Origin of the sequence: Acrocarpospora macrocephala (assembly GCF_009687865.1) — a bacterium.
In the GTDB taxonomy this organism is placed as follows: domain Bacteria; phylum Actinomycetota; class Actinomycetes; order Streptosporangiales; family Streptosporangiaceae; genus Acrocarpospora; species Acrocarpospora macrocephala.
In genome coordinates, this window is the sequence record NZ_BLAE01000033.1 from 1 (window position 1) to 115,343 (window position 115,343).

75 protein-coding genes (1 of these 75 running past the window's edge) are annotated in these 115,343 nt (G+C 70.9%); 43 read left to right on the top strand and 32 right to left on the bottom strand.

Annotation, left to right across the window (positions count from 1 at the left end; genetic code table 11):
• On the top strand, positions 1 to 308 hold a 308-nt coding region (locus Amac_RS26635), incomplete at its 5' end, for a hypothetical protein (protein WP_218041295.1).
• Between the two features lie 375 nt (positions 309 to 683).
• On the opposite strand, the gene Amac_RS26640 is transcribed toward Amac_RS26635, so the two are convergent.
• From Amac_RS26640 to Amac_RS26660, 5 genes are all read right to left on the bottom strand, one after another.
• Entirely contained in the window at positions 684 to 1,427 is a 744-nt protein-coding gene (locus tag Amac_RS26640; RefSeq protein ID WP_155357146.1) for a polyprenol monophosphomannose synthase, read from the bottom strand.
• Positions 1,428 to 1,435: 8 nt separating this feature from the next.
• Positions 1,436 to 3,136: an apolipoprotein N-acyltransferase gene (gene lnt, locus Amac_RS26645; RefSeq protein ID WP_246268716.1), complete on the bottom strand. Its 1,701-nt coding sequence runs from the start codon at positions 3,134 to 3,136 to the stop codon at positions 1,436 to 1,438.
• Positions 3,137 to 3,705: 569 nt separating this feature from the next.
• Positions 3,706 to 5,949 (bottom strand): HelD family protein, encoded by a 2,244-nt coding sequence (locus Amac_RS26650; protein WP_155357148.1) that lies wholly within the window; start codon positions 5,947 to 5,949, stop codon positions 3,706 to 3,708.
• Between the two features lie 86 nt (positions 5,950 to 6,035).
• Positions 6,036 to 7,883 carry an extracellular catalytic domain type 1 short-chain-length polyhydroxyalkanoate depolymerase gene (locus Amac_RS58400; RefSeq protein ID WP_155357149.1) on the bottom strand — a complete coding sequence of 616 codons (1,848 nt, stop codon included), beginning with the start codon at positions 7,881 to 7,883 and terminating at the stop codon, positions 6,036 to 6,038.
• 268 nt (positions 7,884 to 8,151) lie between these two features.
• Positions 8,152 to 9,189 carry a LacI family DNA-binding transcriptional regulator gene (locus Amac_RS26660; RefSeq protein WP_246268718.1) on the bottom strand — a complete coding sequence of 346 codons (1,038 nt, stop codon included), beginning with the start codon at positions 9,187 to 9,189 and terminating at the stop codon, positions 8,152 to 8,154.
• Positions 9,190 to 9,305: 116 nt separating this feature from the next.
• Here Amac_RS26660 and Amac_RS26665 point away from each other — a divergent pair, with 116 nt between their 5' ends.
• From Amac_RS26665 to Amac_RS26675, 3 genes are read left to right on the top strand one after another with little or no spacing between them, the layout of a single operon-like run.
• On the top strand, positions 9,306 to 10,526 hold the full coding sequence (locus Amac_RS26665; protein WP_155357150.1) for an ROK family transcriptional regulator: 1,221 nt from the start codon (positions 9,306 to 9,308) through the stop codon (positions 10,524 to 10,526).
• The gene (locus Amac_RS26670) at positions 10,523 to 11,782 is read left to right on the top strand and encodes a 6-phospho-beta-glucosidase (protein ID WP_155357151.1); all 1,260 of its coding nucleotides are present in this window, start codon (positions 10,523 to 10,525) and stop codon (positions 11,780 to 11,782) included. Before Amac_RS26665 ends, Amac_RS26670 begins: the two co-directional genes overlap by 4 nt.
• Positions 11,779 to 12,798, top strand: a complete 1,020-nt coding sequence (locus Amac_RS26675; RefSeq protein WP_155357152.1) for an N-acetylglucosamine kinase — start codon at positions 11,779 to 11,781, stop codon at positions 12,796 to 12,798. Before Amac_RS26670 ends, Amac_RS26675 begins: the two co-directional genes overlap by 4 nt.
• On the opposite strand, the gene Amac_RS26680 is transcribed toward Amac_RS26675, so the two are convergent.
• Both Amac_RS26680 and Amac_RS26685 read right to left on the bottom strand, forming a co-directional pair.
• Positions 12,771 to 13,217, bottom strand: coding sequence for an Lrp/AsnC family transcriptional regulator (locus Amac_RS26680; RefSeq protein ID WP_155357153.1), 447 nt, complete (start codon positions 13,215 to 13,217; stop codon positions 12,771 to 12,773). The two genes, Amac_RS26675 and Amac_RS26680, sit on opposite strands and share 28 nt — an antisense overlap.
• A 139-nt stretch (positions 13,218 to 13,356) precedes the next feature.
• Positions 13,357 to 13,977 carry a hypothetical protein gene (locus Amac_RS26685; protein ID WP_155357154.1) on the bottom strand — a complete coding sequence of 207 codons (621 nt, stop codon included), beginning with the start codon at positions 13,975 to 13,977 and terminating at the stop codon, positions 13,357 to 13,359.
• A 183-nt stretch (positions 13,978 to 14,160) separates the two neighbouring features.
• On the opposite strand from Amac_RS26685, the gene Amac_RS26690 reads away from it, so the two are divergent.
• Complete coding sequence (locus Amac_RS26690; RefSeq protein WP_155357155.1) at positions 14,161 to 15,075, top strand: NmrA family NAD(P)-binding protein; 915 nt, start codon at positions 14,161 to 14,163, stop codon at positions 15,073 to 15,075.
• 44 nt (positions 15,076 to 15,119) lie between these two features.
• On the opposite strand, the gene Amac_RS57420 is transcribed toward Amac_RS26690, so the two are convergent.
• The gene (locus tag Amac_RS57420) at positions 15,120 to 16,694 is read right to left on the bottom strand and encodes a fibronectin type III domain-containing protein (protein ID WP_218041296.1); all 1,575 of its coding nucleotides are present in this window, start codon (positions 16,692 to 16,694) and stop codon (positions 15,120 to 15,122) included.
• A 304-nt stretch (positions 16,695 to 16,998) separates the two neighbouring features.
• Between Amac_RS57420 and Amac_RS26700 the strand changes: the two genes are divergently transcribed.
• Positions 16,999 to 18,411, top strand: a complete 1,413-nt coding sequence (locus tag Amac_RS26700) for an RICIN domain-containing protein (protein ID WP_155357156.1) — start codon at positions 16,999 to 17,001, stop codon at positions 18,409 to 18,411.
• Here Amac_RS26700 and Amac_RS26705 read toward each other — a convergent pair.
• Positions 18,408 to 18,899, bottom strand: coding sequence for a pyridoxamine 5'-phosphate oxidase family protein (locus tag Amac_RS26705; RefSeq protein ID WP_155357157.1), 492 nt, complete (start codon positions 18,897 to 18,899; stop codon positions 18,408 to 18,410). The genes Amac_RS26700 and Amac_RS26705 overlap by 4 nt on opposite strands.
• Positions 18,900 to 18,904: 5 nt before the next feature.
• On the bottom strand, positions 18,905 to 20,338 hold the full coding sequence (locus Amac_RS26710) for an MFS transporter (protein ID WP_218041297.1): 1,434 nt from the start codon (positions 20,336 to 20,338) through the stop codon (positions 18,905 to 18,907).
• A 78-nt stretch (positions 20,339 to 20,416) separates the two neighbouring features.
• On the opposite strand from Amac_RS26710, the gene Amac_RS26715 reads away from it, so the two are divergent.
• Positions 20,417 to 20,923 carry a winged helix-turn-helix transcriptional regulator gene (locus Amac_RS26715; RefSeq protein ID WP_174900229.1) on the top strand — a complete coding sequence of 169 codons (507 nt, stop codon included), beginning with the start codon at positions 20,417 to 20,419 and terminating at the stop codon, positions 20,921 to 20,923.
• Positions 20,924 to 20,930: 7 nt separating this feature from the next.
• Here the strand turns inward: Amac_RS26715 and Amac_RS26720 are convergent, their stop codons facing one another.
• Positions 20,931 to 21,596, bottom strand: a complete 666-nt coding sequence (locus tag Amac_RS26720; protein ID WP_155357159.1) for a hypothetical protein — start codon at positions 21,594 to 21,596, stop codon at positions 20,931 to 20,933.
• Between the two features lie 288 nt (positions 21,597 to 21,884).
• Positions 21,885 to 22,985 (bottom strand): hypothetical protein, encoded by a 1,101-nt coding sequence (locus tag Amac_RS26725; RefSeq protein WP_155357160.1) that lies wholly within the window; start codon positions 22,983 to 22,985, stop codon positions 21,885 to 21,887.
• A gap of 346 nt (positions 22,986 to 23,331) precedes the next feature.
• On the opposite strand from Amac_RS26725, the gene Amac_RS26730 reads away from it, so the two are divergent.
• A complete protein-coding gene (locus Amac_RS26730; RefSeq protein WP_155357161.1) occupies positions 23,332 to 24,522 on the top strand; it encodes an MFS transporter in 1,191 nt (396 codons plus the stop codon).
• Here the strand turns inward: Amac_RS26730 and Amac_RS26735 are convergent.
• Positions 24,519 to 25,553, bottom strand: coding sequence for a uroporphyrinogen decarboxylase family protein (locus Amac_RS26735; protein WP_155357162.1), 1,035 nt, complete (start codon positions 25,551 to 25,553; stop codon positions 24,519 to 24,521). The genes Amac_RS26730 and Amac_RS26735 overlap by 4 nt on opposite strands.
• A 142-nt stretch (positions 25,554 to 25,695) precedes the next feature.
• Here Amac_RS26735 and Amac_RS26740 point away from each other — a divergent pair, with 142 nt between their 5' ends.
• From Amac_RS26740 to Amac_RS26775, 8 genes are all read left to right on the top strand, one after another.
• Positions 25,696 to 25,872, top strand: a complete 177-nt coding sequence (locus Amac_RS26740; protein WP_155357163.1) for a hypothetical protein — start codon at positions 25,696 to 25,698, stop codon at positions 25,870 to 25,872.
• 121 nt (positions 25,873 to 25,993) lie between these two features.
• Positions 25,994 to 27,529: a S8 family peptidase gene (locus Amac_RS26745; protein WP_155357164.1), complete on the top strand. Its 1,536-nt coding sequence runs from the start codon at positions 25,994 to 25,996 to the stop codon at positions 27,527 to 27,529.
• Between the two features lie 13 nt (positions 27,530 to 27,542).
• A complete protein-coding gene (locus tag Amac_RS26750; protein ID WP_155357165.1) occupies positions 27,543 to 28,775 on the top strand; it encodes a hypothetical protein in 1,233 nt (410 codons plus the stop codon).
• 130 nt (positions 28,776 to 28,905) lie between these two features.
• Positions 28,906 to 29,622 carry a cellulose-binding domain-containing protein gene (locus Amac_RS26755; RefSeq protein WP_155357166.1) on the top strand — a complete coding sequence of 239 codons (717 nt, stop codon included), beginning with the start codon at positions 28,906 to 28,908 and terminating at the stop codon, positions 29,620 to 29,622.
• Positions 29,623 to 29,730: 108 nt separating this feature from the next.
• Positions 29,731 to 30,735: a trypsin-like serine peptidase gene (locus Amac_RS26760; RefSeq protein WP_155357167.1), complete on the top strand. Its 1,005-nt coding sequence runs from the start codon at positions 29,731 to 29,733 to the stop codon at positions 30,733 to 30,735.
• Positions 30,732 to 32,678, top strand: a complete 1,947-nt coding sequence (locus tag Amac_RS26765) for a trypsin-like serine peptidase (protein ID WP_155357168.1) — start codon at positions 30,732 to 30,734, stop codon at positions 32,676 to 32,678. Before Amac_RS26760 ends, Amac_RS26765 begins: the two co-directional genes overlap by 4 nt.
• The gene (locus Amac_RS26770) at positions 32,675 to 35,737 is read left to right on the top strand and encodes an ATP-binding protein (RefSeq protein ID WP_155357169.1); all 3,063 of its coding nucleotides are present in this window, start codon (positions 32,675 to 32,677) and stop codon (positions 35,735 to 35,737) included. Before Amac_RS26765 ends, Amac_RS26770 begins: the two co-directional genes overlap by 4 nt.
• Positions 35,734 to 36,594, top strand: coding sequence for a lipase family protein (locus Amac_RS26775; protein ID WP_155357170.1), 861 nt, complete (start codon positions 35,734 to 35,736; stop codon positions 36,592 to 36,594). Before Amac_RS26770 ends, Amac_RS26775 begins: the two co-directional genes overlap by 4 nt.
• A 107-nt stretch (positions 36,595 to 36,701) precedes the next feature.
• On the opposite strand, the gene hppD is transcribed toward Amac_RS26775, so the two are convergent.
• The gene (hppD, locus tag Amac_RS26780; RefSeq protein ID WP_155357171.1) at positions 36,702 to 37,907 is read right to left on the bottom strand and encodes a 4-hydroxyphenylpyruvate dioxygenase; all 1,206 of its coding nucleotides are present in this window, start codon (positions 37,905 to 37,907) and stop codon (positions 36,702 to 36,704) included.
• 454 nt (positions 37,908 to 38,361) lie between these two features.
• Between hppD and Amac_RS26785 the strand changes: the two genes are divergently transcribed.
• Genes Amac_RS26785 through Amac_RS26860 form a run of 16 tightly spaced genes read left to right on the top strand, consistent with a single transcriptional unit; the run spans position 38,362 to position 56,008 of the window.
• Positions 38,362 to 39,849 carry a 4-hydroxyphenylacetate 3-hydroxylase family protein gene (locus Amac_RS26785; RefSeq protein WP_170322662.1) on the top strand — a complete coding sequence of 496 codons (1,488 nt, stop codon included), beginning with the start codon at positions 38,362 to 38,364 and terminating at the stop codon, positions 39,847 to 39,849.
• 12 nt (positions 39,850 to 39,861) lie between these two features.
• Entirely contained in the window at positions 39,862 to 40,404 is a 543-nt protein-coding gene (locus tag Amac_RS26790; protein ID WP_155357173.1) for a flavin reductase family protein, read from the top strand.
• A 38-nt stretch (positions 40,405 to 40,442) separates the two neighbouring features.
• Positions 40,443 to 41,429 (top strand): DODA-type extradiol aromatic ring-opening family dioxygenase, encoded by a 987-nt coding sequence (locus Amac_RS26795; protein WP_155357174.1) that lies wholly within the window; start codon positions 40,443 to 40,445, stop codon positions 41,427 to 41,429.
• Positions 41,429 to 42,151 carry a PIG-L deacetylase family protein gene (locus Amac_RS26800; protein ID WP_155357175.1) on the top strand — a complete coding sequence of 241 codons (723 nt, stop codon included), beginning with the start codon at positions 41,429 to 41,431 and terminating at the stop codon, positions 42,149 to 42,151. Before Amac_RS26795 ends, Amac_RS26800 begins: the two co-directional genes overlap by 1 nt.
• Positions 42,148 to 42,759 (top strand): RraA family protein, encoded by a 612-nt coding sequence (locus Amac_RS26805; RefSeq protein WP_155357176.1) that lies wholly within the window; start codon positions 42,148 to 42,150, stop codon positions 42,757 to 42,759. The genes Amac_RS26800 and Amac_RS26805 overlap by 4 nt, the downstream gene beginning before the upstream one ends.
• Complete coding sequence (locus Amac_RS26810) at positions 42,759 to 44,786, top strand: hydantoinase/oxoprolinase family protein (RefSeq protein ID WP_155357177.1); 2,028 nt, start codon at positions 42,759 to 42,761, stop codon at positions 44,784 to 44,786. The genes Amac_RS26805 and Amac_RS26810 overlap by 1 nt, the downstream gene beginning before the upstream one ends.
• A complete protein-coding gene (locus Amac_RS26815; protein WP_155357178.1) occupies positions 44,783 to 46,507 on the top strand; it encodes a hydantoinase B/oxoprolinase family protein in 1,725 nt (574 codons plus the stop codon). The genes Amac_RS26810 and Amac_RS26815 overlap by 4 nt, the downstream gene beginning before the upstream one ends.
• 4 nt (positions 46,508 to 46,511) lie before the next feature.
• Positions 46,512 to 48,086, top strand: a complete 1,575-nt coding sequence (locus Amac_RS26820) for an ABC transporter substrate-binding protein (RefSeq protein ID WP_170322663.1) — start codon at positions 46,512 to 46,514, stop codon at positions 48,084 to 48,086.
• A 13-nt stretch (positions 48,087 to 48,099) separates the two neighbouring features.
• Complete coding sequence (locus Amac_RS26825; RefSeq protein WP_155357180.1) at positions 48,100 to 49,155, top strand: ABC transporter permease; 1,056 nt, start codon at positions 48,100 to 48,102, stop codon at positions 49,153 to 49,155.
• A complete protein-coding gene (locus tag Amac_RS26830; protein WP_155357181.1) occupies positions 49,152 to 50,045 on the top strand; it encodes an ABC transporter permease in 894 nt (297 codons plus the stop codon). The genes Amac_RS26825 and Amac_RS26830 overlap by 4 nt, the downstream gene beginning before the upstream one ends.
• A complete protein-coding gene (locus tag Amac_RS26835) occupies positions 50,042 to 51,010 on the top strand; it encodes an ABC transporter ATP-binding protein (protein WP_155357182.1) in 969 nt (322 codons plus the stop codon). Before Amac_RS26830 ends, Amac_RS26835 begins: the two co-directional genes overlap by 4 nt.
• Complete coding sequence (locus Amac_RS26840; RefSeq protein WP_155357183.1) at positions 50,998 to 51,972, top strand: oligopeptide/dipeptide ABC transporter ATP-binding protein; 975 nt, start codon at positions 50,998 to 51,000, stop codon at positions 51,970 to 51,972. Before Amac_RS26835 ends, Amac_RS26840 begins: the two co-directional genes overlap by 13 nt.
• A gap of 2 nt (positions 51,973 to 51,974) precedes the next feature.
• On the top strand, positions 51,975 to 53,672 hold the full coding sequence (locus Amac_RS26845; protein WP_170322664.1) for a thiamine pyrophosphate-dependent enzyme: 1,698 nt from the start codon (positions 51,975 to 51,977) through the stop codon (positions 53,670 to 53,672).
• Between the two features lie 37 nt (positions 53,673 to 53,709).
• On the top strand, positions 53,710 to 54,555 hold the full coding sequence (locus Amac_RS26850) for an amidohydrolase family protein (RefSeq protein WP_246268729.1): 846 nt from the start codon (positions 53,710 to 53,712) through the stop codon (positions 54,553 to 54,555).
• The gene (locus Amac_RS26855) at positions 54,552 to 55,268 is read left to right on the top strand and encodes an SDR family NAD(P)-dependent oxidoreductase (protein ID WP_155357186.1); all 717 of its coding nucleotides are present in this window, start codon (positions 54,552 to 54,554) and stop codon (positions 55,266 to 55,268) included. The genes Amac_RS26850 and Amac_RS26855 overlap by 4 nt, the downstream gene beginning before the upstream one ends.
• On the top strand, positions 55,265 to 56,008 hold the full coding sequence (locus Amac_RS26860) for an SDR family NAD(P)-dependent oxidoreductase (RefSeq protein ID WP_155357187.1): 744 nt from the start codon (positions 55,265 to 55,267) through the stop codon (positions 56,006 to 56,008). Before Amac_RS26855 ends, Amac_RS26860 begins: the two co-directional genes overlap by 4 nt.
• Here the strand turns inward: Amac_RS26860 and Amac_RS26865 are convergent.
• Positions 55,992 to 57,002, bottom strand: a complete 1,011-nt coding sequence (locus tag Amac_RS26865) for a LysR family transcriptional regulator (protein ID WP_155357188.1) — start codon at positions 57,000 to 57,002, stop codon at positions 55,992 to 55,994. The genes Amac_RS26860 and Amac_RS26865 overlap by 17 nt on opposite strands.
• A gap of 95 nt (positions 57,003 to 57,097) precedes the next feature.
• Here Amac_RS26865 and Amac_RS26870 point away from each other — a divergent pair, with 95 nt between their 5' ends.
• From Amac_RS26870 to Amac_RS26885, 4 genes are all read left to right on the top strand, one after another.
• The gene (locus Amac_RS26870; protein WP_155357189.1) at positions 57,098 to 58,090 is read left to right on the top strand and encodes an amidohydrolase family protein; all 993 of its coding nucleotides are present in this window, start codon (positions 57,098 to 57,100) and stop codon (positions 58,088 to 58,090) included.
• Complete coding sequence (locus tag Amac_RS26875; protein ID WP_155357190.1) at positions 58,087 to 59,226, top strand: M24 family metallopeptidase; 1,140 nt, start codon at positions 58,087 to 58,089, stop codon at positions 59,224 to 59,226. The genes Amac_RS26870 and Amac_RS26875 overlap by 4 nt, the downstream gene beginning before the upstream one ends.
• Position 59,227: 1 nt before the next feature.
• Positions 59,228 to 59,617: a RidA family protein gene (locus Amac_RS26880; RefSeq protein ID WP_155357191.1), complete on the top strand. Its 390-nt coding sequence runs from the start codon at positions 59,228 to 59,230 to the stop codon at positions 59,615 to 59,617.
• 190 nt (positions 59,618 to 59,807) lie between these two features.
• The gene (locus Amac_RS26885) at positions 59,808 to 60,602 is read left to right on the top strand and encodes an SAM-dependent methyltransferase (protein ID WP_155357192.1); all 795 of its coding nucleotides are present in this window, start codon (positions 59,808 to 59,810) and stop codon (positions 60,600 to 60,602) included.
• Here Amac_RS26885 and Amac_RS26890 read toward each other — a convergent pair.
• Genes Amac_RS26890 through Amac_RS26900 form a run of 3 tightly spaced genes read right to left on the bottom strand, consistent with a single transcriptional unit; the run spans position 60,599 to position 64,988 of the window.
• Positions 60,599 to 61,816, bottom strand: a complete 1,218-nt coding sequence (locus Amac_RS26890; protein WP_155357193.1) for a hypothetical protein — start codon at positions 61,814 to 61,816, stop codon at positions 60,599 to 60,601. The genes Amac_RS26885 and Amac_RS26890 overlap by 4 nt on opposite strands.
• A complete protein-coding gene (locus Amac_RS26895; RefSeq protein ID WP_155357194.1) occupies positions 61,813 to 62,811 on the bottom strand; it encodes a hypothetical protein in 999 nt (332 codons plus the stop codon). Before Amac_RS26895 ends, Amac_RS26890 begins: the two co-directional genes overlap by 4 nt.
• A 14-nt stretch (positions 62,812 to 62,825) precedes the next feature.
• A complete protein-coding gene (locus Amac_RS26900) occupies positions 62,826 to 64,988 on the bottom strand; it encodes a hypothetical protein (RefSeq protein WP_155357195.1) in 2,163 nt (720 codons plus the stop codon).
• 185 nt (positions 64,989 to 65,173) lie between these two features.
• Between Amac_RS26900 and Amac_RS26905 the strand changes: the two genes are divergently transcribed.
• The 3 genes from Amac_RS26905 to Amac_RS26915 all read left to right on the top strand — a co-directional run bounded on the left by Amac_RS26905 (position 65,174) and on the right by Amac_RS26915 (position 68,610).
• Positions 65,174 to 66,979 carry a glycoside hydrolase family 15 protein gene (locus Amac_RS26905; protein WP_246268720.1) on the top strand — a complete coding sequence of 602 codons (1,806 nt, stop codon included), beginning with the start codon at positions 65,174 to 65,176 and terminating at the stop codon, positions 66,977 to 66,979.
• Between the two features lie 64 nt (positions 66,980 to 67,043).
• The gene (locus Amac_RS26910; RefSeq protein WP_155357197.1) at positions 67,044 to 67,373 is read left to right on the top strand and encodes a YciI family protein; all 330 of its coding nucleotides are present in this window, start codon (positions 67,044 to 67,046) and stop codon (positions 67,371 to 67,373) included.
• A 10-nt stretch (positions 67,374 to 67,383) separates the two neighbouring features.
• A complete protein-coding gene (locus tag Amac_RS26915) occupies positions 67,384 to 68,610 on the top strand; it encodes an RNA polymerase sigma factor (protein ID WP_155357198.1) in 1,227 nt (408 codons plus the stop codon).
• Between the two features lie 2 nt (positions 68,611 to 68,612).
• Here Amac_RS26915 and Amac_RS26920 read toward each other — a convergent pair whose 3' ends face one another.
• Positions 68,613 to 69,635: an LLM class flavin-dependent oxidoreductase gene (locus Amac_RS26920; RefSeq protein ID WP_155357199.1), complete on the bottom strand. Its 1,023-nt coding sequence runs from the start codon at positions 69,633 to 69,635 to the stop codon at positions 68,613 to 68,615.
• A gap of 117 nt (positions 69,636 to 69,752) precedes the next feature.
• On the opposite strand from Amac_RS26920, the gene Amac_RS26925 reads away from it, so the two are divergent.
• Positions 69,753 to 70,097 carry a winged helix-turn-helix transcriptional regulator gene (locus Amac_RS26925; protein WP_155357200.1) on the top strand — a complete coding sequence of 115 codons (345 nt, stop codon included), beginning with the start codon at positions 69,753 to 69,755 and terminating at the stop codon, positions 70,095 to 70,097.
• A 24-nt stretch (positions 70,098 to 70,121) separates the two neighbouring features.
• On the top strand, positions 70,122 to 70,355 hold the full coding sequence (locus Amac_RS26930) for a hypothetical protein (protein WP_155357201.1): 234 nt from the start codon (positions 70,122 to 70,124) through the stop codon (positions 70,353 to 70,355).
• Positions 70,356 to 70,406: 51 nt separating this feature from the next.
• Here the strand turns inward: Amac_RS26930 and Amac_RS26935 are convergent, their stop codons facing one another.
• Positions 70,407 to 71,165, bottom strand: coding sequence for a hypothetical protein (locus Amac_RS26935; RefSeq protein ID WP_155357202.1), 759 nt, complete (start codon positions 71,163 to 71,165; stop codon positions 70,407 to 70,409).
• Positions 71,166 to 71,365: 200 nt separating this feature from the next.
• Here Amac_RS26935 and Amac_RS26940 point away from each other — a divergent pair, with 200 nt between their 5' ends.
• Both Amac_RS26940 and Amac_RS26945 read left to right on the top strand, forming a co-directional pair.
• Positions 71,366 to 71,572, top strand: a complete 207-nt coding sequence (locus Amac_RS26940) for a hypothetical protein (RefSeq protein WP_155357203.1) — start codon at positions 71,366 to 71,368, stop codon at positions 71,570 to 71,572.
• 215 nt (positions 71,573 to 71,787) lie between these two features.
• On the top strand, positions 71,788 to 74,628 hold the full coding sequence (locus Amac_RS26945; RefSeq protein ID WP_155357204.1) for an alpha/beta hydrolase: 2,841 nt from the start codon (positions 71,788 to 71,790) through the stop codon (positions 74,626 to 74,628).
• A 60-nt stretch (positions 74,629 to 74,688) separates the two neighbouring features.
• Here Amac_RS26945 and Amac_RS26950 read toward each other — a convergent pair whose 3' ends face one another.
• From Amac_RS26950 to Amac_RS27005, 12 genes are all read right to left on the bottom strand, one after another.
• Complete coding sequence (locus tag Amac_RS26950; protein ID WP_155357205.1) at positions 74,689 to 75,231, bottom strand: CHRD domain-containing protein; 543 nt, start codon at positions 75,229 to 75,231, stop codon at positions 74,689 to 74,691.
• Positions 75,232 to 75,384: 153 nt separating this feature from the next.
• A complete protein-coding gene (locus Amac_RS26955; RefSeq protein ID WP_155357206.1) occupies positions 75,385 to 76,245 on the bottom strand; it encodes an ABC transporter permease in 861 nt (286 codons plus the stop codon).
• The gene (locus Amac_RS26960; RefSeq protein ID WP_218041298.1) at positions 76,238 to 77,086 is read right to left on the bottom strand and encodes an ABC transporter ATP-binding protein; all 849 of its coding nucleotides are present in this window, start codon (positions 77,084 to 77,086) and stop codon (positions 76,238 to 76,240) included. The genes Amac_RS26955 and Amac_RS26960 overlap by 8 nt, the downstream gene beginning before the upstream one ends.
• On the bottom strand, positions 77,083 to 78,234 hold the full coding sequence (locus tag Amac_RS26965) for a Zn-dependent hydrolase (RefSeq protein ID WP_218041299.1): 1,152 nt from the start codon (positions 78,232 to 78,234) through the stop codon (positions 77,083 to 77,085). Before Amac_RS26965 ends, Amac_RS26960 begins: the two co-directional genes overlap by 4 nt.
• Entirely contained in the window at positions 78,231 to 79,154 is a 924-nt protein-coding gene (locus tag Amac_RS26970; protein WP_155357208.1) for an ornithine carbamoyltransferase, read from the bottom strand. Before Amac_RS26970 ends, Amac_RS26965 begins: the two co-directional genes overlap by 4 nt.
• On the bottom strand, positions 79,138 to 87,168 hold the full coding sequence (locus tag Amac_RS26975; protein ID WP_155357209.1) for a non-ribosomal peptide synthetase: 8,031 nt from the start codon (positions 87,166 to 87,168) through the stop codon (positions 79,138 to 79,140). Before Amac_RS26975 ends, Amac_RS26970 begins: the two co-directional genes overlap by 17 nt.
• Positions 87,165 to 90,584 carry a non-ribosomal peptide synthetase gene (locus Amac_RS26980; protein WP_155357210.1) on the bottom strand — a complete coding sequence of 1,140 codons (3,420 nt, stop codon included), beginning with the start codon at positions 90,582 to 90,584 and terminating at the stop codon, positions 87,165 to 87,167. Before Amac_RS26980 ends, Amac_RS26975 begins: the two co-directional genes overlap by 4 nt.
• Entirely contained in the window at positions 90,581 to 101,095 is a 10,515-nt protein-coding gene (locus Amac_RS26985) for a non-ribosomal peptide synthetase (protein ID WP_155357211.1), read from the bottom strand. The genes Amac_RS26980 and Amac_RS26985 overlap by 4 nt, the downstream gene beginning before the upstream one ends.
• A complete protein-coding gene (locus tag Amac_RS26990; RefSeq protein WP_155357212.1) occupies positions 101,092 to 108,015 on the bottom strand; it encodes a non-ribosomal peptide synthetase in 6,924 nt (2,307 codons plus the stop codon). Before Amac_RS26990 ends, Amac_RS26985 begins: the two co-directional genes overlap by 4 nt.
• Positions 108,015 to 108,776, bottom strand: coding sequence for a thioesterase II family protein (locus Amac_RS26995; protein ID WP_155357213.1), 762 nt, complete (start codon positions 108,774 to 108,776; stop codon positions 108,015 to 108,017). The genes Amac_RS26990 and Amac_RS26995 overlap by 1 nt, the downstream gene beginning before the upstream one ends.
• Positions 108,773 to 115,273 carry a non-ribosomal peptide synthetase gene (locus tag Amac_RS27000; protein WP_155357214.1) on the bottom strand — a complete coding sequence of 2,167 codons (6,501 nt, stop codon included), beginning with the start codon at positions 115,271 to 115,273 and terminating at the stop codon, positions 108,773 to 108,775. Before Amac_RS27000 ends, Amac_RS26995 begins: the two co-directional genes overlap by 4 nt.
• Positions 115,270 to 115,343, bottom strand: the final stretch of a protein-coding gene (locus Amac_RS27005) for a non-ribosomal peptide synthetase (RefSeq protein ID WP_170322665.1). Its footprint extends 3,391 nt past the window's final position; 74 of the gene's 3,465 nt are visible here — the last part of the coding sequence; the start codon falls outside the window, past its right edge — the gene reads right to left on this strand; its stop codon occupies positions 115,270 to 115,272. Before Amac_RS27005 ends, Amac_RS27000 begins: the two co-directional genes overlap by 4 nt.

Genomic DNA, 115,343 nt, shown 5'->3' on the forward strand with positions numbered 1-115,343 from the left:
GATTGGCTGCCGGAGTCGGCGGCGATGATGTGGGTTCGGGAGGGATGCAACAGCAGGACCGCGCCACGGGAATCGCCGGGAATCCGGTCGGTTCCCTGTGCCCTGGGTGTTCCGGTACGTCGCCGGGGTGGCGGTGTTCGCGGGCGCGGCGCACCGCCGGGGCCGGCAATGAGGGAAAGCCCGGCGGCGGGGTCGTGGCCGTCATCGTGACCATCGTCGTGGCCGTGGCCTTCGTCGTGGCCGTCACGGTCGGCGGGAGCGCACAAGTGCGGAGACGAGGAGGAGAGGGCCCGGTGGTCGGGCAGTAGCACTGCACCTGAGGTCATCATCGCGGGCCACCTCCTGTCGTGGATCGATCGGCCGACCTACTGCCCAGGATATCGCTCACACGTTCGATTGGCAACTCTGTGTAGTTGGCTATGTGCGAATTGTCGTGAATGGGAGGGGGTGAGGGTGGCAGCGATGAAGTCAGCGGTCTTCCATGGGCGTTCGCTTGGTGTTCCGCAACGCCTTCAACCCAGCGTGAATCCATCGTGAATCCATCGTGAGCTGCGCGTTCACACGCTCGGCGAAAGGCACCCATCACGCGAGTCCTCTACTACTCCTTAGGCTCCCCCGCCGCCGCCAACGCCATGACACCCGCACAACACGACAGTCACAGCACGCCGGAACCAGCCCTGTGATCAGCGCTTGCGCCGGAGGCGGGCCGGGAGGCCGGTGATGCCCCACAGGGAGATTCGCCACAGAGCCTCGGTGGCCACGCGGCCGCTCATCTTGCTGGCGCCGATGGTGCGGTCTACGAAGGTGATCGGGACCTCGACGACGCGTAGGTCGTTGCGGACTGTGCGGAGGGTCAGGTCGACCTGGAAGCAGTAGCCCTGGGAGTGGACGCCCTCGATGCCGATCTTGCGGAGGGTGGTGGCGCGGTAGGCGCGGAAGCCCGCGGTGGCGTCGCGGACCGGGAGGCCGAGCATGATGCGGGTGTAGATGTTGGCGCCGCGGGACAGGAATTCGCGGGAGGACGGCCAGTTGACGACCTTGCCGCCGGGGACCCAGCGGGAGCCGATCGCCAGATCGGCGCCGCCGGCCACCGCGTCGAGGAGTTTGGCCAGTTCCTCGGGCTGGTGGGAGCCGTCGGCGTCCATCTCCACGAGCACGTCGTAGCCTTCGGCCAGGCCCCACTGGAAGCCGGCGATGTAGGCGGTGCCGAGGCCCTGCTTGCCGGGGCGGTGCAGCACGCGCACCTGCGCGTCGTCGGCGGCCAGTTCGTCGGCGACCTTTCCGGTGCCGTCGGGGCTGTTGTCGTCGGCGACGAGCACGTCCACGTCGGGCAGCGCGGTGCGGAGCCTTTTCACGATCAGCGGGAGGTTCTCGCGCTCGTTGTAGGTGGGGACGATGACGAGGACGCGTCCCGGCATCCGATCCATGCGACTCCCTAGTCCAATCCCTGACTGTGACCCTGGCTCTGGCCCTGACTGCGAAGCCGGCCGTCGCCCTCGCTCTGGCCGTGACCCTGGCTGTGCTCACCCGGCACGTCGTCCTGTGCCGCCCTGCCGTCCCGCCTGCTTTCCCGCTGCCGCCATGCCGCACCGGCAGCCACCATCGTCGCCGCCGCCCCCATCAATATCAACAGCAGCTCTGGCCACCCGCCCACCCGGGTGGCCAGGGTGTTCGCGGTGCGCACCGGCACGGTCACCACGGTGCGGTCGGGCACCAGCTCGGCGGTCTGCCATTGCACGGTCCCGTCCGGGCTGACGTAGGCGGAGATGCCGGTGGTGGCCACGGCGATCACCGCCCGGTTGTGCTCGACGGCGCGCAGCTGGGACATGGCCAGCTGCTGCGGCGGCAGGTTGGTCAGCTCGTAGGTGGCGTTGTTGGTCTGCACGACCAGCGGCGAGCCCCCGGCCCGGACGGTGCCGCGCACGATCTGGTCGAAGGCCACCTCGTAGCAGCTCACCGCCCCGACGGTGACCGGGCCGACCCGCAGATCCCCGTCCTCGGACCCCGGCACCGACTGCCTGCCGACCAGGTTGGCCCGCTCGAACAGCGCCAGCACGATCTCCTTGTACGGCGTGAACTCCCCGAACGGCACCAGCTTCTGCTTGTCGTAGTAGGCCCCGGGCCCGGTCACCGGATCCCACACGACGGCCCGGGTGGCCCGGCTCTCGGCTCCGATCGACACCACGGCCCCGACCAGGACGGGCACCCCGACGTCCTTCACGGCCGCGTCGATGGTCTGGTAGGCGGCCGCGTTCCGGTACGGATCGATGTCGGTGGAGTTCTCTGGCCACACCACGATGTCCGGTTTCGGCAGCTCGCCCGCCCGCACGGCGGCGGCCAGCCGGTGGGTCTCGTCGGCGTGGTTCTTCAGCACGACGGCGGGTTCGTTCCCCGCCCAGCCGAGACCGCGGCCGGGCACGCTGCCCTGGACGACCCCGACGCGCAGGGCCTTGCCCTCGTCGCCCGGCCGGGGAACGAGGAGTCCGAGCACCGGCAGGGCCACCGCCCCGGCGAGGATCAACGCGACCTGACGGTTCCAGGCGGGGCGCGGCAGGCCGCGCACGAGCAGGAAAGAGATCAGCGAGCCGGACAAGACCACCGTGAAAGTTACAAGCGGGGCCCCGCCCAGCGCGGCATGCCCGGTATACGGGGAATCGCCTTGGCTGAAGGCGAGCCGGGCCCAGGGGAAACCCCCGACGGGGAACTGGCCGCGGGCCCACTCCTGGGCGACCCACAGGCAGGCGACCCAGAGCGGCCACAGCCGCAGCCGCATGACGAGGACGGCCGCGACTGCCATGACGGCCCAGAAAGCGCTCTCAATGGCGACCAGGGCCAGCCAGGCGTCGTCTCCGATGGGCCGCACCCAGGCCATCGCCGGGAACAGGAAGGCCGCGCCGCCCAGATAACCGAGCCAGGCCGCGCGGCGGAGGCCGGCGCCGTACAGACCGAAGAACAGGAGCGCCACCCCGAAGGGCGCGGTGAACCACCAGCCGAGCGGAGGAAACGCGAGGAATGTCAGGATTCCGCCGCCGATGACGATGAGCGCGCGAGCCCAGGCGGGCGGTCCGGCCAGGTGGCCTGAACCGGGCGTCTCCGCCGTCTCGGCCACGTCGGGGACGGTCGCGTCACTCAGCACGATAGGACCGTACCCGCGATGACCAGCGGACCCCAAACCACGGGGGGCGTTATGAGTCAATGGTCCTTGAGTTCTCCTGTGGCCACAGGAGAACTCAAGGACCATCCCGGCGTTTCGCTCCGGGCACGGGTGCCTTCGTGCCCTTCGTCCTTCGCAGTCGCTCACACGAGACGGAACAGGACGCGGACGAACCCTTCGGACCGGTTCCGTCCCGTCGGCGGCGGGCGCGGAGTTCCGTTGTCTACTGGGTGTCCGGATCCTTCCCGGGTCCAACCCCCCACCCGGTTGGGGTGCCCCGCCTCGACGGAACGTCGGCGCTGCGCCTGGCTGAGCTAACGGACGGACCTTGTGGTCACGCTCCGTCACGGACGCAGAATCCGACGATGTCTGAAGACGGCCAACCGGTCAGTCCCGTGCTGGACTGCGCAGCAAACTACCGACCTCAGCGCAGATGTCAACCGTGTCCCGAACAGCGGGAATACCAAGTTTTCGCAGGTAGGACAGGCCCGGGCGAGAGCCACCGTAGGGGTGCGCACCGGGGATGTCCCCCACCGACCGCTATTGCCGCACTACTGGGTGCGCCGATCCAGGGCCGTCAAAACAGACGGCAGCCCCGCGGTGTGCACCACGCCAAGCCGTCGCGTGGCCCGGGTCAGCGCGACATAAAGATCGCTTGGGCCGCGCGGCGACTCGGTTAGGATCCGGCCCGGCTCGACGACGATCACCGCGTCGAACTCCAGGCCCTTGGCCTCGGCCACGGTGAGCACCGAGACGGCCGCCTCCAGCGCGGCCGGTCCCGCGCCGGTCACCGCGCCGGGGAGCTCGACCCGGAGCCCTTCGGGGACGAGCACGACCAGCTTGCCGCCCGGCACCTGGTGCTCGGCCACGATGGCGGGGAGTTCGCCCAGGTCGGCGACGTGCCGGGCCCAGGGCCGCTCGCCGCTCTCCCGTACCGATTCGGGGGCCTTCAGGGCGGGGTCGACCAGGGTGAGGACGTCGGCGGCGACGGCCATCAGCTCGACCGGGGTGCGGTAGTTGACCGACAGCCCGGCCTCACGCCACCGTCCGGCGGCGTAGGGGTCCAGCACGTTGGCCCAGCTGAGCGCGCCCGCCGTGGAGCCGGTCTGGGCGATGTCGCCGACCACGGTCATCGAGCGGGTGGGGCAGCGTCGCATCACCAGGCGCCAGGCCATCGCCGAGAGCTCCTGCGCCTCGTCCACGATCACGTGCCCGAACGCCCAGGTCCTGTCCTTGGCGGCGCGTTCCGCGGTGGTGAGGTAGGTTTCCTCGGCCTGCTGCCGATCGGCGAAACGCTCGGCGTCCATGATGTCGGCCATGCCGGTGAGTTCCAGCACCTCGCGGGCGTAGGCGAGCTGCTGCTCGCGCTCCTCCTCGGCCCGGCGGGCGGCCCGCAGCACGCTCTCGTCGATGTCGCCGAGCAGCTCGGCCGCCTCGTCGAGCAGCGGCACGTCGGCCTCGCTCCACCAGCCCTCCCCGGCCCGGGGCGGCTCGCGCAGCAGCAGGTCGGCCTCGGCCGGGGTCAGCCCGGCGTAGGCCATCCGCTCCCGGGAGGTGAACAGCCCGATCAGCAGCTGCTGCGGGGTCAGGTAGGGCCACAGCCGGTTCAGCGCGGCCCGCACCGGCTCCTCGGTGCGCAGGTCCTCGCGCAGGTCGGCGAAGTCCTCGTCGTTCAGCATGCCCCGGCCGAGATGCCGGGCGGCCTGCTTGGTCAGCGCGTTGAGCAGCTGCCGCACGAACACGCTCCTGGCCGCGTTGTGCGGCCGCCGCGACTTGACCGCCCGGGAGCGGGCCACGTCGCAGGTCTGCCGGTCCAGCTTGAGGGTGAACTTGTCCAGCCTGATCTCGACCGTCTGCCGCGGCATGCGCTGCCGATCCTGTACGGCTCGCGCCACCACCTCCGCCATCCGCGCCGCCCCCTTGAACGCGGCGGCCTCCGGCCGTTCGGCCCGGCGCGCGGTCACCCCGGGATAAAGCTCGGCCACGGTGGACAGCAGCACGTCGGTCTCGCCCAGCGACGGCAGCACCTGCTCGATGTAGCGCAGGAATGTCAGGTTGGGCCCGAGAATGAGCACACCCCGGCGTTCCAGCCGTTCCCGGTAGGTGTAAAGCAGGTACGCCGCCCGGTGCAGCGCCACCACGGTCTTGCCGGTGCCCGGCCCGCCCTGCACGACCAGCACGCCGTTCAGGTCGCTTCGGATGATCTTGTCCTGCTCGCCCTGGATGGTGGCGACGATGTCGCGCATCCTGCCGGTGCGGGTCTCGCCGAGCGCGGCCAGCAGGGCGGCCTCGCCGTTCAGGGTGGCCTTGTCGGCGTCGGAGAGGCCGTCCAGGTCGAGCAGGTCGTCGTCGATGGTGAGGACGGTCCTGCCCTTGGTGTGCAGGTGGCGGCGGCGGGTGACGCCCATCGGCGCGGCCGGGGTGGCCCGGTAGAACGGCTGCGCCACCGGGGCCCGCCAGTCGATCAGCAGCCGGTGCTGGTCGTCGTCGGACAGGCCCAGCCTGCCGATGTAGAGCCTGGTCTCATCCAGTTCCGCGCCGACGCCGTCGACCAGGTCGAGGCGGCCGAAGCAGAGGCCGTGCTCCACCGCCCACAGCCGGGCCAGGCGGGTCGCGTACATATCCGCGAACGAGTCGCGCTCCGAGCGGTTCTGGTGGGTTCCGCCCGCGGCGCCCTGGGCCAGGACGCCGTCCAGCTGCCCGCGGGTCCGCACCCGCAGGACGTCCAGCCGCTCGTAGAGCGTGGCGACGTATTGCTGCTCGCGGGCCAGCTCGCCCGCCGTTGAATGAGACATAGGCCGCCAGATTCTACCTGGGTGCCCACGACTCTCACGACGGGCGAGTCGGCGATCATTCCATCGGTTTCAGCGTTTCACCATATTTACGGAGTGGTGCAGGTGTAGCCGGTCGGCACGGCGGTGTTGCCGTTGGGGCGGCTGCCCTGGAAGCCGAAGTTGCCGCTGCCGCCCGCCGGGAGGTTGCCGTTGTGACCGACGTTCTTGGCGGTCACGGTCTGGCCGCTGACGGTCAGCGTGGTGTTCCACGAACCGGAGATGGTGTGACCGGCGGGCAGGGTGAAGGTGACCGTCCACGAGGTGATCGGCGCGCCACCGGCCGTCACCGTGACCGGCTGGATCACGTACCCGTTGTTCCAGGTGTTCTGGGTGGTGGCCACGACGGTGCAGGCACCGCCAGTACCGCCGCCGGTGGTGGTGAAGGTGACCAGTGCGGAGTTGCCGGACAGGTTCCCGGCGCCGTCGCGTGCCTGGACGTACACCTGGTACTGGGTGTTGGCGGTAAGGCCGGTCAGGGTGATCGAGTTGGTCGTCGGCGAACCCAGCAGCGGGTCCGTCGCACCCTGCTCGCGATACACGTTGTAACCCGCCAGACCAGAACCACCCGTGTCCGTGGACGCCGTCCACGTCAGAGTCGCACCCGAAGAGGTGACATTGGAGGCGGTAGGCGTACCAGGAGTGGACGGCGGAGTCGTGTCGGTGCCGCCGCCGGTGGTCGTGGTGAACGTCACCAGCTGGGAGTTGCCCGACAGGTTGCCCGCGCCGTCACGGGCCCGGACATAGACCTGGTACTGGGTGTTGGCCGTCAGCCCGGTCAGGGTGATCGAGTTGGCCGTCGGCGAACCCAGCAGCGGGTCCGTCGCACCCTGCTCGCGATACACGTTGTAACCCGCCAGACCGGAACCACCCGTGTCCGTGGATGCCGCCCACGTCAGGGTCGCGCCCGACGAGGTCACGTTGGACGCGGTCGGGGCGCCCGGCGTGCTCGGCGGGGTCGTGTCGTTGCCCGGCGTGGAGTTGTTGAGGCCGAAGAACTGGATGGCGAGCGCCGCCTGGCCGCTCAGCGGCAGGCTGTGCCCGGTGTTCGCGATGCTGTACGCCTCGACCTTGAGGTTGCCCCCGCCGTCCCGGTACTGGGTCCTGGTCCAGTTCGGCTGCGGGGTCGTGGTGGAGGAGGGCGTCTGGCTGATGCCGTGGACGTTGGTCCACTGCTTGATCTGCTCGTTGAAGTTCGGGTACGCGAGGGTGGTGTCGGTGGTGCCGTGCCAGATCTGCATCGGCGGCCGGGCCCCGGTGTAGCCGGGGAAGGCGTTGCGCACCAGGTCGCCCCACTGCTGCGGCGTCATGATCCGCTGGCCGGAGGAGCACTGGCTGTTCCACATCGAGCCGTCGGTGGTGGCGAAGCAGCCGAACGGCACGCCCATGAACGCCGCCCCGCCCTTGAACACGTCCGGGTACGCGCCGATCAGCACGTTGGTCATCATGCCGCCGGAGGAGGCCCCGGTGACGTAGACCCGGTTGGCGTCGCCGTTGCGGTTCTGCACCGCCCAGCGGACCATCGACACGATCCCCAGCGAGTCGCTGCCGCCGTTGTGGGTCAGGGTCTGCGGCGAGGACACGTCGAAGCAGCTGCCGCTGCGGGTGGCCGTGGGGTAGATCACGATGAAGCCGTACTGGTCGGCCAGGGACGCGAACTGGGTGCCCGAGAAGAAGGCCTGGCCGGAACCGGTGCAGTAGTGCACGGCCACCAGGATGGCGGGGTTCGGCGCGACGTTGTCGGGCACGTAGATGTGCATGCGCAGGTTGGTCGGGTTGGTCCCGAAGCCGGTGACCTCGACCAGCGACGCCGCCGAGGCCGGCCGGGCGAGCACCAGGCCGGCGACGACCATCAGCATCGCCACGGCCGTGCTCACGACGCCTTTCACCTTCGTCATTCGCTCTCCTTAGAAACGTTTCGCAGCTAGCAGCGATCGCATTCGGCGGAAACGTAGGCCGCGCCGGGAGGCCGGTCAAGCGCTTGGCCAGGGCGGGGGCACGCGGCCCTGGCCAGAGAGCGGAGCGAGAGAAACTTTCAGGTGCGAAGCGAGAGAAACCTTTAGGCGCGGAGCGGGAAAAGCTTTCAGGCGTGAGCGGGAAGGCGCGAAGCGGGAGAACCTTCAGGCGCGAAGCGGGGAAAACTTTCAGGCGTGAGCGGCAGAACCTTCAGGCGGGGGCGGCCGTGCTCTGGCGGACCACCAAGGTCGTGGCGAGCTCCACCCTGGTCTGCGCGGGAGGCCGCCCCGAGGCCAGCCCGACGGCCAGTTCGGCGGCGGCGGCGCCCATGTCGGTCAGCGGCTGGCGCACGGTGGTCAGCGGCGGCCCGCACCACCGGGTGAACTCCAGGTCGTCGAAGCCGACCACGCTCAGATCCTGCGGCACCCGCAACCCGGCCCGCCTGGCCGCCTCGAACACGCCGAGCGCCTGCAGGTCGTTCCCGGCGAAGACGGCGGTGGGCCGGTCGGGCAGGGCGAGCAGCTCGGCTCCCCTGGCCAGGCCGTCCTCGAAGGCGAACGCACCGTCCCGGACCAGCGCGGGGTCGACCGGGATCCCGGCGGCGTCCATGGCGGCGCGGTAGCCGTCCAGCCTGGCCCGCGCGCACAGGAAGCCGAGCGGGCCGCTGATCTTGGCGATCCTGCGGTGGCCCAGGTCGAGCAGGTGCCGGGTGGCGGCCACCCCGCCGCTCCAGTTGGTCGCGCCCACCGACGGGATGGCGTGCCCCGGCTCGCCGGTCGGGTCCAGCGCGACCAGCGGGATCGCGCTGGTGGACAGCAGGCCCTGCTGCTGCGGGGTGAACCCGGCGTAGACGGCGATCACGGCGGTGGGGCGGCGGGCCAGCACCTGCTCGATCCAGCCGCGCCCGGGGGCGAGCCGCCCGCGCATCTCGCTGAAGCCGACGGCCAGCTCGTGCGCGCGGGCCACCGACTCCACGCCGCGCATGATCTCGATGGCCAGGTGGCTCTCCAGGACCGAGAACACCACTTCGAGGATGGCGGCGGGCTCGACCGCCTCGGGGCGGCGGTAGCCGTGCTCGCGCAGCAGCTCCTCGACCCGCCGCCGGGTGTCGAGGGCCACCCCGGCCCTGCCGTTGATCACTTTGGAGACCGTCGGCGCGGAGACGCCCGCCAGCCTGGCGATGGTGGCGACCGTCATCTCGCCCCGACGACGCCCGCGCCGCCGCGCCTCGGGATCCGTCGCCGTCACGCGGCGAAGTGTACATGGGTCACAACTCGGTCGCGGCGCTTGACTAGTTCGGAAAGACTCTTTACTTTCATTGGGTGGTTAGGAAACTTTCCTAACCGTTCTGGGAGGGACTCACCGTGAGCCAGCTCGTGCCCGGCACGCCGAGCCTGCTGCGGGCGATCAACGACAGGGCCGCGCTGCAGGTGCTGCTCGACCGGGGGCCGCTGACCCGGCCCGAACTGGGCGCGCTCACCGGGCTGTCCAAACCGACCGCCTCCCAGCTGCTGTCCCGGCTGCAGGAGGCCGGCCTGGTGGTGCTGGACGGCATCCGCGAAGGCCTGCCGGGCCGCACAGCCGAGTTGTACCGCATCAACGCGGCGGCCGCGCACGTGGCCGCGCTGGACGTGACGCCGGCCAGGATCGCCGTCGCCGTCGCCGATCTTACCGGCACGGTCGTCGCCGAGCACCGGCTGGCCACCCCCGGACGGGCGGCCGGGGACCCGAAGGGTGTGGTGGCGAAGGTCCGGGCCGCGCTCGCGGGGGCCGGTCCCGGCCTGCCCCGGCCGAACCGCGTCGTGATCGGCATCCAGGGCGCGCTGGACCCGGGCACCGGGCGGCTCGGCTACGCGGCGCACATCCCCGGCTGGCACATGCCCGACCTGCTCGGCAGGCTCCGGGACGGGGTCGGGGTGCCCGTGGACGTGGAGAACGACGTCAACCTGGTCGCGCTGGCCGAGCAGGCGCACGGCACCGCGCGCGGGCACCGCGACTTCGTGCTGCTGTGGGCGGACGCGGGCATCGGGTCCGCGCTGGTGCTGGGCGGCCGCCTGCACCGGGGCGCCACCGGCGGCGCGGGCGAGGTCGGCTACATGCCGGCCGTGGGCGCGCCGACCGCCCGCGAGGTGGGCGAGGGCGCCGACCACGGCTACCAGGCGCTGTCCGGCGGCCCGGCCGTGCTGCGGGTGCTGCGCGAGCACGGCCTGCGCGGCGCCACCCCGGCCGTGGCGGTACGGCACGCGGTCCGGGCGGCGGACGGCGGCGGCAGGCTCGCGCCCGCCGCGCGCGAGGCGCTGGGCGAGGTGGCGGGACGGCTGGCCATGGGCCTGGCCGCGGTCACCGCGGTGGTGGACCCGGAGCTGGTCGTGCTCTCCGGCGGCATGCTGCTGGCCGGAGGCGAGACGCTGCGGGCGCTGATCGAGCGCGAGCTGCACGCGCTCTGCCTGCCCAACCCGCCCGTGCGGCTGTCCACCGTGGCGGGCAATCCCGTTCTCGCCGGGGGACTGGATCTCGCCTTGGACGCCGTACGCGACGAGGTGTTCAGTTCGACGAAGGTTCTCATGACAGGAGCACACGGGTGAAACTCGCCGTGGTCGGGGGCGGCTCGACGTACACGCCGGAGCTGATCGACGGGTTCGCGCGGCTGCGCGGCGAGCTGCCGGTCAGTGAGGTGGCGCTGGTCGATCCGGACGAGGGCAGGCTGGCGCTGATCGCCGGGATGTCCCGGCGCATGCTGGCCAGGGCCGGGCATCCGGCCCGGGTCACCACGTGGACGGATGTCGCGGCGGGCGTGGCCGGGGCCGGGGCGGTGCTGCTGCAGCTGCGGATCGGCGGGCAGGCCGCCAGGAACGTGGACGAGACGCTGCCGCTGGAGTGCGGCTGCGTCGGGCAGGAGACGACCGGCGCGGGCGGCCTCGCCAAGGCCTTGCGCACGGTTCCCGTCGTGCTGGACATCGCCGCCACGGTGCGGGAGCACGCGCCGGACGCGTGGATCGTCGACTTCACCAACCCGGTCGGGATCGTCACCAGGGCGCTGCTGGACGAGGGGCACCGGGCGATCGGGCTGTGCAACGTGGCCATCGGGTTCCAGCGCCGGTTCGCGCAGCGGCTCGGGGTGGATCCGGCCCGGATCTCGCTCGGGCATGTCGGGCTGAACCATCTGACCTGGGAGCGGAGCGTCCTGCTGGACGGCGTGGAGGTGCTGCCCCGGCTGATCGAGGAGCACGGCGAACCGATCGCGGCCGAGATCGGGCTGCCCGCCTGGGTGGTGCGCCATCTCGGCGTGGTGCCCTCCTACTACCTGCGTTTCTTCTACGAGCACGACGCCGTGGTGGCCGAGCAGAGGGCCAAGCCGTCCAGGGCCGCCGAGGTCAAGGCCATGGAGGACGCGCTGCTGGAGATCTACGCAGATCCGGCCGCCGACACCAAGCCGGAGCTGCTGAACCGGCGCGGCGGCGCGTACTACTCCGAGGCGGCGGTCGCGCTGATCGCCTCCCTGGTGAGCGATCGGGGCGACGTTCAGGTGGTGAACACCCGCAACGACGGCACGCTGCCGTTCCTGGACGACGACGCCGTCATCGAGGTCCCGGCCGTCGTGAACGCCTCCGGCGCCAGGCCGCTGCCCGTGCCCGCCGTCGAGCCGTTGTTCCGCGGGCTGATCGGCAACGTGTCGGCGTACGAGACGCTGGCCCTGGAGGCGGCGCGGCACGGCGGCGCGGACCGGGTCAAGGACGCGCTGCTGGCGCACCCGCTGATCGGGCAGGCCACGCTCGCCGCCGAGCTGGCCGACCGGCTGATCGCGGCCAACCGGGCCTACCTGCCGTGGGCGGCCCGGTGAGGACCGTGCTCGCGGTCGACGGCGGCAACAGCAAGACCGACGTCTGCCTGGTCGCCGAGGACGGCGCCGTCCTGGCCGCCGGGAGAGGCGCGGGCTTCGCCCCGCAGAGCGCCGGGGTGGCCGCCGCCATCGACGTGATCGGCGAGACCGCCGCCCGCATGCTGCCCGGCGCTCGGCCGCCGTACGCCGACCACATCGCCGCCTACGTCGCGGGCGCCGACCTGCCCGTCGAGGAGGACCGGCTCCAGGCCGAACTCCGCTCCCGCGGCTACAGCTCCAGCGTCGTGGTCGCCAACGACACCTTCGCCCTGCTCCGCTCGGGTTCGTCCGCCCCGTGGGGGGCGGCCGTGGTCTGCGGCGCGGGCATCAACGCCGTCGCCGTCGCCCCCGACGGCCGGGTCGCCCGCTTCCCGGCCCTGGGCCGCCTCAGTGGCGACTGGGGCGGCGGGTCCGGCCTGGCCGAGGAGGTTCTCTGGCACGCGGCCCGCGCCGAGGACGGCCGCGGCCCCGCCACCACGCTCACCGACGCGGTCCGCGAAACGTTCGGCACGCCGTCCGTGGAAGCGGCCGTGATCGCCTTCCACCTCGGCGACATGGCCATGGGACGCCTGCACGAACTGGTCGCGCCCCTGCTCGGCATGGCCTCCGGCGACCCCGTCGCCCGCGCGATCGTCACCCGCCTGGCCGAGGAGATCACCCTGCTCGGCACGGTCGCCATGCGCCGCGTGGGCCTGCTCGCGTCCCCTTGCGAAGTCGTTCTGGGCGGCGGCGTCCTCACCGCCCGCGACCCGCTGCTCACCGCCCTGATCGAGGAGCAGTACGCGGCGAGGGCCCCACACGCCACGCTCCTGGTGACCGAGGTCCCCCCGATCGTCGGCGCGATCCTCCACGGCCTCGACCACCTCAAGGCCAAGCCCTCCGCGTACGACAAGGTCCGCGCCCATTTCCGCCAGCCGGTCGGGGCGGATCCTGAGGGCGGCGTCACGGCTCAGGGGGCGATCGCCGGGGGGCGGTAGTCGTAGGGGGTGCTCAAGACCACGGTCGTCCGGGTGGACACGTTGGCCGACGCACGGATCTGGTTGAGCAGGTCCTCCAGTGCCGACGGCGACGCCACCCGCACCTTGAGGATGTAGCTTTCGTCGCCCGCGACGCTGTGGCACGACTCGATCGCGGTCAGGTGCCGTAACCGATCCGGCGCGTCGTCGGCCGCCGCCGGATCGATCGGCTTGATCGAGACGAACGCCGTCAGCGGCAGCCCGATCTCGTCGTAGTCGATCAGCGCGGCGTATCCCCGCAGCACGCCCCGTTTCTCCAGGCGGCGCACCCGCTGGTGCACCGCGGACACCGAAAGGCCGGTCTCCTTGGCGAGGTCGGTGAAGCTCATCCGCCCATCGGCGGCCAGCAGCGTCACGATGCGGCGATCGATCTCCTCCACCCCGCAAACGGTACCGCCGCCGTGACCACTCCCGGACCCGGAAGTGGTCACGGCCTGATTCCATCAGTAGCCGTCCGTCGCCTCACTTGCCCCACCGGCCCCAATCGGCACATTTAGGGGCGATTTTGCTCGTTTGGGCTCAGTCGGCGATGAAGCTCACGCTGGCCACCTCGTAGCCCCTGGCTTTGGACCCGCGCACGTGCATGACCACCGCGCCGCCCTCGTAGGAGTACGCGCACGCGTATCCCTTCGGCTCCTTGCTGCAGCCCTGGTAGAAGTGCGTGACGCCGTTCGGGTCGTACTTGACCTTGAAGCGGGTGTCGACGGCGGCCTGGGTCGCCACCTCCAGCGCCTGCCGCCGGTCCCCCAGCACGAACGCCTTGTGGAAGTGCTTGGTCACGGTCCCCGGGGACGCGAACCGCGAGCGGTAGACCCGCGTCACCTTGTTGCCGGTCACGACCATGCCGAGACCGTTGAGGTCGCCCGGCACGTTCACGCTGGTGTGCACGAACCGGCAGTAGTTGCCCTTGCACCCGGCGAACTTGTCCGGTGCCTTGAACACGTACGCGAAAATACTGTTCACCGCCCCGGGTGTCGCGACCTTGGCCGCCGCCACCTTGTCGTTCTTGAGCCAGGCGTGGAACAGCTTCTTCGCCACCGTGGCGGGCGCGGGCTTGGTCTGCGCGCTGGCCGGAGCGGGAAACATCATCACGGCGCCCGCCACCACGGCGACGCCACCTAAAGCGATTCGAGAGAACATGCCCTGAAACTACTGGCAGCCCCTTGCGCCCTGGTTGACCCCGGCTTTCACTCGATCCGCATCCGTGAAATGCCTGCTGACACCCATGCCACGGTCTAAGTCGTACATGTCGCGATTCGGGCGTTAAGGGCCTGGGCACTCTGGCCACATCATGAGCTACTCGGCTCAGACGGGGAGGTTCCGGTGCCCGATGAACGGCCGATTCTGGTGACCGGGGCCGCCGGAGGGGTCGGCGCGGTCGGGCGGACCGTGGTCGAGCTGCTCCGGCGGGACGGCCTGCCTGTTCGTGCGCTCGTGCATCGGGAGGACGAGCGGGTCGAGGCGTTGCGGGTTATGGGCGCGGAGGTGGTGGTGGGGGATCTCAGCCGCGCGCCCGACGTCGTGCGGGCCGTGGAGGGGTGCCGGCGTATGTACTTCGGTATGAGCGTCTCGCCGGACTATCTGGAGGCCTCGCTCACCACGGCTGCGGTCGCCCGCCGTTACGGAGGGCTGGACGCTTTTGTGAACATGTCCCAGATGACCGTCTCGCAGATGGATCTGATGAGTACGGAGGAGTCGGTTCATCAGCGGTATCACTGGCTGGCCGAGCAGGCGCTGAACTGGTCGGGTGTTCCGGTTGTGCACGTCAGGCCGACGGTGTTCATGGAGAATCCGCTTTTCATGATCTTGGCGGTCTCGTCGATCAAGAAGGATGGGACGATACGGCTGCCGTTCGGCTCGGGCCGTACCTCTCCGGTCGTGGCGCATGATGTGGCCGAGGCGGTGGCCGCGATTCTGCGGTCCCGTGGCCCTCACGTTGGGAATGTCTACGAACTGACCGGTCCCCGATCGTGTGATTTGACGGACATGGCGGCGGAATTCTCCGAGGTGCTCGACCGGCCGGTCACCTACATCGACGTTCCGCTCGGCGAGTGGGTCGATCAGAGCCTCCGGCCCCTGAATCTGCCTCCGCATCTGTTCGACCATGTGGTCACCATGGCCCGGCTGCACGCCAAGAACCGTTATGACCGCGTCACCGCCGACGTTGAGCTCCTCACCGGAAAGCCCGCCTCGGGTATCCGCGAATTCCTCGAATTCCACCCGGAGTTGTCGCTCTGAAGGGCTGGCCGGGCCCCCAGTGCGGGAGCCCGGCCGGTGGGGAATCAGGGGGAGGTGCAGGTGTAGGCGGTGGGGACTGAGGTGTTGCCGTTGGGGCGGCTGCCCTGGAAGCCGAAGGACGTGCTGGCTCCGGCGGCGAGGTTGCCGTTGTGGGCGACGTTCTTGGCGGTTACCGTCTGGCCGCTCTGGGTGAAGGTGGCGTTCCAGGAGCCGGTGACGGTGTGGCCGGCCGGGAGGGTGAAGGTGACCGTCCAGGAGGTGATCGGCGAGGTGCCCGCGGTGACGGTGACCGGCTGGATCACGTAGCCGTTGCCCCACTGGGTCTGGGTGGTCGGGACGACGGTGCAGGCGCCGCCGCCGGTGCCTCCGGTGGTGGTGAAGGTGCCGAGGGGGGAGTTGCCGGAGAGGTTGCCGGCGTTGTCCCGGGCGCGGACGTAGATCTGGTAGGTGGTGTTCGCGGTCAGGCCGGTGAGGGAGAGCGTGGTGCCGGTGGTCTGGCCGAGGAGCGGGTCGGTGGCGCCCTGCTCGCGGTAGACGTTGTAGCCCGCGAGGCCGGAGCAGCCGGAGTCGGTGGAGGCGGCCCAGGTGAGGGTCGCGCCGGAGGCGGTCACGCCGGACGCGGTCGGGGCGCCCGGGGCGCTGGGTGGGGTGGTGTCGACGCAGGTGCTGGGCTGGGTGGTGAAGGTGACCAGGCCGGAGTTGGCGGAGAGGTTGCCCGCGGCGTCCCTGGACCGTACGTAGATCTGGTACTGGGTGTTCGGGGTCAGGCCGGTGAGGGTGACGGTGTTGGTGGTGGGCGAGGCCAGCAGCGGGTCGGTGGCGCCCTGCTCTCGGTGCACGTTGTAGCCGGCGACACCGCCGGTGCCGCCGGTGGAGGCGGTCCAGTTGAGGGTGGCGCCGGTGGAGGTCACGTTGGAGGCGACCGGGGTGCCGGGCACGCTGGGCGGGGTGACGTCGCCGCCGCCGACCAGGGGGGCCAGCACCGGGTACCACGCGTTGGACATCTTCTGGTCGCCGGCCGCGTTCGGGTGCACGCCGTCGTAGGTGTCGGTGGCGGTGTTGAAGCCGGTCCAATGGTCGACCACGGTGATCGGCGAGGCGGCGGTGGTCTTGCCCGCGGCCCAGGCGGGGATGGCGTTGTTGAAGTCGACGACCCGCTGCGGGCAGGGGCCGCAGGCGCTGGCCGCCATTGGGATGATCTTGGCGACCAGGATCTTCATGTTCGGGTTGCTGGCGCGCATCTGGTCGACGAGCTTGCCGAACGCGGTGAGGATGGTGGCCGGGGCGATGTTGCTCCACACGTCGTTGGTGCCGAAGTGCATCAGCACGACGTCGGGATTGGTGGCCGACAGCCAGCCGGGCAGCTGGTTGGCGTTGGCGACGTTGGTGGCGAGGAACCCGCCGTGGCCTTCGTTGTCCCCGTCGTACGGCACCCCGCAGCCCTGGGGGCCGAGCGTGCCGACGAAGTCGACGTTGGTGAGGCCGTTGCTCTGCAGGCGGTTCCAGAGCAGGGCCCGCCAGCAGCCGGGGGAACCGGTGATCGAGTCGCCCAGCGGCATGACGCGCACGGGGGCGGCCTGGGCGGGGGCGGTGAAGCCGAAGACGACTGCCCCCACCATGGTTAGCAAAATCGTGAGAAAGGTGCTGATTTTTCGGCGCATGCGTACTCCTGTGGTCGGCTCAGGCGATGCTAGGAGCCGACTGATCGGATAGGCATGTCATGACCAGGGCCGATATCGGCTACCTGCGGCTTTTCCGAAACGGGAATGTAATTTTCGTTATTTCGGCCGGGGGCCGGAGGGCATAACCCCCGTTGAGAGCCCCTGTCGCCCAGTTCCGATGATCTTCGTCGTTGCGGCTTCCGGATTCCGGCCGTAATTTTCGGGTGCCCATCGCGCCGGCGGCGACAAAGAGGGAGCCCTCATGCCCAGAATCGTGGCACTCGTGCTGGCGCTGGCGCTGATCCTGGCGGGAAGCCCGGCCGCCGCGGCGGTGGTGACCGTGCCCGTCGGGGCGCAGTTCACCGACACGAGCGGCGCGCTGGTGCACGCGCACGGCGGCGGCGTGCTGAAGGTAGGCGCGTACTACTACTGGTTCGGCGAGAACCGCAACGCCAACGGCACCTTCCGGTACGTGTCGGTGTATCGCTCGGCGGATCTACGGACCTGGGAGTTCCGCAACAACGTGCTCACCCAGTCGAGCGCGGCGGAACTCCAGGTCGCCAACATCGAACGGCCGAAGGTCATCTACAACGCGAGCACCGGCCAGTACGTGATGTGGATGCACAAGGAGAACGGCAGCGACTACGGCGAGGCCCGGGCGGCGGTGGCGGTGTCGTCCACCGTGGACGGCAACTACACATATCTCGGCAGTTTCCGCCCGCTGGGGCATATGTCCCGGGATATCACGGCGTTCGTGGACACGGATGGCACCGGGTACATGATCTCCGCGGCGGATGAGAACTTCGATCTGCACATCTACCGGCTTACGCCGGACTACCGGTCGATCTCAGCGCTTGTCCGGATGTGGGACGGCGACCATCGCGAAGCGCCCGCGATGTTCAAGCGCAACGGCGTCTACTTCCTGCTCACCTCGGCCGCCACCGGCTGGCAGCCCAACCAGGCCAGGTACGCCACCGCCACCAGCGTCACCGGCCCGTGGAGCGCCTGGCAGAACGCCGGCGACGGCCTCACGTTCGGCTCCCAGTCCACGTTCGTGCTGCCCATCCAGGGCACGCAGACCACGTCGTACCTCTACATGGGCGACCGCTGGGCCGGCGCGTGGGGCGGCCCGGTCAACGACTCCCGCTACGTCTGGCTGCCCATCACGTTCCCGACCGGCACCACGATGAGCCTGTCCAACGCCCGCCAGCTCAGCGTCGACACGACCACCGGCACCCTGTCGGCGACCGGTTCCGGGTTCGACCGCCTGGCCGTACGGCATTCGGGCAAATGCCTGGACGTGCGCAACCAGTCGACCGCCAACAGCGCCGCCGTCGTGCAGTACACCTGCAACGGCGGCGCCAACCAGCAGTGGCGAATCCAGTCGATCAGCGGCGGCTACGTCCAGGTCATCGCCCACCATTCCGGCAAATGCCTGGACGTGAACAGCGCGAGCACCGCCGACTACGCCACGATCCTGCAGTACACCTGCGGCTCCGGCGCCAACCAGCAGTGGACCCTCCAGGACGCGGGCGGCGGCTACCTCCGCCTGGTGGCCCGCCACTCCGGCCGCTGCCTGGACCTCCCCAGCGCCTCCCTCACCGACAACATCCAGTTCCAGCAGTACGCCTGCCACACCGGCAACCAACAGCAGCTCACCCGCACCGCGCTCTAACCAGGGCTTCTGTCGGCTCTCCAGATCTTGCTGCGGAGGTCGGTGCCTCGGATGACCTGGATGCGCCAGGGGCGTAGGGCCAGCACCTGGAGTTGGGGGTCGGTGGGGCCTTCTCGCCAGAAGCGGCCCAGGTCGTATCCGGCTCCTGGTGGGCTGGTTTTGCGGTAGAGGTCCCATACGTGGCGCTTGGTGTCCAGGTCGTCGACCCATTCGGCGACGGTGTCGACGCTGACGGCGTTCTGGCGTGGGCTCCAGTAGGAGAACGTGGTGTGCGGGTTGGCTGCCAGGTGGGCCGTCTTGACGGGGGTCTTGTACGTGGCCAGCCAGCCGATCGGGTGGTCTGCGACGAGCTCCCAGATGGGGATCAGCACGCGGGCCCGGGGGCGACCCTTCTGGTCGACGGTGGTCATGGTGGCGTAGACGATGTCGCCGATGTAGGCGTTGAACTCGTCCTGGATCGCGGCGAAGGAACTCGCTTCGGTGGCCATCGGGGTCAGGCCAAGGTCTCGGCGGGCACGGGCTCCGGAGTCCGAGGCGCGCGGCGGGCGCCGAGGCCGGAGGCGATGACGGCCGCGCCGAGGATCCCGGCGGCGACCGGGACGAGGAGGGCGGTCTGGAGCGCGTCCAGTCCCGCCTGGGGTGCGGTGTCGTCGCCGAGGGCCGCGACGTTGACGGCGGTCACCGCGGACAGGCCGAGGGCGGTGCCGAACTGTATGGCGGTGTAGAGCAGGCCGCCGGCCAGGCCGTGCTCGTCTTCGTCGATGCCGTCGGTGGCGGCCATGGTCAGCGGGCCGTACGCCAGGGAGAAGGCCAGGCCCAGCAGGATCATGGTCGGGAGCATGGCGGTGTAGGCCCAGTCCAGGCCGACGGGCAGGAACAGGGCGTAGGCCAGGGCCGCCAGGAGCATCCCGGCGAACAGCACCCGGGCGTTGCCGAATCGGTTCACCAGCCGTGGCGTCAGGGTGGGGGCGAGAATCGTGTCGACACCGATCACCAGCATGGCCAGGCCCGTCTGGAGGGTGCTCCAGCCGCGCAGTTCCTGCAGGTAGAGGGTGACCAGGAACTGGAAGCCGGCGAAGGAGCAGAGGAACAGCAACGCCCCCAGGTTGGCGCGCACCAGCGGGCCGGAGCGCAGGATGCCCAGCCGGACCAGAGGGTCGGGCGAGCGGCGTTCGATGACGACGAAGGCCGCCAGCAGAGCCAGTCCGGCGGCGAACGCGGCCACCGTGCCGGCCCAGCCGTTGCCGGGGTGCTCCAGGCGGACGACCCCGTACACCAGCGCGAGCATCGCGCCGGTGATGCTGAACGCGCCGGCCAGGTCGAAGCGCCGTCCCGCGCGCTCCGGAGTGCCCGGATCCTTGATGAGCGGGATGGCGGCCAGCAGGATCACCGCGGAGAGGATCACCGGCGCGAAGAACACCCACCGCCAGCCGAATGAGGCCAGGACGCCACCGGCGACCAGGCCGAGCGAGAAGCCGCCCGCGGCCGTCCCGGCGTAGACGCCCAGCGCCTTGGTGCGCCGCGGCCCCTCGGGGAAGTTGCCGGTGACGAGGGCCAGCCCGGCGGGGGCCATGAACGCGGCGGAGACTCCGGTGACGAACCGGGCGACCAGCAGCATCCAGCCCTCGGTCGCGAACCCGCCCAGGCCGGAGAAGACCAGGAAGACGGTCAGCCAGAACAGGAACATCCGGCGGCGGCCCAGCAGGTCGGCGGTCCGGCCGCCCAGCAGCATGAACCCGCCGTAGCCCAGCACGTACGCGCTGACGACACCGCTGAGCGTTCCGGTGGACAGGCCCAGATCGGCCCGGATCGACGGCAACGCCACATTCAGCATCGCCACGTCGATCCCCTCCAGGAAGATCGCTCCGCACAGGACGAACAAGACGCCCCAAGCGCGCCCGTCCATCCGGCCTTGTGGTGTTGACATGGGGGAACTCCTTGGTTCTTCAGATGGCTGCTGGTTATCTCTTGTAACCAGCAGCATCCTGGGACACCATCAATGACCATGGAAGACGGCACTTCAAAGTCCCCCGGTTACTGCGGGGATACCGATGGCGACTACGACGTTCTCCAGTGGGATACCCGGGAGGACTGCGAGGTCCGGCAGATTCTCGACCGGATCGCCGACAAATGGTCACTGCTGGTCATCGCCCTGCTGGACCAGCGCAGCCTGCGCTTCTCCGAACTGCGCCGCAGGATCGAGGGCATCAGCCAGCGCATGCTCACCCGGACGCTGCGCCAGCTGGAGCGCGACGGCCTGGTGAGCCGCACCGTGTATCCGGCCGTGCCGCCGCGCGTGGACTACGAGCTCACCCCGCTGGGCGTGACCTTGCATCACACCATCCGCGCGCTGGTCACCTGGACCGAGGAGCACCAGAACGAGATCGCCTTCGCCCGCGCGGCGTACGACGCCCGGGTGACGGCCGAGCAGGAGGCCGCGGAGCGGGACTCGGCGGAGCGGGACGCCATCGCCCGGGAGGTGCTCGCGGCGGGCCGGGCGAACACCGGCTGAGCGATGATCAGGGAGCGCGGAACGGGGTGAACTTCAGGATCGGGGCCAGGGTGAACAGGGGCTCGCCGGGGGTCAGGGCGCGCTCGCCCAGGATCGTGTTGATGATCCCGGCGAGGGACTGGGAGACCTTGAACGGCCAGGGCCGGACGCCGCCGCCGAGGCCGCCTTCCTTGATCCCGGCCACCGACGCCAGCGCGTCGGGGGCGAAGCAGGTGGCCAGCTGGACCTCGCGGGTGGCGCGCACGCCGTTGACGACCGGCCTGGCGTAGGCGCCGCAGGGCATCACGCGGATCGCGAACCCGTCGTCGATGCGCAGGTGGGAGCCGTTCTTCAAGGTGATGGAGAACCCGCCGGGGTAGCAGATGCGGCCGTCCAGGCCGATGCTGTCGTGCTGCATGCCGATCGGCATCGTGATGCCGAGGTCGGCGCCGTCCGCGCCGATGACGCGGCTGACCGGCTTGATCGCGTCCCAGGTCCCGTCGTACTTCTGGACCAGCTCCCTGATCTTGGGTTCCCAGAGGACCGTCGCCTTGCCCCAGGGCGAGAAGTAGAGGCCGCCCTGGGTGCTGGAGCAGTACTCGGTCCGCGGGGCCTCGGCCGTGGCCACGGTGACGGTGGACATGGCCAGGGCCGCGCCGGCGACGGCGGACGCGATCAGACGGATGGTGCGCATATGTGGATCCCTCTCTGGACACGAAACGTTGTCACCCTAAGTAGCTGACGACTACATAAAGCGATGACACGCCCGCTTTTCCCGGGCGGGTTACGGTGGAGGGATGGTGCTGCCACTGGAGGCCGAAACTTTCGGGCTCAGTGAGGATGACCGTTTGAAGGATTGACCGGATCACCGAGTAGTACCTATGTTTCAAGGGCGAAAACTCTCGGAGCTAATCCGAAAGTTTCGTCCCCACATGTGGAGGCGCCGGCGGATCGGCGCCCGCCGGCGCCTCCATCCCATCGTTTAGAACTCCGAGGTGTAGGTGACCAGCGACTGGCGGTCCAGCCGTGTCGTGGCGTTGTAGCAAACCACGTCGCGCACGGTGGCCTGGCTGCCGCCCGTCCCCCACGTCGTCAGCAGGTTGCAGTACTCCGGACCGGGTCCGTACGCCGTGACCTGGACGTGGTCACGCAGCACGCCGACCCTCGGGAAGAGCACCAGCCGCATGCCGGCGCCGGCGGTCTGCACCGTGTTGACGCCGCCCTGCGAGTTGTAGTTGATGCCCGGCGGAGCCGGGACGTACGGGCCCGGATTGGCCGGGTTGAGATCGAAGGTGTAGGCGAAGTTCTTCGGCGGGATCGCCCCGCCGGTGATCGCCCGCTCCCGCTGGTAGGTCAGGTTCCAGCCGGTGTTGAAGGGATTGTTGACCCCGTCATGGCAGCGCACCTGCACGGTCTGCACAGCCGCCGAAGGCGCCCAGCCGCCGACCTTGCACCGGGCGGGAGCGGTCGGATTGACCGCGGTCACCTGGATGTTGCCCGCGGGCGACGGCGAGCCCAGGCCGTTCAGGGTGACCGTCCAGACGCCGAGACCGCCCGGCACCACGGTGTTCGCGGCGAGCACCGAGTTGTAGGAGCCGACGACCGCCGCGCCGTTGTAGGCGACGTAGCCGAAGCCGTGGGTGCCCGGCGGGAGCGGGCCGCTGCTCTCCTCGTAGACGATGGTGAACGGCACGAACCCGGGCACCCCGCCGAACCGGTAGCAGCGCACGCTGACCACCTCGTCGACGCCGACCGCGTTCCACTTCTCGACCTGGCACCAGGCCGGTGCGCTGACCACGGCCGTGACGTGCACGATCCCGCCGGGGCCGCCGATCTGCGGGAACCGTACGAACGTCTGCCCGACCACGCCCGGGGAGACGTTGACGCTGAACGCGGCCGGCCAGCTGCCGGCCTGGTGGCTCGGGTCCGGCACCCCGGACGGGATGTTGACGAGCGCGAATCCCCACCGGTTCGGCACGGCCGCCTGCGCCGGACCGCTCAGCGCGGTCAGCCCGGCCGCCACCAGGGCTGCCGACACCAGGGCGAGAAGAATCCTGCGGAGGGGTAATCGGATTGGCGACATCACGCTTCCTCACTACTCGGGAAATCGGCCGGTGCAGGCCGTCCTGACGTTCATAGGCTGGAAATCAACCGTTGCGAAGACTCATTTCACCGACTGGACGCCAACTCCGTTGTCAAGGCCCTTTGACGTGCGAATTCGAGTTACTCGTGTATTTCGTTTTCGCGAACGATTCATTGGTACGGCATGATGGTCCGGTGGACCCCTCCGGAGCGATTTCGGGAAGAACCGCGCGGCCCTATATTCGCCGAACTTCATGGCCCATTTTCGGCCACCCTTATCCGCCCTCTCGTCCGCCGGACTAAGGGAATGTCCCCTTGATCATTTTCGATGCCCGGAAGGACAGTCAATGGGACACGGCCTGCGCGGGGCCCGGATCAGCACGACTCTCACCTTCATCCTCGCGGGGATCTTCTCGGGCACGATGGCCGTGCGCATGCCCGCGCTCACCGAGAAGCTCGAACTGTCGGAAGGGCAGCTGGGCCTAGCGCTGCTCGCGCTGGGGATCGGCTCGCTGGCCAGCATGCAGGCGGCTCGCCCCCTGATGCGGCGGCTGGGCGGCCGGGGCATCCTGGCGATGGCCGGGCCCAGCTGCGCGGGTTCGCTCGCGCTGGTGGGGGCAGCCCCCTCCTACCCGCTGCTCCTGGTCGCCACGAGCGTGTTCGGGATCACCTTCGGCCTGCTCGACGTCGCGATGAACGCGCAGGGCGCCGCGGTGGAGGCCGGGTACGGGCGCCCGCTGCTGAGCGGCATGCACGCCGGCTGGTGCTTCGGCGCGATCGTCTCGGGCGTCCTCGGCTTCGCGGCCATCCGGCTGGGGCTGACGTTCACGCCCCACCTGGTCACCGTCGGGCTGGCCGGCGTCCCGGCCGCGCTCGCGCTCATCCCCGCGTTCCTGGCCGACCCGCCCGCGCCGGAGGAGGACGCCGGTGCACGGCGCGGGCTGCCCCGGGTCGTGTACCTGCTCGGCGTCGTCGTGTTCGCGGCGTTCACGGTCGAGGGCATGGTCGCCGACTGGAACGGCCTCTACCTGCGCGACATCCTCGACGCCCCCGAGTGGCTGGCCGCGCTGGGCTATCCCCTGTTCGTGACCGGCATGCTCATCGGCCGCCTCGCCGGAGACCGCCTCCGGGCCCGGTACGGCGCCCGCGCCCACCTCACCGCCAGCGGCGTCGCGACGGTGGCCGCGTTCACGGTCGTCGTGACGGCCCCGGCGGCGGGGGTGGTCCTGCCGGTCCTGCTCCTGGCCGGGCTCGGGATCGCGCCCGTCATCCCGTTCGCGCTGTCCCTGGCGGGCAGCGCCGACCCCGCGCAGTCCGGCCCGGCCATCGCCCAGACCGCCACCATCGGCTACGCGGGCCTGCTGCTCGGGCCGGTGATCATCGGCTTCCTGGCCGACGCGACCTCGCTGCGGGTGGCCATGGCGTTCGGCCTGGTCCTCGGCGTGGTGATCGCGGTGACGTCCCGCTTCCTCCCCGGGGACAGGCCCGGCAGTGCCGTACCCAGCCTGACCCGCGAGGAGTCCACGGCTCAGCGCTAGGCCAGTTCGCGGCGGACCAGGGCGACCGCTTCGGTCATCGCCTGGAGTTTGGCGAAGGCGCGGGGGCGGGGCAGGTATTTCATGCCGCAGTCGGGAGCGATCTGGAGCTGGTGCGGCGGGTGGTAGCGCAGGGCCTCGCGGATCCGGGCCGCGATGGACTCCGGGGACTCCACGTCCGGGGTGGACAGGTCGACGACGCCGAGGATGACGGTCTTGCCGGGGAGCTGCTTGAGGATGGACAGGTCGAGGCCGGGCTGGGCGGTTTCGATGGCGATCAGGCCAGCGGCGCAGTCGTTGAGTTCGGCGAGGAAGGAGTAGCCGGGGGGCCGCTCGTGGACGATCGCCGCGTAGCCGAAGCAGGTGTGCAGGGCGACCGGGCCAGGGAGGCCGTCGATGGCGCGGTTGATGGCTTCCACCGCGTACTCGCGGGCGGCTTCGGGGCGGGCCTGGAGATAGGGCTCGTCCAGTTGCACGATGTCGGCGCCCGCGGCGAACAGGTCGGCGACTTCGGCGCGGACGGCGTCGGCCAGGGCGAGCGCCAGGGAGCGGCGGTCGCCGTAGAAGTCGTCCTGGGCCTGCTGGGCCATGGTGAACGGGCCCGGTATGGTGATCTTGACCGGGTGGCCGGTGTTGCGGCGCAGGAACTCCAGGTCCCCGACCTCGACCGGGCGGGTGCGCTGGATCGGGCCGACCGCGCGGGGCACGGGGTTGGGGTGGCCGGTGCGGTCGATGGCGGTGCCGGGGTTCTCCACGTCCATGCCGTCCAGGGCGGTGGCGAAGCGGTTGGAGTAGCTCTCCCTGCGGATCTCGCCATCGGTGATGATCTCGATGCCCGCGCGTTCCATGTCGCGGATGGCGATGATCGTGGCGTCATCCTGCGCTTCGGCGAGGAACTCCTCGGGGATCCGCCAGATCTCCTTGGCCCGCACCCGGGGCGGCAGCCTGCTGCCGAGCATCTCCCGGTTGACCAGCCAGTCGGGCTGCGGGTAGCTGCCGACCACCGTCGTCACCAGAACACCGTCAATCACCATGAGCGACCTCCTCCCCCGACCTTGCCCCGCCCAGCCGATCCCGGCAAGAGCACGCCGTGCCATGGCTCCGCCCGCCAGGGACAACCGATGGAACGAAAAGTCACGACAAGGGAGTAGTAGCAAGACATCAGGGGGATCGATCATGGATGTTGAGGTCAGAGGCCCGGCTCGGGAGGAGACGGCTGCCGCCGAGTCACCCGTGACCGAAGGGGCCAAGGGGAAGCTCTTCCACCGGCACGAGTGGCTGGAGATCGAGCGGATCGGGAACGTCGTCACCAGCCAGTGCCTGTGCGGCAAAAGCAAGACCCGCGTCAAGTAGGTCTGGACGGCTTCGAATTCCGATCCCGGGGTAAGGGACTAGGGGTTTCCCTAGGCCGGATCCGGATCCGGCCGCACTCCCCCGCGCTTAACGTGGACCGCCACGAGCGGGGAGGTGGGCAATGAGCATGCCGGGCGATCCGGGCGGGGGCGGGCCGGAGATCCCCCGCGAGTACGGCGCGACGTCCGACGGAACCTCGCCGCGGGAACACGTCCCGGCCGCGCCCGACCTGGTGGCCGACTCGATCATCTCGCGCCCGCTGATGGAGCGCATGGCGGTGGCGGAAGGCCGCCAGCTGGGTGTGGTGATCGAGCTGCGCACCTCCCATCCGGGCGGCGTGCGCGGGGCGTACGAGCAGGTCAACGCGCTGGTCCGGGAAGTGGCCGGAACCGAGACGCGGCAGGTCGGGTCGTATCTGGCGGTGGCGCTGACCGCCGACGAGATCCGCGACCTGGTCGACCGGGACATGGCGAAGGGCCGCAGCCGCGCCGACGCGTCCACGCCGGGCGCGCCCCGCTGGTCGATCCACCGGCTGTGGCCCAACTTCGAGGTCACCCCGCTCACCCACCGCAGCGTGATCACCACCAAGTGCGCCGCCGCGCACCGCACCTTCGAGGCCTCCGGCGAGGGCATCGTGTGGGCGGTGCTGGACTCGGGCATCGCCCCGCACGCCCATTTCGACCTGCATCGCAACCTGGAGGAGCTGCCCGGCATCCGGCATCGCAGCTTCGTGCCCGGCAAGACCCACGCCGAGGCCCTGCTCGACGAGCACGGCCACGGCACCCACGTGGCCGGCATCCTGGCGGGCGAGTCGATCAGCAAGGCCGCGCCGCTCATCGCCGCCGCCTGGTACCAGGACGAGCGCAACGCCATGACCGGGCAGCTGGACGTGCGCCGGCTGGAGGTCGAGTCGTTCCGCGGCATGGCGCCCCGCTGCCGCCTGCTGTCCTGCAAGGTGCTCCGCGACGACGGCACCGGCGACGTCACGGCCGTGCTGGCGGCCCTGCAGTACATCAACGACCTGAACGCGGGCGGGCGCGAGCTCAAGGTGCACGGCGTCAACCTGTCGGTCGGCTACCCGTTCGACCCCAGCTGGTTCGGGGCCGGGCTCAGCCCCGTCTGCCGCGAGGTCGACCTGCTGGTCCGCAGCGGCGTCGTCGTGGTGGTCGCGGCCGGGAACACCGGTTACGGCTTCGCCCAGGACACCGGCAGCAGGGCCGTACGGCTCGGCCTGGACATGACCATCAACGACCCCGGCAACTCCGACCTGGCGATCACGGTCGGGTCCACCTCGAACAGCCCGCACGTCAGCGGGGTGTCGTATTTCTCGTCGAAGGGCCCCACCGGGGACGGGCGGCCCAAGCCCGACCTGGTCGCGCCCGGCGAGCGCATCGTCAGCGCCGGTTCCGGCGCCCTGCTGCGGCGGGCCACCGACACCGTGAAGGACGCCATGTTCGTCGAGGACTCGGGCACGTCGATGGCCGCGCCGCACGTGTCCGGGGTGATCGCGGGCTTCCTGTCGGTGCACCGCGAGTTCATCGGCCGTCCCCGGGAGGTCAAGGAGACGCTGATGCGCTCGGCCATCGACCTGGGCCGGGACAGGTCCTTCCAGGGCGCCGGGCTCGTCGACGCCATGCGCGCCATCCAGCTGGTCTGAAAGGGAGACTCCGGTGCGATTCCCGTACGCGAAGGTGCAGTTCCGCTCCACCGGCGAGCCGCACGACCCGGCCGAGCGGCAGCGGGCGCTGGACCTGGTCCGGGCGCCCGGCGTGACCGACATCCTGGTGCTGTCGCACGGCTGGAACAACGACATGGCGGCGGCCGAGGCGCTGTACCAGGACCTGGCCGCCAGCCTGGACAGCGTGCGCCGCCCCGGCGGGATGAACCTCGCCGTGATCGGCGTGCTCTGGCCCTCGATCCGGTGGGCCGAGCCGGGGCAGCTGGCGGGCGGCGGCCTCGGGGTGGACGACGGCGCGGCCCAGCTCAGGCGGGAGATCCAGGAGACGGTCCCCGACCCGGAGCTGGCGGCGGCCCTGGACGCGCTCGTCGGCGACCTGGACTCCGCCGCCGCGCAGGCCCGGTTCCTCGGCCTGCTGCGCGGCTCGCTGCCCGCCGTGGCGCCGGGCGACGAGGAGCCGCCGCCCTCGCTCCTCACGGTGGGCGACGCCGGGACGGCGTTCTCGCTGGCCGGAGAACCGCTGCCGCTCGCGCTGCTGCCGGAGGCCCCGGGCGGGGCGGGCTCGATCGGCGGCGGGCTGGCGTCGTTCAGCGACGTCTTCCGGGCCGGGCGGCTGCTGCTCAACACGACGACGTACTTCACGATGAAGGAGCGCGCGGGAACGGTGGGGTCGACGGGGGTGGCCCGGCTGCTGAACGACCTGGCGACCGTGGCGCCCAACGTGCGGCGGCATCTGGCCGGGCATTCCTTCGGCGCCCGTCTGGTGACGGCGGCGGCACGACGGCACGCGCCATTGCACTCCATCTCGCTGCTGCAGGGCGCTTTCAGCCACTACGCGCTGTCCACCGACTACGACGGCGACAAGGACGGCTTCTTCCAGGGTGTCCTGTCCCCCGGCCGCCTGACCGGGCCCATGCTGATCACCCACACGGCCAACGATCTGGCCGTGGGCATCGCGTACGCGGTCATCTCCCGCCTGGCCCGGCAGAACGCCTCGGCCGTCGGCGGCCCGGACGACACCTACGGCGGCCTGGGCCGCAACGGCGCCCTGCGCACCCCGCAGGTGACCGCGCCCCCTGACTCTCTCCTCGACGCCGACGCGACGTACGCCTTCCGCCCGGGAAAGGTCTACAACCTCCAGTCCGACACCTTCATCAAGAGCCACGGCACGGTCACCGGCCGCGAGGTCGCCAACGCCATGATCCAGGCCATGACTGTCAGGTGAAATATTCAGCGCTTCGCCGTCCTGAACTGAGCGAACAGCCGCCTCCACACCAGGGATTTTGACGGCTGGCGGGCTAGACCGGACGATCCCGGCAGATGGGAACAGGCCGTTCCCGATCAGAGAGGACATCATGCGAAACGTCCTTCGGGCGGGCGCCGGGGCCGCCCTGGCCGCCCTCGTGTTCGCGTTCGGCTCCGCCGCCGCCGTGGCGGCGGTGGATACCTCGCCGCCGTCGAAACCGACCGGGCTGCGCGACAACTGCCTCGCCGACTACCCGGGTACGGCCTTCTGCTGGACCCCGTCCACCGACGACGTCGGCGTCACCGGCTATGACGTGTTCCGGCAGATGCCGGCCGGCTTCGTCAAGGTGGGCACGGCGCCCGCGACCCAGCTGCCGATGTTCGCCGAATCCGGGCTGGTCACCGGGCAGACGTACGTCTACCGGGTGCAGGCCAAGGACGCGGCCGGGAACCTGAGCGTCGTGTCCGACCCGGTCTCGGTGATCGCCCGGCAGGGCCTCCCCGTGCCCCCGTCCTGCCGGGTGGAGTACCTGACCAACACCTACAACAGCACCGGCTTCTTCACCCAGATCAAGATCTTCAACACCGGGTCGATCGCCGTCAACTCCTGGACTCTCGCCTTCACCTTCCCCCACCCGGGGCAGCAGATCACCAACCCGTTCGGCGCCACCTGGACCCAGACCGGCGCCAATGTGACCGCCAGGAACCTCCCGTGGAACGCGGTCATCCCCCCGGGCGGCAACGTCCAGATCGGCACCAACGGCACGCACACCAACGCCAACCCGGTGCCCGCCCAGTTCAGGGTCAACGGAGTGCTCTGCTCCTGAGCCCACGATCCGGCGCCTCCCGTTAGCCCTAGGGATTCCCCTAGGGCTAACCCTGGGGGCAATTCGCGCGCGGGAATCTAACCTGACCGTGAATACGCCGGAGGAACGATGGACTACTACAGCCAGCTGGTCACCGATCCCGATCTCCGCGCCGAGTTGCTCGACCGGTTCGACGAACTCGCCGGCGCCGCCGCCGCGAAGGGCGGGCTCGAAGGGCTGGAGCGCCTGGAACCGCCCACCGTGGACGAGGCCGCGCGGGCGGTGGAGAGCATGACCGAGGGCACCTGGGTCCGGGACGACAGCGCCCTGGAGGCCATCATCCTGGCCTTCACCCGCCCGGTTTATCTGGTCCAGGACTCCACCTACACCTCCTCCGCTAGCGACTTCCCGGACAGCGTCGAGATCGCGAACCGCCTCGATAGCGCCCGCCCCGCGCTGGAACGTGCCATCCCCAGCGCCGGACGGGTCGATCTCCGCAACCACCGCCTCCAGTGGGCGGGCACCGCGTGGATGGTGCGCGAGGACATCGCCGTCACCAACCGGCACGTGGCCGAGGTGTTCGCCCGCCAGAACGGCGACGCGTTCGTGTTCCGCACGCATTTCGACGGCTCGATGACCAGGGCCACGCTGGACTGGCGCCGGGAGTACCAGCGACCGGCCGAGTCCCGCTTCCGGGTCGAGGAGGTGCTCTGGATCGAGCCGGACGGCTCCGCCGACGTGGCCCTGCTGCGCGTGTCCGCCACGGGCGAGGAAGGCGAGGCCCAGCCGCCGGTCATCGACCTGATGACCGAGCAGGAGATCGCGGCGACGACCGCGGTGGCGGTGATCGGCTACCCCGCGCGCGACAGCCGGAACAGCGCGGACGACCAGCGGCGCCTCTTCGGCGACGTCTACGGCGTGAAACGCCTGGCCCCGGGCCAGATCACCACGGTGTCGGCGGACGGCCTGCTCCAGCACGACGCCACCACCCTCGGCGGCAACTCGGGCTCGGTCCTCATCGGCCTGGAGACGGGCAAGGCCGCCGCCCTGCACTTCGCGGGCCTGGAACATGTCGCCAACTATGCCGTGCAGGCGCACGTCATAGAGCGAATCATCCGGGAGCGGGCACGATGAGCTCGTGGTGGGAGGATCCCGGCACCGACTGGGGCACGGGCCGCCCCGGCCGCGTCGCCGACGTGCTCTCCCGCGCGTACGAGACGCCGCAGGCCATCCGCCCGCTGATCGAGCGCACCGGCCTGGAATGGCGGGCGGAGTACGCCGACGCCGCCGCCCGCACCACCTGGATCATGATCCTGGCGCGGGCCGCGACCTCGGCCAGCGTGCTCGATCTGATGGCCGAGGTGCTCCAGGACCCCTCGTCCGAGACCTCCCACCACCCGCTGGAGATCCTCCTCGGCCCGGAACAACTCCGCGCCGTCCAGGGCAGGCGCGTGCTCTGGTACGGCGCCTCGATCACGCTGCTGGAATCCACGGCGGAGCCGCCCGACCCGGGCGACCGGCCGCTGGACGCGCTTGAGGCGATCACCTCCAGCGCCGCCGGTCTCAGCGACCCGCAGGCGTACATGCGGGCGATGAACGACGCGGTGCGCCGCCTCGCCATGATCCAGGTGGGCGGCCGCCCGCGCGGCACCGGCGTGCTGGTCGGCCCCGACCTGCTCATCACCGCGGCGCACGTATTCGACCCGCGCGAGCTGCCGCCCCCGGGCCTCCAGGACGTGGACGCGGTCTTCGACTTCTTCGCCACCCCCCGCCGCAGCCCGGCCGAGACCGGCACGAAGGTGGCCGTCACCGAGTTCATCTGCGGCAGCCTGCCCACCCCGGGCGAGCTCGCCGGCAGCCGCGACTTCCGCGCGCCGCCGGACCGGCTCGACTTCGCCCTGGTCAGGCTGGCCGCCCCGGTCCCCGCCCCGGACGGATCCGCGCGCGGCCACTACCCCCTCAGCGACACCCAGTACGACTTCGCGGCCCAGGCCCCCCTGTGGGTGTTCCAGCACCCCCTGGGCGAGTTCCAGAAGTACTCCAAGATCTCAACGCCCACCAGGAACGCGGCCGGGACCCGCGTCCGCTACCGGTGCAACACCATGAACGGCTCCTCGGGCGGCCCGGTGATCGACGAACGCGGCACCCTGGTGGCCCTGCACCACTACTCCCCCGGCGACATCAACCAGGGCGTGCCGATCTCGGCCATCGCCGCGATGGTGCGCTCCGGTCCGCACGCCGCGCTCCTGAACGCCGGCGCCGCCCCGCCCGCCCGGGCTCGCGCCGCCGACCCCTTCAGCGTCAGGGAACTCCTCGGCCGCCCGTTCGTGCACCGCGAGAACCTCCGCAGGTACGTCAGCGAGATGGCCGCCCCGACCGGAGGCAGGACCCTGGTGATCACCGGTGCCCGGGGCAGCGGAATCACCTACTCCTACAGCCTGCTGGCCCACGTCGCCAGCCGATCCACGATCACGGAAAGCCTCCGCCAGGCCGCGCCCGCCGGGCTCGTCGCCTTCACGGTGAACCTGCGCCACTACGTCAACGTCCCGGTGGCCGAGCGCAGGCTGCGGATCATCGGCGACATCTGCGTGAACCTGGGCCTGACCGGCCCCCACGAGCCGATCGCGCAGGAGGCCCGCAACACCACCACGTTCAAACACTGGCTGCACAGCCGCCTGCGCCACTCCGACAAGCAGTGGTGGCTGTTCTTCGACAGCCTCGACGACGCGGTCGCGGCCGGGCAGGGCGGGGTCAACGAGCTGATCCACGCGATCATCGACCTGGCCCAGGATCCGCAGATCCCGCTGCGGGTCGCGCTCGGCGGCCGGGACGCCGACAGGTTCGCCGACGGCGCCGACGCCTGGCCGCAGCGGGACACCGTCTCCGGGCTCAACGCCGCCGACGTCGAACGCTGGCTCCGCGCCCGGGCCGAGGACGAGGGCCACCACCTGGACGACGCCCGGCTGTCGGCCGAGCTCGCCTCGCTGTTCCCCGACGGCCAGCCGCCGCCGCTGCCCGCCCAGCTGGCGCCGCGCCTGCCGGCGGTGCTGGTCAGCCTGCTGGAAGGCGGCCGATGATGGACCGCGACCTGGCCGAGACCCTGCGCCGCCAAGCGGACTTCCGCGACGACCTGGCCCGCACCCCGATGGTGGAGCACCTGGCCCTGCTCGGCACGTTCAAGGCGGCCGACGTCAGCGCGGACGTGCTGCGCCTGCTCTGCGAACGCCTGCCCAGGGACGAGGCCATGCTCAGCGAGGGCCCGCGGATCGACGCCCTGGCGGCGATGCTCCGGCGCGGCGGCGCCGGAGAACCGGCCCGCGTGCGCGCGCCGCTCGACGACCCTCCCCCGACGCCGCTGCAGCGGATGCTCGACTCCTTCGTGCTCGACCTGCGGATCCCGGTGGCGGAGCGGGACGAGGACGAGCTGGTCGCCTCCATCAGCGTCTGGCGCTGGTTCACCGACGCGCTGGCCCTGGCCGGGCTGAGCGGCCAGGTGGCCGTGACCCCCGACCTGGACATGATCGAACGCCGCCTCTCCCTGCTCGACCTGACCCGGGCCGTCCGCACGCTCGTCAACGACGGCTGCTTCGGGCGGGAGCGCGAACTGGCCGCGCTCCACCGGCACGCCGACGCTCCGGGCCCCCGGTTCGCGACGATCGTGTACGGCGTCGGCGGGGTGGGCAAGTCCACGCTCATCGCCCGCTTCGTCATGGACCTCGCCGACCGCGGCCGCCCGTGGGCCTACCTGGACTTCGACCGCCCGACCCTCTCCTCCTACGACCCGGTGGTGGTGCTCAACGACATCATCCGCCAGGTCTCCGTCCAGTTCCCCGACGACAAGCGCGTGCTGCGCCGCTGGCAGGACCTGGATCGCAGCGCGAAGGCCGGCGGCGGTCTTGAGACGTACGGCAGGGGGCTCTCCTACGAGGTGCTGGCGAGCTCGTTCGCCGGGACCGTGCGGGAGCGGGGCCTCGCCGGCCTCGTCGTGGTGCTCGACACGTTCGAGGAGGTGGGCCGGGCGGACCGGTTCACGCGGGACAAGCTGCGCGAGCTGTTCACGCTGCTCGCCCACGAACTGCCGGACTTCCGGCTGGTCATCTCGGGCCGGGCTCCGGCGGAGACGTTCGGGCCCGCGACCACAATCCGGCGGCTGCACCTGCGACCACTCCCCGGCCCCGAGGCGGTGACCCTGCTGGCCGTGCTGACCGGCAGGGAAGCCGAGCGGGCCCAGCTCCCGGACCCCTTCGACCAGGCGCTCGGCGCCGAGATCGTCCGGCTGGTCGGCGGCCTGCCGCTGACCCTCCGGCTGGCGGCCCGGGTCCTCGCGCGGGAGGGCGCCGCCGCCGTCACCGACGCCGCCGACCGCGCGCGCGTCCTGGACCGGGTCCGTACGGACTTCGTCCGCGGCTTCCTCTACCAGCGCATCCTCGCCCACCTCCGGGCGGGCAGCCCGGAGGACGGAGAGGCGCTCCGCCAGGTCGCCCGGGCCGCCATCGTGCTCACCAAGGTGACCCCCGAGCTGATCGAGCGCGTGCTCGTCCCCGCCCTGGATCCCCCGCCCGCCACCCCCGCGGAGGTGCTCCACCGGGACCTGGCCGCGGAGATGGCGTTCATCGAGGGCCAGGAGGGCGTGCTGCGCCTGCGCGAGGAGCTGCGGGGCCCGGCGCTCGCCGCGCTGAAATACGACGACCCCCAGCTGGTGGCCAGGATCCACGAGCGCGCCATCGCGTTCTACCAGGCCGAGGGGGGCGCGGCCGTGGACATCGCCTACCACCGCCTGGCCCGGGGCGAACCGGCCGCGGTCGTCGCCGCCGAGGCGGGCGAGGACGCGCTCCGCCTGCTCGAACCCTCGCTCGACGACTTCCCCGAGGTGTCGGCCAGGCTGATCCAGCAGGCGCTGGCGGGGACGCCCGTGCTGACCGCCGAGGTGGAGACGATCCGCTGGGAGCGCCGGACGCTCGCGGCCGTCGAGGTGGCGTTGCGCGCCGGTGAGCTCGGCCGGGCGCGGGCGCTGCTCGGCGAACGGGACGACCGCACCGAGTCGTCCCCGCTGTACCGCCTGGAATGCCGCCTCTACGAGGCGGAGGGCGACCTCGTCCAGGCCGTCGACTTCGCGCGGCGGGACCTGGCCGCCGCCACCGCCGCCGGTGACGCGGTCCGCTTCGCGGCGGCCGCCGTACGGGTCGCGGAGCTCGAGGAACGGCGGGGCAGGCCGGACCAGGCCGCCCGCGGGCTGCGGGACGCGATGGCCGCCGACCTGCTCGGCGGGCATCCCGGGCTGCGGCTGGAACTGCTGCTCAACATCATGACCATCGAGGAGCGCGCCGGGCTCGGCGACGGCGACAGCCGCTGGACGCGCGAACTGGACGCGCGCGCCCTCCTCCAGCGGGCCGGGCCGCGCGCCGCCGAGGAGAACACCGGGCTCGTCCGGCTGCTGGCGGCGGCCCTCGGCGCGGAGGAACCGCGGTGGGTGGAGGCGGCCGCACGCCGGATCGGCCTCGGGCTGGTGGAGGATCGCGCCCTGGTCGCGGAGCTGGTGGCCGCGGTCGCCGCGTGGGATTCGGCCCAGGACGTGCCGGGCACGCTGCTGGCGCGGGCGACCGGCACGACCTCCGCCGCCGACGCGCTGCCCAGCGCCTGGAACACCGCCCTGTCCGGGCTGGGCATCTATGCGGGGCCGCTGCTGCAGAGCCTGTGGAGCCTCGGGCCGCCCCCCGAGCCGGTGCGGACCGCGCTGCGGCGGATCTATCTGTGGTGGCGAACGCCGCAGGATCGCCCCGAGGCCGTGACCGGCGAGGTCCACTTCCTGGCGGAGACGCCACTCGACTGGTCCCGCGCCGAGGTCCAGGGGCTGGAACGGATCCTGTTCGATGCCTACCCGACGAGCACGCACCTGGCGTCGATCGCGGCGCGGGCGGGCCTCGACGTATCGGCGATCACGTGGGGACGGCTCGGGCGCCCAGCCCGTGACCTGCTCAGCCACGCGGACACGACGGGCATGCTCGGGCCGCTGGTGACCGCCGTGCTGGCCGACTCGAGCGTGGCCGCGTTCCACTCCGAACTCGCACAGCTGGTCGGCGAGCGCTGGCTCGACGACCACATGATCTCCCCTCAGACAGGAAGGGACAGCGGATGACGACTCTGGTGTTCATCCACGGGCGTGGCCAGGAAGGCAAGAAGCCGGAGGTGCTGCTGCGGAGCTGGCGCGCCGCGCTCGCGGCCGGTCTTGTCGCGGCCGGGCAGGCCATGCGGCCGCAGGTCGCGGCGGTCATGCCGTACTACGGGAACGTGCTGCACAGGCTGGCCGGTGAGGCGGCCAGGCAGGGGCGGCCGCTCCAGCTGGAGAGCATGTCGGACGACGACCCCCTGGAGGCGCCGTTCCACCCGCACCTCACCGAGGAGGCGGGCGAGATCGAGCGACGCCTGATCATCGAGATGGCCGCCGCACGAGGCGGCCCCCTGCCAGAGGAGGGTCTGGCGGACCTGCTGTCGTGGGGGCCCGCCCGGAACGCCCTCACCTGGCTGTCCCGGCACAGCCGCCTGGACCAGGAGATCATCAAGGCGTTCCTGCAGGACGTGGCCGTCTACCTGAGCTACGGCCGGGAGCAGGTGCTGGCCACGGTCCGGGCCGAGATCCCGGCGGCGGGACCGATCGTGCTGGTGACCCACAGCCTCGGCACGGTGGTCGCCCGCGACCTTCTCGACGAGCCCGCGCTCCGGGACCGGGTCACCCTCTGGGTGACGGCGGGCTCCCCGCTCGGCCTGCCTTCCATCCAGCGGAACCTGCTGTCGAAAGGCGCGCACAATCCCGGCGTGCAATGGGTGACGGCGTACGACGTCAACGACATCGTGGCGCTCGGGCATCCGCTGGTGGGGGCGTGGGGCCGGCCGCTGGAGGAACTGGAAGTCGACAACGGGGCGGAACCCCACGACATCGTGAAATACCTCTCCCACGGGAGTGTGGCGGGGCCGATCGCGCGGGCGCTGACCTGAAAGAGCGCGCAGTTCTCCGTGGGCCGGTAGTTCCACGGCGCGCAGCCGTTTCCTCCGGCCGCTGGTTCCAGGACTGACGGGCCATCGTTGATTCCTTCCGGTCGGCGTTAGAGGTTCCCCCGCCGCTCCTGTTCACGCTCCAGCGCCTCGAACAGGGCCTGGAAGTTGCCCTTGCCGAAGCCGAGGGAACCGTGGCGCTCGATGAACTCGAAGAAGACCGTGGGCCGGTCCCCGATGGGCTTGGTGAAGATCTGGAGCAGGTAGCCGTCCTCGTCGCGGTCCACGAGGATGCCGCGCTTCTGCAGTTCCTCGATGGGCACGCGTACCTTGCCGATGCGGGCGCGGAGCTCCGGGTCCTCGTAGTAGGAATCCGGGGTGTCGAGGAACTCGACTCCCTCCTCCCGGAGGGCGTCCACGGTGCGCAGGATGTCGTTGGTGGCGAGGGCGAGGTGCTGGGCGCCAGGCCCCTGGTAGAACTCCAGGTACTCGTCGATCTGGCTCTTCTTCTTGCCGATGGCCGGCTCGTTGAGCGGGAACTTCACCCGGTGGTTGCCGTTGGCCACCACCTTGGACATGAGCGCCGAATACTCGGTCGCGATATCGTCGCCGATGAACTCGGCCATGTTGGTGAAGCCCATGACCCGGCGGTAGAAGTCCACCCACTCGTCCATGCGACCCAGCTCCACGTTGCCCACGACATGGTCGAGCGCCTGGAAGAGCCGCTTGGGGGCGCCGGGACGCTTGGCGTGGGTGGAGGTCCGCGCGACGTATCCGGGGCGGTACGGGCCGGTGTAGCGGGATCGGTCGACCAGGCTGTGCCGGGTGTCGCCGTAGGTGGCGATGGCCGCGACGCGGATCGTGCCGTGCTCGTCGGAGACGTCGTGCGGCTCCTCGACCATGGTCGCGCCCTGCCGGCGGGCGTGCTCAACGCAGCGGTCCACGTCGGGCACCTCCAGGGCGATGTCGATGATCCCGTCCCCGTGCCTGCGGTGGTGGTCGTGCAGCGGGCTGTCCGTGGCGACGCCGCCCTTGACGACGAACCGGACGGCGCCGCTGGTCAGGACGTACGCGTGATGGTCGCGGTTGCCCGTCGCCGGGCCGGAGTAGGCCACCAGCTCCATGCCGAGGGCGGACTGGAAGAAGTGCGCCGTCTGCGTGGCGTTGCCCACCACCCATTCGACCGCGTCCCATCCGGTCACGGGGAAGGGGTCGGTGGAGACGTTGTAGGAAACCAGCCCGACCAGCTGCTTCAGCTCCTCGAAGCCGAGTTCGGCCAGGAGCTCCTGACGGGTCAGGGTCTGCTCGATGCGCACGGCGGCCTCCAGGGGATTGGGGTGAGTGAACTTCCCGGTATGTCACTGCATCGAGGATTAGGCGCGCAACCTGCTAAATGATTGGCTGATCAACATGGCAATCGAGTAGGGGCGAGTTCGCGTATCGGCTATACAACTTGTCCAGTGTTTTGGCGGCACGTGGAGCTATCGGTGAGTCCGATAGCCGCCATCGGTGCCAGGACTTGGACGCCGACCGGCCGCCTGCCTACCGTGAGCGCGCGCCACAGGGTGTGATTTTTTCGGCCTGATTTCTTGAATGTGACAAATGGCGTGATTATGTCATCGAGGATGGCGCTGAGCGCATTTTGTATTTCCATATCGGCCAGACCGATGGATCGCATCGGAAATGCGCGTTGGACTGCGGAATTGCCAGTTCCTACCGTCGAGACAACAAGCCGGCTGGGCCGGGCAGTCTCACGGAGGTCTACACGTCGTGATCCGCACTGGGAAGCAGTACATCGAGGGACTACGGGCGCCGCGCGAGGTGTACGTCGGCGGCGAGCGAGTCGTGGACGTGACGACGTATCCGGCGTTCCACGAGCCGATCCAGAGCTACGCCCGGCTGTACGACATGAAGCACGACAGCCAGTACCAGGACATTCTCACCTACACGGAGGAGCCGGGCGGGGAACGCTACGACATCAGCTACCTCGTCCCGAAGAGCAAGGAGGAGCTGAAGGCGAAGGGCAGGGCGTACCACACGTACGCGCGGGCGTCCTACGGATGCCTGGGCCGAGGCCCGGAGTTCATGGCGGCGTTGATCGCCGGGATGTGGGAGAGCACGGACTGGTTCGAGCAGTGGGGCGAGGGCGGCGCCCAGAAGGTCGCCGACTACGTCCGCTACGTCCGGGACAACGATCTCTTCCTCACCCACGCGCTCGGCAACCCGCAGTCAGACCGATCCAAGCCCTCCCACCAGCAGGCGAATCCGTACATCCACCTGCGGGTCAAGGAGGAGACCCCGGAGGGCCTGATCATTAGGGGCGCCAAGCAGCTGGCCACCGCCGCGCCGGTGACCGACGAGATCCTGGTGTTCCCCAACGGCCGCCAGTTCGGGCCGGGCGACGACGCGTACGCCCTGTGCTTCGCGGTTCCGACCACCACCCCCGGCGTGAAGATCATCTGCCGTGAGCCGCTGGTTCCCGAGAGCCGCAACGTGTACGACCACCCGCTCAGCTCCCGGTTCGAGGAGATGGACGCGCTGATCGTCTTCGACGACGTGCTGGTTCCGTGGGATCGGGTGTTCTTCTACAACAGCCTCACTGCGGCCAACAACATGCGCTTCATGACCGGCGTGGCGGCGTTCTCCGGCCACCTGTCCGTCCACCGGGCCACGGTCCGCGCGGCGCTGACGGTGGCCACCGCGATGAAACTGTGCAATTCGGTGAAGACCGACGTGTTCCCCAACGTCGGGGAACTCCTCGGCCGGCTGGCCGCGCTGTACAAAGCCCAGGAAGCTCTGCTGTTCCGGTGCGAGGAAGAGCCGAGGGTCAGCGAAACCGGCACGTACTGGGTCAACGGGGACGCGCTCAGCGCCTCCGGCCTGCTCTTCCCGGACTTCTACACGACCATGCTGGACGTGATCAAGCGGACCGGCGCCGCCGGGCTCATGCTCACGCCCACGCTGGGCGAGTTCACCGGCGAGGTCGCCGACCTGGCCAACACCTACTTCGCCGGCGCCGACGACATGCCGGGCGTGGACCGGGTGCAGATCGCCAAGCTGGCCTGGGATCTGGCCGGGGACTCGGTCGGCCAGCGGCTCTCGCACTACGAGCGCTTCTACATCGGCGAGCCCATGTTCGTCGCCTCGTTCTTCGCCCGCTCGGCCGACATGGGGCTCGGCCGGGAACTGCTGGAGAACATCCTCGCCGAAGGCCGGGCGCTGCGTGACGCGGCCCTGGAGTCCCGGCCCGGCAGCTAGCGGAGCCCCGCGATGTCCCCCGATCGCGCCTACCGCGCCACCATGGGCCTGTTCGCCACCGGAGTGACCGTCATCACCGTCGGGCACCAGGGCGTCAGGCACGGTATGACGGCCAGTGCCGTGATGTCGGTGTCCCTGCGGCCGCAGTTGCTCGCGGTCGCGGTGGACAACCGGTCCCACACCAACGAGATGGTCCAGCGGGCCGGCCACTTCACGGTGAACATCCTGGCCGAGGGGCAGGCGGAGGTGGCGCGGCGGTTCGCCCGGCCGATGGCGAGGGAGGCCGAACTCTTCGGCGCGGCGCCGACCACGGTCGGCCCCGCCGGCGACCCCGTTCTGCCGGCGACACTGGCCCACCTGTCCTGCGAGGTCACCTCCGTCCACGAGGAGGGGGACCACACGCTCTATGTCGGACGTGTCACCGCGCTGTGGCGCACGCCTGAAGCGACCGCGCCGCTGATCTTCTACGCCGGCCGGTTCTGCTCCACCAGCTGCCGCGTCTGCATCGCCCGCGTCGACCCGACCGAAGCCCTGTACGCCCTGCACGGGGGCTGAGCAGCCCGTCCGCACGGCGGAGGAAGAAAGGCACATTCATGGCACAGTTAGTTCTCGGGCTCGGGGTCTCGCACACCCCCCAGATGAGCATGCCCAGCGACCTGTGGGCCTCGTACGCCAGGCATGACCGGAAGAACCCCAACCTCATCTACCGCCGCAAGAAGTGGGCCTACGAGGACCTCGTCGCGGCCAGGGCCGGGGACGGCATCGCCGAGCGGATCAACGAGGAGACCTTCTCGGCCCTGCACGCGCGAGCCCAGACCGCGGTGGACTCGCTGGCCGCCAGCCTCGCCGAAGCCGCGCCCGACGTCGTGGTGATCGTCGGCGACGACCACCACGAGATCTTCGCCGAGGACAGCATGCCCACGTTCGCCGTCTACTGGGGCGAAACCGTGCGGGCGATCCCGCCGGAGAAGTTCTGGTTCCCCGAGGTGGCGACGGCGGCCTGGGCGCTGTACGGCGAGCAGCCCGAGACCTACCCCTGCCACGCCCCGCTCGGCGAGCACCTGATCCGCGGCCTCAACGGTTCCGGTTTCGACGTGGCGCAGGTGCGCGCGCAACCGGAGGGCCAGTCCATCGGGCACACGGTGGTGCTGGTCCGCAACCGGCTCATGGACCGGGAGGCCGAACCGCTGCCGATGGTGCCGGTGCTGCTCAACACCTACTTCGAGCCGAACCGGCCGACCCCGGCACGCTGCTGGGAGCTGGGCAAGGGCCTGGCCGCGGCGATCGCGGCCTACCCGGAGGAGCTGCGGGTGGCGGTGATCGCCTCCGGCGGGCTGAGCCACTTCGTGGTGGACGAGGAGCTCGACCGCGCCGTGCTGAACGCGATGAAGGACCGCGACGAGGACGCCATCGCCGGGTTCTCCGGCGAGGACTTCGTCTCCGGCACCAGCGAGTCCATGGGCTGGCTGGCCGTCGGCGGCGCCTGCGCGAAGCTGGACATGGAGATCGTCGACTACATCCCGGCCTACCGCACCGAAGCGGGCACCGGCTGCGGCATGGCCATGGTGCGGTGGTCGTGATGGCGCCCGGCCAATCGATGCTGGTGGTCAGCGCGCACGCCGCGGACTTCGTCTGGCGTGCGTCCGGCGCCATCGCCCTGCACACGGCCGCGGGCGGCACCGCGACGGTGGTCTGTCTCTCCTACGGCGAGCGGGGCGAGTCCGGCGACCTGTGGCGGGAGCCCGGCCAGACGGTGGAGGCGGTGAAGACGCGCAGGCACGCCGAGGGGCAGCAGGCCGCGGCCGAGGTGGGCGCGGACTACGTCCCGCTGGATCTGGGCGACTACCCGCTGGAGGTGCCGGCGGAGGCCATGCGGCGGCTGGTCGAGGTCTACCTGCGGACCCGCCCGGACGTGCTGCTCGTGCACGCTCCGGCCGACCCGTTCAATCCCGACCATCCGGTCGCCTCGGCCGCGGCGGTCAAGGCCAGGCTGCTGGCCATGGGCGCGGGCGGGGTCCCGGCCGCGTTCCCGACGATCCCGCCGCCGAGCATGTTCGCCTTCGAACCGCATCAGCCCGACCAGTGTGGGTTCGCCCCCGACACCTACCTGGATGTCACGGCGGTGTTCGACCGCAAGCTGGCGGCGATGGGGGCGATGGCCTCGCAGGCGTACCTGGCCGGCCACTACCGCCAGCGCGCCGAGCAGCGCGCCTACCAGTCCCGCTATCTCGGCGCCGGCGCCGAGGTGCGCTATGTGGAGGCGTTCCAGCGGATGACCCCCGAACTGCGGGACCGGCTGTGAACGGGTTCGCCCAGCTGGGCGTGTCCACCGTGTACGAGGCGTCCGGCCGGGCCGGTCTGGTGGACGGGGCGCTGATCCGGGTGGTGCCGGGCAGCCGGGCAGCCGGTCCGGCCCGTACCGTGCGCTGCGGTCAGGACGACAACCTGGGCATCCACCAGGCGCTCGATCGCATCGAGCCCGGGGAGGTGCTGGTGGCGGTGATGCCGCGGCCCGCCCCCGTGGCCCTGGTCGGGGAGCTGCTCGCCGTGCAGGCCAAGGCGCGCGGGGCGGCTGCGCTGCTCCTCGACGCGGCCGTGCGCGACGTCGACGAGCTGGCCGAGGTGGGCCTGCCGGTGTGGGCGCGCTGGGTCTGTCCGCGCGGCGCGGACAAGGAGCTCGCCGGAGAGCTCGATGTGCCGGTCGAGTTCGGCGGCATCGTGATCGCGCCGGGCGACACGGTGGTGCTCGACGGCGACGGCGCCGTGGTGGTGCCCGCGGCTGGCGCGCGGGCGACGCTGGCCGCCTCCAGGCAACGGGCGTCGGTGGAGCGGGAACTGCTGCCCCGGTTGGCCGCGGGCGAGGCGACACTCGACCTCCTCGACTTGAGAACCAGGATCGGAACGGCGTGATGACACAGACACAGAGCTACCGGGTGGCCGTGGACATCGGCGGGACCTTCACCGACGCGGTCTGCCTGAGCCCCGAGGGAACGGTACGGCTCGCCAAGGCGCTGTCGATCCCCGGCAGGCAGGATTCCAGCGTGCTGGAGGCGGTCGAGCGCATCGGCGTCGGCCTCGCCGAGGTCGGTGATTTCATCCACGGGACGACCACCGCGCTCAACGCGTTGCTGGAGCGTTCCGGCGCCCGCCTGGCCATGGTGGTCACCCGCGGCTTCAGGGACGTCTACGAGATCGGCCGCGCCAGCCGCCCGGAGATGTACAACATCCACTACCACCGGCCCCCGATGCTGCTGCGCCGCCGCGACGTGTTCGAGGTGGCCGAGCGGGTGGGAGCCGACGGCGAGGTGGCGCTCCCGCTGGACGAGGCCGAGGTGACCGCGCTGGCCGCGCGGCTGGCGGCGGACTACGAGGCGGTCGCGGTGTGCTTCCTGCACGCCCACCGGTTCACCGAGCACGAGCGGCGTGCCAAGGAGCTCATCAGCGCGGCGGCGCCGGGGCTGGCGGTGGTCGCCTCCCACGAGGTGGCCCCGCAGTGGCGGGAGTACGAGCGTTTCTCCACCACCCTGGTCTCCGCGTACGTCACCCCGAAGATCGGTGACTATCTCAGCCGGCTGGAGACCCGGCTGGCCGAGGACGGGCTGCCCGTACCCCTGCACGTCATGCAGTCCAACGGTGGGGTGATGACCGCGCAGATGGGTGTGAGCCGGGCCGTGCAGACGCTGTTCTCCGGCCCGGTGGGCGGCACCGTGGCCGGGGTGGCCATCGGCGCCCAGCTCGGCGTGGACCGGCTGATCTGCGTTGACATGGGCGGCACGTCGTTCGACGTCTCCCTGGTCGTGAACGGCTCCGCCGACATCGACGCGGAGCTGGAGATCGAGGGCCATCCCGTGCTCACCCCATCGGTGATCATGCATTCGCTGGGCGCCGGCGGGGGGTCGATCATCCACGTGGAGTCCGGCGGCCTGCGGGTGGGCCCGGAGTCGGCCGGAGCCAGCCCCGGCCCCGCCTGCTACGCGCGGGGCGGCGAGCGGCCCACCATCACCGACGCGAACCTCCTGCTCGGCCGGATCCCGGAGGACACCCGGATGGCGGGCACGGTCGCGCTGGACCGCGCCGCCGCCGAGCGGGCCATGGCGCGGGTCGCCACCGAGCTCGGCCTGGACGTCACCCGGCTGGCGGCCGGGGCGGTGGCCGTGGCCGACGCGGCGATGGCGGACGCGATCCGGGAGCTGACCGTGGCCCGCGGCATCGATCCGCGCGGGTTCGACCTGCTCGCCTTCGGCGGGGCCGGGCCGCTGCACGCCGTGGCGCTCGCCGAGGAACTGGCCATCCCGCGGGTGATCGTGCCGGCGGCTCCGGGCACGCTGTCCGCCTGGGGCATGCTCCAGGCCGACGTCCGGCACGACCTGGTGCGGGCCTTCTTCGCGGTCGCGGGACGCGTGCCCGCGGGCCGGGTGGCCGAGGAACTGCACGCCCTGCGGGCCGAGGCGCGGGGGTTGCTGGCGGCCGAGAACGTGTCCCCCGCCCAGATGGTGCTCCAGAGTTCGGGGGACCTGCGCTATGCGGGCCAGGAGTACACGCTGACCGTGCCCCTCCCCGAGCGCGTCAACGGCGCCGCGCTCGGGGAGGTAACCGAGGCCTTCCACGCCGCGTATCAGGAGCGCTACGGGCACAGCAACCCGGCGGAGGACGTGGAGATCGTCAATCTGCGGGTGGCCGCGATCGGAGTCCGGCCGCGGCCCGCCACACCGCCTGTCGAAGCCCGGCCGCGACCCGCGCCCACCCGGTGGGCCAGGACGGTGTTCAGCGGCGAGGCGCACGACACCGCCGTGCACGACCGCACGGATCTGGGCGCGGGCAGCCGGGTGATCGGTCCGTGCATCGTCCTTGAAACCGGGTGCACCACCCTGGTCCCGCCGGGCTGGCAGGCCACCCTGACCGAGCATGGCCACGTGATCCTGGAGAGGCTGACATGACCACGATCTCGCCATCCGCGAACCTGCCCTCGCTGGTCGATCCGGTCACCGTGGAGGTCATCCGCAACGCGCTGTCGTCGATCGCCCGCCAGATGAACAACAACCTGGCCCGTTCGGCGTATACGCCGATCATCTACGAGATGAAGGACTGTTCGGTCGGCGTCTTCGACCGGCACGGCCGGCTGCTCGGCCAGTCGCCGGGGCTGCCGATGTTCCTCGGCAACCTCGAGATGGGCATCAAGGTCACCACCGAGAAGCTCGGCGGGCCGGAGCACTACCGGCCGGGCGACGTGTTCATGGTCAACGATCCTTATCTGGTCGGCAGCCACACGTACGACGTGACGATCTTCTCGCCGATCTTTCACGGCGAGCGGCTGATCGGATTCGGGGCCACGAAGGCGCACTGGCTCGACATCGGGGCGAAGGAGGCGGGTCGGCCGGTCGACACGACCGAGATCTATCAGGAGGGTTACCGGTTCGGCCCCACGTACGTCTATCGCGCGGGCGAGCCGGAGACGCAGGTGCTGGACTACATCACCCGCAACAGCCGGTTGCCCCGCTCGGTCTGGGGTGACCTGCACGCGCAGATCTCGGCCTGCCGTACCGGGGAGCGGCGTTTGGTCGCGCTCTACGAGCGGTTCGGAGGGGACGTGGTCGAGGCGGCGGCGGAGGAGATATTCGCCCAGTGCGAGCGGCTGGACCTGGAGGCCGTCTCGCGCATACCGGACGGCGTGTACCGGGCGGAGGGCGCGATGGACTCCGGCGGGCCCGGGCAGCCTCCGGTGCCGGTGAAGGTCGCGGTGACCGTGTCGGGCGATCGCATGAGCATCGACCTGACCGGCTCCAGCGGTCCCACCGCGGGCTCGGTCAACTCCCCGCTGCCCGGCACGGTGGCCGGTGCCCGCCTGGCGTACAAGTGCCTGATCAACCCGAACGTCCCGGTCACCGATGGCACGTTCAGGAATCTGACGATCGTGGCGCCGCCGGACACGGTCTTCAACGTCACCGAGCCGCACGCCACGATCTACTACTATCCGCCGCTCGGGTTGATGATCGACCTGGTGATCCGGGCGCTGGCCGACGTGCTGCCCGACGATGTGGTGGCCGGTCAGCCGGCCGATCCGATGAACGTGACCTTCGTGGGCACGCGGGCCGACGGCAGCCGCTACGTCACCGGGGAGGCGACCGCGGTGGGCTGGGGGGCCTCGTCGGCGGCCGACGGCGCCAACGGAATGATCAACTATGGTGCGGGGGACCTGAAGAACTACCCGGTCGAGGTGCTGGAGACGCGCTATCCGATCCGCGTCAACCGTTACGGGCTGCGGGAGGGCTCCGGCGGCCCGGGCAGGTTCCGCGGCGGTCTGGGCATCGTCCGGGAGTACGAGACCCTGGCCGAGGAGACCTATCTGTCTCTGTGGCTGGAGCGGTCGACCCTGCCCGGATGGGGCCTGCACGGTGGGGGCGACGGCGCGCGCACCCATGGCGAGATCGAGTCGGACGGCGTGACCGAGGAGGTGCTCAAGGTCGGCGCGCGGCCGCTGCGCAAAGGTGCGCGGATCAGGGTGATGACTGGCGGGGGAGGCGGTTACGGACCGCCTGCGGAGCGTGATCCGGCGAAACGGGACGCCGATCATGCCGACGGATATGTCCACGATTCCTACGAAATGCCAGATATGTGGGGCATACTACGCTTCGCCGCCCCGGACCCGTACAGGAGTTAATGTCATGCGGAATCGCACTTTGATCACCGCAGTGGCCGCCGTGTTCGCCCTGGTTGGATGCACCCAGGTCACGCCCCCCACTGTCCGGGAAAGCCGCACCGTGTCAGCGGTCTTCTCCAACATCGCCGAGACCAAGTCCCTCGACCCCCACCTGGCCTTCGCCTCCGAGTCGGTCCTGTTCGTCCGGCAGGCCTACGACAGCCTGCTCGAATACAAGCCGGGCGGGACAGAGATACGCCCCGCGCTGGCCACCAAGTGGGAGTCGGCGGCGGACGCCAAGACCCACACGATCACCCTCCGCTCCGGCGTGCAGTTCCACGACGGCTCCACCCTGGACTCCGCGGTCGTCAAGGCCAGCGTGGACCGCCTCCGCGAGATCAACCAGGGCCCGGCCACCCTGTTCGGCAACCTCGACACGGTGGAGACGCCCACGGCCGACACCGTGGTCTTCAAGCTCAAGAACGCGGACGCGTTCTTCCCCGGCATGCTGCCCAAGCTGCCGATCGTCTCCAAGAAGGCGATCGACGAGCACAAGACCGCCGACGACCCGTGGGCCAAGGAGTGGTTCACCGGCAACGAGGCGGGCAGCGGGCCGTACACGCTGGGCACCTGGGAGCGCGGCAAGGCCATCACCCTCAACGCGTTCGAAGGCTACTGGCAGAAGTTCGAGGACGGCACGCCCACGAAGGTCACCCTGCGCACCGACCCGGACGTCACCACCGCCGTGCAGCTCATGTGCCAGGGCCAGGTGGACATGATCGGCGGCATCGGCACCGACCAGACCGACCAGGCGGCGGCCTGCGCCGACGTCAAGGCGGTCCAGCAGCCCAAGCTCGGCGTGAACACGGTCTTCTTCAACCTGAAGGCCAAGGGCCCGGTCAGCGACGTGCGCGTACGCAAGGCCATCGCGCTGGCGGTGGACTACAAGGCGTACCTGGAGTACTTCAAGGGGCGCGCGCAGGAGGCGCGTGGCCCGCTGCCGCCCGGCGCGGTGGAGTTCGAGCCGCCGTTCCCCGCCTTCGCCCAGAACCTCGACGAGGCCAAGCGGCTGCTCGCCGACGCGGGCTACCCCGATGGCGGGTTCACGCTCAGCTACCTCGGGCTCAAGGGCCTGGCCTGGGAGGAGTTCTTCGGCACCCTGCTGGAGCAGAACCTCAAGCCGCTCGGGATCAAGGTGAAGCAGACCCTGGTGGGCTGGCCGCAGATGGTCTCCATGCAGGGCGACCCGAAGACGGCTCACGACCTGTCCTTCCTGGTGCTGAACATGGTCACGCCCGACCCGACCTCGATCCTGCGCAACTACACCACCGCGGCGCGTGCCGACAAGGGCGGGATGAACTGGGCCTACTACTCCAACAGCGGCCTGGACGAACGGCTGGGGCAGATCAGCGGCATCCTGGACGAGACCCAGCGGCTGAACGAGCTCCGCGAGGCGCAGCAGTCGATCATCGATGACCAGGTGGCGATCTGGTTGCCCTCGTCCAACATCTACCAGCCCGTCGCCAAGAAGTGGGAGGTCAGCTACGAGCCGATCGACTTCGTGGTGATGGTGCGCTTCTTCTACGCCAGGGAAAGCTGATCGGAGGGCGGAGGTGACGGACAACAGAGAACGAACCATGCGGTTGCGGGCCGGATCGCGGCTGCTCAGGCTGCTCGCCAGCCTCATGTGGATCCTGCTGGTGGTGTGGGTCGCGGTGTCCGTCACCTTCGTCCTCAGCCGGATCGTGCCCGCCGACCCCGCCCGGCTGGCGGCCGGGCTGGACGCGGGTCCCGAACAGGTGGCCGAGGTCCGGGCCGAGATGGGGCTGGACCAGCCGCTGGCCGCGCAGTACGGGAGATACCTGGGCGATCTCATCACCGGTGACCTCGGACGGTCGCTGCAGACCCGCCAGCCGGTCATCGACGACCTGCTCACCGCGCTGCCCGCGTCGCTGGAGCTGATCCTCGCGTCGTACCTGATCTACGCCGTGATCGGCATCCTGGCCGGCATCGCCTGGGCCTACTGGCCACGCGGGCCGCACACGCTGCTCCTGCGCTTCGGCGCGGTGATCGGCGTGGCCGTGCCGGTGTTCTGGGTGGGGCTGGTGCTGCAGGTGGTCTTCGCCGGCAAGCTGCAGTGGTTCCCGGTGGCGGGCAACTTCGACTTCGAGGGCACCGGCGTGCCGAAAGTGACCGGTATGGGGCTGGTGGACACCGCGCTGACCGGGCAACTCCCGCTCATCGGGGAGGCGCTGCGCACACTCGCGCTGCCGGTCGTCACGCTGGTGGTCACCCATCTGGCGGTGACGATGACGCTGATGCGCTCCTCGCTGGAGGAACAGCTCAAGCGGCCGTACGTGCGGACGGCCAGGGCCCGCGGCGTCAAGGAGCGGCGGATCGTGTTCGTCGACGCGCTGCGCAACTCGCTCAACCCCGTCGTGACCATGCTGGGGCTACAGCTCGGCTGGAGCCTGGGCGGCGTGGTGATCGTCGAGGTGATCTTCTCCTGGCCGGGGTTCGGCCTGTACGCCTACCAGGCGTTCAGCGCCTTCGACTACAACGCGATCATGGCGATCACGCTGCTGTCCACGGTGGTCTTCGTGACGGTCAACGCGCTCGTCGGAATGATCTATCCGATGCTCGACCCGCGGCTGAAGGAGGCCCGATGACCGCATCGCAGGCCCACGCCGGGAGCCCGGGAGGAGGGCCGCCGCCCGCCGCCGCGCCGGGCGCGGCCGCGCGCCGGTCACGTGCGCCGCGCCGTCCGACCTGGTCGCAGATCTGGGCCGCGGCCACCGTGCTCACGATAGCCGCCCTGCTCCTCGCGCCGGGCTGGCTGGCCCCGTCCGACCCCTACCACCTGGACGTCTCACAACGATTCCAGCCGCCGACCGCGGCACACCTGTTCGGCACCGACGACGCCGGCCGGGACATCTTCAGCCGGGTCATTCACGGCGCCCGCTACTCGATCGGCACCAGCCTGGTCGTGGTCACCGCGGCCGCGCTCTTCGGGACCGTGTACGGCGCGGCGGCCGCGTGGTTCGGCGGCGCGATCGACCGGGTGCTGATGCGGATCGTGGACGTGTTCCTCGCGTTCCCGTACCTCGTCTTCGCGATGGCCATCTCCGCGTCACTGGGCCGAGGGCTCACCTCGGCGCTGATCGCGCTCGTCTCGCTCTGGTGGCCCAGCTACGCGCGGATGGTGCGCGGCCAGGTGCTGTCCCTGATCAAGGACTACCACGTGCGGGCCGCCCGCACGCTGGGCGCCTCCGGCCCGCAGATCCTGCGCTGGCACGTGGTGCCGCACACCTACGACCAGGTGCTCGTCCGCTACACCCTCGACCTGGGGCAGGCGCTGATCGCCCTCACCGGCTTGTCCTTCCTCGGGCTGGGCGCCCAGCCGCCCACTCCGGAGTGGGGCCTGCTCATCGCCGACGCCAAACAGTACGCGCTCACCGCCTGGTGGGCCGCGGTCCTGCCCGGCTGTGTCGTGTTCCTGGTCACGCTCAACTTCATGTCCCTGGGGGACAGGCTGCGCCGGCGCGGAGGTCTGCGATGAGCCCGATCCTGTCCGTACGCGGCCTGACCGTGTGCTACCCCAACGCCGACCAGCCCGCCGTGGACGGTGTCGGCTTCGATCTGGAGCCGGGCGCGACGATCGCCGTGGTCGGCGAGTCGGGCAGCGGGAAGTCCACGGTGGCGCTCGCGCTGAGCCGCCTGCTGAACCCGGCCGTGTCGATCCGCGCGGACGCGCTCACCTTCGAGGGCCGGGACCTGCTCGGCCTGCGCCGAGAGGCACTGCGCCGGTTGCGGGCCCGCCGCATCGCTATGATCTTCCAGTCCCCGTTCGGGTCGTGGAACCCGTCCAGGACCATCGGCGCGCAGCTCGTCGACGGGCTCCGCGCGGCGGGCCTGTGGCCGGACCGCAGGGAGCGGCTGCTGGAGCTGCTCAAGCGGGTCGGCATCGACGACCCGGAGCGGCGCCTCGGCGACTACCCGCATCGGTTCAGCGGTGGCATGCTCCAGCGCGCGATGATCGCCGGAGCGCTGGTAACCGAGCCCAGCCTGCTCGTGGCGGACGAGCCGACCAGCGCACTGGACGCCACGGTGCAGGCGGAGATCCTGGAGATCCTCGACGAGCTCCGCAAGGAGCAGAACCTCGCGCTGATGCTGATCAGCCACGATCTCGGCGTGGTCGCCCGGGTCGCCCAGCACACGCTCGTGCTCTACCGCGGGCAGGTGGTCGAGTCCGGCCCGACGGCGGCGCTCTACCGGCACGCCGGGCATCCATACACGCAAGGGCTGCTGGCGGCCGTGCCCCGGCTGGAGGGGCCGCGGAAGACACCGCTTCCGGCGATGCCCCAGGGGACCGCCACCCGCGGCGGCTGCGTTTTCGCGTCCCGGTGCCCGCGCGCCGAGGACCTGTGCCGGACCTCGGCACCGTCCCCGCGGCACCTGAACGGGACGGATGTGGCGTGTCACTTCGCCGAGGATGTACGAAGGGAACCGATATGGCGATGGTGACCCCGCTGCTGGAGCTGCGGAACCTCCGAAAGACCTTCACCGTCGGCCCCCGCGCCGTGGCGGCGGTCCGGGACGTGTCGCTGACCATCCAGCCGGGAGAGATCGTCGGCCTGGTGGGGGAATCCGGCTCCGGCAAGTCCACCGTGGCCAACCTCGTCCTGGGACTGGAACGCCCGGACGCCGGTGAGATCCTTTACCAGGGTCGGCCGCTCGCCGAGTTACTGGCCGGATCGGGCCGGGCGTACCGTTCGGCGGTGCAGGCGGTCTTCCAGGATCCGGTGCAGGCGATGGACAGCAGGAAGACCGTCGGCTGGTCGATCGCCGAGCCGTTGGTGATCCACCGGGCCGCACGCGGGGCCGCGCTCCGCTCCCGGGTCGCCGAACTGCTCGGCGCGGTCCACCTGGACCCGTCGCTGGCCGACCGTTACCCGCACCAGATTTCCGGCGGTCAGGCGCAGCGCGCCAACATCGCGCGGGCGCTCGCCCTGGAGCCGTCGCTGCTCGTCTGCGACGAGGCCGTCTCCGCGCTGGACGTCTCGGTGCAGGCGCAGATCATGAACCTGTTCCTGGAGATCCAGCAGCGGCTCTCGACCGCGATGTTGTTCATCAGCCACGCGCTGCCCGTGGTGCGCCACCTGGCCGACAGCATGGTGGTGATGTACGCGGGCGCCGTCGTCGAGCAGGGCCCCACGGAGGCGGTGTGCGAGGCGCCACGGCATCCGTACACCCGGCTCCTGATCGGCTCCTCGCTGCCGCCCGACCCGGAGCGGCAGCCGGTCCGCCCGCCGTCGGCACGCCGGGAGGCCCTGCCCACGGCCGGTTGCCGGTTCGCGCCCCGCTGCGTCCTGGCCACCGACCGCTGCCGTTCCGACGACCCCGTCCTGAGCGAGGTCGGCTCCGCGCACTCCGCCGCCTGCTGGCGCACCGACGTGCCCGCCCTGGTCGAGCCGGTGCAGGGGTGATGATGGCAGAGGTCGCGGAACCGCTCGTCGACGCGATGGTCGCCGGTGGGGTCCGGGTGCTGTTCTTCGCCTCGGGCTCCGACGTGATGGTGTTCCAGGAGGAGATCGCCCGGCGCGAGGCGCACGGCCTGCCCGCGCCGCGCCTGGTCCCCGTGCTGCACGAAACCGTGGGTCTCAACGCGGCCATGGGGTTCGCGATGGCCGGCGGCGGGGTGGCCGCGGTCGCCGCGCACGTGGACGTGGGCACCCTCAACATGGGGGCCGCCTGGCATACGCTGCGCCGCTGCGGCGAACCCGTGCTGATCCTCGCGGGTTCGCCGCCCACCTCGGAACCGGGTGTCCGGCGCGGCGGGCGCGATCATCCGGTGTACTGGCTGCAGGAGCCGGTCGACCAGCGGACGCTGTTCCGGCCGTACCTGAAATGGGACTGGCGGCTGTCCTCCTTCGACAATCCCGGGCTGGTGGTCAGCCGGGCGCTGCAGATCGCGCGCAGCGAACCCAGCGGAGCCGCCATGGTGACCCTGCCCCGCGACGTGGTGATGGGGCAGGCGCCCGATCTCCCCTACCCTGACACCGGACGGCTCGGCCTGCCCGCGCCCACACACCCGGATCCGGAGGCCATCTCCCGGCTCGCCCGCCTGATCGCCGATGCCGACTGCCCGATGATCGTCACCGGCGCCAGCGGGCGGGACCCGCGGACCGTGCCGTTGCTCACCGAACTGGTCGAGCTGGCGGGCGCCTGGGTCACCGAAAGCGGCTGGCGCGAGCGCCTCAACATCTCCTCACGCCACCCGATGCTGGCCACCGGACCGGCGCTCGGCGCGGCGGACCTGGTCCTGGTCGTCGACCGCCATATTCCGTGGGTGCCCGACGGCGGCCCGGACGCGCCTCCCGAGGACGCCACGGTCGCCTGGCTGGGCCGGGATGTGCTCGTCGCCGACGTGCCGATCGTCGAGCATCCCGCCGATCTGCGCATCCCGTGCACCACCGGGAACGGGCTCGCCGCGCTGGTCGCCGCGCTCCGCGACGCGCACACACCGGTCACCCGCCGCCGCGCGCAGGCCCGGCTGGCCGAGGGCCGACGCCGCCGCGCCGCGCTCGACACGCGACAGGACGCGGAGGCCATCGCGGCACCGGGAAGCCCGGTCGACCCCCGCCGGGTCGCCTACGAGCTGGGCCTGCTCCTCGGCGACGACGCCATCCTGCTCGACGAGGCCGTCTCCAACGCCCCGCACGTACGAGCTCACCACCGCGGCGGCAGGCCGGGGTCGTTCTTCGCGCAGAGCGGCAGCGCGGGCGGATGGGGGTCAGGCGCGGCACTGGGCGCCAAGCTCGCGGCCCCGGAACGGGACATCGTGCTCGCTTCCGGCGACGGCTTCTACTGGTTCGGGTCGCCCGGCGCCGCACTCTGGACCGCCCGCCACGCGGGCGCCCCGTACCTGGCGGTGGTGTTCGTCAACGGCCGCTACAGCACCGGCACCGTCCAGGCCGGCCACTTCTATCCAGGCGGGTACGCCGAGGCTGCCGGATTCCCTGGAGGCGTCTTCGACCCGCCGCCCGACTACGCCGCCGAGGCCGCCGCGGCCGGCGGCTGGGGGCGGTACATCGACGACGCCGACCAGGTGGCGCAGGCGCTCCGCGAAGGGCTCGCGCGGACCCGCGAAGGGGTCCCCGCCGTCGTGGCCGTCCGAGTGCGCTGAGCATGCTCAACCGAGGAAGGACCTGAACGTGAGCGACATGCGGATCATCGATGCGCGCAGCCGGCCGCCGATAGCGGCGTTTCTCCCCGATCGCACGTACGTCAACCTGGAGCGCACCCTGCGCAACGTGCGGGCCAGGGGCTGGCGGCCGACGCCCAGCATGGAACGCCCCGACCTCGACGGCTACCTCACCGAATGCGACAAGGCGGGCATCGTGCGCGCCGGTATACCCGCGCGGGCGCCAAACCGGTGGTGGGGCGGGCAGGGCAACGAGCCGGTTCTCGCCGCCTGCGCGGAACGGCCGGAGTTCTTCTTCCCGTACGCGGCGGTGGACCCCTTCGCCGACGCCGCCGCCGAGTCGGTGGCCAGGCTCCACGAGCGTGGCACCCGCGCGATCGTCATAGAACCAGGCATCGCCGACGAACCAGCCTACGTTGACGATCCCAGGATCAACCCGGTGTACGAGGCGTGCCAGGCTCTCGGCCTGCCGGCGCTCCTGATGGGCGGCGGGGAGACCGGGCCCGACCTGTCGTTCAGCGACCCGCTGCGCTTCGAGCAGGTGGCGATCCGTTTCCCCGAGCTGCCGCTGGTGAACGTCCACGGTGGATGGCCGCTGGCGCAGGCGGCGCTGGGTGTGGCCTTCCGCCGCCCCAACGTGTGGCTGCTGCCGGACGTGTACTTTCCCGGCCTGCCCGGCGAGCACGACTACGTGCTGGCGATGCGCACGTACCTCGCGGACCGCTTCCTGTTCGCCACCGGCTACCCGTTCTGCCCGGTGCAGGCCACAGTGGACCGCTACCTGTCGTTCGGGCTGCCGGACGAAGTCGTGGAGAACGTGCTGTATCGCAACGCGGCCCGGCTCTTCGGATTGGATCCCCAATGATCGTGCAGGAGTTCCACGGGGCGGTCGCGGTGGTCACCGGGGCGGGCAGCGGCATCGGCCACGGTGTGGTGACCGCCCTGGCCGCACGCGGCGCCCAGGTTGTCGCGGCCGACCTCGACCCGGCCGGTCTGCCTGAGGCGCCCGGCATCCGGACCGTGACGGCCGATGTGACCAGCCCCGGCGACGTCCGGCGGGTCTTCGCCGCGGCCGACAGCCTGGGCGGGGCGGACCTGCTGGTCAACGCGGCGGGAATCGCGGTGACCAGGCCACTGCTGGAGCACACCGACGACGACTGGGACCGGGTGCTCGCCGTGAACCTCAAGGGCAGCTTCCTGTGCCTGCGCGAGGCCGCCCGCACGATGACGGCCCGGCGGCGGGGCTCCGTCGTGAACGTGTCCTCGATCGTGTCCATCATCGCCTCGCCCACACCCGAGATCGCCTACGACGCGAGCAAGGGCGGGGTGTCCCAGCTGACGCGCTCCGCCGCCGCCGAACTCGGCCCGCACGGCGTGCGCGTCAACGCCGTCGCCCCGGGACCGGTGCCCACCGCGCTGTACGGCCCGCCCGCCGGTGCCGTCGCCCGGAACATCCCGCTCGGACGGCTCGGCACGGTCGAGGACATCGTGGCCCCCATCCTCTTCCTCTGCTCCACCGCGGCGGCCTGGATCACCGGCCACGTGCTGGTGGTCGACGGCGGGCGGGTGCTCCGGTGAGAGGGCTGGAAGGCCGCGTGGCCGTGGTGACCGGCGGCGGCCGGGGAATCGGCGCGGCGGTGTGCCGACGGCTGGCCGAGGAGGGCGCGGCCGTGGCCGTACTCGACCTGGACCCCGAGCCCGCCGCACAGGTCGCGCGGACGCTGCCCGGGGCCGGCGCGTACGCGGCGGACGCGGGCGACCGGGCCGAGGTGGAGGACGTGGTCCGGCGCGTGCTGGCCAGGCACGGGCGGATCGACGTCCTCGTGCCGTGCGCGGGCGTCATGCGTGGCGCGCCCGTCACCGAGATGACCGACCAGAACTGGACCGAGGTGCTGACCAGCCACCTCACGGGGGCGTTCACCGCCGTGCGGGCCGTCACCCCGGCCATGACCGCCCAAGGGTACGGCCGGATCGTGCTCATCTCCTCGATCGCGGCACGCGGCATAGCCGGTCACGTCAACTACGGCACGGCCAAGGCCGGAATCGCCGGAATGGCTCGATCACTGGCCCTGGAGCTCGGCCCGCACGGCGTGACGGTCAACGCGGTGGCGCCCGGCTTCATCGCGACCAGGATGACCCGCGAGGGGGCCGAGCGCCGTGGGCGCACCTGGGAGGAGCACGCCGCGCAGGCGGCCGCGGGCATCGCGCTGCGCCGGATCGGCACACCGGAAGACGTCGCGGCCGTGGTCGCGTTCCTGGCCGGCGCCGACGCGGGCTATGTGACGGGCCAGGTGATCCACGTCAGTGGTGATCCCTGAGCTGTGCCGAATTCTCCATCGTGATCGCCGTCTTCGGCGCGACCAGCGCCGCGGCGTCGGCGTCCATCCGGGGCGGCCAGCTGCCCGGCTCGGGCAGATGCTCCCGGGCCAGCCGGAGCAGCTTCTCGATCGTCTTACGCCGTGGCGTGTCCGAACGGTAGAGGGCGGTCAGCACCCGGCGCGGCTTGTACGCTTCGTCGATCTCCACCACGTGCACATTGCTGCTCGGCAGCAGCGTCACCGCCCGGGGCACCACGGTCACCCCCATGCCGACCTCGACGAACCGGATCGCCATCTCCATCCAGCCGGTCTCGATCACCGGGGAGACCGACACCCCCGCCTTCGCGAAGAACTCGTCCAGCACGGTGCGCAGCGTGTACTGCTTGGGGAAGAGCACCAGCTGCTCGTCGCGCAGGGCCGCCAGGGGCACCGAGCCGTCGGCGATGAACGGGTGCCCGTCCGGCACCATGATCACCCAGTCATCCTCGAACAGGGAGTGCACCTCCATGCCGACACCCGGCGACACGGACAGCCCGTCGTCGCCGAGGCTCGCGATACCCAGGTCCAACTGCCCGATACTGACCTTCAGGAAGATCTCGGCGGTGATGATGTCCTCGATGCGGATGTCGAGCTTCTCGTGTGACCGGCTCAGGTTCGCCAGCACCTCCGGCAGCCAGACGAGCAGCGGTCCCATGGTGACTCCAAGCCGCAGCGGCTGGCCGCGGTGCCGCTGCCGGGACTTGGCCGACTGCTCCAGCTCGTTGGCGACGCTGAGCAGCAGCATCGCCTGGTCGAACAGGGCCTCGCCGTGCGCCGTCAGCCGCGCCCCGTGCCGTCCCCGGTCGAAGAGCCTGCAGCCCAGATGCCGCTCCAGCAGGAGAATCTGCTCGCTCAGCGCCGACTGGGTCACATGCAGCGCGGCTGAGGCCGCCGTGAAACTACCCCGCTGGGCGATTTCCACGAAGTACCGGTAATGCCTGAGCTCCGCAGCCATTCACGCAGCGTACGCCATACCATCGGCGGTCCCGATGGTTCGCATCGGCACTCTGCGTTGGACCCCTCCGCCGGCCGGTACCTACGGTCGAAGCTATGCAGATCATTGACGTGCACGGGCACATCAGCGCCCCGCTGGCACTGTACGCCTACCAGGCGCAGCTGATCGCGAGCAAGGGCTTCCACGGCAAGGGCCGCCCCGCCTGCTCCGACGAGGAGGTCGTCGACGCGGCCAAGCCCCATGTCGAACTGCTGCGCAAGCTCAGCGTGGACACCCAGTTCATCTCCCCCCGGCCGTTCGCGATGATGCACTCGCAGAAACCCGAGCGGATCGTGCACTGGTACACCGAACACGTCAACGACATGATCCACAAGCAGGTGACGGCCTACCCGGACGTCTTCGTGGGCGTGGCCGGTCTGCCGCAGTCCGCCGGGGTGAGCCCGGCCTGCGCCGTCGCCGAACTGGAGCGCTGCGTCACCGAACTGGGCTTCGTCGGCTGCGTGCTCAACCCGGACCCGGGCGAGGGCGACTACGCGAGCCCGCCCCTGGGCGACGAGTGGTGGTATCCGCTCTACGAGAAGATGGTGGAGCTGGACGTTCCCGCGCTAATCCACACCGCGGCCTGCGCCAACCCCCGGGAGTCGTACTCCAACCACTTCATCACCGAGGAGAGCATCGCGATCCTCTCCCTCGTGGAGTCGCGGGTCTTCACGGACTTCCCCGGCCTGAAGCTGATCGTGGCGCACGGTGGCGGCTCCATCCCATACCAGATCGGCCGCTGGCGTGCCCAGCGGCTGCAGAAGAACGCCGAGCGCTTCGACGACAGCCTGCGCCGCCTCTACTTCGACACCGTCCTGTACAGCCCCGAGGCGCTGGAACTGCTGCTCAAGGTAGCCGGCCCGGACCGCTGCCTGTTCGCCACCGAGGCGCCAGGGATCGGCTCCGGCTACGACCCGGAGGTCGGCCGCACGCTCGACGACCTCAAACCGGTGGTCGAAGGCATCGGCTGGCTCACCGCCGAACAGCGCGAAGCGGTCTTCCACGGCAACGCGCGCACGGTGTTCAGCCGCTGGAAGGCGGCGCTGTGACCGTGCCGATGGACCACCCGGGGCGTCGCGCCCGCTTCTCCGAGGCCCTCACGGCGGCAGGCATCGACCTCGCCTTCTGCCCACCATCGGGAGACCTGGAGTACCTGACCGGGTTCCCCCGTCGCATGGCCTCGTTCGGCAACAACGAGTACGCCAACCAGTGGGTCGCGGGCGCGCTCTTCCGCCCCGGCGCCGAACCCGTCTACGTGATCCCTCAGGGTTACGCCGCCTTCAACCTGCCCGGCGGCATCGACGGCGAGGTCGTCGCGGTCGCCAACACAGACGACGCGGCGACGGTGTTCGCCGGGCTCCTGCGCAAGCACGGCCCGCCCCGCACTGTCGCCGTGTCCGCGCGGACCTTCGGCGCGACCGCCGTACGCATCCTGGAAACCCTTCCGGAAGTACGCCTGGTCGATCTCGACACCGTGCTCAACCCGCTGCGCCGGGTGAAGTCCGCGGAGGAACTGCACGCCCTGGAGCGCGCGAGCCTCATCTGCGACACGGTGATGGCCGAGATCACGCCCCGGGTCGCGGTGGGCGTGACCGAACTGGAGATCGCCGCCGAAATCGACTACCTGATGCGCAAACATGGTGGGCGCACGTCCTCCTTCGACACCGGCGTCTTCGCGATGGGCCCCGGCGACGGCCGCGACGCCTCCACCCGCGTCAGCGCCAACGCCCTCGTGCCCGGCCTCGGAGTCTCCTTCGACTTCGGTACGGTCGTGGACGGCTACTGCTCCGACTTCGGCCGTACGGTGCACCTCGGCGAGCCCGGCGAAGAGTACCGCCGGGTCTACGACATCGTCATCGCCGCCCAGGCCGCCGGCATGGCCGCGGCCCTACCCGGCGCCACCGCCGCCGACGTGCACCGGGCCACCCGCCAAGTGATCGTCGACGCCGGTTACGGCGACCGGTTCCGCCACCGCACCGGCCACTGCATCGGCCTGGACACCCACGAGCGCCCCTTCATCTCCGAGGAGGACCACACGGTGCTGGAAGAAGGCATGACCTTCACCATCGAGCCGTCGATCTTCTGGCCCGGCCACGTCGGCGCCCGCGTCGAAGACCTCTTCGTCTGCACCCCCACCGGCGCCCACAGCCTCAACCGTTACCACCGCGAAATGGTGGTGGTCTGAGATGGCCAAACGCCGCCAGGTCATCGACGTGCCCGGCGTACGCCACGGCACCGCCCCCATCCCGATGGGCATCCGCATCGGAAACATGGTCTATTCCAGCGGCGTCCACGGCATGGACCCCGAATCCGGGCAAGTGCCCGAGGACCCCGCCCGTCAGGTGGAACTCGTCTTCCAGCACATGCGCACCATCGTGGAGAACGCCGGCGGCACCACAGACGACATCGCCATGGTCATCTTCAACCTCACCGATGACGCCCATCGACCCCTCGTACACGCCGAGTGGATCAAGATGTTTCCCCATGACGACGACCGCCCGGCCCGCAACACACACATCATGCCCCTCGGCATGGGCATGATCATCCACGTCCTGATGACCGCCGTCCTGGAATGACACCCCTGTGGAGGGCTAATGTGCGCGAGCCTGCGCCACGACGGCACCGGCCGCCGCTTCGAGCAGCCCGGTGTCCGACTGCAGGATCATCATCCGGAAACCGTGCCGCCCCAGTACTGAAGGGACTGTAAGAGCGCGGCGGGGGCCTATGATCACCGCTGTAACTTCTTTTTGGAACGAGGAGACGATCATGGACGAGCTCACGCGCGTTCCCGACGGCATCAACTCCAAGGTGCCGAGCTCGGCCAGGGTCTACGACTACCTCCTCGGAGGTAAGGACAACTACGCCGTGGACCGCGCCATCGCGGAACGGCTGCTGTCGGTCGCCCCGGACACCCGGGCGGTCGTGCGGGCGAACCGGGCCTTCCTCACCCGGGCCGTCAAATTCCTCGCCGAGCAGGGCGTCACCCAGTTCATCGACCTCGGCACCGGGATCCCCACCTCCCCGAGCGTGCACGAGGTCGCCAGGGAGATCCACCCCGAGGCCACCGTCGTGTACGTGGACAACGACCCCCTGGTCAAGGTGCACAACGACGCCCTGCTCGCCACCGACGACGGCGTGATCACCCTGGAGGCCGACATCCGCCGGCCCGAGGACATCATCGGGCACCCGGACGTGAAGGCGCTCATCGACTTCGACCGGCCGGTGGGGGTGCTTATGGTCACCGTCCTGCACTTCGTCTCCGACGAGGAGGGGGCGTACCGGATCGTCACCGCGTTCCGCGACAAGGTGGCCTCCGGCAGCTACGTGGTCATCTCGCACAGCAGCTCGGAGAGCGAGCCGGAGGTGCTCACGCAGCTCAAGGCGTCCACGGCCGGCAGCCCCGCGCAGTCCACCTTCCGCTCCCACGAGGAGATGCTCGACTTCTTCGAGGGCATGGAGATCGAGGAGCCCGGCCTCGTCCCCGTCCAGCGCTGGCGCCCGGCCATGGACTCCATCCGCAGCCGCCTCATCGTGGAAGGCGCCGTGGCCAGAAAGCCTTAGTCTGCAACGCGCACATTAATATTTATCTGATTCACCTCGGCACCCGATTTCTGGAGTCCTTTCAGGGCACCCTTGTCTTTTTCCACAACATTCCACGCACGCGTGCACATCTTGTTGACGGTGCCCGACACACCGATCGTGAAAAGATGGGTTCCGCCGGGGCGGATGTGAGCGGACATGGCCTGAGGAAGCCGCCATGCGCATTCGTCACCGCCCTGGGTCCCCTCCACGAGTTCGACGTCAAGCCATTTGGCCGCATCCGCGTTGATGACCAGCCACGTGCTTGTGGCGATCCTGCCGGGTTTCACGCTTTTGGGATTCGAAGTCTCGACAAAGGCGCGGAAACTCTCCGGCGCTGAGCTTTCTGGTTGTGGCTTGGGCGTGGGGCTGGGTTCGGGCTCCGACGCCTGGAGGGTATAGGGGACGGCGGCGCCCACCACGAGGGAGACGCCGACGATGAGGAAGGTGCGTCGCAGGTCGTTGAAGTGGCGGGCCGCGCCGGCCACGCTCTTCTGCAGGACATCGGTGAAGGAGGCGTCCGAGGACGCCTTCGGAACTTGCGTTCTTTCGATGGCGTCCGACAGGCAGCGCCACACCTTCAGGTGAAAGATCTGCGTGCTGTCGAGCAGTGTCGTCCGGAGCACGATGATGCGATCGCGCATCCGGGCGATCGCGTTCTCCGCATGCGATCCGATCAGATCGTCGGCGACCTTCCGGCGGAACTCCATCTGGTCGGGATCGAGCCGCTGCGCGTCCGCGGTCACCGTCCCACCGGTCAGCCGCTTGGCCGCGTCCCTGACGTACGCCTCCCAGGCGGCGGAATCGACGGTGAAACCACCGGCGCTGATCGGCGGATAGGCGACCGGAAGATCGGCTTCAAGCGTCCCCCGCAGCGCACGCGCGGCCACGGCCACCAACGCCGTCAGATCGTCAGGGCCGCCCACCCCGAGCAGCATCGCCCGGATCTGCCGGCCGGCGAACTCGGTGGGATTGCCCGGCGGGATCAACCCGGTCACCACCAGGATGTTCCGCCCGCCCTTGTTCATCAGGAGCAGGCCCGGCTTCTCGTCGTTGACCAGCCGCTGCAACCGGATGCCGTCGAAGCCCTCCTCGAAGATGTCCGCGGGCGAGAGCCGCGCGTCCCCCATCGGCTTCCAGTCGTAGTCGTCGGTGGCCCGCCTGCCCCGCGACTTCACGAACCAGGACAGGCTCATGACGCCCGCTCACTGATGAGCAGCGGGTGATCCTGCACGATGGCGAAGCCGCCCGAGGTCCTGCAGTCCTTGGCCACCTCGTAGACCGCGTTCGCCAGGGCGAGGTCGGTGCCGATGATGCTCTCCCACAACGTCTTGACCAGGCCCCGGTCGTTGGTCCTGTACTTGTTGATGATGAAACGCAACGCGTAGCGCAGCAGCTGGTCGGTGTCCATGGGGGCGTACTTCAGACCGGCCTTCTTGAGCCGGAAGTGGAAGATCGGATGGCCGGTCTGCTCCTCCTCCAGCCGGGTGAAGATGACCGAGCCGACCGTCTGGACCGGCGTCAGCACGCAGGCCGTGCGGGCCCGCACGGCCCCGCCCCCGAGCTGGCTGAGCAACGGCCGGTACGCGCGATGCACCCGATCGGCCAGCTCGTTCGCCCCATCAGAAGTGGCCATCCACTTCTCGCACTTCAAGGGCGCCAGCAGGATCAGCCGCGGCGTGTCGATCGACACCATGCGCATGATCGTGTCGATGACGATGCCGGGAGCGTTCACGAAATTGTGGTACCTGCCGTCGCGCTCCATGAGCGCGGGGGTGTCGATCGCCACGACCACGACGTCAGCCCGGTTCATCGCCCGGTCGAACATGTTGCTGCCGTCGATCTCCGGGCTGATCAGGTATTTCCCCGGGTAATCGGTGAAACGCAGGTCGAATAACGGGGGGCGGCCCTTCCTGCCGACCTGGAAGAGATACTCGCGCACCTCACCGGTGCCGGCCAGGCCGTCCTTGGCGCGCACGGTGTCGGTGACCCGGTGCAGGTCGTTGATGTACCCCTGCAGCGTGACCGAGGTGGCGCGCTCGGCCACCAGCGCGAGGTCGGCCGTGCCGATGACGTTGCCGAACTGCTCGTACATGGAGGCCAGCAACGTGGTCTTGCCGACGCCCACCGCGCCCAGCATGGTCACATCGATGATGGCCGCCTCACCGCGCGCGCCAAGGACCTGCTTCACCGCGTCTCCCCTTCTCACAGCATCGCCTTCAATCGCTCGATTGCCTCGTTCCACAGCTGCAGGCGAACGGTGTCCGCGGCGAGCGCGTCGAACTCGTCCGACCAGATCTCGGAGCGATAGCGCCGGTAGATGCGCTCCCACTCGCGGGACACTCCGCGGGAGCGCAGCACGCGGTCGCAGAACTCCTCGACGATGGCGAACACCGCGCCGTTGGGTTCGGAGACCAGGCCGGACAGCGCGTTCTCGCACTGGTAGACCGCCTCGTCGTAGGCGACCTGGAGGCTTTCCCTGATGCTCTGCGGGGTCTGCGCGCCCCTGGGCGTGTAGGTGCCCTCGTGGTCGGCGCTCATCCCGTCCAGGCAGGGGCGGATACGGTGCTGGAAGAAGCCGCGGTAGGAGAGGCCGAAGTCGGCGACGACGTCCAGGGCGTACCGGATCTCGCTGCTGCCGTCGGAGCGGACCAGGCCGATCAGCCCGGACATGTCCCGCAGGAATTCGCGGCCTTCCTTCTCGCTCAGGTGGCGGAACTCGCCGTCCTCGCGCAGCACGGTGGCCAGTTGCTCCCACATGTGCCCGACGGTCATGTTGAGCGCGTCTTCCAGTTCCAGGAACTGCCGGGACAGATACGCGCGGGTCTCCTCCATCAGGTCGCTGAAGGCGCCCGCGAACGCGCCGCCCCGGTTCCGCCGCCTGGTGATCTCGTCGACCGTCGGTATTCCGTCGCCCTCCTTGACCCTTTTGATCACGGCGGCGACGGCTTTCGCCAACGCGGAGTCGGGGGCGTCCCGGTCGGCCCTGAACTTGTCGACCAGCCGCACGATGGCGCCGGTCAGGTTGTCGTAGGTCTGGTCGAACAGGTCGTCGAACTTGTTCTCGGACACGTCCCCCAGGTGCGCGAACTGCGGCACGACCGGGGACTGGCCAGCCAGCAGCCGTACCTCCTGGTCGATCTCGGCGACCCGCCGCACCCGCTCGGTGATGATCGCCTCATCGAGCGACTCGAGGTTGTCGACCAGGTAGTCGACGATCGGGTCGAACGCCGCGATCACCTCGTCGGTCTTCGAGCAGTCCGCGATGTACGACCCCGCGACCCGGATCACCGACTTTCCAAGCCCGGCCTGGAACGCCTGCGCGCTGGCGAGATTGTCCTGGTCGACGCTCTCCCGGTGGTTGAGGATCATGAACGCGCGGCGTTCCATCGCGATCTCGGGAAGGGCGCTCTGGGCGATGCCGTACAGCTCGACGTCGAACTCGTGGATGTCGTCGCCCTCGGGGTTGGGCCGCCGGACGAACAGCACCAGGTCGACGTCGTCCTTGAGCGCGGCGAGCAGCACCCGGGAGTCGCCGAGGTTGGTGTCCCCGAGACCGGGCAGGTCGATGACCGCGATCCCGGTCAGGTCGCTCTGCTTGAACTTGGTGGAGATCTCCACGTGCCGTACGGCCCGGAAGGTGTGCTGGGGTTTGCCGTCGAGGTCGTCCTGCGCGACGAACCCGCGGATCATGTCGTCGCCGACCCGTTCCGGGGAGGAGTGGCCGATGAGGTTGCCGTACGCGGAGAACGTGGTGTGGTAGTCGCGTAAGTGGCCGTACGCGCTGACGGCCGTCGCCGTCGACGCCCGATCGGCCGGCAGGGCGGGCAGTGGCTCGACGCCGAAGGCGCGGGCGGTGACCGGGCGGGCGCCCAGGCCGTACTTGTCGTAGTAGGGCCCGAGGACCTCGTCCACGAACGAGCGCTCGGAGTGATAGTAGACGTCGGCGTAGGTGTGCCCGTCGAAGTGGCGGATCGTGCTGGGCACCCCGGTGCAGAAGCCACCAGAACCGTCGGGGATCTCCCGGTTCGTGAGCCCTGTCAGGCTCTGCAGGAACCGGCTCTTGCCCTGCCGGGCCCGGCCCACCACCCCGATGTTGATCGTCATCCGCCGCAGCCGCGCCAGCGCCCGGTTCAGCGCGGCACGTTCCAAAGCGACCTTGTCGATCAGTTCGCGCACCACGGGCCCGAGGGCCGCGAGATGTTCCCCGCGCTCGGAGCCGATCCTGGCGAGCAGGTCGGCCCGGGCCTTCTCCAGGCTGAGCAGCCCGGTCTCCAGATCGGCCAGATGGGTCTCCAGCGCCTCGGTCTTCTGCGCGTTCTCCACCCGGCGGGCACGAATGGCCTCGATCTTCTCGACCCGGCCCATAGTCACCTCCACGAGAGCTGCGAAAGGTATATGTCCGTTGTATCACTGAAGATAGCTATATGGACGCGGGTTCTGGTGCCTTTGGGTTGCGAAACCCTGACGGGTCTTCGGCGGTCGCGAAGATCTGCCGCCATTTGACTCCCGGCAGGTCCAGCGGCGTGTCCGGGATGCGTAGCTTGGGAGAGGTGAGCGCCACCGAGTACCTGCCGATCGGGGAACACGGGCTGATCGGCAACCTGCGGACGGTCGCCCTCGTGGGCACCAACGGCACGATCGACTGGTACTGCTGCCCCGACTTCGACTCGCCCAGCGTGTTCGGCGCGCTGCTCGACGCCGACCTCGGCGGATCGTTCGAGCTGGCCGCCGACACGCCGGCGGCGACCAAGCAGTTCTACTTTCCCGACACGAATGTCCTGATCACGCGGTTCGCCGCCGCGGACGGTGTGGGCGAGGTGCAGGACTTCATGCCCATCGCCGACGACTCCCCCGGCTCCGGCCGCCATCGGCTGATCCGGCAGGTGACGTGCGTGCGCGGGAGCCTGCCGTTCCGGGCCACGATCGCGCCCCGCTTCGGTTACGCGACGGAGCCGCACACCGTACAGGTGTCCGGGGACCACGTGACGTTCGAGTCGCCGTCCCTGGCCCTCAGCCTGACCGCCACCGTCCCGCTGGAATCCGACGGGCGGGACGTGCGGGCGCGATTCGTCCTCGGCGAGGGTGAACAGGCGGTGTTCGCGTTCGACCGGGCCGGCGAGGACATCGCGCTGCGCACCTGCCCGGTGCGGGAGGCGCAGGAGGAGTTCATCGCCACCGTGCGGTACTGGCGGAACTGGCTGTCGGCCTCCCGCTACCGGGGCCGCTGGCGCGAGGTCGTGCACCGCTCCGCGCTCACCCTGAAACTGCTCACGTACGCGCCCAGCGGCGGCATCGTCGCCGCCCCCACCACCAGCCTGCCCGAGCAGGTCGGCGGCCCCCGCAACTGGGACTACCGCTACGTGTGGATCCGCGACGCCGCCTTCTGCGTCTACGCCCTGCTGCGGCTTGGCTTCACCGAGGAGGCGGAAGCCTTCATGGGCTTCCTGACCCGCCACGCCATCCTCGACAGCGCCCGCGCCGAGGGCCCGCTCCAGATCATGTACGGCATCGACGGCCGCCGCGACCTCCCCGAACGCGAACTCACCCACCTGGAGGGCTACCGCGGCTCCGCGCCCGTACGCATCGGCAACGCCGCCGCCGGCCAGCTCCAGCTCGACATCTACGGGGCGCTCGTCGACTCGGTCTACCTCTACAACAAGTGGGGCCAGCCGATCTCCAGCGACCGCTGGGACGAGCTGTGCGCCATCGTCAACTGGGTCTGCCAGAACTGGGACCAGCCCGACGAGGGCATCTGGGAGACCCGCGGCGGGCGCAAGAACTTCGTGTACTCCCGGCTGATGTGCTGGGTGGCCATCGAGCGCGCCATCCGCGTGGCCAGCCACCGCGGCCTACCCGCCGACCTCACCTACTGGCAGCGAACCCGGGACACGATCTACCGCCAGATCATGGACCGCGGCTGGTCCGACAAGCTGGCCGCCTTCGTCCAGCACTTCGACGACAACGTCCCCGACGCCGCGATCCTCATGATGCCGCTGGCCAAGTTCGTCTCCCCCACCGACCCGAAATGGCTCTCCACCCTCGACGCCCTCACCGGCAAACTCGTCTCCGACTCCCTGGTCTACCGCTACGACCCCGAAACCAGCCCCGACGGCCTCCCCGGCAAGGAGGGCACCTTCTCCGTCTGCTCCTTCTGGTACGTCGAAACCCTGGCCCGCGCCGGCCGCCTCGACGAAGCCCGCCTGGCCTTCGAGAAAATGCTCACCTACGCCAACCACGTCGGCCTCTACGCCGAGCAAATAGGCCACACCGGCGAACAACTCGGCAACTTCCCCCAGGCCCTCACCCACCTCGCCTTGATCAGCGCCGCCTTCAACCTCGACCACGCCCTCGGCTGAGAGTGTCCGGAAACGCGTTGCCCGTTCGTCATGGTGGTGAGGTCACGACAACCGAGGAGCGACGATGAAATACATGATGTTCGTGTGCAGCGACACCGAGCCCGACACCAGCACGGCCGAATGGCCCGATATCGAGGTGTGGGTGTCGGAGAACGACGCGCGGGGCCGTCGGCTGGAGGGCAGCAAGCTGGCGGCGGTGTCCGCGGCCACGACGGTCCGGGTCCGCAACGGGGAGTTGCTGGTCTCGGATGGGCCGTTCGCCGAGACCAAGGAGGTGATCGTGGGGTTCGACCTGCTGGAGTGCGCCGATCTGGACGAGGCGATCGAGGTGGCCCGCGCGCACCCGATGGCCTGGGGCGGGCGGCTGGAGCTGCGTCCGCTGGTCGACCTGTAGGGCCGTCGGCGTGAGCGATTCGCCCGCGGTCGCGGCGGCCGTCGTGGCCGCGGGCAAGGACGCGTACGCGCGGATCGTGGCCGCGCTGATTCGCGTCACCGGCGACTGGACGCTGGCCGAGGACTGCGCCCAGGAGGCGCTGGCGCTCGCCCTGCAACGGTGGCCCGGGGAGGGCGTGCCGGGCAATCCGGGCGGGTGGCTGATGACGGTGGCGCGCAACCGCGCGATCGACGTGCTGCGCCGCGCGTCGGTCGAACGCCGCAAGCTGGCCGAACTGGCGATCCTCGCCGATCTTGGACCTGCCCCTGGAGAGGCGGATGTGGTGGACGACCGGCTGCGGCTCATCTTCACCTGCTGCCACCCGGCGCTCGCCCTTGAGGCGCGGGTGGCGCTGACGTTGCGGACGATCGGCGGGGTGCCCACGGCCGACATCGCGCGGGCGTTCCTGGTCAGCGAGTCGGCGATGACCCGGCGCCTCACCCGGGCCAAGACGAAGATCGCGGATGCCGGTATCCCGTACCGGGTGCCGACCGGCCCGGCGCTCGCCGAGCGACTGCCCGGCGTGCTGGCGGTGCTGTACCTGCTGTTCACCCACGGCTACAATCCCGACGGCCGGCCCGCCTTCGCCGACGAGGCGATCCGCCTGGCCCGGCTGCTCCGGGAGCTCATGCCCGGTCAGAGCGAGGTGTCCGCGCTGCTGGCGCTGTTCCTGTTCCAGCACTCCCGGCGGGACGCCCGCCGCGACGAGCACGGCAACCTGCTCACCCTCGACAAGCAGGACCGGCTCCGCTGGGACCGCGCCGCCATCGCCGAGGCCGTGGAGATCCTCGCCACGGCACGCGAGGACGGCCCGTACGCGCTGCAGGCCAGGATCGCCGCCTGCCACGCCACCGCCGACGCCACCGACTGGCCCGCGATCGCCCTGCTGTACGACCGGCTCGCCCGGATCCAGCCCTCACCGGTGATCGAACTGAACCGAGCCGTGGCGCACGGCTACGCGCACGGCCCCGCCGCCGGGCTGGCCCTGCTCGCCCAGGCCCGCGCCGGCGGCGCGCTGGACGGCTACCCGCTCGCCATCGCCGTGGAAGCCGACCTCACCGCCCGCCACGGCGACCCCACCCGAGCCGCCGCCCTGTTCCGCCAGGCCGCCGCCGTCGCCCCATCCGACTCCGAACGCCGCGCCCTCCTCGACCGCGCCGACGAGTCCCGCAGGCCACCCTCGGGTGGTGCCTCTTGAGGTCATGCTGAGGCGCGTAACTTCGGGGCGATGTAGGTGCCGAGGGCGTTGATGGATTCGGATACGGCTTTGGTTGGGAGGCCGCCCCAGTCGGCGAGTACTTGGAGGCGGTCGAAATTCACGGCGTTGCGGAGCTTGAGGAGTTTCTCTGTGACGGCGTCCGGAGTGCCGATCATGAGTGCCTGGTTGGGGGACATGCCGTGGTGGAAGGCGTCGGGGGTGACGACGAATCCTGGGCTGCCAGGGCGCTTGGGTCTGAGGAAGTCGTGGTAGTACGGGTACGTTGCCGCTGCTTCGGCATGGGTTGGCGCGGTGAAGTAGTGGAGGGCGACGCCCAGTCGTAGGCGGTCGGCCAGGCCGGCTGCTTGGCCCGCGGCGTGGTAGGTGTCGGCGAGGACGCGGAGTTGTTGTGGTGTCCCGCCGAGGTAGCCGACCGTCATGGGGAGGCCGAGGTGTCCCGCGCGCCGGGCGCTTTCGGGTGAGCCGCCCACGCCGATCCATACGGGGAGCGGGTCCTGAACGGGGCGTGGGGGGATGTCCATGCCCGGGATCGGCGGGCGGTGGCGGCCGGTCCAGGTGACGTGTTCGGTTCGGCGTAGTTCCAGGAGGAGCTGGAGCTTCTCGGCGAACAGTTCGTCATAGTGGTCGAGGCTGTATCCGAAGAGGGCGAAGGGATCGGGGAACGCGCTTCGCCCGACGGTGAGTTCCGCCCGGCCGCCACTGATCAGGTCGAGGGTGGCGAAGTCCTGGAAGAGGCGGACGGGGTCGTGGACGCTCAGGAGGCTGACGGCCGTGGTGAGGCGGAGCCGTGTGGTACGCGCGGCGATGGCGGCCAGGAGAACGGCCGGTGAGGCGACCGCGAAGTCGGGGGTGTGATGTTCGCCGACGCCGATGTGGTCGAGTCCGACGCTGTCGGCCAGTTCGGCTTGGGCCAGGATCTGCCGGATGCGTTCTTCGACCGTGTGGTGGGTGCCGTCAGGGCGTACGGGCTGGAAGTCGCTGAGGGTGGCGATGCCGATGTCCATGGGGGTCAGGCCTGCTCGCGCCTGGTCGCGTGCTCCTCGTCGACGGGGATGGCCATCACGGCTCCTTGCTATGAAAATAATGGGAACTATAAAAAACATAGCTGATATGATCGCCGCATGACAAGTGAGGCGGAAGCGGGCGGCCACGCGGCGCTCGGGTTCTGCCCTCAGTTCCATGCCGCCATCGAGCTGATCGGCCGCCGGTGGAACGGCGTGATCCTGCAGCGTCTGCTCGCCGGGCCGCTGCGTTTCTCCGAGATACGTAAAGGTGTTCCTCGCCTGACCGACGCGATGTTGTCCCAGCGCCTTCGCGAGTTGGAGGACGCCGGCATCGTCGTCCGGGAAGTGGGCACCGACCGGCCCGTCCAGGTCGTCTACGCACTCACCGACGTCGGCCGCCGCCTCTCGCCCGTCCTTGACGCGGTCGCCGAGTGGAGCAACGAATGGGCGGCGAGCCGCTAGCCCGTGTTGCTCAGAGCGATTGGGGTGTTGAGGTTGCCGGTGCGGCAGCTGCACGAGGGGCAGGAAGAGTTCGTCGACGCGCTGACGGTGCTGATCGTCGGCGCCGGCCCGACCGGGCTGACGCTGGCCTGCGAGTGGACTCTTCGTGTCGTCGGACAACCGACGGGCCTCGACGACATCAAGACGGGTGTGCGGGGTGGCGTTCGAGGCCCCAGCTGCGGATGTCCGCAGCTGGGGTTAAGCGATCGGCGTGCGTGATGCCGCCGCCACCACGATCATGATGCTGTGTTTCGCGGCGATGGGTTCTGGTTACGAGACCTGGGCAGTGGAAGCGGTCCAGGTGTTGCAGTACTTGGGGTTGCGGGAGTTGAAGCCGCGGTTCAGCCAATACGTGATGGCCTTGGCTGAGCCGTAGATGTAGCCGATCTCTTTGCTCTTCTCGCGGACGATGGACTTCCACTCGGCCGTCTTGCGGGGCATCGACTTGTAGACGCTCGCGGTGAAGGCGGCACCCAGGCAGGCGGCTTGCAGGTTGAGGCGGCGGACGCTCTCGGCGAACCCCTCCTCGTCCTCATCGGGGTTGGGGGCGGTCTCGGCCCAGCCGGCGTCGATGCCCGTGAGAGTCTGGACGTGCTCGCCGTACAGTTCGGCCGTGGTGAGGAAGATGTAGAGGTCGTTGGGCTCGAGGTTGAGCAAGCGCCGGTCGAGCACGATGGCGATCGTCCGATTGAGGAAGCAGTAGTCGTAAATTGTCTCTTTCTCCCACTTGCTGCCGCAGAAGCGGGCGGGGTTCTTGGACAGCAGCGTGACCTTGGGTTTCGCGAACTTGTGGCCGGTCTTGGCCAGGTGCTTGGACCAGGCTTTGTTGAGGCAGCCCACCACGCTGGTCACGTACGCCTTGGCAATGGGGACGTTGTTGCGTTTGCTGATCGGCTTCTCGGCGCAGGTGGTGCGGGCGATGGCGCCGGCGGTGTAGAGGCGGTTCACGGCGGGGTCGTCGGCAACACGTGCGAACGCGGCGCTGCTCGGGATCAAGCTGGCGGCGAGGAACGCGGCGATGGGAACCATGATTCGGATCACGAGTCCCATATCGTTGTGGATCGCTTACTGCATGGCAAATTGATTGTTAGGTCACATCCGGGCAGCAGTGAGGCAGGAAGGCCGGGGACCTCGCCCGAGAAATCTTCGATGCGGAGTTGGGTTTCTCAGCGACCCGACATACAAGCCCGCCGACCGCGGATCCAGGGCGGATACAACCCTGTTCGGCGATGCCGATCCGGCAGCGCAGGCAGAAGCCGCTCAAGCTCATGGTCGAGGTCACCGGGGTGATCGACGCACCGGCCGAGAAGACTTGGCCGCTGCTTCGAGACTCCCTCGCGCCAAAGGAGGTGTACGGCATGACGGCCGCCTACAGGGCGGCTGGTGGTACCGCGGCGAATGGACCGCGGAGCCCGACGGAGAGCGCACTCGGGTGACCCACCGGGTCTATAACGTCGCGCAATGGATGCGCTGGGGCGTGGTGGCTCTTGCTCGTTGGATGGCTGAAAGCTCGGCGCGCTGTGGAACAGGCAGGTAACAAGATCGCCCGTTAATGTTAACAAACCGGGCATACGGTGCGAACCGCCCGGCGTTCGTCGTTGATTCGCGGTGACGGCGGGGCTCCACCGGTTCGTACGAGTAAGGCCCTCACTTGAGCAATCTCCTTCGCCGCGCGGGAGCTGTCGCCGCGGTACTGGCACTCGCGTGTTTACCTCCCACCCTGACCGCCGGAACCGCCTCGGCGGATCCTGAGCCCTCCGACATCGTGGCCTCCGGCCCGCAGTGGTCGGTCTCCCGCGTGGCGGGCGGTTTCCTGGTCACCCTCGAGCTCGCCGAGGAGCTCCCCGTCATCGCCAGCGCCCCCAGCCTCTCGGTCGACGGCAAGATGCTCGGCCCGGCGACGGAGTCCGCCGACGGGAAGTCCCTCTCGCTGGTCACCGCCGACCCCTCGGTGGCGGCGGCCACCTCGGTGACCACTGACATCCTGGGGTCGGGCGAGCCGACGCCAAGGGCCAGGATGGCCCCGGGCCCGACGGCGGCCCAGCCCACCACCACGCCGAGCGTCCTGCCGGCCGACCCTTCGACGCCGGGTTCCCACCAGGTCTCCGAGGCCGTCTACGACTTCGGCGACCAGGTGCTCCCGCTGCTCAACATCGGCGGTATCCGCGGCGAGCTGACCGGCAAGATCTACCTGCCGGACGGTCGCGGCAGGAAGCCGACAGTGATCTTCTTACACGGCCGGCACGGGTCCTGCTACGGCACGGGAGCGACCAACCCGGCGCGCTGGCCCTGCCGCCCCTCGCCGGACAGCCCCTCGCAGCGCGCGACGATCCCCAGCTATCTCGGCTACGACGCGCCAGCCCGCGCCCTGGCGAGCAACGGGTACGCCGTGGTCTCCATCTCGGCCAACGCCATCAACTCCAACGACAACCAGCTCGCCGCCGACTACGGCGCCCAGGCCCGGGGCCAGCTGATCCTGGACACCCTGCGCATGCTGGAGCAGGCCGACGACGGCGACCCGGTCGTCTACCACGACGCGTTCTACAACCGCGACGTCACCCTCGCCCAGGCGCTGACCGGCGACATCACCCCCGCCGGCCTGGTACGGAAATTCGACCTGGACAACGTCGGGATCATGGGCCACTCCCGTGGCGGTGAGGGAGTGGTCGCCGCCTCCACCCTCAACGACGCCCTCCCGCTCTGGCAGCAGTTCGGCATCAACGCGGTGCTCCCGCTCGCGCCCGTCGACTACGACCGGATCTCCCTGCCGAACACGGCCACGGCCACGATCCTGCCGTACTGCGACGGCGACGTGGAGAACCTGATGGGCCAGCACATCGTCGACGACTCGCGGCACAGCTTCAAGGACAACGTGCTCCGCTCGGCGGTCCTGACGATGGGCGCCAACCACAACTTCTTCAACACCATCTGGACCCCGGGCGGCTGGCCCGCCAGCACCGGCGACGACTGGTCCACCCTGGGCAGCGGCGCCGGCGACCCGGTGTGCGACCCGGCCGCTGCGACCACGACCCGGCTCACCCCCGCCCAGCAGATCCAGGTCGGGGCCACCTACATGGCGGGCTTCTTCCGGCTCGCGCTCGGCGGCGAGAAGCAGTTCCAGCCGCTGTTCGACGGCTCGGCCGTGACCGCGCCCTCGACGTCCTTCGCGAACATCTCGGTGACCGCCACCCAGCCGGCGAAGTCGCGGGTCGACATCAACACCTTCGAGCAGGCCGACCCGGCCGTCCAGGTGTCGGGCGACGCCACCGCCGAGGTGTGCGTCAACATGGGCGGCACCGGCGGGGTGCAGCTCCCGCAGGACTCGCCGCACTGCACCACCACGCTCAACTCGGCGGCCGTCCCGCACTGGTCGCCCGCGCTGTGGGCGTTCAACATCCCGTCGTCGCCGATGCTGCACCTGAAGTGGACGTCTCCGAGCGGTCAGGTGCGCGTCACCGTCCCGCCGGGAGCCCGCAACATCAAGCACTACGAGCAGCTGTCGGTGAAGGTGGCCGCCGACGAGTTCGTGGCCACCGGGACCGACCTCACCGTCAGTGTCGCCGACGGCGCCGGGCACACCTGGTCCTCGCCGGTCTCCGCGCTCAACCCGGCCGCCGTCACCCGCCTGCCGGGTGTCACCTCGCCCTGGCTGCGCAAGGTGATCCTCCAGCAGGTGACGATCCCGACCGCCGCCCTCACCGGCCTCAACCTCAACGACATCCGCGAGGTGGTCTTCGGGGCGGGCACGACCTCCGGCGGGGTCTACATCTCCGACCTGTCGGCCGAGAACCGGGCCGTCGGCGCGCGTTCCCCCGAGCAGCAGGTGACCGTGAACATGGCGCCCGCCAACGTCGACGAAGGCTCCGGCCCCGGCACCGCCACCCTGGCGGCGGTGCTGTCCCAGCCGGCCGGCCACCCGGTCACCGCCTACGTCAGCGTCTTCGGCTCCGCCACCGGCCGGGCCGGAATCTCGATGCGCCAGGTGACCTTCGCTCCAGGGCAGGTCTGCGTCCCGGTCCAGGTGGGAACCCTCGGCGACCAGCTGCCCACCGGCACCGCGTCCACGTCGTTCAAGGTCTCGGTGACCAACACGGCCGGCGCGGTCATGGGCGACAAGGGTTTCAACAGGCTCACCGTACGCGAGGACGACGGGGTCACCAGCGGAACCCCCGCCCCCGAGGTGGGCGTCCCCGGTGACGCCTGCGCCGAGTACGCCGCGTCCCAGAAGCCCGGCCACCTGAACGTCGCGGGTTCCGTCTTCGCCGGGGCGGCCAACACGCTCCGCGCCGGCGGGTACCGGGCCGGTGAGAGCGTCGAGTTCCGTCTGGACTCGACGTCGCTCGGCCGGGCCCTCGCCGACAGCGGCGGCACGGTCACCTTCACCGCGGCGATCCCCGCGGGGACCCCGCTCGGGAAGGTGACGCTGTCCGCGGTCGGCGCCGGTTCCGGCTACACCACCTCGGCGGTGTCGAGGGTCCGCGCAGCTGGCTGACGGGCCATCCCCAGGGCATCGCGGCCGGGCGAACCGGCCGCGATGCCCCTGCCGGGATCATCAGTAGTGGTGTGGGGGTTCCATGGTCGGGGTCGTGTCGGGAGCCGGCTTCGCCGATCCGGTGGCGAGCTGGGCGCGGATGGCGCCGGCGGGGAACGTCTCGTTGTGCACGTTCGCGTAGTAGAGCTGCGGCGACTTGACGATCGCCTTCAGCTCGGCGCGGGTGAGCCGCAGCGCCGCGTTGTCGGAGTTCTGCTTGCCGACGGCGGTGACGCAGCCGGTGGCGAAGCCGTGGACGGGTGTCTTGAGGGTGACCACGATCGGGCCGGCCACGCCTTTCGCGCCCTTGTGGATGTGGGCGGCTATCGGGGCGCCGATCTTGTGGCTGGTGAGGATGTAGCAGAGCCGCCAGCCGTTCACCTTCCAGGCGAAGGTCCCGACGCCGTCCCGGTCGCCGGGTCCTGGGATCTCCTGTTTTCCGGTCAGTTCCACGGCCCGGTAGCCGTGGTCGGCGGACTCGGCCGCGGAGGCGGCGGAGGCGGCCGGCAGGGTCAACACAGCAGTCGTCGCGAGTATCGCGGCGGCCGCCAGGGGGGTGCGCATGGGAATCTACCTCTCCCTAGACGACGTGCCATTCAGCACTACGGACCTGGCGGGGTCCCGGTTCGAGACCGTCCGCGAAGAGGTAATACGGAATTCACCCGATTCTGGCTTCACCCGAATCCCATTCGCCGCCGGGTGACCCTGTCGCCGCGGTCATCCGGCGTGCTGGTCCTTCCAGCGGAACGTCAGCAGGCAGAGGACCAGGCCGCCCACGATCCAGGCGGTCAGGACCAGGAAGGCCTTGCCCAGCTCGTACGATCCGGCGATCTCCATGAACGCGGCCTCCTGGCCCAGGAAGACCGAGCGCATGCCCTGGCAGATCCACTTCAGCGGGAAGATCGCCGAAAGGTTCAGCAGCCAGTCGGGCAGGTCGGTGTGCGGGAGGAAGGAGCCCGAGATGAACTGCAGGACCACGAACGGGAGCGTGATCACGGCGGTGGCGCTGCGGGCCGAGCGGGGCACGCTGCTGGCCGCGATGCCGAGCATGGTCATGGCGGCCAGACCCAGCAGGAACACCCAGGTGAAGGTCAGCCACGGGCCGATGGTGGCGGGCAGCTGCAGGTCGTACAGGACGACGCCGAGGACGAGCAGGATCGCGACCTGGATGACGGCGACCACCAGGACGCTGCCGACCTTTCCGATGAAGTACGCGCTGGGCGGCATGGGCGTCCCCGCCAGCCTCCGCAGGCCGCCCTGGTCGCGTTCCACCGCGATCGAGATGCCCAGGTTCTGGAAGCTCACCGCCGTGATGCCGGTGCCGATCAGCCCGGCCACGTACACCTGGGAGACGGTGATGTCGGTGCCCCGGTACTGGGTGGTGAAGATCGACGCCAGGATGATCAGCATGACCACGGCGATCGAGAAGACGAACGCGATCTGGTCCTTCTCCCGGAAGAACATCTTCGTCTCCAGGACCGCGCGGGCCAGGCCCACCCGCAGCACCCGGCGCGGGTCGTTGCGCAGCGCGGGGAGGGGGGTGGGCCGGTCCAGCTGGGAAACGGTGACTTCACTCATCGGTCGCTCCTATCAGTCGCAGGTAGACGTCTTCGAGGGTGGGCCGGTCGACCCGCAGTTCCGGGACCTCGCCGCCGAACTCGGCCACCAGGTCAACCACGACCTGGGAGGGGGTGTCGGTGTCGAGGGAGCGCGGGCCGTCCGCGCTCATCCAGTGCACGGTGCTGACCGCCGAGGCCCGGCCGCCCAGGTCGCGGGGGCGCCCTTCGGCGACGATCCGGCCCTGGGAGATCACGGCCAGCCGGTCGGCGAGCACCTCGACCTCGTCCAGGTAGTGGCTGGTGAGCATGATCGTGGTTCCGTCGGCGGCCAGGCCGAGGATGAGGTCGGCGAAGCGGCGGCGGGCCTCGGGGTCGAGGCCGGTGGTGGGCTCGTCCAGGAAGAGCAGGTCGGGGTCGCCGATGATGCCCAGGGCCACGTCGAGCCTGCGGCGCTGGCCGCCGGACAGGGCGTGCACCTTCTTGCGGGCCTGGTCGGTGAGGCCGACCTGGTCCAGCACCTGGTCGGGGTCGCGGGGGCGCTCGTAGTAGAGGGTGAAGTGGTGGACGAGCTCGGCGACCGTCACCTCGGGGGTGTCGGCGGTGGTCTGCCAGACGATGCCGATCCGGTCCTTCCAGGCGGCGGTGGCGTGGCCGGGGTCCACCCCGAGCACGTTCACCTCGCCGGCGTCGCGGGTGCGCTGCCCGCCGAGGATCTCGACCGCGGTGGACTTGCCGGCCCCGTTGGGGCCGAGCAGGCCGAACACCTCGCCGGGGCTGATGTCCAGGTCTATCCCGTCGACGGCGGTCACCCCGTCGTACTGCTTGCGCAGGCCGCGCACCCGCACTGCTGTCGTCGTCACTGCGACTCACCTTCTCTGTGGGCCAGGGAGACCACGGTCTCCAGAAGGGCCTGGCAGCCCTGCGTGAGCTGCCAGTCCGGGGTGTGCTCGGCGGGGGCGTGGCTGACTCCGGCGAGGCTGGGCACGAACACCATGGCGGTCGGCGCGTGGCGGCTGAGCACGCCGGCGTCGTGACCGGCGAAGCTCACCATCCGCTCGAAGGGCGCGCCGAGGCGTTTGCATACTTTCTCCAGGAGGTCGCAGAGGGCGGGGTCGAAGCGGGACCTCGGTTTGCTGGACAGCGGCTCGACCAGCGCCACGCAGTTCTCCTCCTCCGCGACCAGGGCGGCGTGGGCTCGCAGCCCGGCGGCGGCGGTCTCCAGCGCGGCCGGGGTGGCGGCGCGGAACTCCACCACCAGGCGGGCCTGCCCGGGGATCACGTTCGGCGCGCCGGGGAGTACCTCGACGCAGCCGACGTTGGCGACCATGCCGGGGTCGGCCGCGGCGGCGATCTCCCTGACCTGGACCAGCACCTGGGCCGCCGCACGGGCGGCGTCGGCCCGCCCGTGCATCGGGGTGGTGCCCGCGTGGTTGGTCTCCCCGGTCAGGGTGACGGTGTGCCGGTCGATGCCGACGATGCCCTCCACGACGCCCAGCTCCAGACCGGCGGCCTCCATCCGGGGGCCCTGCTCGATGTGGAGCTCCACGAAGGCGGCGATGTCGGATATGTGGTCGCCCGCGCAGAAGGCGGTCGAGCCGACGAGGCCGCCGTCGGAGGCGGGTGAAGCGCCCTCCTCGTCCCAGAAGCTGACGATCTCCAGGGTCAGTGCGGCCGGGTGGCCGGCCTCCCGCAGGGTGCGCAGCACCTCCAGGGCGGCGATCACCCCGTACGCGCCGTCCAGCCGCCCGCCGCCGGGCACGCTGTCGGTGTGCGAGCCGGTCAGCAGCCAGGGGCCGGTCCCGCCGGGGTGGCGGCCGAAGACGTTGCCGATGCCGTCCCGCCAGGCCAGGCAGCCGGCGTCTTCGATGCGGGACGCCAGCCAGTCGCGGGCGGCCAGGTCGGCGGCCGACCCGGCGACCCGGTCCACGCCGCCGTCGGGCCGCCCGCCGAAGGCCGCCAGCGCGTCCAGGTCGGCGAGCAGGCGGTCGGCGGAGATGCGGGGGCTCACGCGCCCACCGCCCACTCCAGCACGGCGGTCGCGCTGTGCATCTTGTTCTCCGCCTGGTCGAAGGCGATGCTGCGCGGCCCGTCCAGGACCTCGGCGGCGACCTCCTCGCCCCGGTGGGCGGGCAGGTCGTGCATGAAGAACGCGTCCGGGTAGCGGTCCATCAGCCGCTGGCCGACGTGGAAGGGGGCGAAGATGTCCCGCCAGTGCGGGTCGGGCTTGGTGGTGCCGGTGGTCTGCCAGCGGGTGGTGTAGACGACGTCCACCTCGCCGGGCAAGGCGTCCATGTCGTGGCGTTCGGTGACCAGGCCGCCGTACTCCTTGGCCTGGCGGGTGACGCGTTCGGTGAGGCCGTACCCGGGCGGGGTGCGCAGGTGCAGTTCCGCGCCCGGGAAGCGGGCCAGGGCGAGGGCCAGGGCGGCGGCGGTGTTGTTGCCCTCCCCCACGTAGAGCACGCGCAGGCCGGTGATCGCGCCGAAGCGCAGCCGCAGGGTGGTGAGGTCGGCCAGGGCCTGGGTGGGGTGCTCGTCGGCGCTCATGGCGTTGATCACAGGCATCCGGTTCTGGGCGGCCAGCGCCGCCATCTCCTCGGGCGGGCCAGCGGTCCTGATGACCAGGACGTCGAGCATCCTGGCCAGCACCCGGCCGGTGTCGTGCAGCGTCTCCCCGGTGTTGACCTGCAGGTCGCCGGGGCCGTACGAGATCAGGCCGGCGCCCAGGCGCAGGGCGGCGGCGGAGAAGGCGGTCCTGGTGCGGGTGGAGGTGCGGGTGAAGTAGACGCCGACGACGCGTCCCCGCAGGCCGGCGGAGGTGGCGGCGCCCGCGCTGACGGCGCAGCCCCGCTCGACCAGCTCGGTGAGGTCCTCGCCGGACAGGTCGGTGAGGGAGATCAGGTGGCGGGCGCGGTCAGGTCCTGGCCGCATGGGGGGTCACCTCACTTGATCGGAGCAGCTGGACGAGGGTGTCGACGTAGGGGGGATCGAACACGCCCCGGTGGGCGCAGCCGAGCCGGTGCACGCTCAGCCCGCCGCCGGCGAGCTCGCGCCACCGGCCGAGATAGTCCCGGTACGGCCTGCGCCCGGTCACGGTGTGGTTTCCTCCCGCGCAGTCGTCGCTGGCCACCAGCCGGACCCGTAGCGGCAGGGCGGGGAAGCGGTAGGCGGCGGTGGCCTCGTCGAGGGCGCGCCAGAGCTCGATCTGCGCGGAGAGCGCGCCGAGGTCCTCGCGGGCGGCGAGGATGCCGAGGTCGGCGAGCATCCGCCTGGCTCGCAGGTCGGCGACGCGGCGGCCCAGGCGGGTCCGGCCGGGGTCGCGCAGCAGGCTTTCCAGCTGGTCGAAGGTGTCCGCGCCGACGGCGCTGCCGGGGATGTCGGCCATCGGGTCCAGGAGGGTGAGCTCGGGCGGCGGGTGACCGGCGGCCATCAGCTGGGCGGCCATCTCCCAGGCGATCACGCTGCCGGAGGACCAGGCCAGCAGGTGGTGCGGGGCCGGGCCGAGCAGGCGGACATAGCGTCCGGCCAGCCGCTGAAGGTCGGCCGCTTCCTCCGGGCCTGGTACGGCGAAGGCGGCAACCGGGCGCGACAGCCGCTCGGCCACCGGCCGGTACCAGTGCGAGCCGCCGCCCGCCGGGTGCACGGCGTATATCGGGGGAAGGTCCGTCTCCCGCTCGCGCAACCAGATCAGCGAAGGTTCGGGGAGCGGGGACTGCAGCCTGGCCGCCAGGGCGCGGATGGTCCGCAGTTCGAGGATGTCGTGCGTGCGCAGGGCGAGCCCGCGCCGACCGGCCAGGGCGACCGCCCGCAGCATCAGGAGAGAATGGCCGCCCAGGTCGAAGAAGTCATCGTCCCTGCCGATCGCGGCCACGCCGAGGATCTCAGCCCAGATCTCGGCGAGTTCGAGCTCGGCGGGAGTGGCCGGCGGTTCGGAGGCACGCGGGAACGGCCCGGCCGGATCGGGCAGGGCCTTGCGGTCGAGCTTGCCATTGGCGGTAAGCGGCACCGCCTCGACCTCCACCACCCGCCACGGCACCAGATGCCCTGGCAGCCGCTCCCGCAACCGCGCCAAACACGCCGACTCGTCAAACCCTCCAGCTGGTACGGCACGAGCCTCCGGCTGATCCCCTCCGGATCGGGGGTGATCGTCGAACCGGCCCCCCGCAGATGCAGCGTGACCGACCGCCCGATCTCCCGCAGACACGGTGTGATCGACCAAGCCGTTTCCTGCGGACAGGGCGTGATCGACCAGCTGGTCCCGTGCGGGCACGGCGTGATCGGCCGGGCGATCTTTCGCGGGGACGATGTAGCCGATGAGACGGTCGCCCGTTGCCACCACCACGGCTTCAGCCACCTGCGGGTCCTCTGCCAGTGCGGCCGCGACCTCGCCGGGCTCGACTCGGTAGCCGCGGATCTTGACTTGGTCGTCGAGGCGGCCGAGCAGGTCGAGGTCGCCGGTGGGCAGGACGCGGGCGAGGTCGCCGGATCGGTACATGCGTGATCCCGGCGGTCCGCAGGGGTCCGGGACGAATCGTTCGGCCGTCAGGGCAGGCCTGGCCCGGTAGCCTCGGGCCACGCCGACGCCGCCGATCATCAGTTCTCCCGGGGTTCCTTCGGGGCGCGGCTCGAACCAGCGGTCCAGGACTCGCGCGGAGGCTCCCGGCAGGGCTTTGCCGATCGGGACCCTCGGTCCTGGGACGGGTGCCGAGGTGGTGAACGCGGTGCAGGCCACGGTGGCCTCGGTCGGGCCGTACTCGTTGATGATCTTGGAGCCGGGGGCGATGGTGAGCCAGCGTTCGGCCAGGCTGGGGGTGAGGGCCTCGCCGCCGACCAGCCAGGCGCGGGCGAGGCCTTCGGCGGCGGCGGGTGGCAGGGTCTGGGTGAGGGCTTCCAGATGGGAGGGGGTGAGCTTGACGAAATCGTATGGGCCGCCCCGGAGGAGGAGGTCGCCCAACTGTGCCAGGTCGAGGTCGGGTGGGAGCAGCCGTACCTGGTGGCCGAGGGCCAGCGGCGCGAACAGGGAGGTGACCGCCATGTCGTAGGCGGCCGAGGAGAACAGCGGCGCGCTGCCCAGGGCGTCTGCGGCGCGCAGGTAGGACGACAGGCTCCGATGGGTGATCTCGACTCCCTTGGGTCGCCCGGTGGAACCCGAGGTGTAGATCACGTAAGCGAGAGAGTCGGGATCGACGGCCACCGGCTCAATCGCCTCCGCCGACTGCCCGTCCCGAGGGCTGACCACAGCCAAGGCGCCGCCATCGTGGTCACCGTGACCGCCGCGCTCGCCCCCGCCTTCACCGCCGCTCTCGCCCTTGCCCTTGACCTGGACTTGGCCCCCGCCCTCGCCTTCACCGCCGCTCTCGCTCTCGACATCGCCCGGGCCCTGGCCCTCACCCTGGCCCTCGCTCTCACCCTCGCCCTCGCCCTCGCCCTCGCCCTCGCTGAGGAGGATGCGGGCGTCCGCGTCCTCCAGCAGCGCCATGCGCCGATGGCGGGGCCAGGACGGTTCGAGCGGGAGGTAGGCCGCCCCCGCGTACCAGATCGCCAGGAACGCGACCAGCAGTTCGGGACCGCGTTCGAGGCAGACGCCGACGACACGCTCGGGCCCTGCGCCCAGCTCACGCAACCGCCCCGCCAAACGGGACGCGCGATCGTGCAACTCGCCATACGACAGGGGCAACTGCCCGGGCCGACCCTCGGTCGTGCTCGCCTCGGTTCCACCGGAAGTGCCGCTCGAATTGCCGCTCTGTGTGACTGCGACCGCTGTCGGGGTGGCCTTGGCGTGGGCCGCGATCAGGAGCGGAACCGGGCGGAGGGAAGCCTCAAGGGAATCCTCTAGAGGGGCTTCGGCGGATGTGGGGTCGTTCTGGGCGGGGAGGTAGGCGGACAGGGCGTCGCCGTCTGGGTCGGTGGCCATCGCCGTAATGACGCGCCGGTAGGTGTCCGCCAAGCGGGTCAGGGCCGATTGGCCGATGACGCGACGGCGAGCGGTGAGAGTGAGAGTGCCGCTGCGGACGGTCACCTGGAGAGGGAACTCGTTCGGGGTCTCGCCGGTGCTGTCCAGCAAGTCCACGAGCTCCCCGTCGACCATATGGAAGTCGAGGTAATTGAAGAACGCCGCAAGCAACGGCCCGCCCGCGCCCCAGCGGCGCTGCATCTCCGGCAGCGGGAAGCGCCGGTGCCCCCACAGGCGCACCTCCCGGTCGAACACGTCCCGGACCAGGTCGCGCCAGGTGGGCGCGTCCAGCTGGAACGGGAACGGAACGATGTTGAGGAACATGCCGTGCAGCCTGTCGGCCCCGGCGACCTCGGGCCGCGCGTCACAGACCAGCCCGGTGTGGAAGGCTGCGTCCCCGGCGAAGGAACCCAGCACCTTCAGATGCGCGGCCAGCAACACGCTCTTGAGCGGCACCCCCGCAACGGCCGCCAGCCGCAGTAGCCCTTCGTAGGCGTCCAGCAGATCGACGCCGAGCAAATCGAGCTCGTCGCCCGCGCCCTGATCCGCCCAATCCCCCGGTACGGCCCAACGGGCGTGGGCGTCCAACGTCCTGGCCCAGAACCCCTGGTCCCCAGGGTCAGCGAGAGAGGCGAGCTCGGCCGCAACGAAGTCGGCGTACCGGACAGTGGGCAGCCCGGCCTCAGACGGCGCGGCCTCAGACGGCGCGAACCCGGACAGCACGAGTCCGGAAAGCACAGGCTCGGACAGGGCGGACCCGGACAGCGCGGACCCGGACAGCGCAGGGTCGGACAGCGCGGACCCGGACAGCGCGGACCCGGACAGCGCAGGGTCGGACAGCGCGGACCCGGACAGCGCGGACCCGGACAGCGCAGGGTCGGACAGCGCGGACCCGGACAGCGCGGACCCGGACAGCGCAGGGTCGGACAGCGCAGGGTCGGACAGCGCGGACCCGGACAGCGCGGACTCCGACGGCGCGAGTTCGGATAGTGCGGGCTTCGGCTTGGCGTCGCGGATTGAGTGGTAGGTGTCTAGGAGTTCCATCAGGAGTAGGTGCTGGCTCCAGCCTTCGATGATCACGTGGTGGAGGCTCATGCAGAGCCGCCAGCGGAGGTCCTCCTCGACGTGTGCGAACAGGCGCAGCAGTGGGGCGCGGCTCAGGTCCACCGGGCGTTCCCGCTCGCGCTCCGCCCAGCGGGCGGCCTCGGCTGCGCGCTGGTCCGGGGGGAGGTGGCGGAGGTCGCGTACGCCGAAGGAGATCTCCGCCTTGGCGTGGACGATCTGGACGGGGACCGAGAACGTGCCCAGGTCGACGGAGGTGCGCAGGTTCTCGTGGCGGGCGGTGATGAGTGTGACGGCCGAGCGCAGGGCCTCGGCGTCGAAGGGGCGGTCGTCGCGGATGCCGAAGCTGAAGACGTCGTGGTAGTAGCCCGCGCCCGGGTGGGCGAGGTACTGGTAGACCATGCCCGCCTGGATCTGGGAGAGCGGGTAGGCGTCGACCGCCCCGGCCGGAACGAGGGCGGCGTCCTCCGGGCCGAGCAGGGCGAACGGCTCCGCCCTGACGTGTTCGCCGGCGGCGGGCCGGTCGGCGGCCAGTCGGGCCAGGCGGGCGATGGTCCGCAGCTCGAACAGGTCGCGTACGGCGACGTCGAACCCGGCCGCGCGCAGGTCCCCGACGAGCGCGACGGCGCGCAGCGAGTCGCCGCCCAGTTCGAAGAAGTCGTCGTCGACGCCGATCGGGGAGCGGGCCAGGACTCGTGTCCACTCGGCGAGCATGCGGGCCTCGCCGTGTGTGCCCGGCGGGGTGCGAGGGCCGGGCGTGCCGGTCGCCGCGGTGCCGGGGTCGGGCAGGGCCCGGCGGTCGATCTTGCCGTTGGGGGTCAGCGGCAGGCGCTCGACCTCCACGTACAGGGCTGGTACCAGGTGTGCGGGCAGGGCGGCGGCGCAGTGCCGTCGCAGTTCGGCCTCGCCGCCCTCGGGGAGACGGGTGAGGTAGGCGACGAGCCTGCCCCCTCGGGCGGCGACGGCCGCCTCGTGTACGGCGGGATGGGCGGTAAGGATGGTTTCGACCTCGGCCGGTTCGACGCGGTAGCCGCGTAGCGCGATCTGGTCGTCGAGGCGGCCTAGGAATTCCAGAGCGCCGTCGGCACGGCGGCGGGCGCGGTCGCCGCTGCGGTAGCGGCGCGAGCCCGGCGGGCCGTACGGGTCGGGGACGAAGCGTTCGGCGGTGAGGGCGGGTCTGCCCAGGTAGCCTCGGGCGACTCCGGCCCCGCCGACGTAGAGTTCCCCGGCGACGGCGGGCGGCGCGGGGTCGCCGTAGCAGTCGACGACATGGGCGCTCAGGTCGGCCAGCGGGCGGCCAATGACGCTGACGCCGGGCGTCTCCCCGCCGACCCGGTGCAGGGTGACGTGGACGGTGGTCTCGGTGATTCCGTACATGTTGACGAACTCGACGCCGGGCCAGGAGGGCAGCGTGGCCGCGTCGAGGCGCTCGCCGCCGAAGACGACCAGGCGCAGGGGGTGCCCGGCCGGGAGCGGGTCGCGGTGGGCGGCGGCGGCCAGGCCCGCGAACGCCGACGGCGTCTGGTTGAGCACGCTCACCCGCTCCCGGACGAGCAGGGCGCGGAAGTCCTCAGGCGAGCGGGAGACGGCGAACGGCACGACCACCAGACGCCCGCCGGTGGAGAGGGACCCCCACATCTCCCAGACGGAGAAGTCGAAGGCGGCCGAATGGAACATCGTCCAGACGTCTTCCGGCCCGAACCCGAACTCGCCCTCGGTGACGCCGAGCAGCCGCGCGAGGTTGGCGTGGGTGACCAGCACCCCCTTGGGACGGCCGGTCGAGCCGGAGGTGTAGATCACGTAAGCAAGGCCGTCGGGGTCGGTGGTCCGCTCCGGCGGTCCCTGCGGATCGTCCAGACCAGAGGGCTGGTCAAGGAAGAGCACGTCCGCGTCCGCGCCAGATGGCCGGTCGGGGAACAGCGCATGTTCGTTCGAGCCGGAGAGCTGGTCAGGGGACAGCGCGTGCGCGTCTGGGCCAGAGGGCTGGTCAGGGGACAGCGCATGTTCGTTCGAGCCGGAGAGCTGGTCAGGGGACAGCGCGTGCGCGTCCGGGTCAGAGGGCTGGTGGGGGGACAGCACGTGCGCGTCCGGGCCAGAGAGCTGGTCAGGGGACAGTACGTGCGCGTTCGGGAAGGCGCCGGCCAGGGCCGGTTCCGTGATGACGATGTGGGCGCCGCAGTCCTCGAAGGTCTGGGACAGCCGGGCCGTCGGGTGGTCTGGGTCGAGCGGGACGTACGCGCCGCCCGCCTTCCAGACCGCGAGCAGGGCTGGGACCAGGGCGATCCCCCGGGGCAGGCAGACCGCGACCCGGGTCTCCGGGCCGACGCCGAGGGCGCGCAGCCGCCAGGCCAGGCGGTTCGCCCGTTCGTCCAGCTCGGCGTAGGTGACGGACGCGCCGTCGACGGTCAGCGCCACCGCGCCGGGGCGGGTACGGGCCTGCCGCTCGACCAGGTCGGTGACCAGGACGGCGGGCGGGTCCCAGGTGAGGCGGGCGGGCTCGTCGTCGTTGAGGGGCAGGCCGGAGATCGCGCGGCCGGGGTCGGCGGCGATGCCGCGCAGGAGCCGCTGGAAATGCCCGGCCATCGCCTCGATCGTGGCCGGGTCGAACAGGGCGGCGGCGTAGTCGAGCACGCCGAACAGGCCGCCCTCGGCCGTCTCCTCCAGCTGCAGGTTGAGGTCGAACTTGGCCACCGAGCCTTCGGTGAGCAGCGTCTCGGCCTTGAGAATGCCGTAGTCGCCCTCGCCGGACTCCTGGTTGTGCAGGCCGAACATCACCTGGAACAGCGGGTTGCGGGACAGGTCGCGATCGGGCCGCAGGTCCTCGACGAGCCGTTCGAAGGGCAGTTCCTGGTGGTCGAGCGCGTCCAGGACGACCGAGCGGGTGCGATCGAGCAGCTCGCGGAAACCGGGATCGCCCCGCCACCTGCCGCGGATCACCAGTGTGTTGACGGTGAAGCCGATCATTCCGGATATTTCCGGCAGGACCCGCCCGGCGACGGGGGTGCCGATCGCGATGTCGCGCTGCCCGGAGTAGCGCGACAGCAGCAGCTGGAAGGCGGTGAGCAGGACCATGAACAGGGTGGCCTGGCGTTCCCGCCCGACCTGGCGCAGCCGCTCGGCCACCTCGGCGGGCACGTGGAACTCGGTCTTGCCACCCGCCCAGTCCCGTACGGCGGGGCGCGGCCGGTCGGTGGGCAGCTCCAGCGCGGGAACGCCGTCGAGCTGCTCGTGCCAGTACGCGAGCTCGCGTTCCAGCAGCGCCCCCGACATGCGGGTACGCTGCCAGGCGGCGTAGTCGGCGTACTGGACGGGCAACGGCGGCAACTGCCCGGCCGGATCCTGCTGGCCGAGGGCGAAGCCGAGGTAGAGAGCGGGCCATTCGGCGTCGATCACGCCCAGCGACCAGCCGTCGAAAGCGATGTGGTGGTAGACCGCGACCATGACATGGTCGTCGTCGTCCAGCTTGGCGAGCCAGATCCGCAGCGGCCACTCCCGGTCCAGCGCGATCGGCGTACGCGCCTCCCGTTCGAACACCGCCATCGCCGCGGGCAGCCGCTCGGCGGCGGGCAGATGGCTGAGGTCGGCCTCCCTGACCTCGATCGGCCGGGGCTCGTCGACGATCTGCGCGGGCTCGCCGCCGATCACCTGGTAGCGGGTACGCAGGATCTCGTGGCGGGCGGCCACCGCGTCCCAGGCCCGCCAGACCGCGGTGGTGTCGAGCGATCCGCGCAGCCGCATCGCCATCGGGACGAGATATTCGGGGCTGCCGGGGTCGAGCTGGTGCAGCAGCCACAGCCGCCGCTGCCCGAACGACAGCGGCAGCGGCAGCGACCGGTCGGCGGGCGGCACGCCCTGCCTGCGCCGCCGCGCCCCGGCCAGCCTGCGGCGGATCAGGTCGGCCCGCAGCGTTTCGGTGTCCGGTGTGGTCATGGCCCGGGTTCTCCGTGGTAGGCGAGCAGTTCGTCGTGGCTCATCTGTTCGATCTCGGCGCGTACGGCGTCCTCGACCGCATCGGCCAGGCCCGCCACGGTGGGCGCCTCGAAGAACCTGCGGAAGGAGATCTCCACCTCGAAGGCGTCCCTGACGCTCCCGATGAGGCGAATGGCGGTGATCGAGTCACCACCGGCGGCGAAGAAGTCGTCGTGCACGCCCGGGTCGTCGATCCCCGACACGCGCGACCAGAGCTCGGCGACGATCTCCTCGGTTTCCGTTCTGGGCGCCTGGTGGGCGGGGGCGTCGGCCGCGCCAGGCAGGGGCAGGGCGGTCACGTCCACCTTGCCGTTGCGGGTGAGCGGGATCGCGCCGACCAGGATGACGTCGGCGGGGACCATGTGCTCCGGCAGGTGGCGCCGGGCATGCTCGACCAGGTCGGCGACGGTGACAGCAGTGGTGCCAGTGAGGTCTGTGGTCCCGGTGCCACTGGCGACGGCGGTCCCAGTGCCGGTAGCGGCGGCGGTGGCGGCGGTGCCGGTAACGGTGCCAGTGCCAGTGCCAGTGCCAGTGCCGGTGGTGGCGGTGGCGGTGCCCATGCTGGTTCCGGTGGTGGCGGCGCTGGTTCCGGTGGTGGCGGCGCCCATGCCGGTGGTGACGGCGCCGGTGGTGGGCACGGCGTATCCGGCCAGGCGGGGTGCGCCGGGTTGCCCGTGCGCGACGACGACCGCGTCCCGGACGCCCGGGTGGGCGCGCAGCACGGCGGCGATCTCGCCGGGTTCGATCCGGTGGCCGCGGATCTTGACCTGGTCGTCGGCGCGGCCGTGGAACTCCACCTCGCCGGTCGCGGTACGGCGGGCGAGGTCGCCGGTGCGGTACAGGCGGCCCCCTCCCGCGGCGGGGATGAACCGCTCGGCGGTCAGGCCGGGGTGGCCAAGGTAGCCGCGTGCCAGCCCCGGGCCGCCGACGTGGAGTTCCCCGATGACGCCGTCGGGCACCGGCCGCAGCTCGGCGTCCAGGATGAGCGCGGTCACCCCGGCCATCGGCAGCCCGATCGGCACGGTACCGTCCGCGGGTTCCTCGCCGGGCGGCACAAGGTGGGCGAAGCAGGAGACCGTGGTCTCGGTCGGGCCGTAGGAGTTGATCAGGGGGGTGGCGGGGGCGAGTTCCCGCCATCGGCGTACCAGCTCGGCGGGGAGTGCCTGCCCGGCCACCACCAGCAGGCCGCTGAGCCCCGCCGCCTGCTCGGCGGTGAGCTGGTGGGTGAGCAGTTCCAGGTGCGCCGGGGTCATCTTGGCGAACGTGTACGGCGCGGACGCGGCCAGGGCCTTGCCGAGGTCGGCCAGGTCCAGGTCCTCCGGCAGCAGCCGCAGCGTGCGCCCGGACATCAGCGGCTGGAACAGCGCGGGCACCACGAGGTCGAAGGCCGCCGAGGAGAACAGCGGCACCTCACCGGGGCCGTGCGGATATCCGGCGGTTGCGGCGACATATCCGGCGAGAGAACCCTGGCTGACCAGCACCCCCTTGGGGCCTCCCGTCGAGCCCGAGGTGAAGATGACGTACGCCAACTGGTCCGGGTCGGTCACACGCGCGGGAGCCGTCACGGGGAAGTCGCCAAGCCGATCCACCCGGACAACGTCAACGCACTCCGGCATCACGCCGTCAGGTCCTGGCGCGGCCAGGAGGATGCGTGCGCCGGCGTTGGACAGCAGCCGGGCCAGGCGGGCGGGCGGGGTGGCGAGGTCCAGGGGGAGGTAGGCCGCACCGGCCTTCCACACGCCCAGCAGCGCGGGCATCAGGTGCTCGCCCCTCGGGACGCGTACGCCGACGACACTCTCCGGGCCGGCGCCCCGCTCTCGCAGGAGGTGAGCGATGCCGTTCGCGCGGGTGTCCAGTTCGGCGTAGGTGAGGCGGACGTCACCCGCGGCGATCGCCACCGCGTCGGGCGTGGCGCGGGCCTGGGCTTCGAAGGTGTCCAGGACCAGGGGCGCTTCCTCGGGTGGCGGGCCGGTCAGGACCGTACCGCTCTCCTGCATGTCGGCGAGGGCCACGAGGGTGTCCTGGTCGGCGGCGAACAGGGCGAGCAGCCGTACATATCGGGCGGCCAGGCCCTCGATCGTGGCCCGGTCGAAGATGGCGGTGGCGAACTCCAGGCGGCCCAGCAGGGAGCCGTCGGTCACGTCCTCGACATAGCAGGAGAGGTCGAACTTGGCCGCCGGGGAATCGGGCACGACCTGGGTGGCCGCGAGTTCGTCCAGATCAACGCGGAGGGAGTCGTCGGTCTGGGAGCCGAACATGACGTCGAACAGCGGCATCCTGGACGGGTCCCGCTCGGCCTGGAGCTCCTCCACCAGGCGCTCGAATGGAAGGTCCTGGTTGTCCAGCGCGCCGAGCATCGAGCCCCGGACGATCTCGACCAGCTCGGCGAAACTCGTGTCGTGACCCCACCGCGACCGGATCACCAGCGTGTTGACCAGGAACCCTACCATCCGGTCCACTTCCGGCCGGGTACGGCCGCAGACGGCGGTGCCCACCACGACATCCCTGGTGCCGCAGTGGCGGCCCAGCAACGCCTGGAAGGCGGCCAGCAGAACCATGAACAGGGTGGCCTCGTGCTCTTTGCCGAGCTCGCGCAGGCGTTCCGCGACCGGGGCGGGCACCCGGAACGGCACCGTGCCGCCGGTTCCGCCGCGCGCCTGCGGACGGGGCCGGTCCAGCGGCAGCCGCATCCGAGGCAAATCCTCGAGCTGCTCGCGCCAGTAGCCGAGGATGCGGTCGCGCAGCTCGCCGGTCAGGCGGTCGCGCTGCCAGACGGCGTAGTCGGCGTACTGCACCGGGAGCGACGGCAGCTCCGCCTCGCCACCTCCGGCGTAGGCGGCGTAGAGGGTGCCGAACTCCTCGCCCAAGACGCCGTTGGACCAGGCGTCACAGGCGATGTGGTGCAGCACCACGACCAGCAGATGATCGCCCTCGGGCAGCCGGGCCAGCCGCACCCGGACCGGCCACTGGGTGGCCAGAGCGAACGGCGTCTCCGAGACCTCGGCGGCCCACAGCAGGGCGTCGTCAGTGGACAGCTCCCGGAATTCGAAGTCGATCGGTCCTGGCTCATCGACGACCTGCATTGGCTCCTCGTCCACCAGGACGTAGCGAGTGCGCAGCACCTCGTGGCGAGCCACCAGCGCCTCCCAGGCCCGGCGGGTCAGGCCGGGATCGAGGGACGGCGGCATGCGCATCACGGTGGGCACCAGATAGTCGGCCCCCATCGAGCCGATGCGATCCAGCACCCACAGCCGTCGCTGCCCGAACGACAGCGGCAGCGGACCACCGCGGGGCACGCGCGGGATCGTGGCCCGCCGCCCGGCACCCGCCCCGGCCAGCCGTCGCTGGATCATCTCCTCGCGGTCGGCGTCTGTCATGTCCGCCTGCCTTCCTGGGTACGCGCGTCGGCCGCGACCTCCGCGTCGGTGAGCCGGGCCACTTCGGCGCGGATCTCCGCTTCGATCGCCTGCCCGAGCCCGGCGACCGTGGGCCGTTCAAAGAGCGTCCGGAACGCCAGGTCCACCTCGAAAACCTCCTGGATTCGCGCGATCAACCGGACGGCCAGGATCGAATGGCCGCCGAGCTGGAAGAAGTCGTCATGAGCGCCCACCCGTTCCAGGCCAAGCAGCTCGACCCACATCTCGCAGAGCAGCCGCTCGGCGGGAGTGGCCGGTTCCTGATAGACGGCCCCCGCCGACGGCTCCGGAAGCGCCGCCCGATCAACCTTGCCGTTGGGAGTCAACGGCACCGCATCGATCCCAACGACCCGCCAGGGCACCATGGGCTCCGGCAACCGCTCCCTCAGCCACTCCAACAGAGCCGCTTCCCCAACCGCCCCAGTCCTCCGGATCGCGGCGCCCTCCCCGACCGCCCCAGAACTCCCGGTCGCAGTGGCCTGCCCGACCGCCCTAGAGCTCCCGGTCGCAGTGGCCTTCCCAGTCGCTGTGGTTCCCCCAGCCGCTCTAGAGCGCGCGGTCGCCATCCCGTTCCCTGTGGCTTCCTCGGCCGCCCCAGAATTCGCGGTCGCGATCGCCGCTCCATTCCCAGTGGCTTCCTCGGCCGCCCTGGACCTCCCTGTCGCGATGGCCTTCCCGGACGCCACCGTGTAGCCGATCAGCTTGCCGTTCGTTACCACGACGATCGCCTCCGCGACGTCGGGGTGAGCGGACATAATGGCGGCGACCTCGCCGGGTTCGACGCGGTGGCCGCGGATCTTGACCTGGTCGTCCAGGCGGCCGAGCAAGTCGAGGTCACCAGAGGCCGTCATTCGCCCGAGGTCGCCTGAGCGGTACATGCGGGAACCCGGAGGGCCGTAGGGGTCGGGCACGAATCGTTCGGCTGTCAGCGCGGGACGGCCCCGGTAGCCGCGGGCGACGCCCGAGCCGCCGATCATTACCTCGCCGGGCACGCCGCCGGGGCACAGGTCCAGCCACGGGTCGTAGACCCGCACTGAGGCGCCAGGTAAGGGCTGCCCGACGGGCATCGCGGCGCCCGGTGATCGGGTCGCGTACACCGTGCATGCGACTGTGGTCTCGGTCGGGCCGTACTCGTTGACGAGGGTGGAGCCCGGCGCGGCGGCCAGCCAGCGGGCGGCGAGACCGGCGGTGAGCGCCTCGCCGCCGACGACCAGGACGCCGGTCCTGGGGAGGCGGCCCGACGGGGAGGAGAGCACCGCCTCCAGGTGTCCCGGGGTCAGCTTCACGAACCCGTAAGGGCCCGCGTCGGCGACCATCCTGCCCAGGGCGGCCGGGTCCAGGCCGGGCGGGAGCAGCCGGACCTCGCCTCCGGCCAGCAGCGGCGCGAACAGCGCGGTCACCGCCATGTCGTACGCGGCCGAGGACAAAACGGCCGAGCCTCCAGCGGCGTCGTAGCGCTCGGCGGCGTCCCGCAAGTAACAGGCCAGCGACCGGTGGCTGACCTCGACGCCCTTGGGGTGGCCGGTCGAGCCCGAGGTGTAGATCACGTACGCGAGCGTGTCCGGGTCCACCTCGACCGGCTCCGCCAAGGGCTCAGACCCGCATTCCCCGATTGTGAACACGGGGAGCCGGGCCGCCGGGGCCGCGGATAGCGGCGCGGCCTCCTGCCCCGAAACCGGGCCCGCCAAGGCTGACACCACAGAGGCCGGGTCCACTGAAGCCGAACCCACCGAAGCCGAGTTCACCGAGGAGTCCACCGCAGCCGGGCCCGAAGCCGCGTTCACCGCAGCAGTGCCTAGCGAAGCCGGGTCCGTCACAGCCGGGTCCCTCGCAGCCGAGTCTGCCCAGACCGGATTCGCCGCAGCTGGGTTCGCCGAGGAGTTCGCCGAGACCGGGTTCGCCGCAGTTGGGTTCGCCGAGGCCGGGTTCGAGGTGATGAGGGCGACCGCGTTGGCGTCGGCGAGTAGGGATGACCGGCGGGGGGCGGGCCAGGTTGGGTCCAGTGGGAGGTAGGCGGCTCCGGCGTACCAGATGCCGAGGAGGGTCGTCAGCAGGTCGGGGGTGCGGTCGAGGCAGACGCCGACGACGCTGTCGGGGGTGGTTCCGAGTCGACGGAGTCTGTTTGCCACGCGTCTCGCGCGCAGGTCCAGTTCGCGGTAGGACAGGGTCGTGTTGGAACCGGTCACGGCGGGGGCGTCCGGTGTGGCCGCGGCCTGGGCGGCGATGCTTTCGGGTACCGGGCGGGACCACGCCGGCGGGGTGGTCGCCTCCTGAGGTGCGGGCGCGAGTGCGGCGAGATCGGATAGGCGTGCGCGCGGGGTGGCGGTGATCAGGTCGAGCAGGCGGAGGAAACGCGCGCTCAGCTGTTCGATCGTGGTGCGGTCGAACAAGGCGGTGGCGTAGCTGAACAGGCCGGACAGGGTGCCGTCCGGGTGGTCGTCCAGGTGCAGGTCGAGGTCGAACTTGGTGACCGTGCCGTCCAGGACGACGGGGGTCGCGCCGGGGGCTCCGGTCCAGGTGTCGTGTTCCAGGGCGAACATCACGTCGAAGAGCGGGTGCCGGGACAGGTCCCGGTCGGTGGCCAGTTCCTCGACGAGGGTTTCGAACGGGACGTCCTGGTTTTGGAGGGCGTCGGTCACCGTGTGGCGGGTCGCCGCCAGTAGGTCGGTGAAAGCGGGGTCGCCGGACAGGTCGCCCCGGAGCACGAGTGTGTTGACCGTGCAGCCGACCAGTCCGGCCAGGTCGGGGTGGTCCCGGCCGGCGACGGGTGTGCCGACCGCAATGTCCCGGGCTCCGCTCTGGCGGGCCAGCAGCACCTGGAAGGCGGTGAGGAGCGTGACGAACAGGGTCGTGCCCTGCCGGCGGGCGAGCTCCCGCAGGGCCCGCGCGGTCGGCTCGGGCACGTGGAAGCCGACTCCGTCCCCGGCCCAGTCCCGTACGCGCGGCCGGGGGCGGTCCAGCGCGAGCGGCAGCGGCTCCAGCCGGGCCAGGCGCTCGCGCCAGTAGCCGAGCGAGGCCGCGCCCGCCTGTCCGGCCTGCCAGGCGGTGTAGTCGCCGTACTGGAGGCGGGGCGCGGGCAGGTCCTCCGCGTCCTGGTAGAGGGTGGTGAACTCGCTGGTCAGCAGGCCGGTGGACCAGCCGTCGCAGGCGATGTGGTGCAGCACGGCGACCATCAGGCAGTCCTCGCCCGGGGTGCGGAGCAGCAGCACCCTGATCGGCCATTCCCCGGCCAGGTCGAAGGGCCGCCGCGCCGCCTCCGTCGCCAGCCGCAATGCGTCATCCTCATCGGCCGCGTCGGCGGCCTCGAAGGGGACGGGTCCGGCGGGGTCGATGACCTGGCGGGGTTCACCGTCGGCTGTCACGTAGCGGGTGCGCAGGATCTCGTGGCGGGCCACGATTCGCGACCAGGCCGCGCGGACGGCCTCCGCGTCGATCGGGCCGGACAGCCGGACCGCCATCGGGACCAGGTATTCCGGGCTGTCCGGGGTGAGCCGGTCCAGCACCCACAACCGCCGTTGCGCGGGCGAAAGGGGCATCGGGAGGCCGCGGTCGGCGAGCGGAATCGCGTCCAGGCCGGCCCTGGCGACCGAGCCCAGATCGAAGCCACCGCCGGGAGCACGTGCCGGAGCTCCAACGGAGGAATCGCCAGGAACACCCGCCGGAGCTCCAACGGAGAAACCGCTAGGAACGCCCGCCGGAGCTCCAACGGAGAAACCGCTAGGAACGCCCGCTGAAGCACCAGCGAAGGAACCGCCAGGAGCACCAGCCGGGGCAGCAACGAGGGTTCCATTGGGGGAACCGCCGGAGGCGCCGTCAGGGGCATCGCCGAGGGCCGGAGTCGACAGGCTTGCGATGATTCTGGCGACGCCTTCGACGGTGGGATGGTCGAAGACGGCGCGCATCGGGATGGCCACGCCGAAGGTTTCGCGTAGGCGGGCGATCATGCGGACCACCAGGATGGAGTGGCCGCCGAGCCCGAAGAAGTCGTCGGTGAGGCCGGGCTGGACGCCGAGCATGTCCGCCCAGATCTCGGCCGTGCGCCGCTCGACCGGGGTGCGTGGCGCGCGGCGGGCCGCGATGTCCGGTTCCTCCGGTTCGGGCAGGGCCTTGCGGTCGACCTTGCCGTTGGCGTTCAGCGGGATCGCGTCGATCCGGGCGAAACGGGCGGGCACCAGGTAGTCCGGCAGCCGCTCCCCGCACCAGGCGGCCAGGTCAGGACGGCCGTCCCCGGCGCGCTCGGTTACCGCGGGCACCCAGTACGCGACCAGCGTCTCGCCCTTCGCCAGGACGAGCGCCTCGCGTACCTCCGGATGGGCCGTCAGCACGGCCTGGATCTCCCCGGGTTCGATGCGGTACGCGCGGATCTTGATCTGGTCGTCGGTACGCCCGAGGAAGTCCACGTCACCGCCAGGACGAACCCGGCCGAGGTCGCCGGTGCGGTAAAGGCGTGACCCCGCACGGCCGTACGGGTCGGGCACGAACCGCTCTGCCGTGCGGGACGGCATGCGGTTGTAGCCGCGGGCGACGCCGTCCCCGCCGATGTAGATCTCCCCGATCACCCCGACCGGGACGGGCTCAAGCCAGGCGTCCAGGACGTACATCGTGGTGTTGGGGATCGGGCGGCCGATCGGCACCAGGTCGCCGTCCACCGGGCCGTCCACGGTGTAAGTGCTGTTGGCGACGGAGATCTCGGTGGGGCCGTACTCGTTGAGGAGCCGGGTGGCGCCGGCCTTGGCCGTCCAGCGGTCCAGCACGCCGGCCGGGAAGGCGTCCGCGCCGACCGCCAGCAGTTCGGCGAGCCCGGCGGCCCGGGCGGGGTCGAGCTGGTGGGTGACCAGTTCCAGGTGGCCGGGGGTGAGCTTGACGAAGCTGTAGGGGGCGGCGTCGGCGAGCAGCCCGCCCAGCGCGCCGGGCTCGGGGTCGGGTGGCAGCAGGTGCACCCGCTGGCCCAGCATCAGCGGAGTGAACAGGTTGGGCACCACCATGTCGAACGCGATCGAGGAGAACAGCGGCGCGCCGCCGCAGCCGTAGGCGGCGTAGCCTTCGACCGCCCACCACAGGTAGTTGGCCAGGCCCCGATGCCCGATCAGGACGCCTTTGGGGCGGCCGGTGGAACCCGAGGTGTAGATCACGTACGCGAGGCCGTCCAGGTCGGCCTGGACGGGCGGGCGGCCGGTGGGGAGGTCGTCCCAGTCGGGCGCGGTGACCAGCGTGCCGTCCCAGCCCGCCGCCCGCAGCGCCGCGCCGTACGCCGGTTCGGCGATCAGGATCCTGGCCCCCGCGTCGGCCAGCAGCGCGGCCTGGCGTTCGGCCGGGTGGGCGGGCTCCAGCGGGGTGTAGGCGGCGCCCGCCTTCCACACCCCGAGCAGCGCGGGCAGCAGGTCATGGCCCCGGTCCAGGCAGACGCCGACGACCGACTCGGGCCCGGCGCCGAGGTCGCGCAGCAGCCACGCGGCCTGGTTGGCGCGCGCGTCGAGCTGGGCGTAGGTGCGGCGGGAGCCGTCCCAGGCGGAGACGGCGAGCGTGTCGGGCAGCAGCCGGGCCGTCTCCTCGATCACCTCCAGGGCGCTGACCTCGGGCCGGATCAGCGCGGTGGCGTTCCACTCGCCGAGCAGCCGGTCCCGCTCGCCGTCCGGCAGCCGGGCCGCGAGGGCGTCGCCGTCCGGGTCGGCCGCCATCGCGGTCAGCACCGCCTCGTACATCCCGGCCAGCCGCCCGGCGCCGGCCCGGCCGAGCACCTCGGGGCGTGAGGTCAGCGTCAGCAGGCCCGCCAGGACGGTCACCGACAGCGGGAACTCGTTCGGGCTGAGGTCGATGCTGCCCGGCAGGTCCACCAAGCCGGTGTCGACGACGGTGAAGTCCAGGTAGTTGAAGTAGACCTCGACCAGCTGCCGCCCGCCCGCGAGTTCGCGCTGGATCGCGGGCAGCGGGAAGCGCCGGTGCGGCCACATCGCGGTCTCGGCGGCGAACACCTGCCGCGTCAGCTCGCGCCAGGTCGCCGCGCCGGGCCGGTGCGGGAACGGGACGGTGTTGATGAACATCCCGTAGACGCGGTCGGCGTCCAGCACCTCGGGCCGGGTGTCGCAGACCAGCCCGGTGTGGATGGCGTCCTCGTGGGTGAGCTGGGACAGCACCTTCAGGTGTGCGGCCAGCAGCACGCTCTTGAGTGGCGTCCCTGCCTCCGCCGCCAGCCGGGCCAGCCCGGCGTGCAGCGTGTAGAGCGGCACGGCCACCTGGTACGGCTCCCGCCCGCCCGCCGGATCGGCCCAGGCGGCGGGTACGGCCAGCCGGGCGTGATCGCGTACGACACCGGTCCAGTACGCCCGCGCGTCCGGATCCGCCAGGGTGGCGCGCTCGGCGGCCACGAAGTCGGCGTACCGGAGCTCCGGCGTCGCGCGCGGCGGCACGGGCAGGCCGTCGCGCAGCGCGCGGTAGCAGTCGAGGAGCTCCATCAGCAAGGAGTGGTAGCTCCAGCCTTCCAGGATGGCGTGGCATTCTGTCATCGACAGCCGCCAGACGCCGTCGGTGAGGCGGTGCGCGGAGACGCGCAGCAGCGGCGGGGCCGCGAGGTCGAACAGCGCCTGGCGTTCCCCGGCGAGGAAGGCCGCGATCTTGGCGTCCTGGTCCGGGTCGCCGCGCAGGTCGTGTACGCCGACGGGCATGTCGGCGTGGTCGTGGACGAGCTGGAGCGGCTCGGCGTACCCGGTCAAGTCGATGGAGGTGCGCAGCACCTCGTGCCTGGCCACGACGATCGCGGCGGCCTCCCGGAGGGCCGGCGCGGAGAAGGGGATCTCGTCGCGCAAGCTGAAGCTGGTGACGTTGTGGTAGTTGCGGACGTCCGGGTCGGCGAGCATCTCGTAGACCATTCCGGCCTGGACTCGCGACAGCGGGTAGGCGTCGGTGACGCCCGGGGGGAGGCGTTCGCGGTCGGCGGCGGAGATGAGGCTGAACGGGGCGATCGGAGTGAAGGCGTCGGGGGCGTGGCGTCCGGCGGTGTGCGCGGCGAGTCCGGCGACGGTGCGGTGCTCGAACACGTCCCGGACCGCGACGTCGAAGCCTTCGGCCCGCAGCGCTCCGGCGAGCGCGACCGCGCGCAGGGAGTCTCCGCCGAGGTCGAAGAAGTCGTCCCCGGTGCCCACGGCGTCGCGCCTGAGGATGTCCTGCCAGACCGCGGCCATGCGGCGCTCAGCGGGGGTGGCGGGCGCGACGAAAGCGTCCTCACGGTCGCCGCCGGGTGGCGGTAGCTCCGCCACGGCGAGCTTGCCGGTGGAGGTGAGGGGCAGGGCGTCCAGGAACACCACGGCCGAGGGCACCATGTACGGCGGGAGGGTTTCGCGCAGGAACTCGCGTACTCCGGCGGCGGTGGCGGCCCCCGGCCCGGCAGCGGAGGCTCCCGGCCCAACGGCAGCTTCGGGACCGGCGGCGGCTTCCGGCCCGGCGGCGGCTTCCCGTTCGACGGCGGCTTCCCGTTCGACGGCGGCTTCCGGTTCGGCGGGGACGGCGTAGGCGACCAGGCGGCGGGCGCCGGGAGTGTCCTCGCGGGCGATGACGGCAGCGTCCGCGATGCCGGGGCAGGTCAGCAGGGCGGCCCGGATCTCGCCGGGTTCCACCCGGTAGCCCCTGATCTTCACCTGGTGGTCGGTGCGGCCGAGGAACTCCAGGTCACCGGCGTGCGTCCAGCGGGCCAGGTCGCCGGTGCGGTAGAGGCGGGCGCCCGCCGGGCCGTACGGGTCGGGGAGGAAGCGGGAGGCGGTGAGTCCCGGCCTGCCGAGGTAGCCCCGGGCCACTCCGGCTCCGCCCACGTAGAGCTCGCCCGCGACGCCGGGCGGGGCCAGGTCGCCGAACGCGTCCACGACGTAGGCGCGCAGGTCTGCCAAGGGCCGCCCGATCGGGCTGCCGGTCAGGCCGGAGGTGACGGTCTGGTGGGTGACGTGGACGGTGGTCTCGGTGATCCCGTACATGTTGACGAACTCGACGCCCGGCCAGTCGGGCAGGGCGGCCACGTCCAGGCGCTCGCCGCCGAAGACGACCAGGCGCGGCCGATGGGCGGCGGCGCGGGCCAGCGCGGCGAAGGCCGACGGGGTCTGGTTGAGCACGGTGACCCGCTCGGCGGCCAGCAGCGCGGCGAACGCCTCCGGCTCGCGGGCGACGGCTTGCGGCACGACGACGAGCCGCCCGCCGTGAGCGAGGGCGCCCCACATCTCCCACACCGAGAAGTCGAAGGCAAAGGAGTGGAACATCGTCCAGACGTCACCGGAGCCGAACCGGAACCGCTCCCGGTCAGCGGTGAACAGCCGGGCCAGGTTGGCGTGCGTCACAAGCACACCCTTGGGCCGCCCGGTGGAGCCCGAGGTGTAGATCACGTACGCCAGCCGGTCGTGCTCGCCCCACGGCTCCGGGTCACGGTCGTCCCCACCCAGACCGACGCCCTGATCGAGGCGCCGATCCACGCCCATACGGACGCTCTGATCGGCGTGTTGATCGACGCCCACACGGATACCCTGATCGGCGCATTGATCGACGCCCAAGCCGACGCCCTGATCGGCGCGCTGAATGACGCCCAGGCCGACGCCCTGATCGGCATGCTGATCGTCGAAGCTCTGATCGAGCCGGAGTTGGCGGCCCGGGACCAGATGCGCGTGGGCCTTCGCCGTGACGACCAGGTCGATCCCCGCGTCGGCCACGATGAGGCGCAGCCGGTCGGCCGGGTAGGCCGGGTCGAGTGGGACGTAGGCGCCGCCGGACTTGGCCACCGCGAGCAGGGCCACCACCAGGTCCGCGCCCCGGTCAAGGCAGACGCCGACCCGCGTCTCGGGGCGCACACCTTCGGCGCGCAGGCGGTGCGCCAGGCGGTTGGCGCGGGCGTTCAGTTCGCCGTAGGTCAGCCGGTCGGTCCCGGCGACCAGCGCGACCCGGCCAGGCGCCCGGCGGGCGTGCTCCTCGAAGCGGCTCACCACGTCCGGGGTGCGCTCCTCGGCGGGCGCGCCGCTCCAGCGCAGCAGTTCGGCCCGGCCCGGCTCGTCCAGGATGGGCAGCTCGCTCAGCCGGGCCAGCGGGGCGGCGGCGACCGCGCCGAGCAGGCGGGTGAAGCGGCGGGCGAAGCCTTCGGCGGTGGCGGCGTCGAACAGGGCAGTGGCGTACTCGACCGCCCCGAGCAGGGAGCCGTCCCGGCGGCGGTGCAGGGTGAGCTGGAGGTCGAACTTGGCGGTCACCGAGGCCACCGCGACCGGCTCGGAGCCCGCGTGGCGCCCGCCATTCTCGTGGACTTCCCTGCCGCCTTCCTCGTGTGCTTCCTCGTAGGCGAAGACGTGCTGGAACACCGGATTGCGGGACAGGTCGCGGTCCGCGCCGAGCGCGTCCACCAGCCGCTCGAAGGGGAGCTCCTGGTGGGCGAACGCGCCGAGCGCCGTCTCCCTGACCCGGTCCAGGAGTTCGGCGAAGGCCGGATCGCCGCCCAGGTCGGCGCGCAGCGCCAGCAGGTTGACGAAGGAGCCGACCACGCCGTCCAGCTCCGGCCGGGTCCTGCCGGTGACGGGGGTTCCCGCCACGATGTCCCGCTGTCCCGCGTACCGGCCCAGGAGCAGGAGGAACACGGTGAGCATCGTCATGTACGGCGTCGCGCCGCGGACCCGCCCCGCCGCGGTGGCCGCCTCGGCGACCGCGGCGGGCACTTCGAAGACGGTCATCGCGCCCGCGGCGTCGCGGCGGGCGGGCCTGGGCCGGTCCGCCGGCAGGTCCACCGGGGTGAGGTCGGCGAGCCTGGCCCGCCAGTAGTCCAGATCGCGGCCTTCGGCGGGACGCGCGGCCTGCCAGGCGGCGAAGTCGGCGTACTGGACGGCGGGAGGGGGCGGCAGCGGCGTACCGGCCAGGAGCGCGGCCAGTTCCCTGCCGAGGATGCCCAGCGACCACCCGTCGCAGGCGATGTGGTGAACGGTCAGCGCCAGCAGCGGCCCGTCCGGCGCGGGCCGCCGCAGCAGCAGCGCCCGCCATGGCCGTTCGGCCAGGTCGAAGCCGCGCCAGACCTCCTTGCCGATCGCCTCGCTCACGTCCTCGCCGTCCAGATCGGCGCAGCTCAGTTCGACCGGGGCGGGCGGGTCGATCACCTGGCGGGGTTCGCCGTCGGCCAGCACGTAGCGGGTGCGCAGGATCTCGTGGCGGGCCACCAGCGCGGACAGGGCGCGGCGTACGGTATCGGGGTCCTGGTGGGAGGGCAGGCGCAGGACGAGCGGGACCGCGTACTCGCCGGTGCCAGGGGAGAGCCGGTCCAGGAACCACAGGCGGCGCTGCGCGGGTGACAGCGGCAGGGGCAGGGCGCGGTCGGCGCGGGGCAGCGTACGCCCGCTGCGCTGGGTTCCGCCGAGGCGGCGTTCCAGCAGCTCGCGCCGGAGCGCGGCCGAACGCGAAAGGCCGCGCGCCTCGTCCCGTATGTCGCGGGTTCCAGTACCAGGTACGTCGCGTGCGTCGCGGGTCATCGCGGCCCTCCTCGGGAGAGCAGCCGCTCCACCTCGGCGTCGGAAAGTCCCTCGATCTGCGCCGTCATCTCGTCCTCGACGGCCCGCGCCAGGCGGGCCACCGTGGTGGCCTCGAACAGCACGCGCAGCGGCAGGTCCACGTCGAACTCCTCGATCAGACGATGGTGCACGCGGAGCGCGAGCAGCGAGTGGCCGCCCAGCGCGAAGAAGTCCTGGTGAACGCCGGGTTCGACGCCCAGCAGCCCGGCCCAGATGGCGGCGACCAGCTTCTCCGCCGCGGTGCCCGGCGGTTCGTCGCCTTCGGGCTGGATCGTCCCGGCGGATGGCAGGGCACGGCGGTCGAGCTTGCCGTTGGGGCCGAGCGGAAGCCGGTCGAGGCGAATCCAGGTGGCGGGCACCTGGTAGGCGGGCAGCCGCCTACCGCAGTGCCGGATCAGGTCGTCGTCGGATGGCGGCTCGCCGGTCGTGGGCACGTAATAGGCGATCAGGCGGTTCCGCTCGCCCACGACGACGGCCTCGCGAACGCCAGGGTGAGTAGCGGCGACCGCCGCGATCTCGGCGGGTTCGATCCGGAACCCGCGGATCTTGATCTGGTCGTCGGCGCGCCCAAGGAACTCCAGGTCTCCCTGGGAGGTCCAGCGCACGATGTCGCCGGTGCGGTAAAGCCGTTCGCCGGAGCGGCCGGGGTCGGGCACGAAACGCTCGGCGGTCAGCCCCGGCCGGTTCACATATCCGCGCGCGGTTCCCGCTCCTCCGGCCAGCAGCTCGCCAGGCACGCCGACGGGGACGGGCTCACCCTCGCCGTCCACCACCAAGGCGCGCATGTTGTCGATCGGTACGCCGATGGGAACCGGATCGCGGTCGGCGGTCTGGTGGAAGGTGACGTCCACAGCGAGTTCGGTGGGGCCATAGAGATTGTGCAGCCGCGCCGAACTCGCTTCCCGGAAGCGTCGGACAGTGGCGGCGGTGAGCGCCTCACCGCTACAGAACACCTCCCTGACTCCGGCCGGCAGGCGGGCTTCCACGTCGAGGAAGGCGTCCAGCATCGAGGGAACGAAATGCAGGTGGGTGACCCGCTCCTCCTCCGCCAAGGCGGCCAGTCCGCGCGCGTCCCGGTGCAACCCCGGCGGGGCAGTCACGAGGGCAGCTCCGGTGATGAGCGGCCAGAAGAACTCCCAAACCGAGACATCAAAGGTGAACGGGGTCTTCTGCAACACCCGATCCCCCGGCCCCAGCCCGTAGGCCCGCTGCATCCACCGCAGCCGATTCACGATCGCGCCGTGCTCCACCATCACCCCCTTCGGGGTCCCGGTGGACCCGGAGGTGTAGATGACGTACGCGAGATCCCGAGCATCCGTCTCCGGCAGGCCACCGACCCCGTCGATCCGCTGGTCTTGGGGATCGGCGGTGGGTACGGCCGAGAGCAGCAGGTCGGGCCGGTCGAACTGCTGGTCATCGTGATCAAGGGTGGGAACAGCCGAGGAAAGCCGATCCGGCCGGTCGAACTGCTGGTCATCGAGACCAAGGGTGGGTACGGCTAAGAGCAGCAGGTCGGGTTGGTCGATCCGCTGGTCTTCGGGATCGAGGGTGGGAACAGCTGGAGGCAGACGGTCGGGCCGGTCGGTGATGACGGCGGCCGCGCCGGTGTCGGCGATCAGCCAGGCCAGTCGCTCGTCGGGGTCCTCGGGGTCGAGAGGGAGGTAGGCGGCTCCGGCTTTGAGCACGGCGAGCAGGGCGACCACCAGGCTGGGGCCGCGCTCCAAGCAGACTCCGGCTATCTCGCCCCTGCTCACCCCGGCCGCGCGCAATCGCGCCGCCAACCTGGTCGCCCGCGCGTCCAGGTCGGCGTACGTGATCGAGCCGGAAGGGGCGAAGATGGCGACGGCGTCCGGGGTGGCGCAGGTCTGGGCGGCCACGAGCTCGTGCAGGCACGCGGGCGGGTCCTGAACTGCGGGTCCACTCCCCCACGCGACCAACGACTGCCGCTCCTCCGGCCCGAGGATGGCCAGCCGGGAGATCGGCACCTCGCCGGTCTTGCCGGTCTCGTCGAGATGGCCGGTGAGAGCGTCGAGGAGCAGGGTGAAGCGGTCGGCGAAACGCTGGATCGTCGCCCGGTCGAATAGCGCGGTGGCGTACTCGAACCTGCAGGCAAGGGTTCCGTCGGGACGCAAGCGCAGCAGCAGGGTGAGGTCGGCTTTCGCGGTCTGCCAGGCCGACAGCGCGTCGTCGCCGGTGTCCGTGCCGGGGTCGTCGCCGGTCTGGAGGTCGAACAGGACGCCCACCAGGGGCGTACGGGACAGGTCCCGCTCGGGCCGCAGCTCGTCCACCAGCCGCTCAAAGGGGAGGTCCCGGTGCGCGAACGCCTCCAGGGCGACGGTTCTGACCCGCTCCAGCACCTCGGGAAACGCCGGATCACCGCCGAGGTCGGCGCGCAGCACGAGCGTGTTGACGAAGAATCCGGCCATGTCGTCGAGCTCGGGCCGGTCACGCCCGTCCACGGGCACCCCGACGGCCAGGTCGGTACGGCCGGTGTGCCGGGCCAGGAACACGTAGAACGCCGCCAGCAGCGTCATGAACGGCGTCGCTCCAGCCCGCCGCCCACGCTCGACCAGCTCCCCGGCCGCGACCTCAAAGCCGAACATCGCCCCGCGGAAATCGCGCACAGCGGGCCTGGGCCGATCCCCAGGCAGATCGAAAGCCTCAACCCCGGCCAGCCGCTCCCGCCAGAACGCGATCAGCCCGGCCAGCCGCCCCCCATCGAACACCCGCCGCTGCCAGTCGGCGAAGTCCGCGTATCCCAACCGGCCGGAATCTCGGGCAAGAACGCCAAACCCACCGACTCCCTCACCGGTCGCGACCTCACCGGAACCATGGACAAGAAGGCCGGACCCACCGACTCCCCCGCCCCTCCTCACGGTCTCGCCCGAATCACGAGCGAGAACGCCAGGCCCGCCAGCTCCCTCACCGGTCGTGATCTCTCTTGGATCGCGGGTGAGGAGGTCTGGGTCCTGGAGGTCGCGGGCGAGGATGGTCAGGGTTCGGGCGTCGCAGGCGATGTGGTGGATGGTCAGGGCGAGGAGGTTCTCATCGCCGGGTAGGTGGATCAGGAGGGCTCGCCAGACCGGGCCGGTCGCGAGGTCGAAGCCGGTCGCCAGGAGTTCCGCCACCAGGTCGGCGACTTCTGCGGCCGATTCGGCGGACGCCTCGGTTAGTGGGACCTCGGTTTGGGCGTCGACGATCGCTTGTGGTTCGCCCTCGGTCGCGATGTAGCGGGTGCGCAGCACGTCGTGGCGGTGAGCAAGGGCCGCCAGCCGGGGGCGTTCTTGGCCTGGGGCGGGGACGATGAGGGGTACCACGTACTCGGGGCTGCCGGGGGTTAGCCGGTCCAGGAACCATAGGCGGCGCTGGCCGAAGGAGAGGGGGCCCGGGCCGGTGGAGTTGCGGGGGGTCAGCGGGGGCGACGCTGTGGCGGCGGGGCCTTCCAGGTAGCGGGCCTGGGCGCGGACGGTGGTGGCGGCGAATAGTTCGGGGAGGTCCACCTCGCGGCCGGTGGCCTCGCGCAGGCGTGCCGCCAGCCTGGCGACCAGCAGCGAGTGGCCGCCGAGCTGGAAGAAGTCGTCCTCTGCGGCGGGGGAGACGTCCAGGAGGCCCTGCCAGACCTCGGCGACCAGCCGTTCCGTGGCCGTACGCGCAGGGGTGGCCGTTTCCTGCGGGAGTGGAAGCGGGAGCGCGGCCAGAGCGGCCCGGTCGATCTTGCCGCTGGTCGTCAGGGGGAAGTCGGCCACTTCGACGAGGATCGAGGGGATGAGCGGGTCCGGCAGGCGGGAGCGCAGGTCTTCGCGGAGCGCGGCGGGCGTGACCGGCGTGCGGGTGGTGAGGTGGGCGACGAGCCGGGCCGTCCCGGACGGCAGGCGGTGGGCGCTCACGACGGCCCCGCGCACAGCTGGGTGGGCGAGCAGCGCGGCTTCCACCTCGCCGGGCTCCACCCGGACACCGTTGATCTTGATTTGGTGGTCGGTCCTGCCGAGGAACTCCAGCGTTCCGGCGCCGGTCCAGCGGGCGACGTCGCCTGTGCGGTAGAGGCGTTCGCCCGGCCGGAAAGGATCAGGCACGAACCGTTCGGCTGTCAGGCCGGGACGTCCCGCGTAGCCGCGGGCGAGGCCGACTCCGCCGGCGTACAGTTCCCCGGGGACTCCGACCGGGGCGCGCGCCCCGTCGGCGAGGACCAGGACGCGCAGGTTCTCGATCGGTGTGCCGATCGGCACGGCGCCTTCCTCGGCGCCGACCGGGTGGCAGGTGACGTCGATGGAGCACTCGGTCGGGCCGTAGGTGTTGTGCATCTGCGCCCGGGTCAGCGCGTGTACCCGCGCGCACAGGTCGGCGTGCAGGGCCTCGCCCGCGCAGAACAGCAGCCGCAGCGCGCCGCAGCGCTCCCAGCCGGGCTCCTCGACCAGCAGCCGCAGCAGCGCGGGCACCACCTGCAGCACGGTCACGCCGTGGTCGCCGACGGCGCACACCAGGGCGGCGGGGTCGCGCTCCGCGCCGTCCGCCGCGAGGACCACGGTCGCACCGCTGACCAGGGGCGCGAAGAACTCCCACCCGGCCGCGTCGAACGTGAGCGGCGTCTTCTGCAACACCCGATCGCCGGGACCGAGACCGTGTTCCCGCACGGTCCACAGGACCCGGTTGGCGATACCGGCGTGGGTGATGACAACACCCTTGGGGCGGCCGGTCGAACCGGAGGTGTGCATCACGTAGGCGGCGTTGCCGGGGTGGACCTCGGGCAGGTCGAACACACCAATCCGGTTGACGCCGGTGACCTCGGTGGCCTCAATGGCGTTGGTGACCTCGGTGGCCTCAAGGGCGTTGGTGAGCTCGGTGGCATCGGCCATGTCGCCCATGTCGTTGATTTCGTCGATCAGGAGGAGGTGGCGCCCGCGTGCTGGAATCCGGTCCGCGAGGTCGCGGGAGGTGACCACCACGTCCACTCCGGCGAGCACCGCGTCCAGCCAGGCGGCGGGGTGGCCGGGATCGACCGGCAGGTACGCGCCTCCCGCCTTCCAGATCGCGAGCAACGCGGCGGGCAACCGGGGCCCCCGGCGCAGACAAACCGCGACCGGCGTCTCCGGACCGACGCCAGCCGCGCATAACCGGTTGGCGAGGTCGTCGGCGTCGGCTTCCAGCTCCGCGTAGGTCAGCTCGCGCCCGCCGCCCACCACGGCCACCGCGCCGGGGGTGCGCCGGGCCTGCTCGGCGACCAGTTCGTGCAGCGGCGGCCAGACCCCCACGACCGGTCCCTCCTCAGAAGGCCGGACCAACCGCTCCGCACCCGACGCGGCCATCACGAGCCCCGCGACCGGTCCCTCGTCCCAGGACCGCGGCAGCCGCTCCGCACCCGGCGCGATCGCGAGCCCCGCTCCCGCGACCGGTCCCTCCTCAGAAGACCGGACCAACCGCTCCGCACCCGGCGCGGCCATCGCAAGCCCCGCGACCGGCCCTTCCTCCCAAAACCGCAGCAACCGCTCCTCACCTGGCGCAGTCATCGCGAGTTCCGTGACCGGCCGGTCAGGTTCGGCGAGGACGCCGTCGAGCAGGCGCAGCAGGTGGTCGCTCATCCGCGTGACGGTGGCCTCGTCGAACAGGTCGGCCGCGTACTCGAAGGTGAGCCGGATGCCGCCGTTCTCCTCGATCATGTGCAGCGTCAGGTCCAGCTGGGAGCCCCGCCTGGTGACGTCCAGCGGGACCGTCTCGCCGATCGGGGGCAGCGCTCCGGCCTCGGCGGGCATGTTGTAGGCGAGGCGGACCAGGGGCGGTGCGGACGGGTCGTGGTCGCTGCGCAGCTCGCGTACCAGCCGCTCGAACGGCACGTTCTGGTGCCGCATCGCGCCGATCAACGCGTCCCTGACCCGCTCAAGCACGGTACGGAAAGCCGGACGCCCGCCAAGATCGGCCCTGACCACCACCATGTTGGCGAACATGCCGACCAGGTGGTGCAGCTCGGGCTCGGTCCGCCCAGAGACGAAGCTGCCGACCGCGATGTCGGCGGCCCCCGTATAACGGTGCAGCAGCACGCAGTACAGGCCAAGCACGGTCATGTACGGCGTCGCCCCAGCCGCCCGCCCGATCTCGCCGAGCGCCCGCACTCGCTCCGGGTCGAGCAAGACCTGGAGCGAATGCCCCTCGTAGGTCGGCCTGGCCGGGCGGCGGCGGTCGGCGGGGAGTTCGAGCGGTTCCAGCCCGGCCAGCCGCTCGCGCCAGTAACCGAGATCGGCGTCCAGGCCGCCGCCCGCCAGCTGCTCGCGCTGCCACTGGGCGTAGTCGGCGTACCCGACCGGCAGTTCGGGGGCGGGTTCGAGGGCCGCGAGCTCGCGCAGGATCAGGGTCAGCGAGGTGCCGTCCACGGCGATGTGGTGGGCGGCGATGACCAGCACGTGGTCGCCCTCGCCGAGCCGGATCAGCTCCACCCGCCACAGCGGCCCCTGGTCGAGCCGGTAGGGACGGGCGCCGGTGTCGTACGCGCGCTGGTAGGCCAGGCGTTCCGCGGCGGCGGGCTCGGCGCGGGAGAGGTCCACCAGCGGGATCTCCACCGGGATTGAGGCCGCGATCCGCATGACGGGCTCGCCGTCCTGCTCGGCCACGGTCATGCGCATCGCGTCGTGCCGGGCCACGATCGCGGCCAGCCGCCGCCGGATCTCGGCCAGGTCCACGTCCATCCGCAGGCGACCGGCGATGACCAGGTTGAACAGCGGCACGTCACCGGCCAGCCGGTCCATCAGCCAGACGCGTTCCTGGGCGGGCGAGAGCCGTACCGGGCCGTTGCCTTCACGGCGGGGGACGCGGCCTTGCGGCGGGCCCGCGGAACCGGCCGCCAGGCGGGCCAGCAAGCGGCGCTTGACCTCCGACATCGGCGCTTCGATCATCAGCGGTTCACCGCCCGGACGGCGAGCAGGTCGGCGGCGATGGAGCCGGTGAGGCGGCGGCGGGACGCGGTGAAGAAGGAGTGGTCGCCGGCCAGGACCCGCAGGGTGAACTCGCCGCTCGTCTCGGCCCGCCAGGCGGCCAGTTCGGGCACGGTGACGCTCGGGTCGGCGGCGGCGCCGAAGACGGTCACCGGAACCGTCAGGGGTGGCTCGGCGCGGCGGGTCCAGGTCTCGAACACCTCGTAGTCGGCGCGTACGCCGGTCTCGAACATGGAGAACAGGCCCGGGTCGGCGAGGATCGCGTCCGGGATGACCCCCAGGCCGCGCAGGTGCGCGGTCAGCTGCTCGGTCGGCAGCCGGTGCACCAGCGTCGGCTCGACCAGGGCCGGGGCGGGGAAGGCGAAGACGGCGAGCAGTTCGGGCGGGCGCCGTCCCGACCTGGCCAGGTACGTGGCCAGCTCCCAGGCGATGAGCGCCCCCGAGCAGTAGCCGAGCAGCGCGTATGGCCGGGCGAGGTCGTCGGCCAGGCCTTCGGCGAGGGCGGGAACGAGTTCGTCCATCCGCAGGTACGGCTTCTCGCGCAGGCGGCTCTCGCGCGCCGGGAACCGTACCCCGCACAGGTCTATCTCCGGGGGCAGGTCGTCGGCCCAGTCGCGGAAGGTCGCGCCGCCGCCCCCCGCGTGCGGGAAGCAGATCAGCCGGATCGCGCCGTCTCCGGCCGGGCGGAATCGGGCCAGCCAGGGGTTCCTCGGATCCGTCATGGCCTCTCCTCCAACGTCCGGTCCTGCGGCGTCCGGTGGGCCGCGACTTCCGGCGACCGGCTCATGGCGTGCACGGTCGGATGGTCGAAGGCCCAGCTCAGCGGCAGCTCGACGGCCAGCTCCGCGGACAGCCGCCCGACCAGCACGGGCGCGAGCAGGCTGTGCCCGCCGACGTCGAAGAAGTCGTCGTGCCCGCCGACGTCACGGCCGAGCACCTCGGCCCAGACGGCGGCGATCCGCCGCTCCAGTGGGGTGGTGGGAACGGCTTGGACGGGTTCCTGGGCGGGAAGGGGGTCCTCGGCCAGGGAGCGGCGGTCGATCTTGCCGGTGGCGGTGCGGGGCAGCTCGTCGCGGAGCACGACCTGGGCCGGGACCAGGTGCGCGGGCAGCCGGGCGGCCAGGGCCCGCCGCAGCCCGTCCGGAGTGCAGCGCTCAGCCGGAACTACGTGCGCGACGAGCCGATACCCGATGTCTTCATGGCCGGCGTTCTCGTGGACGACGTGTCCGACGTTCCCATGGCTAGCGTTTCCGTGGCCGACGTTTCCGTAGCCGACATTGCCGTGGCCGACGTTTTCGTAGCCGGAGTTTTCGTGGCCAGAGTTTTCGTCGGCGACGTTTCCGGGCCCGCCGCTTTCGTTCCCAGCGTCTTTGTGCCCAGGGTCTTTGTGTCTGGCGAGTTCGTGTCCGGCGGCCTCCGGCACGGCCACGACGGCGGCCTGTGCCACCTCGGGGAGTTCTTCGAGGACGGTTTCCACCTCGCCGGGTTCGACTCGCACCCCGCGGATCTTGACCTGGTGGTCGGCCCTGCCGAGCAGCTCCACCTGCCCGTCGGCCCGGACCCTGGCCAGGTCGCCGGTGCGGTAGAGGCGCTCTCCCGATCCCGCCGGGTCCGGGAGGAAACGTTCGGCGGTCAGGGCGGGCCGTCCCAGGTAGCCACGGGCCAGGCAGGCTCCACCTACGTGCAGTTCGCCGGGAACGCCCGCTGGTACCGGGTTTCCCCGCCGGTCGAGCACGCATGCCCGAACGCCCGCGATCGGCCGCCCGACCGGGACACTGCTCGCCGTCCCCGGCTCGCCCGGGGCACCGTCCGGGCAGAGGGCGTCCCAGGCTTCGGACGCGCCGTACAGGTTGACCAGGGCGCGGCCCGGCATGACCTCGCGGAACAGACGATCCAGCTCGTGCGAGAGCGGCTCGCCGCTGCTGATCCAGGTCGTCAGGTACGGCAAACGCGCGGATAGGTCGGGGACGGTACGCACCAGCACCCGCAGCAGCGACGGTACGAGCAGGATGCGGCTGACCCGGTTCGCGGCGAGCTCGGCGACGAGCGCGTGCGGGTCGCGGGTCGCCTCGGGCGTGAGGACGACGGTGGGCACGCCCGCCAGCGCCGGGCCGAGCAACTCCCACAGGCTGTCGACGAACGCGATGGGAGTCTTCTGGCAGGCCATCTCGCCGGGAGCGAAGGGCAGGTCACGATGCATCCAGGCAAGACGGTTGAGCAGCGAGCGCCCGGTGATCGCCACTCCCTTGGGGCGGCCGGTGGACCCCGACGTGTAGACGACGGCCGACAGCGCCTCCGGATCGGCGCCGGTGACGACCATGGTCGCGTCGCCGAGATCACTCAGGCCGTCCAGCTCGTGCCGGTCGGGCAGGTTGTGCAGGCGGTCGAGGTCGTCGATCTGGATGATGCGCCGCCGCGTGGAAGGCGTCCAGGTGCCGTCGGTGATGATCACCTGGGCGTTCGAGTCGTCGATCATGTAGTTCAGGCGGTCGTCGGGGTGGCTCGGGTCGAGTGGTAAGTAGACGGCTCCGGCGTACAGGATGGCGAGGGCCGCCACGGGCAGGTCGACTCCGAGGCCGAGGCGGACGCCGACGACGCTCTCCGGCGGGAGCCGGTGGAGTCTGACCGCCAGGACCCGCGCGCGGCGGTCGAGTTCCGCGTATGTCAGCTCGGCTGTGGCGGTTCTGAAAGCGACGGTCTGGGGATGCTGTTCGACCCGTCTCGCGAAAAGGCATGCGATTCGTTCGTCGCTCGCGGCAGGCCCACCATCCAGGGCATATGGCTGTTCGCGGGAGATCAGGGACAGTTCGTGGATAGGCAGATCCGGGTCGGCTACTCCGGCCTCCACAACCAGCCTTAACGCCGTGCCCAGCCGCTCGATACTGCCGCGGTCCCACAGCTCGGTGGAGTACTCCAGGAATCCCTCCAGCTCACCCGACTCGCTCTGCCAGGCGTGCAGCGATAAGTCGAACGCGGCTGTGCTCACCTCGACCGGAACCGGCTCGACCCGCAGCCCTGGCGCGAAGTCCTCCGTCGGTTCGGGCGTGTTCTGCACCACCACGGCGACCTGAACAAACGGCGTCACCCCCGGCGTGCGGACCGGAGCCAGTTCCTCCACGATCCGGTCGAAAGGAACCTCTTGATGAGCGAAGGCGTTCACGGCGGTGTCCCGGGAACGCCGGATCACCTCGCCCAACCCCGGATCACCGCTCAGATCCGTGCGCAGAACCAGGGTGTTGACGAAGAAGCCGACCAGCTCCTCCAACTCCGGCACCACCCGATTAGAGGAAAAGGTCCCGACCACCGCTTCGCTGCTTCCGCAGTAGCGGGAGACGACCGCGTTCATCGCGGCCAGCAACCCCATGAACAAGGTCGCGCCCTCACCCCGGCATGCTTCGCTCAGCCGTCGGGTCACCTGCGCGTCCAGGACGAAGGGCACCCGCTGCCCCGCCCCGCTCCGGCGAGCCGGACGCGCCCGATCCAGCGGCAGGTCCAGCACCGGATCCGCGCCGTTCAACGCCTCCCGCCAGAACGCCAGACTTTCCTGCGGCACCCCGTTCTCGCGCTCCCACACCGCGAAGTCCGAGAACGACACCGCCAAATCCGCTAGCGCGTCTCCGCGGTACAAAGCGGCCAGGTCTCGCAGGAAGACCGTCCCGGACCAGCCGTCAAAGACGATGTGATGCGCCGAGACCACCAGCACATGCTCCCGGGCGCCCACCCGCACCAACCGGAAAAACACCACCGGCCCAGCAGCCAGATCGAAAACCCGCCGCCCCTCCGCCCGAACCAACCCCGCAACCACGTCCTCCGGCGAACCAGATCCTCCCGACGCGTCGACCCACTCCACCCGAACCGGAGCAGGCGGATCCACCACCATCACCGGCTCGCCATCCACCCCCACAAAACGCGACCGCAACACCTCATGACGCGCCACCAAAGCCGACAACGCCCCATTCAGGCGATCCACATCCAAAACCCCGGTCAGCCGCAACGGCCACACCACCGAATAATCCCGGCCACCACCCGCCAAGCCGTCCACGAACCACAGGCGCCGCTGGCCCAGGGAGGGAGGCAGGGGGCCCTCATGAGGGCCGGGGGTGATGGCGGGGCGGGTGGAGCTGGAGGGTGAGGTCAGGCGGTCTCGGAGGAGTTCGGACAGGTTGGCGATCGTGGGGGTGGCCAGGAAGTCCGCGAGGGGGACGTCTCGGCCGAAGGCGCGCCGGATCCGGGCCAGCAGGCGGCCGGCGAGCAGGCTGTGGCCGCCGAGGTCGAAGAAGTGGTCGTGCACTCCCGCCCGGTCCAGGCCGAGCAGCGTGGTCCAGATGCCGGCGACGGCTTGCTCGATGGGGTCGCGCGGCGGCTCGTACGCCCGGTCGAGATCTGGACGCCCGGCCTCGGGTTCCGGCAGCGCCGCCCGGTCGACCTTCCCGCTGGGGCTGACCGGCAGCGCGTCGAGCAGGACGAACTGCGACGGCACCATGTATTCGGGCAGCGCCAGCCGCGCGTGCCGGAACATCTCGCTCGGCCCCGGCCACGCCCCTTCCGCGACCACGTAGGCGATCACCCTGCGGTCGCCCTCGTGCTCGGGCGCGGTGACCACGGTGTCCCGTACCGACCGATGCTTGCGGAGCACCGCCTCGATCTCGGCCAGTTCGACCCGGAATCCCCGGATTTTGACCTGCTGGTCGGCCCGGCCGAGGAACTCGATGAGCCCGTCGCCGCGGCGTCGCACCAGGTCCCCGGTCCGGTAGAGCCGCCGCCCCGCCGCTCCCGGGCGCGGATCGGGCACGAACCGCTCGGCCGTCAGCCCCGGCCGCCCGAGATACCCTCGGGCCAGCCCGTCACCCCCGACGAGCAGTTCGCCGGTGACACCGTCCGGCACGCGGTGGAGACGCCGGTCCACGATGCTCACGCCGGTGTACGGCAGCGCGTCGCCGATGGGCACATGCCCGGTGTGGTCGCGCGGCACCGGATAGCAGGTGCTGAAGATGGTGCACTCGGTCGGGCCGTACCCGTTCATGACCTGGCCGTTCGGGACCAGCGCGGCGGCCCGCCCGACGTGGTCGGCGGACAGCTGGTCCCCGCCCGCGATCAGCCAGCGTACGGTCGGGAACGGGCGCTCGGCGCAGTCGACGACGGCGTGGAAGAGCGCCGCGGTCAGCCAGGTCACGGTGACCGGTTCGGTCGCCAGGAACGCGGCGACCCGCTCGGGCAGCGCCTTTCCCGGCGGCAGGATCGCCAGGGTGTGCCCGTTGACCAGGCAGCCGAACACCTCCAGGACCGACACGTCGAACGAGAGCGGGGTGGCGAACAGGAACACCTCGTGCCCGTCCAGCGGCAGCCAGGCCGGTTCGCTGACCCGCCGCGTGACAGCGCCGTGCGGAACTCCGACTCCTTTGGGCCGTCCGGTGCTGCCGGAGGTGTAGATAACGTACGCGAGGCTGTCCGGCCCATATCCGGCCTCACTCAAGGAATCCGGCGCGACGCCATCCGCGACCCGAACGAGCCGGAGCCCTTCCGGAAGGCGAGAAGCGGAGGCATCGTCGGTGATGACCACCGTCGTCCCCGAGTCCTCGATCATGTACGTCAGGCGTTCCCGCGGGTATTCGGGTTCCAGCGGCAGGTACGCGGCTCCGGCCAAGAGCACAGCCAGCAGCGCGACCGGCACGTCAAGCGATCGTTCGAGACAGACGCCGACAGTCGTCCCCGGTGAGACGCCGAGCTCGTTCAGCCGGGCTGCGAGCCGACGCGCGCGATGTTCGAGCTCGCCGTAGGTCAGCTCGGCTCCGGCACAAGTCGCGGCGACCGCGCCAGGACACCGAACCGCCTGCTCAACGATCAACTCGTGCAGGAGTCGCGCCGGGGTCGACTGATCCACTTCCTGCACTAGGGGTGGAACCAGAGGCAGTTCGTGAATGGACAGGTCCAGATCGGCGAGCCCCGCCTCCAGCACCAGCCGCAACGCATCTCCCAGCCGCTGGGCACTCCCCCGATCCCACAACTCGGTGGAGTACTCCAGGAACCCCTCCAACTCACCGGTCTCGCTCTGCCAGGCGTGCAGCGATAAGTCGAACGCGGCCGTGCTCACCTCGACCGGAACCGGCTTAACCCGCAGACCTGGCGCGAACTCCTCCGTCGGTTCGGGCGTGTTCTGCACCACCACCGCAACCTGAACAAACGGCGTCACCCCCGGCGTACGAGCCGGAGCCAGCTCCTCCACGATCCGGTCGAAAGGAACCTCCTGATGAGCGAAAGCGTTCACGGCGGTGTCCCGGGACCGCCGGATCACCTCGCCCAAACCTGAATCGCCGCTCAAGTCGGTCCGCAGAACCAGGGTGTTGACGAAGAAGCCGACCAGCTCCTCCAACTCCGGCACCACCCGATTAGAGGAAAAGGTCCCGACCACCGCTTCGCCGCTCCCGCAGTAGCGCGAGATCACCACATTCATCGCGGCCAACAACCCCATGAACAAGGTCGCGCCCTCACCCCGGCATGCCTCGACCAGCCGCCGGGTCACCTGCGCATCAAGACCGAAGGGCACCCGCTCCCCCGCCCCACTCCGCCGCACCGGACGAGGCCGATCCAACGGCAAGTCCAGCACCGGATCCGCGCCGCTCAACGCCTCCCGCCAAAACGCCAGACTCTCCTGCGACACCCCGTTCTCGCGCTCCCACACCGCGAAATCCGAAAACGACACCACCAAATCCGCTAGCGCGTCTCCGCGGTACAAAGCGGCCAGGTCCCGTAGGAAAACCGTCCCGGACCAGCCGTCAAAAACGATGTGATGCGCCGACACCACCAGCACATGCTCCCGGGCACCCACCCGCACCAACCGGAAAAACACCACCGGCCCAGCAGCCAGATCGAAAACCCGCCGCCCCTCCGCCCGAACCAACCCCGCAACCACGTCCTCCGGCGAACCAGATCCTCCCGACGCGCCGACCCACTCCACCCGAACCGGGACAGGCGGATCCACCACCATCACCGGCTCGCCATCCACCCCCACAAAACGCGACCGCAACACCTCATGACGCGCCACCAAAGCCGACAACGCCCCATTCAGGCGATCCACATCCAAAACCCCGGTCAGCCGCAACGGCCACACCACCGAATAATCCCGACCACCACCCGCCAAGCCGTCCACGAACCACAGCCGTCGCTGGCCCAGGGAGACCGGTGCGACCAGGGTTTCCGTTGGTGGGGCTAGTTCGGTCATCGGGGGTCACCTCCGAGTCCGCGTAAGAGCTCGGCCAGTTCCGGGGTGTCGCCGACAGCTGCGGCCAGGG

What these genes read in the sequence shown, in the direction of transcription:
- Amac_RS26795 (WP_155357174.1), top strand. Translation starts at nt 40,443, where the DNA reads ATGGCACAGTTAGTTCTCGGGCTCGGGGTCTCGCACACCCCCCAGATG.
- Amac_RS26775 (WP_155357170.1), top strand. Translation starts at nt 35,734, where the DNA reads ATGACGACTCTGGTGTTCATCCACGGGCGTGGCCAGGAAGGCAAGAAG.
- Amac_RS26710 (WP_218041297.1), bottom strand. Translation starts at nt 20,338, where the DNA reads ATGTCAACACCACAAGGCCGGATGGACGGGCGCGCTTGGGGCGTCTTG.
- Amac_RS26760 (WP_155357167.1), top strand. Translation starts at nt 29,731, where the DNA reads ATGGACTACTACAGCCAGCTGGTCACCGATCCCGATCTCCGCGCCGAG.
- Amac_RS26640 (WP_155357146.1), bottom strand. Translation starts at nt 1,427, where the DNA reads ATGGATCGGATGCCGGGACGCGTCCTCGTCATCGTCCCCACCTACAAC.
- Amac_RS26910 (WP_155357197.1), top strand. Translation starts at nt 67,044, where the DNA reads ATGAAATACATGATGTTCGTGTGCAGCGACACCGAGCCCGACACCAGC.
- Amac_RS26920 (WP_155357199.1), bottom strand. Translation starts at nt 69,635, where the DNA reads ATGGACATCGGCATCGCCACCCTCAGCGACTTCCAGCCCGTACGCCCT.
- Amac_RS26885 (WP_155357192.1), top strand. Translation starts at nt 59,808, where the DNA reads ATGGACGAGCTCACGCGCGTTCCCGACGGCATCAACTCCAAGGTGCCG.
- Amac_RS26950 (WP_155357205.1), bottom strand. Translation starts at nt 75,231, where the DNA reads ATGCGCACCCCCCTGGCGGCCGCCGCGATACTCGCGACGACTGCTGTG.
- Amac_RS26935 (WP_155357202.1), bottom strand. Translation starts at nt 71,165, where the DNA reads ATGGTTCCCATCGCCGCGTTCCTCGCCGCCAGCTTGATCCCGAGCAGC.
- Amac_RS26925 (WP_155357200.1), top strand. Translation starts at nt 69,753, where the DNA reads ATGACAAGTGAGGCGGAAGCGGGCGGCCACGCGGCGCTCGGGTTCTGC.
- Amac_RS26650 (WP_155357148.1), bottom strand. Translation starts at nt 5,949, where the DNA reads ATGTCTCATTCAACGGCGGGCGAGCTGGCCCGCGAGCAGCAATACGTC.
- Amac_RS26865 (WP_155357188.1), bottom strand. Translation starts at nt 57,002, where the DNA reads ATGGCTGCGGAGCTCAGGCATTACCGGTACTTCGTGGAAATCGCCCAG.
- Amac_RS26880 (WP_155357191.1), top strand. Translation starts at nt 59,228, where the DNA reads ATGGCCAAACGCCGCCAGGTCATCGACGTGCCCGGCGTACGCCACGGC.
- Amac_RS26815 (WP_155357178.1), top strand. Translation starts at nt 44,783, where the DNA reads ATGACCACGATCTCGCCATCCGCGAACCTGCCCTCGCTGGTCGATCCG.
- Amac_RS26835 (WP_155357182.1), top strand. Translation starts at nt 50,042, where the DNA reads ATGAGCCCGATCCTGTCCGTACGCGGCCTGACCGTGTGCTACCCCAAC.
- Amac_RS26715 (WP_174900229.1), top strand. Translation starts at nt 20,417, where the DNA reads ATGGAAGACGGCACTTCAAAGTCCCCCGGTTACTGCGGGGATACCGAT.
- Amac_RS26745 (WP_155357164.1), top strand. Translation starts at nt 25,994, where the DNA reads ATGAGCATGCCGGGCGATCCGGGCGGGGGCGGGCCGGAGATCCCCCGC.
- Amac_RS26700 (WP_155357156.1), top strand. Translation starts at nt 16,999, where the DNA reads ATGCCCAGAATCGTGGCACTCGTGCTGGCGCTGGCGCTGATCCTGGCG.
- Amac_RS26855 (WP_155357186.1), top strand. Translation starts at nt 54,552, where the DNA reads ATGATCGTGCAGGAGTTCCACGGGGCGGTCGCGGTGGTCACCGGGGCG.
- Amac_RS58400 (WP_155357149.1), bottom strand. Translation starts at nt 7,883, where the DNA reads ATGACGAAGGTGAAAGGCGTCGTGAGCACGGCCGTGGCGATGCTGATG.
- Amac_RS26870 (WP_155357189.1), top strand. Translation starts at nt 57,098, where the DNA reads ATGCAGATCATTGACGTGCACGGGCACATCAGCGCCCCGCTGGCACTG.
- Amac_RS26850 (WP_246268729.1), top strand. Translation starts at nt 53,710, where the DNA reads ATGCGGATCATCGATGCGCGCAGCCGGCCGCCGATAGCGGCGTTTCTC.
- Amac_RS26740 (WP_155357163.1), top strand. Translation starts at nt 25,696, where the DNA reads ATGGATGTTGAGGTCAGAGGCCCGGCTCGGGAGGAGACGGCTGCCGCC.
- Amac_RS26970 (WP_155357208.1), bottom strand. Translation starts at nt 79,154, where the DNA reads ATGCGGCCAGGACCTGACCGCGCCCGCCACCTGATCTCCCTCACCGAC.
- Amac_RS26990 (WP_155357212.1), bottom strand. Translation starts at nt 108,015, where the DNA reads ATGATCGAAGCGCCGATGTCGGAGGTCAAGCGCCGCTTGCTGGCCCGC.
- Amac_RS26980 (WP_155357210.1), bottom strand. Translation starts at nt 90,584, where the DNA reads ATGACAGACGCCGACCGCGAGGAGATGATCCAGCGACGGCTGGCCGGG.
- Amac_RS26890 (WP_155357193.1), bottom strand. Translation starts at nt 61,816, where the DNA reads ATGAGCCTGTCCTGGTTCGTGAAGTCGCGGGGCAGGCGGGCCACCGAC.
- Amac_RS26755 (WP_155357166.1), top strand. Translation starts at nt 28,906, where the DNA reads ATGCGAAACGTCCTTCGGGCGGGCGCCGGGGCCGCCCTGGCCGCCCTC.
- Amac_RS26790 (WP_155357173.1), top strand. Translation starts at nt 39,862, where the DNA reads ATGTCCCCCGATCGCGCCTACCGCGCCACCATGGGCCTGTTCGCCACC.
- Amac_RS26985 (WP_155357211.1), bottom strand. Translation starts at nt 101,095, where the DNA reads ATGACCCGCGACGCACGCGACGTACCTGGTACTGGAACCCGCGACATA.
- Amac_RS27000 (WP_155357214.1), bottom strand. Translation starts at nt 115,273, where the DNA reads ATGACCGAACTAGCCCCACCAACGGAAACCCTGGTCGCACCGGTCTCC.
- Amac_RS26725 (WP_155357160.1), bottom strand. Translation starts at nt 22,985, where the DNA reads ATGTCGCCAATCCGATTACCCCTCCGCAGGATTCTTCTCGCCCTGGTG.
- Amac_RS57420 (WP_218041296.1), bottom strand. Translation starts at nt 16,694, where the DNA reads ATGGTGGGGGCAGTCGTCTTCGGCTTCACCGCCCCCGCCCAGGCCGCC.
- Amac_RS26820 (WP_170322663.1), top strand. Translation starts at nt 46,512, where the DNA reads ATGCGGAATCGCACTTTGATCACCGCAGTGGCCGCCGTGTTCGCCCTG.
- Amac_RS26955 (WP_155357206.1), bottom strand. Translation starts at nt 76,245, where the DNA reads ATGAGTGAAGTCACCGTTTCCCAGCTGGACCGGCCCACCCCCCTCCCC.
- Amac_RS26840 (WP_155357183.1), top strand. Translation starts at nt 50,998, where the DNA reads ATGGCGATGGTGACCCCGCTGCTGGAGCTGCGGAACCTCCGAAAGACC.
- Amac_RS26770 (WP_155357169.1), top strand. Translation starts at nt 32,675, where the DNA reads ATGATGGACCGCGACCTGGCCGAGACCCTGCGCCGCCAAGCGGACTTC.
- Amac_RS26900 (WP_155357195.1), bottom strand. Translation starts at nt 64,988, where the DNA reads ATGGGCCGGGTCGAGAAGATCGAGGCCATTCGTGCCCGCCGGGTGGAG.
- Amac_RS26800 (WP_155357175.1), top strand. Translation starts at nt 41,429, where the DNA reads ATGGCGCCCGGCCAATCGATGCTGGTGGTCAGCGCGCACGCCGCGGAC.
- Amac_RS26685 (WP_155357154.1), bottom strand. Translation starts at nt 13,977, where the DNA reads ATGTTCTCTCGAATCGCTTTAGGTGGCGTCGCCGTGGTGGCGGGCGCC.
- Amac_RS26975 (WP_155357209.1), bottom strand. Translation starts at nt 87,168, where the DNA reads ATGACCACACCGGACACCGAAACGCTGCGGGCCGACCTGATCCGCCGC.
- Amac_RS26845 (WP_170322664.1), top strand. Translation starts at nt 51,975, where the DNA reads ATGGCAGAGGTCGCGGAACCGCTCGTCGACGCGATGGTCGCCGGTGGG.
- Amac_RS26810 (WP_155357177.1), top strand. Translation starts at nt 42,759, where the DNA reads ATGACACAGACACAGAGCTACCGGGTGGCCGTGGACATCGGCGGGACC.
- Amac_RS26730 (WP_155357161.1), top strand. Translation starts at nt 23,332, where the DNA reads ATGGGACACGGCCTGCGCGGGGCCCGGATCAGCACGACTCTCACCTTC.
- Amac_RS26940 (WP_155357203.1), top strand. Translation starts at nt 71,366, where the DNA reads ATGCCGATCCGGCAGCGCAGGCAGAAGCCGCTCAAGCTCATGGTCGAG.
- Amac_RS26830 (WP_155357181.1), top strand. Translation starts at nt 49,152, where the DNA reads ATGACCGCATCGCAGGCCCACGCCGGGAGCCCGGGAGGAGGGCCGCCG.
- Amac_RS26735 (WP_155357162.1), bottom strand. Translation starts at nt 25,553, where the DNA reads ATGGTGATTGACGGTGTTCTGGTGACGACGGTGGTCGGCAGCTACCCG.
- Amac_RS26765 (WP_155357168.1), top strand. Translation starts at nt 30,732, where the DNA reads ATGAGCTCGTGGTGGGAGGATCCCGGCACCGACTGGGGCACGGGCCGC.
- Amac_RS26995 (WP_155357213.1), bottom strand. Translation starts at nt 108,776, where the DNA reads ATGACGGATCCGAGGAACCCCTGGCTGGCCCGATTCCGCCCGGCCGGA.
- Amac_RS26720 (WP_155357159.1), bottom strand. Translation starts at nt 21,596, where the DNA reads ATGCGCACCATCCGTCTGATCGCGTCCGCCGTCGCCGGCGCGGCCCTG.
- Amac_RS26705 (WP_155357157.1), bottom strand. Translation starts at nt 18,899, where the DNA reads ATGGCCACCGAAGCGAGTTCCTTCGCCGCGATCCAGGACGAGTTCAAC.